This is a genomic window from Rhizobium sp. NLR8a, from assembly GCF_019685235.1.
GTDB lineage: Bacteria > Pseudomonadota > Alphaproteobacteria > Rhizobiales > Rhizobiaceae > Rhizobium.
Genome location: NZ_JABDWI010000012.1, coordinates 115,344 through 228,625, shown reverse-complemented (window position 1 = coordinate 228,625; position 113,282 = coordinate 115,344). Strand labels below are relative to the sequence as shown.

Here is a 113,282-nt window from a genome sequence, read left to right as displayed (position 1 = left end):
CCGACATGCGCGGCATGAAATGCGCCGCCCGCCGCGATGGCGGCGATTTCGTATTGAACGGCACGAAGCATTTCATCTCGCATGCCGACGTCGCCGATTTCGTCATCGTCTTTGCCGCGACCGGCGAGGAGGAAACGCCGAAAGGCATCAAGAAGAAGATCACCGCCTTTCTGGTGGATCGCGGTACGCCGGGCTTTCAAATCCTCAAAGGCTACGATTCCGTTTCGCATCGCGGCTATCACAACTCGACGCTCAGCTTCGAAGATTGCCGCATTCCTGAAGCCCAGGTGCTGGGCGAGGTGCATCGCGGCTTCGATATCGCCAATCAGTGGCTTTACGGCACCCGGCTGACGGTCGCCGCCACCTGCGTCGGTCGGGCGCGCCGCGTCTTCGAAATGGCCTTGCCCTATGCCGCCGAGCGCAAGCAGTTCGGCAAGCCGATCGGCGCCAATCAGGGCGTGTCGTTCAAGCTTGCCGATATGATCACCGAGATCGACGCGGCCGACTGGCTGACGCTTGCGGCCGCCTGGCGGCTCGACGCCGGCCTTGCCGCCGACCGGCAGATCGCTTCGGCCAAGCTCTATGCCTCCGAAATGCTTGCCCACGTGACGGATGAGGCGATCCAGATCTATGGCGGCATGGGCCTGATGGACGACCTGCCGCTTGCCCGTTTCTGGCGCGACGCACGCGTCGAGCGCATCTGGGACGGCACCTCCGAGATCCAGCGGCACATCATCAGCCGCGACCTGCTCCGGCCTTTGGGAGCATGAGCCGATGACATCTCGCCCGCTTGACCGCCTGCTCAGACCGCAAACGATCGCCGTCTTCGGCGGCCGCGAGGCGCGCAGGGTGATCGAGCAATGCGACCGCATGGGCTTTTCAGGCGCGATCTGGCCCGTCCATCCCAAACTCGACGAGGTGCTTGGACGGCGGTGTTACCGCTCCGTATCCGATCTGCCTTCTGCCCCGGACGCCACTTTCGTCGGCGTCAACAGGACGCTCACCGTCGAGATCGTGCGCAGCCTTTCGCGGGCGGGCGCCGGTGGAGCGGTCTGTTATGCATCGGGCTTCAGCGAGGCGACGGCGGAACTTGCCGACGGCGCCGAACTGCAGCAAGCCCTTTTGGAGGCGGCGGGCGACATGCCGATTCTCGGGCCGAACTGCTACGGGCTGATCAACAGTCTCGACGGCGCCCTGTTATGGCCCGACCAGCACGGCATGAAGCGCATCGAATGCGGCGTCGCGATCCTCACACAGTCATCCAATATCGCCCTCAACCTCACCATGCAGGCCCGCGGCCTGCCGATCGCCTATATGGTGACGGCAGGCAACCAGGCGCAGACATCGCTTGCCGATATCGCCTGCGCACTGATGGAGGATCGGCGCGTCACGGCGGTCGGCCTTCATGTGGAAGGTTTCGGCGACCTCTCGGCCCTCGAGCGCCTTGCCGCCATCGCCCGCCGGTCGAAGAAGCCGGTCGTCTTGCTGAAGGTGGGCAGGTCCGAGCAGGCTAAAAAGGCGGCCGTGTCGCACACCGCCTCGCTTGCCGGAAGCGATGGCGTGGCGGATGCCGTGCTCGCCCGCCTCGGCATCGGCCGTGTCCAGAGCCTGCCGGCGCTCATCGAAACCCTGAAGCTGCTGCATGTCGCAGGCCCTCTGCCAAGCCATTCGATCTCATCCATGAGCTGCTCCGGTGGCGAGGCTTCGCTGATGGCGGATGCCGCCGTCGGCCGCAGGATAGAATTCCCACCCCTGCAGCCGCAGCAATTGCCGCGTCTGCGACAGGTTCTCGGCGAGATGGTGGCGCTTTCCAATCCGCTCGACTACCATACCTTCGTCTGGGGCGATTTCGAACGCCAGACCGAAGCCTTCAGCGCCATGTTCGACGGCGGCTATGCCCTCAATCTCGTCGTCCTTGATTTTCCGCGCGGGGACCGCTGCGATGCGGCCGAATGGGCGACGACGGCGGACGCGGTTATCGCCGCGGCCTCTGCCACCGGTGCGCTGGCCGGCCTTCTGGCGACCCTTCCCGAGAACATGCCCGAGTCGATCGCCGATCGGCTGATGGCGAATGGTATCGTCGCCTTCTCTGGCATCGACGAAGCTATCATAGCGGCGGAAGTCGCCGCCGGTATTGGCAAGGTCTGGGATCGCCCGCCTCCCCTGCCGCTGCTCGACGTGCCGCCCATGGACGGCGAAATCGAGACGCTGACGGAAGCCGATGCGAAGACGGAACTTGCTGCCTGCGGCCTTCCTGTTCCCCGGGGGCTGCAGGCTTTTTCTCCCCGTGAAGCCGCCGAGCAGGCCGAGCGGCTCGGTTTTCCCGTCGTGCTGAAGGGTCTCGGCATTGCGCACAAGACCGAGGCCGGCGCCGTCGTACTCAACCTCAAAGATTCAGAGGCGGTGTCGAATGCGGCGGCGGCGATGCCGCCGAATGGCGGTTATCTCGTCGAGAAGATGATTGATCCGCCGGTCGCCGAGCTCATTGTCGGCGCCAGCCGCGACCCGGTCTTCGGATTGTCGCTGACATTGGGAGCGGGCGGAATCTTCGTCGAACTGCTCGAAGATTCCGTCATCCTGCCGCTTCCGGTGACGAAAGCCGATATTTGTGCGGCGATTTCATGCCTTAAAATCGCAAAGTTGATCCATGGCTATCGCGGACGCCGGCGCGGCGATATTGAAGCCACTATAGACGCCGTCGCAGCTACGGCAGAATATGTCGTAAAGAATGCGGTGCGCCTGGAGGAACTGGACCTTAATCCCCTGATGGTTCTTCCCGAGGGGCGCGGTGTTGTTGCAGTCGATGCTCTCATACGGCGAAGGAGGTAGCATAGTTTGAGCGACCACATTCGTACACGACGTGACGGCGCAGTACTGGAAGTCGTCATCGACCGGCCGAAGGCGAACGCCATCGACCTGGCGACCAGCCGCGTCATGGGATTGATTTTCCGGGATTTTCGCGACGACCCTGAATTGCGCGTCGCCATCGTCACGGGTGCGGGCGAGAAGTTTTTCTGCGCCGGATGGGATTTGAAGGCCGCTGCCGCTGGTGACGCGGTCGACGGTGACTATGGGGTGGGCGGTTTCGGCGGGCTGCAGGAGCTGCGTGACCTCAACAAGCCTGTCATTTGTGCAGTCAACGGCATCTGTTGCGGCGGCGGGCTGGAGATCGCGCTTTCGACCGATCTGATCATCGCCGCCGAGCATGCGACCTTCGCCCTGCCGGAAATCCGTTCGGGCACGGTCGCCGATGCCGCTTCGATCAAACTGCCGAAGCGCATCCCCTATCACATCGCCATGGACATGCTTTTGACGGGACGCTGGCTCGATGTTCACGAGGCGCATCGCTGGGGTTTCGTCAACGAGGTTCTACCGGCCGACCGGCTGATGGAAAGAGCCTGGGAGCTTGCCCGGTTGCTCGAAAGCGGGCCGCCGCTCGTCTATGCGGCGATCAAGGAAATCGTGCGCGAAGCGGAAGGTTCGACGTTCCAGACTGCCATGAACAAAATCACCAAGCGGCAGTTTGCGACAGTCGACCGGCTCTATTCGAGCGAAGACCAATTGGAAGGCGTGCGGGCGTTCGCCGAGAAGCGAAGCCCCATTTGGAAAGGACGATAAGAAGGCGGCAACAACCGCAATGTTTTCCCGCATGATGCGGGCACCGGAGGTGGAGAGGAAACCGCCTGCGATCCTGCCCGGAAGTTCTGTCAACGCACCAAAGAAGGAACTGGGGAATGAACGACTATACGAAATATCTCGCAAGCCGCGTCACCGCAGGCGGGCTCAGCCGCCGCGAATTCATCGGACGCGCCATGGCGGCCGGCATCACACTTGCCGTCGCCGACAAGCTCTTCACCGAAAGCGCCGAAGCCGCCGAACCGAAGCGCGGCGGCCACCTGAAGCTCGGCCTCGAAGGCGGTGCCGCCACCGATTCCAAGGACCCGGCGAAATTCCTGTCGCAGTTCATGTTCTGCGTCGGCCGCTGCTGGGGCGACATGCTGGTCGAATCCGACCCGCTGACGGGTGCCGCCGTGCCGGCGCTCGCCGAATCCTGGGAGCCCTCGAAGGACGCGGTGACCTGGACCTTCAAGATCCGCAAGGGCGTCAAGTTCCATAATGGCAAGGAACTGACGATCGACGACGTCGTCGCGACGCTGAATCGCCACACCGACAAAAAGTCGGAGTCCGGCGCGCTCGGTGTCCTCGGCTCGATCAAAGAGATCAAGGCGGACGGCGGCAATCTCGTGCTGACGCTCAGCGAAGGCAATGCCGACATGCCGCTGCTGCTGTCGGACTACCATCTGGTCATTCAGCCGAACGGCGGCGTCGACGATCCGCTTGCCTCGATCGGCACCGGCCCATACAAGCTGACGAGCTTCGAGCCCGGTGTGCGCGCCACCTTCGAAAAGAACAAGGACGACTGGCGCTCCGACCGGGGTTACGTCGATTCCATCGAAATCATCGGCATGAACGACGCCACCGCCCGTATCGCCGCGCTCTCGTCCGGACAGGTGCACTACATCAACCGTGTCGACCCGAAGACAGTCAACCTGTTGAAGCGCGCACCCAACGTCGAGATTCTCTCGACCGCCGGCCGCGGCCATTACGTCTTTATCATGCATTGCGACAAGGCGCCGTTCGACAATAACGACCTGCGCCTGGCGCTCAAATATGCCATGGACCGCGAAACCATGGTGCAGAAGATCCTCGGCGGTTACGGCAAGGTGGGCAACGATTTCCCGATCAACAGCACCTATGCGCTCTTCCCCGAGGGCATCGAGCAGCGCACCTACGACCCCGACAAGGCTGCCTTCCACTACAAGAAGTCAGGCCATAGCGGCTCGGTTCTCCTGCGCACCTCCGAAGTTGCCTTCCCGGGCGCCGTCGATGCGGCTGTCCTTTACCAGGAAAGCTGCAAGAAGGCCGGCATCGACATCGAGGTGAAGCGCGAACCGGGTGACGGCTACTGGACCAACGTCTGGAACGTCCAGCCTTTCTCGACCTCCTATTGGGGCGGGCGGCCGACACAGGATCAGATGTATTCCACCGCCTATCTCTCGACGGCGGACTGGAACGACACCAAGTTCAAGCGCCCCGACTTCGACAAGCTGCTGCTGCAGGCGCGCGCCGAGCTTGATGAAGCCAAGCGCAAGGACATGTATCGCGCCATGGCAATGATGGTGCGCGACGAAGGCGGCGTGATCCTGCCGATGTTCAACGACTTCGTGAACGCCTCCACCAAGCAGGTGAAGGGTTATGTCCACGACATCGGCAACGACATGTCGAACGGCTACGTCGCAACGCGCGTCTGGCTGGACGCCTAGCGGCAAAGGCACACGCCCTCTCGATCTTCAACGAAGCCGGGACCGTGGGAAAAAACCCGCGGTCCTCCCGACGTTTCAGCGCTAGGTCTTCACCATGACCAATCCTGCCCCAAGCAATATCCTGCCCGGCCTCCGGTTCCGGCAGCGTTTTCCGCTGCTGGCCCTCATCCTCGAGCGCTTCGTGCTCAGCATCGTCCTGCTTTTTGCCGTCTCCATCCTGATTTTCGGCGGTTTGGAGGCTCTGCCCGGCGATTTTGCCACCACCTATCTCGGTCAGTCGGCGACGCCGCAGGCCGTCGCCAATATCCGTCAGGATCTCGGCCTCGATCGCCCGGTGACGACGCGTTATGTCGAATGGCTCGGCAGTGCCGTTCAGGGCGACTTCGGCACCTCCTGGGCCAGCAAGAATTCGGTGAGCGAGCAGATCGGCAAGCGCTTGGGAAATTCGCTCTTCCTGGCGGGTTTCGCGGCGGTCATCTCGGTGCCGCTTGCCGTCGGCCTCGGCATGGTGTCGGTGCATTTCCGCAACCGGATGCCCGACAAGATCATCAACGTCATCTCGCTGGCGGCGATCTCGCTGCCGGAATTCTTCATCGGCTACCTGCTGATCCTCTTCTTCGCGGTGAAGTTCGGCATGGCGACCTTTCCGGCGACGGTCTATGACAGCATGGCTTTTTCTGAGCGATTGAAGGCGATCGCGCTTCCAACGGCGACCCTGGTGCTCGTCGTGCTGGCTCACATGATGCGCATGACGCGGGCGGCGATCCTCTCGGTCATGTCGTCGGCCTATATGGAGACCGCCGAACTGAAGGGCCTCAGCGCCTCCCGCTCGATCGTTAAGCATGCCGCTCCCAATGCGCTGGCGCCGATCATCAATGTCGTCGCGTTGAACCTCGCCTATCTCGTAGTCGGCGTCGTCGTCGTCGAGGTCGTCTTCGTCTATCCCGGCATGGGGCAATATATGGTCGATGCGGTGACGGTGCGCGATATGCCCGTCGTGCAGGCCTGCGGCCTGATCTTCGCCGCGGTTTACATCTTCCTCAACATGACGGCCGATATCCTCGCGATCATCGCCAATCCCCGGCTGAGGCATCCACGATGAGATTGAGAGACATCCCCATCACCGCCTGGATCGGCATGATCGGCATCGCCATCGCCTTCATCTTCGCCCTCTTCGCACCCTGGATCGCACCCTATGGCGAGACCCAGGTCGTCGGCGACGTCTGGGCGCCTGCCGACGCGAATTACGTCTTCGGCCTCGACAATCTCGGCCGCGACATCCTCTCGCGCCTAATCTTCGGCGCGCGCACGACACTGCTGGTCGCGTCCGCCGCCACCATCATCTCCTTCTCGCTCGGCATCATCCTCAGCTTCACCGCCGCCGTTTCGCGTGGCCTCATCGACACCGTCCTCTCACGATTCAATGATCTGATGATGTCGATCCCGACGCTGATCTTCGCGCTCGTGGTGCTTGCGGTGCTGCCGCAGAATATGATCGTGCTGATCCTGGTCATGGCTGTCCTCGATTCCACCCGCGTCTATCGTCTCGGCCGCGCCGTGGCGCTCGATGTCGCGGTGATGGAATTCGTCGAGGCCGCCAAGCTGCGCGGCGAAGGCAAGCTCTGGATCATCTTCCGCGAGATCTTGCCGAATACGCTGTCGCCGCTTCTCGCCGAGTTCGGCCTGCGCTTCGCCTTCTCCATCCTGTTTCTTTCGACCCTGTCCTTCCTCGGCCTCGGCATTCAGCCGCCGGCGGCCGATTGGGGCGGCATGGTCAAGGACAACAAGGACGGTATCATCTTCGGCATATCGGCCGCGCTGGTGCCGGGTTCGGCGATCGCCGCCCTTGCCGTCTGCGTCAACCTTGTCGTCGACTGGCTCCTGAAACGCACATCCAGCCTCAAGGGAGGGCGCGGCGATGCCTGAGCTTCTTTCCGTCCGCAATCTGAAGATCGAAGCGACCAGCTATCCGCCCGGCGAACCGCCGAAGCGGGTGACGATCGTCGACGGGGTTTCCTTCGATCTCCAGAAGGGCAAGGTCCTCGGCCTGATCGGGGAATCGGGTGCCGGCAAATCGACGATCGGCCTCTCGGCGCTGGCCTACGGCCGCGGCGGCGCCGAAATCACCGGCGGCGAGGTGCGGCTCGTCGGCACCGACATTCTGGCGCTCGGCAAGAACGGCATCCGAAAAATTCGCGGCGCAAGGGTCTGCTACGTCGCGCAATCGGCCGCAGCCGCCTTCAATCCGGCGCACAGGCTCGGCGATCAGGTGATCGAGGCGTCGGTCAAACATGGGTTGATGAGCAAGGACGAGGCGCGCAAACGTGCGCTTTACCTGTTTCGTGTCCTCGGCCTGCCCAATCCGGAAAACTTCGGTGAACGTTTTCCCCATCAGGTCTCCGGCGGCCAGTTGCAGCGCGCGATGACGGCGATGGCGCTCTGCTCGAACCCCGAATTGATCGTCTTCGACGAGCCGACGACGGCGCTGGACGTCACCACGCAGATCGACGTGCTGGCGGCGATCAAACATGCGATCGAGGAAACGCACACTGCCGCCCTCTACATCACCCACGATTTGGCCGTCGTCGCTCAGATCTCCGACGACATCATGGTGCTGCGTCATGGGAAACAGGTGGAATATGGCAGCGTCAAGCAGATCATCGAGGCGCCGCGGGAAGACTATACGCGTGCCCTCGTCAATGTCAGGCAGGCCTACCGCGACGAAGCCGCCGATCAGTCGTCAGCCCTTCTCAGGATAGAGAAGGTCAGCGCCGAATATTCCAACGGCTTCAAGGTGCTGCACGACATCTCGCTGCACGTGCCGAAGGGACAGACGCTTGCGGTCGTCGGCGAATCCGGCTCGGGCAAATCGTCCCTGGCGCGCGCCATTACCGGCCTTCTGCCGCCGAAGAGCGGGCGCATCCTCTTTGACGGCAAGCCGCTGATGCCCGATCTCAAGAGCCGGCCGAACGACGACCTCAGGCGCGTCCAGCTGATCTACCAGATGGCCGATACGGCGATGAACCCGCGCCAGACGGTGCGCGACATCATCGGCCGGCCTCTGACCTTCTATTATGGCCTGAGAGGCGCTGAGAAGACCGCCCGGGTGAAGGAATTGCTCGACCAGATCGAAATGGGCAACGGCTTCATCGATCGTTATCCGGCGGAGCTGTCCGGCGGCCAGAAGCAGCGCGTGGCGATCGCCAGAGCCCTAGCCGCCAAGCCCGAACTCATCCTCTGCGACGAGCCGACCTCGGCGCTCGATCCGCTGGTGGCCGAGGGTATCCTCAAGCTGCTGCTGCGCCTGCAGGAGGAAGAGCAGCTCTCTTATGTCTTCATCACCCACGATATCGCGATCGTCCGGGCGATCGCCGACAGCGTGGCGGTGATGCATCGTGGTAAGCTGGTACGGTTCGGCCCGAAATCTCAAGCGCTGTCGCCGCCTTTCGACGATTACACCGACCTGCTGTTGAAGTCGGTGCCGGAAATGGAAATCGGCTGGCTGGAACGAGTGCTTGCCACACGGCGCATGGAAAGCGCCGGCCACTGAATGTTAATGAAGGAGTGAGCATGGCCTCGCGCGGCTTCACCACCATCGAGAATGAGTGGATTGCCCTCAAGGATGGAACGCGGCTCGCCGCGCGCATCTGGATGCCAGACGGCGCGGCAGACGATCCCGTTCCCGCCGTCTTCGAATTCCTGCCCTATCGCAAGCGGGACGGAACCAGCCCCCGCGACGAGTCGACCTATCCGGTCTTCGCAGCCGCAGGCATTGCCGGCGTACGCGTCGACATCCGCGGATCGGGGGAATCGGATGGTGTCATCGATGGCGAATATACCGAGCGCGAGCTTGCCGATGCCTGCGAGCTGATCGCCTGGATTGCCGGGCAGCCTTGGTCGAACGGCGCGGTCGGGATGATGGGTATTTCATGGGGCGGCTTCAACAGCCTGCAGGTCGCGGCACTGCGTCCGCCGGCGCTCAAAGCCGTCATCTCGATCGCCTCGACCGTCGACCGCTACAATGACGACATTCACTACAAGAACGGTTGCCATCTCTCCGCCCAGCTTTCCTGGGCGGCGACCATGCTCGGCTATCAGTCGCGCCCGCCGGATCCTGCCCTTGTCGGCGAGCGGTGGAAGGAGATGTGGCTGGAACGCCTGGCCGGCGAGCCCTTCTTCATGGAGGAATGGCTGAGCCATCAACGGCGCGACGGTTTCTGGCGTCACGGCTCGATCTCGGAGGATTTTTCGAAGGTGGAGGTCCCTGCGCTGGTGATTGCCGGCTGGGCGGACGGTTACCGCAATACGCCTCTGATGGCGGTCGAAGGCCTCGGTGAAAAAGCAAAGGCACTGATCGGTCCCTGGGTCCACAAATATCCGCATTTCGCCTGGCCGAAGCCGCGCGTCGATTTTCATGGCGAAGCGATCGCCTGGTGGAACAAATGGTTGCGCGGCGAGGACAATGGCATCGACGGGCTGGCGCAGACCCGCGCCTATATTCTCGATGCGATCCGTCCTGCCGCACGCCGCGACAGCGATCCCGGCTTCTGGATCGCAAGGGATGTCTGGTCGCCACCGCACATGCAGTGTTTCTATGTCGAGCAATTCGGCCGGCTGACGGAGGGCATGCCGATCCCGCATGCGCCCGCGCATCCCGTCCATCTCCATTCTCCGCTCGACACCGGCACGGCATCAGGGGAATATTTCACGCTGAAGCCAGACGCCGAACTGGCGATCGATCAGCGCTCGGACGATGCCGGTTCGCTGGTCTTCGATACGATGCCGCTTGCCAACGATTGCGACTATCTCGGCCGGCCCGTGCTGACGCTTGCGCTGCGCGCTCATGCAACGGGCGGCAATCTCTGCGCCCGCCTGATCGACGTCCATCCCGACGGCACGGCGACGCGTGTCGCCTTCGGCGTTCTCAATCTCACCCATCGCGACGGCAATGCGGATCCGAAACCGCTGGTGCCGGGCGAGACGGCGTCGATCCGGCTGGTGCTCGATGCCTGCGGTTACCGCTTCCGCAAGGGCCATCGCATCCGCCTTTCACTCTCCACCGCTTATTGGCCGATGATCCTGCCGCCGCCTGAAGACGAAGGGGTCGAGATCGATATCGCCTCGCTCGGCCTGGGTTTGCCGGTGATCGGCGACCATCGCCGGATCGACATCGAGGAACCGGCCAATCCCGATCCCTTGCCGAAATATATCGAGCACGCGGCCGCGGCGACGAAGCGGCAGGTCGTTCGCGACCTCTCGGCCAACCGGACGCGGTATCATATCCACGAGGATACCGGGCTCACCGAACATCCTGAGACCGGCCTGTCGACCCGGCAATTGCGGGAGGAGGTCTGGTCGATTGCACCGGATGATCCGCTGTCGATGACCGGCATGTCCACCTGGACCTGCGACATGCGCCGGCCTGGCTGGTTTGCCCGCACGGTCGCGACGGCGCGAATTGCCTGCACCGGGACCGAGTGGATCATCAGCGCCGTCGTCACGGCTTTTGAAGATGACGTGCAGATCTTCGAGAAGGTCTTTGCGGAGAAGCGGATCGCGCGCGACCTGATGTGATCGTTAGAGGCTTTCCGGGTTAGATTGCAGCATTCTGTTGGCTCAAACGGAGTCGGATGGTCGACCGGCCGGCGCGTGTCGTAGCCCGGCTCTACGGCCAAGCCGGCCGGTCGATCAGCCGGCCCGTTTCAGCCAACCCGAAGGGCCGGGCATCTTTCCGCCAGGATCAAAGGCGATCGGCTCGGACGTACCAAGGGGTATGCCCGTCGCCAATCGCCTTTGCCCTGACGAAAACCTGCTCCGGCAGAATGCTGCAATCTAACCCGGAAAGGCTCTAAGCCGTTGCAAAATGTCTGACGGCCTCGCAAACGGCGCGGAAGCCTTCTTGCGCACCATCGCTGATGTGGCGGGCGCGCAGCCATGCATGCACCATCTGCGGCTCCTCCCGGAACCAGACTTCGACGCCTTCGGCGGTGAGCCGGGCGGCATATTGCCGTCCGTCGTCCCGCAGCGGATCGAAATGGGCGACCGTGATGAAGGCTGGCGGCAGTCCGGCAACCGAGGATGCCTTTAACGGCTCGGCGATCTCGTTTCCATCAGGCGCCTGCAGGATATCGCGGTAATAGGCGACATCGGCCGTCGTCAGGCCGGGCGCCGCAGCCATTTCAACATAGGAACCGGCATCGAGGTCGCCGCCGAGCGCGGGGTAGATGAGGACTTGGCCGACAATTCCGGTTAGTTCTTCATCGCGCGCCCGCAAGGCAAGGCCGGCTGCAAGGTTGCCGCCGGCGCTGTCGCCGATCAGCACGACCTTGTTGCTGGCGGCAAGCAGATGTTTGAGCACCGCGAAACCGTCATCCGTCTGTGCCGGCCAGCGATATTCTGGGGCCAGCCGGTAATCGACGGAAACCAGTTCCGCGCCGGCAAAATCGGCGATCTCGGCGCAGATGGCGTGATGGCTTTCCAGCGAACCGACGACGAAGCCGCCGCCGTGAAGATAGAGCAGGATGGTGCGCGTGCTGATTTTCCGTGGCCGATAACGCCGGATCGGGATACGCTGGAGCATGCCGTCCGCAAAGATCATATCCGGGGGAGCCGAGCGGTCGAAGCGGGCGCAAAGAGCGTCGTACCAATGCCGCTGCTGCTCGACCGATGCCTGGACGGCATCCGGCGGATAGAAACTATCGCAAATCTCGAGAAACTGCAGAATGCCCTTTTCTGTGGGGGCAGGCGATGGAGCGGACATGCAGGGTCCTTTCGATTTGGGACATACAGATCATGTCCCTGGCCGACTCTGACCCCATCATGCGCCTTTGCCTCGAGGGTAATCTGTCTGACCGCGACCCAAGGATGTCGCGATGCTTGCTTATTTCGCCTTGAGTTTCCAGGCTTTGCCGCTTTTCCTAAAAATCCGATAATTTTTTTATGGTCCACCCAAGGAAAGCCATTGGAGAAACGTCTCAATCCCGAAATAGCATCTTGGCTGATATCTTGGGGGTAGGTGCGCATTGGATGCGGAGCTCATAGAACGAGCGCAGGCGGGCGACCGGGAGGCCTTCGGGCAACTGGTCTCGCGCCATTATGATTTCGTCCACGCGACGGCGTGGCGATGGTCGGGCAGTGCCACCGACGCCGACGATATTGCACAGGAGGTCTGCGTCAAGCTCGGTGCGGCCATCCGCGGCTTTCGCGGCGCCAGCCGCTTCAGGACATGGCTCTATACGCTGACGCTCAATGCCGCCCGCGACCATAGGCGAAAGCTTGCGCGAGAAGAGTTGACATTCCGCGCTTATGCCGCCGAACCGCAACCGGCCGCGCCGGGCAGACATGATGACGAGCTGTCGAGCGAATTATGGACGGCCGTGCGTGCTTTGCCGGAACGGCAATGCGACGCCGTGCTGCTCGTCTATGGCGAAGGCCTCAGCCATTCGGCTGCCGCCGATGTTATGGGCTGCTCGGAGGCGACCGTGTCCTGGCAGGTGCACGAGGCGCGCAAGAGACTGAAGGCCATGCTCGGCAAGGAAGAGGTATGATGGACAAGGAACTCGAAAAGCTCTCCCGTCTCACAGCCCCGGCAGCCGATGCGGAAGCGCGCGCGCGCGCGCTTGCCGCGGCAATGCAGGCCTTCGACAGCGCGGAAAATAATGCGGCGGCAGCCCAAGGAAATGCGAAAGGCTGGCGTCCAAGCTCCATCATCAACTGGATATGGAGCCCTGCCATGAACAAGAAATTCCTCGCCGGTTCAGCTCTCGCGACGCTGCTCGTCATTCCCGCTGCCGGTTACCTCACGATCGAGCTGACCCGCAACGGATCGCCGATCGTCGACCAGACCGAGATCGCCAGCCACCTCGTGCAAAACAACATGCCGAAACCGGCCGAACCCGTCACGGCCGCGCCTCAGCTTTCCGAAGCCCCGACCGAAGAAAGCCGGCCGGCTCAACCGTCTGCCGTCAGCGGCGCCCAAGCCTTGCAGGACAAGGAGCTACAGACTGCAAAACCCGCGGCGGAGCGGCCCTCTGAATTCGATGCCGGCGAAATTGTGGCTCTCAAGAACAAGTCGGAGGATTCCGCCGCGGCACTCGAGATGGCCAAACGTGTTGCACCGGCCGCTCCTGGCATGGCCGCTCAGGGACAGTTGTTGGTCGAGCCGATGGGCGCCGTTGCCCCCTCGCCTGTTCCGCCAGCAGATGGGCGTGTGCAGATCCAGCTCGACCCCAGCCGCGAACGGTTTGCCAATGCCGCGGCAAATCCGATTAAGAGCGTGGCGACCGATCCGGTCTCGACCTTCTCCGCCGATGTCGACAGCGCCTCTTATTCCTTCGTCCGCCGGTCGTTGACGGGCGGGGCGATGCCCGATCCGCAATCGGTTCGCGTCGAGGAAATGATCAATTATTTCCCCTATGACTGGCCGCTTCCCAACAATGCCGATCAGCCTTTCAAGGCGACCGTGACGGTGATGCCGACGCCGTGGAATCACGACACGCAACTGATGCATGTGGCGATCAAGGGGTATGACATCGCGCCGGCGACCGCGCCGCATGCCAATCTGGTTTTCCTGATCGATGTCTCAGGCTCGATGGATGAACCGGACAAGCTGCCGCTCCTCAAGAGCGCTTTCCGGCTGCTGGTCAACAGGCTGAAGGCCGACGACACCGTCTCGATCGTCACCTATGCCGGCAATGCCGGGACGGTGCTGGAACCGACGCGGGTGGCGGAGAAATCGAAGATCCTCTCGGCGATCGACAGGCTGGAGGCTGGAGGCTCGACCGGCGGCGCCGAAGGCATTGAGGCGGCCTACGATCTCGCCAAACAGGCTTTCGTCAAGGACGGCGTCAATCGGGTGATGCTGGCGACGGACGGTGATTTCAATGTCGGCCCGTCGAGCGACGAGGATCTGAAGCGCATCATCGAAGAAAAGCGCAAAGACGGCATCTTCCTCACCGTTCTCGGCTTCGGACGCGGTAATCTCAATGATTCCCTGATGCAGACGCTGGCGCAGAACGGCAATGGCAGCGCCGCCTATATCGACACCTTGGCGGAGGCGCAGAAGACGCTGGTCGAGGAAGCCAGGTCGACGCTGTTTCCGATCGCCAAGGACGTCAAGTTCCAGGTGGAGTTCAACCCGGAACGGATCGCCGAATACCGGCTGATCGGCTACGAGACCCGCGCCCTCAACCGCGAGGATTTCAACAATGACCGTGTCGATGCCGGCGATATCGGCTCCGGCCACAGCGTCACGGCGATCTACGAGATTACGCCCAAGGGAAGCCCTGCGGTCATGAATGACGACCTGCGGTATGGCGCAGCCGGTAAGGTGCCGGCCGACAAGGCGCCGGCCGAGGCATCGGGCAGCGGGCATCAGGGCGAGCTTGCCTTCGTCAAGATGCGCTTCAAGCGGCCCGGCGAGGACAAGAGCGCGCTGATCACCACACCTGTCGGCGCCGGCAACGCGGTCGCCACCATCGACGCCGCGCCGCAGGATGTCCGTTTCTCGGTAGCCGTCGCCGCCTTCGGCCAAAAGCTGAGCCGCATCGCCGCCGTCGATGCCTATTCCTATCAGGCGATTGCCGACCTCGCTGTGGCATCGCGGGGGACGGATCCCTTCGGCTACAGATCGGATTTCCTCGGCCTCGTCAGGCTGGCTGACAGCCTCAGCCAACGATGAGAGAAAAGCACCGCAAAGTAGAGGCCGCCTTGAAGGGCGGCCTCGCCTGTATGAGAGCTACCCGTGCCTCGACCCGTTGGCAGTGAGATAGACCGCGTAGAGAGAGGTTGTTGCGGTGATGAAGAGGCGGTTCAGTTTCTCGCCGCCGAAGGCGACGTTTGAGACGATCTCGGGAATATGGATCTTGCCGAGCAGGGTGCCATCCGGATCGTAAGCGTGCACGCCATCGGCGGCGCTCGTCCAGATCTTGCCCTTCCGGTCGACGCGAAAGCCGTCGAAAACGCCTGAAGTGCATTGGGCGAAAATGCCGAGATCGGTCAGCTTTCCATTCTCTGATACGGCGAGTTTTCGAATGTGACGCGGACCGCCCGCCAAGTGCGTTCCTCCGGTATCGGCGATGTAGAGCACTGTCTCATCCGGGGAGAAGGCCAGCCCGTTCGGCTTGACAAAATCGGACGCCACCCGCTCGGTCGCGCCTGTCGCCGGATCATGCCGGTAGACGTGGCATCCGCCGATTTCCTCTTCGCCGTAGTCACCCTCGTAATCGTGGAGGATGCCGTAGTTCGGGTCGGTGAACCAGACTGTGCCGTCGGATTTAACGGTGACGTCGTTGGGAGAATTGAGCCGGTTGCCGGCAATGCGATCGGCCAGGATGGTAATCCCGCCGTCGAAATCCGTCCGCGTGACCCGGCGCGTCAGATGCTCGCAGGTAACGAGCCGTCCTTGATTGTCGACGGTGTTGCCATTCGAATTGTTGCTGGGCGAGCGGAATACCGAGGTCTGCCCGCTGGTATCGTCGTAGCGCATCATGCGGTTGTTGGGGATATCCGAAAAAACCAGATAACGCCCGGCGGCGAACCAGGCCGGTCCCTCCAGCCAGCGGCCGCCCGTCCAAAGCCGCTCGACGCGGACATGGCCGACGAAGCAGTTTTCAAAGCGCGGGTCGAGAACCTCAAAGCCCGTACCCTCGATTTCTCCGAACATGACGCTCCCTCCCAAATTGTTATCGATATCATGCTGCCTTGTTTTGCAGCCTTCGTACAGAGACCCGACGGACTGTGGAACGACTCATTCCTGCAATAATATCGATTGTGCGATGATAACGATAACTTTATCGTGTCCCGAGTTGCCCAACTCGGAAGCTGTTGTGAAAGCGGGACCCAGTGAAAAACGAGGATGAGCCAAAAGACAAGCGTCTCAAAGGAGGAGACGCCCAGAAGCTGACGATGGCTGAGGTCGCCAAATATGTCGGCGTATCGGCCATGACCGTTTCGCGCGCCTTTCGGCAGGATGCGAGTGTTTCCGAAGAGACGCGCAAGCGCATCATGGAAGCCGTCGATGCGCTCGGCTATGTGCTCGACCTTTCGGCCGGCAGTCTTTCCTCGCGGCGCAGCGGCTTCATCGCGGCGCTGGTGCCCTCCATCAACAATTCGAATTTCTCCGACACCGCCCGCGGCATTACCGATGCGCTGGAGAATACCGGTCTTCAGCTTCTTCTCGGCTACACCGACTATTCCGCCGAGAAGGAAGAAAAGCTGATCGAGGCGATGCTGCGCCGGCGCCCCGAAGGCGTCATCCTGACAGGCGGTTCGCACACCGACCGCGCCCGACGCATGCTTGATAAGGCCGGCATTCCGGTGGTGGAAACCTGGGAGCTTCCGGAGAAGCCGATCAACCATGTCGTCGGCTTTTCCAACAGCGAGGCGATGTCGCTGCTGGTGCGGACGCTGGCGAGCCAGGGCTATCGGAGGTTCGGCTATATCGGCGGAACGACGGCGCGCGATACGCGCGGCAGCCAGCGGCGAAGCGGTTTCCTGAAGACCGTCGAAGAACTGGGCCTGGGACCGGGCCGGGCGATTTCCTTCGGCGTGCCGCCGATCACCATGGAACAGGGCGGCCAGGCGATCATGAGCCTGCTGGAGCGCTGGCCGGACACGGAAGTGGTTCTTTGCGTTTCCGACCTTTCGGCCTTCGGCGCGATCATGGAATGCAAGCGCAGGGGAATGAGCGTGCCGGGTGATATCGCCATTGCCGGCTTCGGCGATTATGAGATCTCGTCGATCTGTCATCCCAGCATCACCACCATCAATGTCGACTGTTACGGCATCGGCCGTCAGGCCGCCGCCCGCCTGCTCGATGCCCTGCAGGGCATCGGCGAGGCGACCGGCGACGAGATTACATTGACGGGCTACAGGGTCGTTCTGCGCGAAAGCACTGATCGCAGCGCCTCATAGCTGGCGACAATATCAGAAGGCGATCTGCACCTTCATCGACTTGCTGCGGTCGCTGGCCAGTTCGAAGGCGGCGACAGCCTCTTCGATGGCAAAAACCCCTGTCAGCAGCGGCTTCAGATCGACACGGCGCGCATTGATCAATTCGACGGCGAGCCCGAACTCCTCGTGAAAGCGGAATGTGCCGCGCATCTCGATTTCCTTGGCAACGATCATGTTCTGCGGAATGGAGACATCGCCGCCAAGGCCGAGCTGCACGAGCACGGCACGGGGCTTCAGCACCTCAAGGCCGGCGCGCACGGCCCGCTCATTGCCAGACGCCTCGAACATGACGTCGAAATATCCCTTGTCGGCGCCATAAGCGGCAAGATCGGCGGCATGCGTGGAAACATTGATCGTGCGATCGGCGCCGCTGGTGCGGGCGATGGCCAGAACGCTGTCGGTCACATCGGTCGCGACGATTTCACGGGCGCCGAGAACGCGGGCGGCAACGATCGCCAGCATGCCGATGGGGCCGCAGCCGGTGACCAGCACCCGCTTGCCGAGCAGCGAACCGGCGCGGCTTGCCGCATGCAGCGTCACGGCAAAGGGTTCGGCGAAGGCAGCCTCATGAATGGAAATGCCGTCGGCGACCTTGTGGCATTGCCAGCGCTCCGCCACCAGCCGCTGGCGGAAGCCGCCCTGAATGTGCGGCATGGGCATGGCGCTGCCGTAGAACCGCATGTTCAGGCAGTGGTTCTGCTGTCCCTTCAAGCAATATTGGCAATGGCTGCACGGCCGGCTCGGGGAAACCGCAACGCGGTCTCCAACGGCAAGGTCGGTCACGCGGGCACCCAGCGCCTTGACGGTGCCGGCGATCTCGTGGCCGAGGATCATCGGTTCGCGCAGACGAACGGTGCCGAAGCCGCCATGATTGTAATAATGCAGGTCGGAGCCGCAAATGCCGCCGGCTTCGATTGATATCTCCACCTGCCCAGCTCCGGCAACCTCCGGCTCGCGCTCTTCGACCCTGAGATCCTTGGCGGCGTGAATGACGATGGCTTTCATACCGGGATCCTCATACGACCGGAGTCGGAAGCGCGCGACCGGCAAAATACGCGGCGAGATTGTCTCTGACCAGTTTGCCCATGGCCTTGCGGGTTTCGATGGTGCCGGAGCCGTGGTGGGGTTGCAGCACGACGTTTGGCAGCGTCAGGAAGCGCGCATCGATTTTCGGCTCATTGAGGAAAACGTCAAGGCCGGCGGCCTGGATGGTGCGGTTCTGAAGCGCTGCGATCAGTGCCTCCTCGTCGACGGTCGTCCCGCGCGAAACGTTGATCAGCATGCCTTCCGGGCCGAGCGCTTCCAGCACCTCGGCGTTGATGATCTTCATGGTCGCGGCCCCTCCGGGAACGATGACGATCAGGAAGTCGGCCCAATTGGCAAGCGCGACCAGATTGGCTTCATAACCATAGGCGACATCCTGGTCCCTGTTGCGGGCGAAATAGGAGATGTCGCAGCCGAAAGCGGCAGCCCGCCAGGCGATCGCCTTGCCGATCCGCCCCATGCCAACGATCCCGACCTTCTTGCCCGAAACCCGCGTCACCAGCGGCATGGGTACGTTGCCCCACTGGCCGTTGCGGACGAAAACGTCAGCCTGCGGAATCTGGCGCGCGGTGGAAAGCAGCAGTCCGATGGCGATATCGGCGACGTCTTCGGTCAGCACGTCAGGAGTATTCGTCACGCGAATGCCGTTGGCGCGGGCATAGGACAGGTCAATGGCGTCGGTGCCGACGCCGTAACAGGAGACGATCTCCAGCTTCGGCAGTTGTTTCATCAGATCGGCGGAAGCGCCGAGTTCGCCGCGCGTCGCGATCGCGCGGATATTGCTGCCGACTTTCGAAATCAGTTCCTGCCGATCCGCGGCTTCCCACAGGCGGTGGACGCGGTAGGTCGCCTCCAGATCAACCATGTCCCACTCCGGATAGGCCCCGGCCATCAAGATTTCTACGTCAGGCATTCCGTCTCCATCCCGCATTTTGGCTGTTGATTATGTTATCGATAACATATAATTCGGAAAGGCGATGTCAAGTGAGTTTCACCTCAAGTGGCGGTATAAGCCGTCATTCGCAGCGACACCGGAGGAGTGATTTGCATGAAGAACCTGTTTGATCTGACCGGGCGGCTCGCCCTGATCACCGGCTCGAGCCAGGGGATCGGTTATGCGCTGGCCGAGGGCTTGGCGCAGCATGGCGCCGAGGTCGTCATCAACGGCCGCACGCCCGAAAGCGTCAAACGCGCAGTCGAAAGCCTCAAGGCTCAAGGTCTGTCTGCCCATGCGGCCATCTTCGACGTGACCAGCAAGGACGGCGCCAAACAGGGCATCGATGCGATTGAGGCCGATATCGGTCCGCTCGATATCCTGATCAACAATGCCGGCATGCAGTTCCGCACGCCGCTGGAAGATTTCCCGGCGGACAAATGGGAATTGCTGCTGACCACGAATGTTTCCAGCGTCTTTTACGTCGGCCAGGCGGCCGCCAAGGCGATGATCGCCCGCGGTCAGGGCAAGATCATCAACATCGCCTCGGTTCAGAGCGAACTCGCCCGTCCCGGCATTGCTCCCTACACGGCGACGAAGGGCGCGGTGCGCAATCTGACCCGCGGCATGTGCGCCGACTGGGCCAAGCACGGCCTGCAGATCAACGCGATCGCGCCGGGCTATTTCAAGACGCCCCTCAACCAGGCGCTGGTCGACAATCCCGAATTCTCATCCTGGCTCGAAAAGCGGACGCCGGCCGGACGCTGGGGCAATGTCGAGGAACTGGTGGGTGCTGCCGTCTTCCTGTCGGGCCGCGGTTCGTCCTTCATCAACGGCCATACGCTTTATGTCGACGGCGGCATCACGACCTGCCTCTAAGGGAGGTGAGATGATGAACCTCGAGAAAAAGGCACTGCCCCCGGCCGTTGTCGTCATGGGCGTCAGCGGCTGCGGCAAATCCTCGGTTGGAGAACGCATCGCTGCGCAAAACGGCATGCCGTTCCTGGAAGGCGACCAACTCCATCCGGCTGCCAATGTCGAGAAGATGGCAAAGGGCACCCCGCTCACCGACGATGACCGCCTGCCCTGGCTCGACCGGATCGGCGAGGAAATAACGGCGGCGCAAAAGGCGTCGCAGGGTTTGGTGATTTCCTGTTCGGCGCTGAAGAGAAGCTATCGGGACAGGCTGCGGCAGGCGGCAAATGGGCGTCTTGCCTTCGTTTTCCTGGAGGGATCGCGCGAGCTGCTGTTGTCGCGGATGCAGGCCCGTCAGGGCCATTTCATGCCGGCGTCGCTGCTCGACAGCCAGCTGCAGACGCTGGAGCCGCCGACCGGTGAGCCCGGTGTCGTGACGGTGGCGATCGATATGGCTTTGGATGATATGGTGGCGCTGGCTTGTGAGGGGCTGAGCGGCGTGGCCGTCAAGGGAGGAGATTATCATGCAGGATGACCACAGAGCAGATGTCGCCGTCATCGGCGCGGGTATCATGGGAGCGGCGATCGTCACGCGATTGATCGAAACCGGCCACAAAGTATCGGTTTTCGATCTCGATGCTGAAAAGGTCGCGGCGCTGGAAGCCAAGGGCGCCCACGCGGCCGCTTCGGTGGAGGATGCGGTCTCGCGGTCGGAATTCTGCGTGCTCAGCCTCAATCACGCAAACATCGTCCGCGCCGTCGTCTTCGGCGAGAAGGGTATTGCGGCGGCGGCAAACGCCGGCAAGCTGCTGATCGATATGTCCTCGATCGACCCGGCCGAGACCGCCGACATGGCGAAGCGGCTGCGTGGGGAAACGGGCATGGCATGGGTGGATTGCCCGCTTTCGGGCGGCGTGCCCGGCGCTCTCGGCGGCAAGCTGACGATCATGGCCGGTGGCAGCCCCGAGGATTTCGAGCGGGCGCGCGCGGTGATGCGGCATCTTGCCGCCAATTATACGCTGATGGGCGCCTCCGGCGCCGGGCAGACCACCAAGCTGATCAATCAGCTGTTCTGCGCCGTGCTGTTCCAGGCGGTCGCTGAAGCCGTCAAGCTGGCGGAAGCCGGCGGTGTCGATCCCTCCGCCATTCCGGCCGCCCTTGCCGGCGGCAGGGCGGACAGCCGGATATTGCAGGAATTCATGGCAAAATTCGCTGCCCGGGATTTCTCGCCGACAGGCAGGATCGACAACATGCTGAAGGATCTGGACTCGCTTCAGGCCTTCACGCTGAAGACGAAAACGCCGCTGCCGATGACGGGCGCGGTGGTGGAGATTCACCGTCTGCTTTGCGCTGCCGGTCTTGGGCCGAAGGACTCTGCAGAGATGATGCGTCTGCTCGACGGGTTTGCCGCCGACTGACCTCATTTCAGGCATGGGAGATTGTCACTTTCCGCTTGACTATTCGGTAATGTTATCGATAACATCTATCCATAACGACAGCTGCAGCTTTGGGAGGAGCCACAGTGGAAGCCAAGAGACTGCTGGAGTTCCAATCGATCACCAAAAGCTTCGGCGGCACGCAGGCGCTGCGTGACGTCTCGATCGACCTGCGCGAGGGCGAGATCCTCGCGCTGCTCGGCGAAAACGGCGCCGGCAAATCGACGCTGATCAAGACGCTGGCCGGCATCTACAAGCCCGACAACGGTGACATCTTGTTCCGCGGCCAGAGCTACCATCATCGCCCGCCGAAGCCGAACGAGCGGCAACCGGTCGCATTCATCCATCAGGATCTCGGCTTGATCGAGTGGATGACGGTCGGTGAGAATATGGGCCTGTCGCAGGGCTTCTCGATGCGCCGGGGCCTGATCGACTGGAACAGGACGCAGGCGCGCGCCAAAGAGGCCTTAAAGCTGGTCGGCTGCGATTTCGATCCGACGACGCGGGTCTCGGCCCTGTCGCGCACCGAAAAATCGCTCGTCGCCATTGCCCGCGCGCTTGCCGTCGAAGCCGACGTTCTGGTGCTCGACGAACCCACAGCGAGCCTGCCCGCCGACGAAGTCGATCGCCTGTTCAATGCGATCCGGCCGCTGAAGGAGCGCGGCGTCGGCATGATCTACGTCTCCCACAGACTGGACGAGATTTTCCGCATCGCCGATCGCGTCGCCGTGCTGCGCGACGGATGCATGGTCGGACAGAAGCCCGTCAGCGAGACCACGCCCGACGAACTGGTGACGATGATCATCGGCCGCAGCGGCGACAGTCTCTTTTCGAAGACCGAGATCAAGCCCGGCAAGGCGATCGTCAAGGTGCGCGACCTGGTCTGCGCCGGCACGAGCCCGATATCCTTCGATATAAGAGAGGGCGAGTTGCTCGGCCTTGCAGGACTGCGCGGCGCAGGCCAGGAACGCATCGGCCGCGCCTTGTTCGGCTGCGAGCCCTTCGGCGGCACGATCCTGATGCATGACCGGGCCCCGGACCTTTCAAGCCCGCTGAGCGCAATGGCGTCGGGCATCGGATTAATTGCCCGTGACCGCACGGAGGAATCCGTCGCACCATCGCTTTCCATTCGGGAAAACACCTACCTCAATCCCGGCGCTGTCGGGCGCGGGCTGTTGTCCTTCCTGTCACCGCGCGGCGAAGCCGATCTTGCCCATGCGATCGGCCATACCGTCGGCCTCAGGCCGAACGATCCGGATCTGCCTGTCGAGGCCCTGTCGGGCGGCAACCAGCAGAAGGTGGTCGTCGGCCGCTGGCTGGCAACCGGCCGCAAGCTGCTGATCGCGGAAGATCCGACCGCCGGCGTCGACATCGGCGCGCGTGCGGAGATCTACCGTCTGATCACCCAGGCGCTGGAGGCCGGTCTCGCAGTCGTCGTGGTGTCGACGGATTTTGAGGAAATCGCCCATATCTGCCACCGCGCGCTGGTTTTCTCGCGCGGCAAAATCGTCAGCGAACTGACTGGAAGGGCTCTGACGACGGAGGCGGTCATCACGGCCGCATCCGCATCGGAAGCTGCTTGAGCCATCGGGAGAACAGCCATGCAATCCATTGAATCCACGGCGCTGGAGCCGACCAAAAGCGAAATGGCCGGCTTGTCCACAGGACAGAAGATCGGGCGCCTGATCCCCGTCTACGGACTGGTGATCCTGACCGTCGGCCTGATCCTGCTCTTCTCGATCATGCTGCCGGATACGTTTCCGACGGTGTTGAACGTCCGTTCGATCGTCTCCGACAAGGCGATCATTGCGCTGCTGTCGCTCGCCGCGATGATCCCGATGGCGTCGGGCCGCATCGACCTGACGGTTGGCTACGGCATCGTGCTCTGGCACATTCTTGCCATCAGCCTGCAGACGGTCTACGGCCTGCCCTGGCCGGTCGCCGTCCTCATCGTTCTTGCGCTCGGCATCCTCACCGGCTTCATCAACGGTCTGCTGGTCGAGGTGGCGAAGATCGACAGCTTCATCGCCACGCTCGGCACGGGAACGGTGCTGTACGCGCTTGCACTTTGGCACACCGGCGGCCGGCAGGTGGTCGGCGTCCTGCCGGAAGGGTTCTACGCGCTGAACGGCACCATGCTGTTCGGCCTCCCGATCACCGGCTTCTACGTGCTGCTGATCGCGATCTGCATGTGGATCGTTCTCGAATACCTGCCGATCGGCCGTTATCTCTACGCCATCGGCGCCAACCCCAAGGCCGCCGCACTCAACGGCATTCCCGTCCGCAAGTTCGTGATGGGCGCATTCGTCACCTCGGGCCTGCTGGCGGCTCTGACGGGGGTTCTCCTCGCCTCGAAGCTGCGCATCGGTCAGGCGAGCGTCGGCCTCGAATATCTCCTCCCGGCACTTGTCGGCGCATTTCTCGGATCGACGACGATCAAGCCGGGACGGGTCAACGTCTGGGGCACCCTGATCGGCGTCATCATCCTGGCGGTCGGTATATCGGGAATTCAGCAATTCGGCGGGTCGTTCTTCGTCGAACCGCTGTTCAACGGCGTAACCCTGCTGATTGCCATCGGCATTGCAGGTTACGCCCAGCGCAAGCGCGGAGCTGTGAGGAGGATCACACCCGCATCCAAATGAGGATGTCGGCCAAGCCGGCATTTCATAACAAACAAAATGGAGGAGTGAACATGAAGCGCAGGACTTTATTGCAGGCAACGGTTGCAACCGTCGCCTTTATGCTCAGCGTGCCGGCACTGGCCGATTCCATGGCGGATGCCAAAGCGGTGGTCGAAAAGTATGCGTCCAAGGTGAGCGCATGGGATGGCCCGACGAGCGGCCCCAAGGGGGCTGCGGGCAAGAACATCGTCGTCCTTGCCGGCGACATGAAGAACGGCGGCATCCTCGGCGTGGCCAACGGCGTGCAGGAAGCGGCCGGCGCGCTCGGCTGGACGGTGAAGGTACTCGACGGCGCCGGCTCGATCGGTGGGCGCACCGCGGCTTTCGGCCAGGCCATGGCGCTGAAGCCGGATGGCATCATCATCAATGGCTTTGACGCGGTCGAGCAGAAGCCGGCGATGGAAGCGGCCAAGGCTGCCGGCATCCCGATGGTGTCCTGGCACGCCGCCTCGGCCGTCGGTCCGGTTGCCGACGTCGGCGTCTTCGCCAACGTCACCACCGATGCGATGGAAGTATCGAAGTCCGCGGCAGACTGGGCCTTCGCCGATGCCGGCGGCAAGCCGGGTGTCATCATCTTCACCGACTCCACCTATGCGATCGCGATCGCCAAGGCCGACCGCATGAAAAAGGAGATCGAGGATCTCGGCGGCACGGTGCTCGAATACGTCGATACCCCGATTGCCGAAACCTCGCAGCGCATGCCGCAGCTCACCACGTCGCTCCTGCAGAAGTACGGTGCGAAATGGACGCATTCGCTGGCGATCAACGACCTCTATTACGACTTCATGGGCCCCTCGCTCGCCTCGGCCGGTATCGCCGGCGACGGAAAGCCGGTCAACGTCGCTGCCGGCGACGGTTCGGAGAGCGCCTATCAGCGCATCCGCGCCAAGCAGTTCCAGGCCGTCACGGTCGCCGAGCCGCTCAACCTCCAGGGTTGGCAACTCGTCGATGAACTGAACCGCGCCTTCGCGGGCGCCCCGTGGTCGGGCTATGTGTCGCCGCTCCACGTGGTGACCAGCGCGAATGTCGAATTCGACGGAGGGCCGAAGAACAGCTTCGATCCCGATAACGGCTATCGCGATCAATACAAGAAAATCTGGGGCAAATAAGCCTTCCCACGGGCGTATCGGAGGATACGCCCTCCCCGCCTCCGCACCACCATCAATCCAGCTCCGGCGAGTTTTGGAAAAGAGAACCCATGATTATTCGTTATGCTTTGTTTGAAGGCGAAATCCATCCCGGCAGAGAAGAGGAATTCCGCGATTTTGTCAGGCAGCGGCTCGTTCCTCTATGGACGAAATTTCCCGGAGCCGAGGAAGTCCGGGTGTTGGATGGAATGGAGCGTGATGAGGGCGCTCCGGTCTATGCCATGGCGCTTGCCATTCGTTATCCCGATATGGATGCGGTGAATGCAGCACTTCTTTCCGATGTGCGGTTCCAGAGCCGCGAGGTGACGGGTGAGCTTCTGAAGCTCTTCACCGGGAAGGTGCATCACCACGTCTTCTCTGCCAGCGAATACCCGCCGCGCGCTGCCTGACACCATGGCGAGCAGCCGTGTCTCGCCCGCGCCAGATGATTGCAAAGGTAGCAAGTCGTTCCAGGCAAATGGCAACGCGGCATTGGCCAGCGATTGGGAAGAGTTCTGATCGCCTGATCTTTCATCAGCTTCTGCCCGAAGCATAAAGCGACGAAGGGCAGCATTTGCTGCCCTTCGCGTTTTCAGCTATGCGCGGGCCGTCGCCCTGGCCGGAAGCAAGGCGTTGACCATGATTGCAACCGCGATGTTTGCCGCAAGCGCCAGCAGCCCGGTATAGACGGTGAAGGGTTCGCCGCCGAGGCTGATCAGATGCAGAGGCTTCCAGCCGGCATCCCAGACCAGGAAGGTGCCGCCGCAGAAGCCGACGAACCAGCCGGCAAGCAGGCCGGGTGCGCGGAACCAGTTGGTATAGAGGCCGAAGACGAGCGCCGGGAGCGTCTGCAGGATCCAGATGCCGCCGAGCAGCTGCAGGTCGAGTGCGAATTGCGTCGGCAGGAAGATGATGACGAGAAGCGCGCCGACCTTGACGACGAGCGACGTCACCTTCGCCACCTTGGCCTCGCCCGCATCGCTGACTTTGGGATCGACATAGGCTTTCCAGAAATTGCGGGTGAAGAGGTTGGCTGCGCCAATGCTCATCACCGCCGCCGGCACCAGTGCGCCGATGGCGATCGCCGCAAAGGCGAAGCCGGAGAACCAGCCCGAAAACAGCGTCTTGAACAGCGTGGGAACGACGTCGTTCGCACTGTCGAGCTTCAGGTTGGCAGCGTGCCCCATATAGCCGAGCAGCGCCAGCAGGCCGAGCAGCAGCGTATAGGCGGGCAGCATGATCGCGTTCTTGCGGATCGTCTTGCCGCTGTTGGAGGCGAAGATGCCGGTCAGCGTATGCGGATACATGAAGGCTGCGAGCGCCGAACCGAGAGCGAGTGTGGCATAGGCGACATATTGGTTGCCACCGAGCAGCAGATTACCGGAGCCCTTGGCCTGGAAAGCCGCATCGGCTGAGGCGAAGACATTCGCATAACCGCCGAGCTTTGATGGGATCAGCGCGACCGCTGCGATCACCACGATATAGATCATGATGTCCTTGACGAAAGCGATCAGCGCCGGTGCGCGCAGGCCCGCCGAATAGGTGTAGAGCGCCAGCACGATGAAGGCGATTGCCAGCGGCAGTTCGCCATGCAGCCCGAGCCCCTTCAGGACCGCCGTCATGCCGACGAGCTGCAGGGCGATGTAGGGCATGGTGGCGATGACGCCCGTGGCCGCGACGGCGAGTTCGAGACCGCGCGATCCGTATTGGCCATGGACGACGTCGGCCGCCGTGACATAGCCGAAATCTTTGGCGCGTTTCCACAGGACCGGCATGACCATGAAGACGAAGGGATAGACGACGATCGTATAGGGTAGCGCGAAGAAGCCGTAGGCGCCGACCGTGTAGACCAGCGCCGGCACGGCGATCACGGTATAGGCTGTATAGAAATCGCCGCCGACGAGGAACCAGGTGATCCAGGTGCCGAAGTTGCGGCCGCCGAGGCCCCATTCATCGATATGGGCGAGGGTCTCGGGCTTGCGCCAGCGGCTGGCGACGAAGCCCATGACGGTGACAAGGGCAAAGAAGAAGATGAAGACGGCAAGCGCCGTGCCGTCGATGTCAGTCGTCATGGCGAACGCTCCGATAGGCGATCCAGGTCAGCGTCGCGGTGATCGGCACCCAGAGAAGCTGATACCAGTAGAAGAAGGGAAAGCCGAAAAGCGACGGCTCACGGAGATTGTAGAATGGCGGCCAGAGCAGCCCTATGTACGGAATGATCAGCAGCCAGAGCGCTGCCTTGCTACGTGGTTTTTCCATGTCGGATACCTTTCAGGCGACGCGGGCGGCGATCGCCATGTTCCAGTTGTCGGCGTGGAAGGCGGGTCTGTCAGCCGGCGGCCGCGGCGAGCCCGGTTCGGATCGCTCGACCTTCCCGGCCGATCGAAGGCTGATGTAACGCATATGAATTCCTCCCAACGACTGACACTTGGCCAGCCGCGGATGGAGTCCTATGGCGTCGGTTTTGTCCTCACAAGATGGGCGCGGGGCCGAAATGCCGGGGCCTACCCAGAAGTGGGTAGGCGCGGATTTCCGCTGATTTTCGAGACGATACCGTGATCGAGCGCATAGCGGATGAGGCCGGCCGTGGTGGCGATGCCGAGCTTCTTCTTGAGGTTCTTGCGGTGCGTTTCCGCCGTCGCGGCGGTTATTCCGAGCGCTTCGGCGATCTCCCTGTTGCTGCTGCCGGCAACGATCAGCCCGAGAATGTCGCGCTCGCGAGGCGTCAGGGGATCACTGCCCTCTTCCGCGCGTTCGCCCATCAGCGCGTCGAAGACACCCGAGGAGAAATAGGTGCCCCCCGCAGCCACGGTGTCGATAGCCGAGACAATCTCGTCAGTCGAAACATCTTTGAGCACGTAACCGGCAGCGCCATGCATGACCGAGGAGGAGATATATTCGCGGCTGTCATGCATGGAGAGCATGACAACACGGGCCTGGGGAAGCTCGCTCCTGAACAGTTCGATCGCATCGATACCGCTGAGTTTCGGCATGTTGATGTCCATCAGCACCACCTGCGGCTGGACCTGCCGGGCGATGTCGAGACCCGTTTGGGCAAGCCCTGCGGTGCCGGCGACTTCGATATGATCGAAGGTTTCGAGCACGGCTTTCAGCCCGTCCAGCACCAGCGGATGGTTGTCGATCAGGAGCACCTTGATTTTCGGGCGTTCGGTCATGCGGCTTCCGCCTGCTTGCCGACGGGCAGATTGGCCGATCTCGGCATCATCGCCGTCAGCGTCGTGCCGGACTCGCTGCTGTTGATAAGCAGCAGGCCGCGGAAGTGGGCCATCCGCTCCTGCATGTTGCGCAGCCCGAGCCCTGATTCGCCGTCTGCGCCGTCCTTGCTGCCGTCGAAGCCGGTGCCGTTGTCTGAAATCGTCATGCGGGCGCGGCCGCCGTCGCTCCAGAGCTTCACCGAAAGCTTCGAGGCGCCCGAGTGCCGCTCGACATTGTTGAAGGCTTCCTGTGCGACGCGATAGAGGGCAGTGTTGGCCTCGGCTTTCAGCGTGCCGGTAAAGCCTGAAGCGTCGATATCAGTCTCGATCCCCGTGCGCTCGGCGAAATGATGACAGAGCGCCTCCAGCGCGGCTGTCAGGCCGAGATCGTCGAGCACGCGGGGGCGCAGATCGTGCGACAGCCGCCGGATTTCCTTGATGGCGCCGTTTAGCGCCTCGACACCACGGTCGATGGTCAGCGCTGCATCGTCGACGTTGGTCCTGACCTTGCGGCCGGCGAGATCCATCGCATAGCGCACCCCGAGAAGATTCTGGGAAATGCCGTCGTGCAGCTCGCGGGCGAGCCGCGCGCGTTCTTCCTCCTGGGTATCGATGACCCGCTGCGTCAGCTCCTTGAGTCGGCCGTCGGCCATACGGCGCTCATGGAAGGTCAGCAGCATGCAGGTCGTGAAGACGACGAGCACCGAAGGTACGGCAATCAGCGCGACGATGACGAAGGTTCGTCTGATGTTGGCGCGCATCACGGCGTTGGCGGCCGCACTCTGGGCAAAGACATCGTCGAGATAGACGCCGGTTCCCACCACCCAGCGCCATTTGTCGAGGCTGACGACGAAGGAGAGCTTGTCGGCAACCTGCCCGGTCGAGGGTTTCTGCCATTTATATTGATGCAGGCCGCCGCCGGCCTTTGCCGTGGCGATCAGCTCGGCAATGACCTTGTCGCCGTCAGGATCGGTAAGATCCAGCCAATTCTGCCCATGCCGGAAGCTCTGGCGCGGATGAACGATATTGTTGCCGTCATAGTCATAGACGAAGAAATAGCCGTCCCTGCCGTAATCGAGCGAGGTCAGAATTTCAGCCACCTGCTGCTTGGCGGCTTCGTCGTCGGGACCGGCCTTATCATAGATCGCTTGGATGGCGGACAAGGCAAGATTGGTCAGGTTGAGGATTTCGGTTTCCTTTGTCTTCAGCATGTTCTGCTCGAACGTGTCGATGCTGTTCTTTGCGAGATTTGCCGATTGCCAGGTGATGAAGGTGGTGATCGCGAGGATCGAGATGACGAGCGGAACGATCGCCAATGCGATGATCTGGTGTCGTAGCGTCAACGGTCATTCCTCCCAAGGATCTGCGCCCGGAATTATGCCCTTTGCCCGATCTGAGTCCAGTCGCTTGCCCGGGCGCGATCCTATTCCGGCGGCACGAACAGGCCGAGCTTGACGTCGCGCAGCACGACATTGGTGTGCATGCGGCGGATCTGCGGATTGTCAGCCATGATGAGGGCGGCGATATCGTCATAATGCTCGACGTCGCGGGCGGTGACGATCGCGATCAGATCGACCGCGCCGGTGACGTAATAGACCTGCTGGATATGATCCTGTTTTTCCGCCCAGACGCGGAACTTCGCCAAGGCGTCGTAATTGTCCCGCTCGATCTCCATCCCGACGATGAACACCATCGATGTTCCCGTCGCCTTCCGGTCGAGGACGGCGACCTCCGCTTTGATGATCCCTTCCTCGCGCAGGCGCTTCAACCGCCGCTGCACGGCCGAGACCGACAACCCCACCCGTTCGGCGATCGTTTCGGCCTTCAGCTGGCAGTCGCGCTGAACGATATCGAGAATGTCACGATCAAAACGATCCAGCTGTTCCATTGTCCAGTCCATTTCGGTGTTTCGCGGCTCATGCGTTCTGCCTGATTTGCCGCATGAGAAAGATTATTTTGCACATTAAATGCAGAAGAGGCAGAAATTGCGCGAAAAAACCGCGCAACTTTATCATTATCCTTCGCAAACTCATTTCAGCCGGACCCATGCATGTCGGATCAGTCCATTCCTGCTCTTCGCGTCGAAGATCTTCATAAAAGCTTCGGCTCGCAACAGGTTCTCAAGGGTATTTCGGCTGAGGCCCATAAGTCTGACGTCATCTCCATTATCGGCTCGTCCGGTTCTGGCAAGAGCACCTTCCTCAGATGCATCAATTTTCTGGAAACGCCGGATCGCGGCCGCATCGCCGTGAACGGCGAGGCGGTCGCTCTGAAGACCGGTCGCGGCGGACGGCTGCAGCCGCAGAGCTGGCGGCAGATCGAGCGGCTGCGAACCGGGATCGGCATGGTCTTTCAGAGCTTCAATCTCTGGGCCCATCGGACCGTGCTGGAAAACGTCATCGAGGCGCCGGTGCATGTCATAGGCGTTTCCAGGCGCGAGGCTATCGAAAAGGCGGAAGCCCTGCTGCACAAGGTCGGGCTCTTCGACAAGCGTGATGCCTATCCCGCCTTTCTCTCCGGCGGCCAGCAGCAGCGCGCGGCGATCGCAAGAGCGCTCTGCGTCGATCCCGCCGTCATGCTGTTCGATGAGCCGACATCGGCGCTCGATCCCGAACTGGTTGGCGAGGTGCTGAAAGTCATCCGCGATCTGGCGGAAGAGGGCCGGACCATGCTGATCGTCACGCATGAAATGCGCTTCGCCCGCGACGTCTCGAGTCGCGTCCTCTTCCTGCACCAGGGTCGGATCGAGGAGGAAGGCACGCCGGAGCAAGTCTTCGGGGCACCTGTCAGCGCCCGCTGCCGGGAATTCACTCGTCTCAGCGCCCACTGAACCGCCATCGAGCCATCACCACAACACGAACCAGGAGAATCCTGCGAATGAAACTGCTCCCCACGCTTTTCGCCGGCGTCGCATTTGCGCTTTCCGCCGTCGCGGCACAGGCCGACGTCCGCTTCGGCGTCATGAACGAATCTTATCCGCCCTTCTTCGCCAAGGACGCTTCGGGCCAGTGGCAGGGATGGGAAATCGATCTGATGAATGCCGTCTGCGAAGAGATGAAGGAGAGGTGCTCGATCGTCGAGATCTCTTGGGATGGCCTCATTCCGGCTCTTGAGAGCAAGAAGTTCGACGTGATCTGGTCGTCGATGTCGAACACCGCGGAACGCTCGAAGGTGATCGACTTCACCGATAAATACTACAACACGCCGAGCACGCTGATCGGCCCCAAGGATCAGAAGCCGGGCGCCACGGCAGAGGACGTGAAGGGCAAGACCATCGGTATCCAAGTGTCGACGATCCAGTCGGAATATTACAAGAAGTATTTTGCCGACGTCGCCGAGGAAAAGACCTACCAGACACTCGACGAGGCTTTCCAGGATCTCGCCTCCGGCCGCATCGATTACGTCTTCGGCGATTCGCTGGCGCTTGACGCCTTCCTGAAAAGCGATGCGGGCAAGGATTGCTGCGCCAACATGGGCGATGTCGCCGACGACAAGGAGATCCTTGGGGCTGGCGTTTCCGGCGGCCTGCGCAAGGAAGATACGGAGCTGAAAGCCAAGCTGAACAAGGCGATATCAGCGGTTCGCGCCAACGGTCAGTACGACGCGATCACCAAGAAGTACTTCGACTTCGATATCTACGGCGCGAAGTAAGCACTTCTAGAGATGGCGACCGCGCAACAAGGCATTCTGGACCTGCTGTCCCCCTATCCTCCGGGATGGGGCGGCGTTCTCTTGGCAGGTGCAGTCTCCACGGTCGCCATCTCGGCCTGCGCCTTTGCCGTCGGTCTGCTGCTCGGCACGGGCGGCGCGCTGGGAAAGCTTTCGGGCAATCCAGTGCTCCGCCTGCTGCTTGATTTCTATACCACCGTCATTCGCGCTGTTCCCGAGCTGATCCTGATCGTCGGGCTCTATTATGCCGGCACCGACGGCCTCAACCGGCTGCTGGCGGCTTTCAATCTGCCGCCGCTCGAGGTGAACGGTTTCGTCGCCGCCGTCGCCGTGCTCGGCTTCGTGCAGGGCGCCTATATGACCGAGGTGCTGCGCGGCGCGATCCTCGCCATTCCCGTCGGCCAGATTGAAGCCGCCAAGGCTTTCGGCATGGGACCGGTGCTGCGGTTCCGCCGCATCCTGCTGCCGGCGCTGTTGCCGAACGCGCTGCCGGGGCTTGCTAATTTGTGGATGTCGGTGACCAAGGATAGCGCGCTGGTCGCCGTCGTCGGCTATCAGGAACTGGCGCTCGCCACCCGTCTCGCCGGGGCAAGCACCAAACATTACTTCGTGTTTTTCCTCGCCTCGGCTCTTCTCTATCTCGCCATCACACTCGCTTCCAACGTCGTCTTCAAACTGATCGAAGGGCGGGTGCGGCGGGGACAGCCGCGTCTGGCCTGAAGAAAGCGCGCCATGAGTTTCACCTGGATCTCCTCCTATTGGCCGCTGCTTCTGACGGGCGCCTGGCAGACCGTAGCGCTGCTGGTCATATCAGTGGTGCTCGGTTTCGTGATCGCCATCGGTCTCGCTTTCGCACAGGTCAGCGGCGGCAGGCTGACGCGGCTTGCCGCCCGCGGCTACTGCACCTTCTTCCGCGGCACGCCACTGCTGATCCAGCTTTGGCTCCTCTATTACGGGGTCGGCTCGCTGCTGCCGATGATCCCTGGCATCCGCCAGAGCCTGTTTTGGCCGATCCTGCGCGAGGGGTTTTTCTTCGCTTCCGTCAGCTTCACGCTGAATTATGCGGCCTATGAGGCCGAGGTGCTGCGCGGTGCGCTGCTTGCCGTTCCCAAGGGCGAGCTTGAAGCCGGTCGGGCCTTCGGCCTGTCGCCCTGGAAGCTAACCCGCCGTATCTGGTTGCCGCGCGCCATTCGCATCGCCCTGCCGACCATTGCCGGAGAGATCGTCATGCAGCTCAAGGCGACGCCGCTCGCCTTCACCGTGACGGTGATGGATCTCTACGCCGTCGCCAACAAGGTTCGCCAGGACACGTTGCTCGTCTACGAACCGCTCATCGTCGTCACCCTCTTTTATCTCGCCCTGACCGCCGTTATCGCCCGCGTCTTTCGAGGTCTCGAAGCGCAGGTGCCGGTTCGCCGCTAGGCGGAAGCTCGCCACTTTATTTTGAAAAGCCCGCCGCCGATGACGGCGCGACAGCCTGGATGGAGACTACCTCATGAGCACAACGCGAATTCTCGATGGCGGCATGAGCCGCGAGCTTCTGCGGCTGGGCGCCGAACTGAAGCAGCCGGAATGGTCGGCGCTGGCGCTGATGAATTCGCCCGACATCGTGCGGGAGGTACACAGGGAATTCATCGCCGCCGGCTCTGAGATCATCACGACGAACAGCTATGCGCTCGTGCCCTTCCATATCGGTGAAGACCGATTTCAGCAGGAGGGGCCTGCTCTGATTCGCCTTGCCGGGCGCCTGGCGCGCGAGGCTGCCGATGCCGTGACCGGCCGGAGAGTGCTGGTCGCCGGCTCGCTGCCACCGATCTTCGGCTCCTACGAGCCTGAGAATTTCCAGCCTTCCCGGGTGCAGGACTATCTCAAGGTGCTGGTCGAAAACCTCGCTCCCTTCGTCGACCTGTGGCTCGGCGAGACTTTGAGCCTGATTGCCGAGGGCGAGGCCGTCCGCGAGGCAGTGGCGGCATCGGGCAAGCCGTTCTGGATTTCGTTCACACTGGCGGATGACGAGGCGGCGACCAGGGGCGGCGTGCCTAAACTCCGCTCCGGCGAAAGCGTCGAGGAGGCGGCTTCCTGGGCGGTGTCGTCGGGTGCTGAGGCTTTCCTGTTCAATTGCAGCAAGCCGGAGGTCATGCAGCGCGCGGTCGAGACGGCGGCACGGGTGTTCCGGGAGAGGAATGCGCAGATCGAAATCGGCGTCTATGCCAATGCCTTCGAAGGAGAAACGGGCGAGGCAGCCGCCAATGAAGGCCTGCACGATACCCGTAATGACCTGAACGACGACGCCTATTCGCGCTTTGCCTGTTCCTGGGCCGAAGCGGGTGCCACGATCATCGGCGGCTGCTGCGGCATCGGCGCTGCCCATATTCATCGCCTCAGAAGGACGCTTTCGCGCTGAGGCGATATCTTGGCCGCGGGTGACGGTCGCCGTGCCGCCGCTCAGCCCTTGATTGTTTCGAGCATATTCATGTGATGATGGCGCAGGTCGCCCATTCCGCCTCGGCGACGGGCGTCTGTCACTTCTTTCGCGAAGCTTGCCGTTCACCCATTCGCGGTGGCTTGGGGAGATCTGATGGGCCATGCAAAGCGGAGCGGCCGTGGCTTATCGTCGATGGATGGGTTGATCGCTGCGACCGCGGTTGCTCACGATCTTGCCCTTGCGACGCGCAACACCAGGGGCTTCGAAGGTTTTGGAATCGAGCTCGTGGATCCATGGGTCGGGTGAAACGCTGTTAGGGCAACATCTCCATCGAGACGGGCGAGCGCATCTTCCATGTGCCGGTGCAGCGATATTACGAGCAGACGAAGATCAGCCCAAAGTTGGGCCGCCGGCCGGCGGAAATCGAAATCGTAATGTGCGAAGATGGCCTGAACTCGAAAGGCCCCTTGCACAGCGGCGTTCATTTCTGGACGTATCGCCCGGCTTTCGCGGTCGATCGTCGAAATCGCTAAGTAAGAAATTGCGCAGACATTAATGCGCCCTAAGGAGACTTCGCCGGCGATCTGGATCGATCTCACCTCTCCGAGTCCAATCACGGTCCATTGACCCGCTTGAAGTTTCCCCGTTTCCGCTCAAAGCGATGCACCGCCCGACACTCGGGCGCTGTTTTTCGCCAGTGACGCGATGATCGCGTCAAGTCGCTGAGATTGTTTTCCGCGTCGACCAATGCCGCTCTGCGGTCGTCAGCCGCGAGCCCTCCTACGGCGCCGTGTCAGATAAGCTCTTTTGGATAGATATTCGCCGTGCCCTAGGGGGTTACAGTCTCCGCCCGAAATGACGGAGATGGGGCATGCGTCACAATAATCGCAATCCGCAGAGATCAGTGCTGTTCGAGGCGCCGGGGTTGCTCATCGGCGCTCTCGCATTTGGCGCCGCCGGCGGCTGACTGTCAGCGACTTGCTCGCCTTATGGAGCACTTCAGGCCGCTCCGGACAGTCGTTCAGGATCAAGGGCAACATCCCCATCGAGACGAGCGAGCGCATCTTTCATGTGCCGGTGCAGCGATACTACGAGCAGACTAAGATCAACCCCAAGTACGGAGAACGGCGGTTCCGCTCGGAATTCGGAGCTTGGGCCGCTGACTGGCGGAAATCGAAATCGTAGTGAGCGGAGAGGACAACACGCCATCGCACACGCCGCTCGTCAACACCAGTAACGACTGGTGCGAATAAATCCTCAATAAGAGATCGATGCACGGAACCTTACCGATCCTATCTTATTGTATTAGCAGGAAAGCACGGGTGTTCCTCCTGTGCGATCCGTGTTGCAAGACTTGCCCCGTTTCGGCGGGGCTTTTTTGTCCGGCATCGTACCGGAACTGCATTGGGACAACGAAGTTGACTCACCGGATCGCGGGCGAGAGGTAGTAACTTCGGATCGCACATGCCTTTCACCTAGCGATCCACCCCATCCAAGAGTTGGGTCGTGCGGAGGCAATTTTCCCGTCCGCTCCCAAGCGACGCTCCGGACGGCCCGACACTTTCGACGATCTCACCTCATTTCACGAAGCCATCGGCAAACGAATCATAAGAACTGCCCCAGCTGTGCGGCCGGAGCTGTCTTCATTCCTCTATCCCATTTGCGAGTTGCTAACGGCTGCCCGCAAAGCATCCGTCAATGCAATCCAAATAGGTTCAGCAGTTGCTCACGGTGGCGGACGAATTCCGTCGCGCTGCGGTCGCGGGGTCGGGGCAGATCGATGTCGATCAGGCGCGGCTCGGCTCCTTTTTCCCGTGGCAGGATCAGGATCCGGTCGGCGAGATAAATCGCCTCCTCGAGATCGTGCGTGACGAGAATGGTCGTCACATCCTCATCGCGCCAGATCCGGGCGAGCTCCTGTTGCATGCCGATCTTGGTCATCGCGTCGAGCGCACCAAGTGGTTCGTCGAGCAGCAGGATTTCGGGCTGGACGACAAGTGCGCGGGCGATGCCGACGCGCTGCGCCATGCCTCCCGAGAGCTGCCGGGGGTAGGCGGCTTCGAATTGCTGCAGGCCGACGAGCTTGACGTAGCGGCGCGCCCTCTCCCTCGCCTGTTGACGCGTCAGACCTCTCGTTTCCAGGCCGAATGCCACGTTGTCGAGTACATCAAGCCAGGGAAGAAGGCGCGGCTCCTGGAAGATGACGGCGCGTTCGGCGCCGACTCCTCGTATTGCCTTGCCGTCGACGAGCACCTCTCCGGTATCGGAATCCTCAAGTCCGGCCAGAACCCTGAGCAGGGTCGTCTTGCCCGAACCGCTGGCGCCGACGATGGCGAGGCTTTCGCCGGAGCGGATATGGAGATTGATATCCTTCAGAACCTGCAGCGGTTTGCCGTTCAGCTTGTAGGATTTGGAGAGGCGACGGATCGTCACCTCCCCGCGGCGAATGTCCTCAGCGACGCTCATCACGCCTCCTCAATTGCTCGCCGGTTTGGCGTCGGCCGTATAGAGGATGTCCTTGGCCGCCAGTTGGCCCTGCTTCAGTTTGCCTTCGCGAACCAGCACGTCGATCCAGAACTGGATGTCGCGCTCGACCGGGAGACCGCCGGCGCGCACGCCGTAGCCGCGGAAATACTGTGCGATATCAGCGTTCTCGCCGCGTTCGGCTAGCGCCTTGGCCAGGATCTTCTTGGTTTCCTCGGGATGCTCGCGGGCATAGTCGAGGGCGCGGGCCGACTGTTCGACGAAGATTTTCGAGGCTTCCGGATGTTGCTTGATGAAATCGCGGCGCAGGACGACGAAGCCGCCGGCGATGTCGCCAAGTACGTCGGTATCGTCGAAAACCGGGCGCAGGCCGCCGTTCTTCAGCGCTGCACCCTCGAAGGTTGTCTGCCAATAACCGAAGGCGGCGATATCGACCTGCTTGGAGCGCAGTACCTGTTCGAGCTGCGGCCCGGGAACGACGACCTGGTTGGCGGAGTCGCTCGGCAAACCGACCGAATGCAATGCCTCGCGGATCGTGTAGTCAAGATGCGCGCCGAGCGTGTTGACCGCGATGCTCTTGCCGACGATGTCCTTGATCGTTTTGATCGGGCTGTCTTCCAGCACGTAGAAGGTCGACTGCACCTCGTCATTGATGCCGTTCGACGGATAGGCGGCGACGAAGTCGTTGCCGCCGATAATCGAATTGAGGACGGCGGAGGTGGCGGCGCTGCCGATCTCGACATCGCCGGACGCCAGGGCGATGAGAGAGGCCGGTCCGCCCTGGGCATAGCCGACATTCTCCAGTGTGATGCCCGTGCCGTCGAAATAGCCGAGTTCGGCGGCAAGTTCATGGGCGGCAAGACCGCCCTGGCTAGCGAGGTAGCGCAGCTTGACCGTGTCGGTGGCTGCGGCCGGCGTGGCAAGACCGAGAGCGATCACAGCCGGCAGAAGAAGATTGCGGGGGTGGAATGTCATGGAATATCCTTTCGGAAGAGGAGATTTGCGGGAAGCGGGTTACGTGCTCGGCTGAGACCAGCGGCAGAGACGGCGCTGCAGGAGAACGAGCAGGGCATTCGCGGCAAGCCCGAGGAAGGCGAGCAGCAGGATCGCCGCAAACATCAGCGGGATCTGGAAATTGTACTGGGCGTTCATCACCTGAAAGCCGATGCCCTTGTTGGCGCCGATCATCTCGGCAGCGATCAGCAGCAGAAGCGCCGTAGTCGCCGAAAGTCGCAAGCCGACGAAAATCGCCGGGACGGAGGCCGGCAGAATGACGCGGCGAAAGACGGTCAGCGGTCCGGCGCCATAGGTGCGAGCCATTTCGATGAGCTTCTTGTCCACTTCCTTGACGCCGCCGATCGTCGAGAGCAGCACGGGAAACAGTGTCGCCCAGAAGATCACGAATATCTTGGAGGTTTCACCGAGCCCGAGCAGCAGGATGAAGACCGGATAGAGAGCCAGCGCCGAGGTCTGCCGGAAGAGCTGCAGGATCGGGTCGAGCGCCTGTTCAACCAGGCGGAATTGGCCCATGAACAGGCCGAGCGGAATACCGACAACGACCGCGAAGGCGAAAGCGGTTCCGGAGCGCTGCAGGCTGATGGCGATGTCATCGAGCAAGGCGCCATTGGCAAGATTGGTCCACAGCGCCGACAGGATCACGTTCAAGGGCGGGAAGACGGCGGGATTGATCCAGCCCCTGGTGCTCGACACCTGCCAGAGCACGAGGAAGCTGATGAGCAGACCGTAGCGCGGCAGAAATGCCGCGAGCACTCCGCGCACATGGGAAACCAGAGGAGAACTACTGCCTTTGCTGCTTTTCAGACGGTCGAAGCTTCTCGGAAGAGCCTGGTTGATTTCGTAGGCCATGGATTTCTCCTCACTCCGCTGCCTCAAGGACGGCGCGTCCGGCAGTCCAGCGGTTTGTCGGGAAAGGCAGGCCGAGGTTTTCCCGGAGCGTCTTGCCCTCGTAGGCCGTGCGGAACAGGCCGCGGCGTTGGAGTTCCGGAATAACCAGATCGACAAAGTCCTCGAGCGCCGTTGGCAGCCAGGGTGGCAAAATGTTGAAGCCGTCGGCCGCTTCGTTCTCGAACCATGTCTGCAGCGTATCGGCGATCTGCTCTGCCGTGCCGACGATGGTGTAGTGCCCTCGGGCCGAGGCGATCCACTGGTAGAGCTGGCGGATGGTGAAGTTGTTTTCGTCTGCGATCTGACGGATGAGTGCCTGGCGGCTTTTCATGCCTTCCGTCGGCGGTGCGGGCGGAAGAGGCCCGTCGAGATCGTAGCCGTGCAGGTCGAGCGTGCCGCCGGTGAGGCCGTTGAGCAGGCCGATCCCGTCTTCTTCGAGGATGAGCGAGGTCAGGCGATCATACTTCTCGCGTGCCTCCGCCTCGGTCCTGCCGACGAAGGCGGATACGCCGGGCATGACGAGGATATGATCGGGATTGCGGCCGAGGCTGCGGGCGCGTGCCTTGATATCGCGGTAGAACTCCTGGGCGGTTTCGATATGCTGGTGGGCGGTGAAGATGACTTCGGCGGTTGCTGCGGCAAGTCCGCGGCCGTCTTCCGACTGTCCGGCCTGCACGATAACGGGATGCCCCTGTGGCGAGCGCGAGACGTTGAGTGGGCCGCGCACGCTGAAATGTTCGCCGCGGTGGTCGGTGTCGTGCAGCTTCGCCGGATCGAAGAAGACGCCGGTCTCCTTGTCGCGGATGAACGCGTCGTCCTCGAAGCTCTCCCAGAGTTTGCGGACGACATCGACATGCTCGGCGGCGCGGCGATATCGTTCGGCATGCGGCAGCTGCGTTTCACGGTTGAAGTTTTGCGCGGTGAGATCGCCCGTCGTGGTGACCACGTTCCAGCCGGCACGGCCATCCGAGATCAGATCCAGCGAGGCGAACTTGCGGGCTGTCGTATAGGGCTCCTCGTAGGTGGTCGAGGAGGTCGCGATAAAGCCGAGGTGAGTGGTGAGCGGCGCAAGAGCGGAGAACAAGGTGACGGGCTCGAAGCCGGCCACGCGGGCGTTGCCGCCTTCACGCGCTCCGCCGAAACCGACCGCCAATCCATCGGCCAGGAAGTAAGCATCGAAGAGGCCGCGTTCGGCCGTGAGTGCCAGCTGCTTGTGAAACTCGAAACTGGTCGCACCGTCGACCGGCTGGTCGGGATGCCGCCACGATGCAACATGCTGTCCACCGCCAGGAAGAAATGCCCCAAGCCTGATTTTGCGCGTCATTTGCGTCCTCTCCGTTCACCGGCGACAGCCTGTCTTGCCAAGCAGCAAGGCAGAAATACCTGTCGCTGAGAACATCAGAATACGTACTCTATAAATTTAATAGAGAAACTTCATTCCGTAGTTTCGGTAGAAGGGTGAATAGATTTGCGGGATTGGACTGAATCCCGAAATCAACATCGAAGCGCAGAACAACACATGGCCTGTCCTGCGGCGGCTCTTCGACATGCAACTGTGATTTAAGGAAGCACACAGCGCGTTAAGGGAAGCACGCTGAGCGGTGCGGCTTCCTTCAGCAAGTCACGCCGGCGGTGTTCGTGTCCGGGGTGTCAGCCCCGTTTCGGCCTGGCCGGGGCATGCTCCAGGCCGGCGGCGGCCTTTTTCAGGCAGTCGAGGTAGCGGTCGCGGTTGGCGATGCCGTCATCGCGCGGCGTGACCAGGCAGAGCGTTGCGGCCGCATGACCCTCCTCGCCCCGCACCGGCACGGCGAAACAATGGGTAAAGCTGTCGACGATGCTGTTGAAGGTGAAGAGACCTTCTCGCTCGGCCTGGCGGACCTCGACGATGAAGCTTTGCGGATCGAGCCAATCGCCGTTCGGCAGACGAAAATCCTGCGACGGGATGAAGTTCAGGATTTCCTGATCCGACAGATGCGCGACGAGCAGACGTCCGGAGGCAGTCCACGGGATCGGCACCGACTGACCGATATCGGTCGAAATGCGGAATGGCCGCGCGCCTTCGCGCATGCGCACGACCGTATATTTATTTCCGTCCAGCATGCAGAACTGCGCCGTCTCCCGCGTTTCGTCGGCGAGCTGCTCCAGTGCGGCCTCGCATTCGCGGGTGAAATCGAAATGGTTTTCATAGGCGGCGCCGAGGAAATAGAGCTTACGGCCGAGATAGACGCGCCCCTCGCCGCCCGTGAATTCCAGAATGCCATTGCTCAGCAGCAAGTTGACGAGCTCATAAACCGATGAGCGCGGCGCGCCGATCTGCGCTGCGATTTCATTCGGCTTCAAAGCCTGCCGCTTCTGGCGCAGGAAATCGAGGATTTCGAAGGCACGGTCGAGCCCTCGGGCACGCTTGCCGATTGCTTCGTCCTGAATTGCGTCCATTGCTGTCGATCCCAATTTCTGTTTGGCCAAGCTTTTCAAACCCTCTGCCGCATCTGTCAACCAATCCTGTTGTTCCCGGCCGCGAAAATTTTTTTCATCCCTCTTGCGAGGCGGAAAAATCGGCATAAGATCGGCCGTCCGTTATTTAGAGCATATGTACGTTATAGTGGACAAAAACAGATGGCAAGCGCTAACGCTGCCACATAAAAGGGGATCGACATGAAAAATTCTGAAAACAGCATTTCTGCCTCGCGTCGCCGCCGCCTTCTCGCCGGCGCTGCCGCCGCTGCCGCCCTTCTCGTTCTTTCCACCGGCTCGGCCTCGGCTGCGGCCAATTGCATCAAAGGCGACAGGAAGGCGCCTTTCACCATCGGCTGGGCGAACATCTATTCGGTGCCGACCTGGATGAAACAGACCGAAGGCACGATTACGGCCGAAGTGGAGGAGTTGAAGAAAGCTGGTCTGGTGAAGGATCTGATGATCACGGATGCGCAGGGCAATGCCCAGACGCAGATCCAGCATATCCAGTCGATGATCGACGCCAATGTCGACGCCATCGTCGTGATCGCCGGTTCCTCCACGGCGCTCGACCGCGTCATTTCCGACGCCTGCGACAAGGGTATCGCGGTGGTGAATTTCGACAGCCTGGTCAATACCGACAAGGTGACGGCGAAGATCAACACCGATTCCAACGAATGGGGCGCGACGGCTGCCAAGTGGATGGTGAGCCAGCTCGGCGGCAAGGGCAAAATCATCGTCATGAACGGCCCGGCCGGCATCTCGGTGAGCGACGACCGCCGCAAGGGCGCCCAGCCGGTTCTCGATGCCAACCCAGGCATCCAGGTGATCACCGAGACCAACACGGAATATAATGTCGCGCCGGCACAGGAAGCGATGACAAGCCTGCTTTTCGCCAATCCGGAAATCGACGGCGTGCTGTCGCTCGGCGGCGCCTTGTCGGCCGGTTCGGTTCTCGCCTTCGAGCGCCAGGGCCGGGACCAGGTGCCGACGACAGGCGAAAATGCGAGGCAGTTCCTCGAACTCTGGAAGGAAAAGAGTCTGAAGGGCTGGGCGACGATGCAGCCCAACTGGCTCGGCGCGCTTTCCGTCTATACCGCGGTCCAGGCGCTGCAAGGCAAGGATGTCCCGGCCTTTGTCAAGGTGCCGCTGCCTGTTATCGACGACAGCTCGATCGGCGGCTATCTCGCACGCGCCGACAAGTTCCCGGCCGACGGCTATATCTACTCGGACTACGACAAGGCGCTCTTCGACAAGCTGTTGACCAAGTAATCCGCGTTGGGGACGTCGTCATGACGGAAGAAAACCCGCTGCTGGAAGCCCGGCAGGTGTTCAAGGGATTTTTCGGCAATCCGGTTTTGAAGGGCGTCGACATCGCCCTTCTGCCGGGCAGGGTTCATGCCCTGCTCGGCGAAAACGGTGCCGGCAAATCCACCCTGATCAACCTCCTGTCCGGCGCCCTCCAGCCCGACGGCGGGTCCATTCTTGTCGACGGCAAACCCGTCGGGCGTTTCAGTCCAGCGGCGGCGCGGAAAGCCGGTATCGCCGTGGTTCAGCAGGAGTTGAGCCTGACGGCCAGTCTCTCGATTGCCGAAAATATCGGGCTCGGCGCCTTTCCGCGCTGCTTCGGCCTCATCGATTACCGAGCGCTTCGCCGCGGCGTGCAGGCGATGTGCGACATGGTGGGGCTCACCGAGCCGCTCGACATGCCGGTTGCCGATCTCGCGCTCGGCCGCCGCCAGATGGTCGAGATTGCCAAGGCGCTGTTCCGCAAACCACGGGTGCTCATCCTCGACGAGCCGACCTCGTCGCTCTCGGGCCATGAAGCCGGCATTCTCGCCGGGCTGATCGAGACACTCAGGGGTCGCGGCATGGCACTCCTCTATATTTCCCACCGCCTCAACGAGGTGCAGGCGCTCTGCTCGCATGTCACGGTGCTGAAGGACGGCGGGGTCACAGCGGATCAGTCGCTCTCCGGCATCGACGGCGAAGGGCTGGTGCGTCTCATGGTCGGCCGCGAGACCGGCGACCTGTTCCCGCCGCGTGGCGCCACTGCGCCCGGCGTCATGCGCATCGGCGTCAAAGGCTTTTCCGCCGGCATGGTGCGCGACATCGCCTTCTCCGCCCGCGCCGGCGAGATCGTCGGCATCGGCGGGCTTGTGGGTCAGGGGCAGGAAGACCTGCTGCTTGGCCTCTACGGTGCCATTCCGGCGGCAGCCGCCCGAGCGGAAGTTTCCGGCAAACCTCGCCTGCCCGCTCACGTCGGCGAAGCGAACGCGGCTGGCATTGTCTATGTCCCAGCCGATCGCAAGCATGAGGGGCTGGTGCTGCCGCATTCCATCGCCTCCAATCTCATCTTGCCCTCGCTCGGACGGCTTGCCGCCAAGGGCTTGCGCAACCGGACGGCGGAAACCGGTCTGGTCGCCGATCTCGCCCGCCGGCTGACGATCAAGGGTGATACGGCCCGCCCGGTGCAGGCGCTTTCCGGCGGCAACCAGCAGAAGGTGGCGCTCGCCAAATGGCTGCCGCTCGATCCGTCCGTTCTGCTGCTAAACGATCCCACCCGCGGCGTCGACATCGAAACCAAGCGGGAAATCTATCTGATGCTCCGCGCCTTCGCCGCCGAGGGGCGGCTCGTCATTCTCGCCAGTTCCGACACGCCGGAGCTCGTGCATCTCTGCGATCGCGTCCTGGTTCTGCGCGAGGGGCGCGTCGCGGCGGTGCTGTCGCAGGATGAGATCAGCGAAGCGGCGATCGTCGGTGCTGCCATGGGCGTCACCGCCACGGCGCAGGGAGAGGCGGCATGAACACCGATTCCTCACCCCGGCTCTACCCCTCGATCCAGATGCGCCGCAATCGCGGCCTCTCCGGCCTCTACCTCGTCGTTGCCGCCTTTCTCATTCTCTATGCGATGCTCTTCCCGGGCATCCTTTCGGTCGGCGGCTTCTCGAAGTTCACGCAGAACTGGTTCCCGCTCGCACTCGTCACCATGGCGCAGGCGCTGCTCATGCTGAACGGCGGCATCACGCTGGCGATCGGTCCGCTCGTCAGTCTCGGCGCTGTCATCGCCGCGACGACGATGGAAGGGGCGCTCGGCGTGTCGGGCGGCATTCTCGCGGTCGCCGCCGCCGGCCTTGCGGTCGGCGCCGCCACCGGCGCCATCGTCACCTATCTGAGGCTTCCTGCGATCATCGTCACGCTCGCCGGCTCCTTCATCATCAGCGGCGTGGCGCTCATCCTGCTGCCGCGGCCGGGCGGCGCCATTCCCGACTGGCTGTCGACGGCGCTGGCCGGCCATACGCCCGTCGCCTTTCTGATGCTGGTGGTGGTTCTGGCACTCTGGAAGCTTTTTCTCGCCACCCCGCTCGGCCTCGGCATCTACGCGGCCGGCGACAATCCGGTCGGCGCATTCCGTTCCGGCGTCCCGGTCGAACGGGTGAAGGTCACGGCTTTCGCGCTCTCCGGTCTGCTGGCAGCGCTGACCGGCCTCTTCGTCGCTGCGCAGACCGGCTCCGGCGATCCTGTCATCGGCACGCCCCTCACGCTGAACTCGATTGCCGCCGCCGTGCTTGGCGGCGTCGGCTTCCTCGGCGGCAAGGGCACGATGCGCGGAGCGATCTGCGGCAGCCTGCTGCTCTCGGTCATGATCAACGTCATGTTCTTCCTCGGCTTCCCGCCGGTGGCGCAATATGTCGCTCAAGGCTTGATCATCGTCGGCGCGGTCGCCGTTCCGGAACTTCTCGGCGAGTGGAGGGCAAGACGATGAACATCATCAGATCAGCATTCCGCAACCCGCCGCTCCTGACCTTTCTTCTGGTGGCGCTCGTCTGGTTCGTTGCAGGCTTCACGCTGCGCGGCTTCGGCGCCTACGGCCATTTGCGCTACCTCCTCGAGCTCGCCGCCGTGATCGGCATTGTCGCCGCCGGGCAGACGTTGGTTATTCTGATGGGCGGCATCGACCTTTCCGTCGGCGCGGTGATCACGGTCACGACGATCCTGTTGCCGCTGATTTCGCCGGCATGGGATCCGACCGGCCTTGCCGGCATCGCGTCAGCCCTTGCCATTGCCACCTGCATCGGCTTGATGAATGGCGCAGGTGCCACCTATCTCCGCGTCCCGCCGATCATCATGACGCTTGCGATGGCGACCTTCCTGCAGGGCCTGCTCGTCATAGTCGCCGGCGGCAGCGCCGTCACCGTCAGCAATCCCGCCGTCATCCTGCTCGGGCAGGCGCGGCCGCTCGGCATTCCCTCGGGCATCATTCTGTGGCTCGCGGTCGCGGTCGTCGTCCTGCTGCTCGTCCACCACATGCCGATTGGCGCCCGTTTCCTGGCGCTCGGGGCGAACCCGCTGGCCGCCCGGCTTTCCGGCGTCAGCGTCACACGCAACACGCTGATCGCCCATACACTGTCGGGCTTTTTCGCCGGCCTTGCCGGCATTCTGGTGCTCGGCATGAACCGGCAAGGCTATGTCGGCATCGGCGATCCCTATCTGCTGACCTCGATCGCCGCCGTCGTGCTCGGCGGCACCTCGATCCTCGGCGGCCGCGGCACCTATGCCGGGACCATTCCGGGAGCGATCCTGCTTGTGACGGCGACGGCGCTGATCACCGTCGTCAACGCCTCGCCCAGCTGGCGGTCGATCATGTTCGGCACGCTGATCCTCGCCCTTCTGCTCGTTTCCGGCCGCGAGACGCGCCGATGACGGGACGCTATGATGGGCCGGTAATCGACCCGCACCACCATCTCTGGGACTTGGGCCTGCAGCGTCATCCCTGGCTTCAGAAAGCGCAGGTATCAGGTGAAGAGATGGTGTTCGGGAGCTTAGCGCCGATCCTGCGCGACTATGACATCGACGATTACCACGCCGACGCGGCGCGCCAGAATGTGGTTGCGACCGTCCATGTCGAGGCCGGCTGGTGCGCTGCCTATCCGCTGGAGGAGAGCCGTTGGCTGGATGGGCTCGACCGCAGCTCCGGCGTGGCGCGCCGTTATGTCGCCGGCTTAGCCCTCGACCGGCCGGACGCCATGTGCCTGCTCGAGGCGGAAGCGAAAAATCCCAACGTCGTCGGCATCCGCGATATTCTGAGCTGGCATCCCAATGTGACCAAGAGTTTTGCGTTGCGTCCGAATCGCATGAGCGATCCCGCCTGGCGAGCAGGCCTTGCCCATGTCACGCGGCTCGGGCTGGTCTTCGACCTGATGCTCTATCCCTGGCAGATGGCTGAAGCGCTCGAGCTCGTACAGGCTTTTCCGGCGACGCTTTTCGTGATCAACCACGGCGGAAGCCCTGCCGACAGGACGCACGAGGGCATGGCGCTCTGGCGCCGCGGCCTGCGGGCGCTCGGCGGAGAGCCCAACGTGCGGCTGAAGATTTCCGATCTCGTCGCCTACGACAATGATTGGACACTCGAAAGCCTGCGACCGGTGATCGAGCATTGCCTCGATTGTTTCGGGCCGGCACGTTCGATGTTTGCGAGCGATTTTCCGGTCGCAGGCTTGCACGCGTCTTTCGACGAGATCTATGAGGTTTTCCGTACGGTCGCCTCGCAGCTCTCCCAGGACGAGCAGCGCGCCCTGTTCTTTGTCACCGCCAACGACACCTACCGTCTCGGCATCGCCGACCCGTCCGACGCCCGGAGGGGCTGCCATGTCTGAGCTTCATGCTGCGTGGGAAAACGTGCTGATCGACGAGCGGGTGCGGGGCTTTCCGCCGGGCCATCCGCCGCTTTCGCTCTCGGAAATCGGCAAGCAGGGATGGAAGCCTTATGACGGCAGGATGGCTCTACCGCTGATCTCGCTCGACCGGCAGGCCTTCTCAGCCAATGTCGAACTGATGATGGCCTATGTGAAAAGCCACGGCGCCGAAATTGCGCCGCATGCCAAGACGCCGATGTCGACGGTGCTGGCAGAGGCGCTTGTGACGGCGGGGGCCTGGGGCACGACGGTTGCCGATATCCGCCAGGCTGCCGTCCTGCTGAAGGCGGGACAGCGCCGCCTCATCCTCGCCAACGAGATCGGCGGGGCGGCGGCGGCCCGACGGCTTGCGGCTCTGCTCGGCCAGTATCCCGATGCGGAACTTCACGTCTTCGTGGATTCGACAGCGCTGGTCGAAGCGCTCCGGTCGGCGTGGCGAGAGCGCATGGACCTGCCGCCTCTTGGCCTGCTGGTGGAGCTCGGCGCCGGCCGGGCCGGCGTCCGCAGCGCCGCTACCGCGGAGGCGGTTCTCGAGGCAATTCTTGCCGCGGAGACGTCCACCTTCCGGTTGAGTGGCATCGCCGCCTATGAAGGTGCTGCCGCGACCGCTGATGCGGCGGAGACGACGCTTCGCATCGAGGCTCTGATGGCGATGACATCAGATTTTCTGCCGAAGGTGCGCGCCCGCACGAGCACCGACCGGGCGCTTCTTGTGACGGCCGGCGGCTCGGTGTTTTTCGATCTCGTGATCGCCGGACTTTCGGCCGCGGTTGCGGCCGATCCGGCCTGCCGATTGGTGCTGCGTAGCGGCGCCATCTTCTTCCACGACCACGGCGTCTACGAGCGCGGCCTTGCCGGCCTCGATTCGCGCGGCGGTTTCCGTATGGCTGGTGAGACGCTTTCGGCGGCGGCTGGGTTTCATCCGGCGCTGCGGGTCTGGGCCGAAGTCCTGTCGCGGCCGGAGCCGCGGCTTGCGATCTCAGGCATGGGCATGCGCGACGTGGCGATGGACCAGGGCCTGCCACGGCCGCTGGCGCTCTATCGCCATGGGGCGTATCTCGGCCATCTCGAGAGCGCCGAGGTTTTCCGCCTCAACGATCAACACGCCTTCGTCGGACTTGCCGAGGCGAGCGATGTCCGCGTCGGCGACGTCATCGAGTTCGGCATCTCTCATCCCTGCACCTGCCTTGACCGGCACGCCATTCTCTATGGTCTCGACCCCGACCATTCGGTAACGGCGGCCTATCTCACAAGCTTCGGCTGAATTCTCCCTTCAAAAGCAAGAAAAGGAAAACCTGCCCATGATCCAGCGTTATCAGAAAGGTTCGCGAATGAGCCAAGCCGTCAGCTATGGCGGTCTCGTCTATATTGCCGGCCAAGTCGCGGAAAATCGCAAGGCCGGGATCCAAGAGCAGACCCGCGATGTGCTCGGCAAAATCGACGCTCTTTTGAAGGAGGCCGGTACGGACCGCTCGCGTCTGATCGCCGTCAATGTTTTCCTGCCGGCAATCGTCGATTTCGAGGCGATGAACGGCGTCTATGACGACTGGGTCGACATCGAAAACCCGCCGGCGCGCGCCTGCACCGAAGCACGCCTCGCCGATCCCGATCTGCGCGTCGAGATGACGGCGGTCGCCGCGCTCTGACGGTGAAGTAACCGCCCGGACTGGAGAGATCATGCACAGCGGCCTCGTCAACCCGATCGACTTCTCGCGCGAGGGCCGGCAGGCCGGCTACCTCGCCATTCCTTATTCGATAGACCGTTCGCCCTATTATCAGATCCGCATCCCGGTCCTTCATCTCAGGAACGGCGAGGGTCCGTCTCTGCTGCTGATGGCGGGCAATCACGGTGACGAGTATGAGGGTGAACTGCAGCTCGGCCGGCTGATGCGGCTGTTGGATGTTGCGGAAATCCGCGGCGCCGTCACCATCCTGCCGATAGCGAACCTGCCTGCGGTGATGGCGGCCAAGCGCTGCTCGCCCTTCGACGGCGGCAATCTCAACCGCGCCTTCCCCGGCGATCCCGCCGGTTCGCCGACAGCGCGGATGGCGCATTTCCTCGAGCGTGAACTCTTTCCGCGCCACGACGTCGTGCTCGACCTGCATTCGGGCGGCACGTCGATGGCGCATCTGCCCTGCACGCTGATCGAGCGGCAGGCCGATGCCGTCCGCTTCGAGCGGTCCATGTCGCTGATTCGGGCGCTCGGCGCGTCCTATGCCTTCATTGCTGATAACGGACCGGCGGCGCCGACATCGATGGGGGCTGCCGCGCGGGCGGGGACGATCGGGCTTTCCGGCGAATTTGGCGGCGGCGGAACCGTGACGCCCGAGACGATGGCCTTCACGGCGGCGGCGATCGACCGGCTGCTTTTGACACTCGGCATCGTCGAGCGCCCGGTCCTGTCGCGCGGACCACTCCCCCAGCCTGGGCCGCTGCAGCTGCTTTCGCTATCCCGGCACAGCCAGGGCATCTATGCGAGCCGCAGAGGCTGGTTCGAGCCGGCTGTCGCGCTTGGCACCGCCGGTGCCGCCGGCGATCTGGCGGGATGGTATCATGATCTGGAACGCCTGGAGCAGCCGGAGGAAGAGCTCCGCTTTGCCGAGAACGGCATCGTGATTTCCCACAGGCTGCATTGCGACAGCCAGGCCGGCGACTGCCTGATCCAGGTTGCCGAACCTATCGCATCCTGAGCCAATCCCCGTACGCGCGATCCCACTTAACTGATTGCGTCCACCGCGGCCTTGACCCAGTCGAGGCGCTTTGCCGGAATGAGGCCGTAGTTGTAGAAATTGACGCCGTCGGCGCCGGCATCGATAGCGGCCTTGGCGCGTGCGGCGAGCACCATGGGTCCGCTGACCTCGGGATAGAAGACGCGCAGGCCGACTCCAAGGAACTTTTCCCGCCCGATTGCCGCCCGGCCGGCTCGGATGACATCGCCGACGGCCGCCGGCGTCGTGTCGTAACAGCAAAGAATCGCGCCGTCGCAGAGCTTGCCGACGGCTGCGAGATCGACGCCGCCGAGCCAGCCGTCCTTCAAATCGATAAGCACCATACGCGTCGCCGGATCGGCCGCGGCCTTGATCTCGCCGATCAGACTGGTCACCGGCTCGCTGCGCCACGCAAGATAGGCATGGAGATCGGGATGGTCGCGGAAGGCATCGATGCCGGCTGCCGGGAAATCCGGGAACTGCCGCTCCGGCACGGCTCGTTCGCAGAGCTCGGCGATGAAGCGCGCCACAGTTCTGCGCGCGCCCTCTGCGGGCACGCCGGCTCCAGCGGCGCGCGCGATACAATGATCGCAGAAGCAGAGCGACAGCAGGAAATCGTCTTCGGCATTTAGGCCGACCCCGTCCTTCTCGTGATGATATTCATGCGCGAAGCCCATGAAGTTCGGGCTCTCGAGCTCGATCATGTCAGGCCGGTAGTTCGTCGTGATGTCCTGCACGAGAGTGACGACATAAGCCCGCGCGGCTGGGCTCGAGGGGCAGAGGTTATAATAATTGGGATTGCCGAAGGCGTTTCGTGTCACGTGATCGGGATGCAGCATGCCGAGACGGGTATTGTGCAGGCAGACCGTCCAGCAGGAGACTTTTAGACCAGTCGCCGCGCGCTCCCTGACGAGCGCCTCCAGCATATCGCCGCGCTCGGTCACGTTGCCCGCCATCAGCGGCCGGATCAGCGTGTCCTGCCACAGGCTTCCATCCGGCCGGAAATAGACCGTTCCGTCCTCGGGGAAGTAGGCCTTCTGTTGCGGGCTGCGCGGTTGGAGGAAGCGGCCGGCATGATAGGAAGTCGCCAGGCTGACCGTTGTCAGGCCTGCCCGGCCGGCAAGCTCGGCAGCGAAGACGTCGAGCCCCTGGTCCTGGATATCCCAGGGATAGGTCCACATGGAAAGATGCATGGCGCGCTCCCGTCGAATCTGTCCGCTTTATAGAACATGTGTCCATAATAGTGTCCAGGCCGATCTGTGAGCGCTGGCATGTGCAGACCGGTATGACAGAGGGATCGGCAAGAACCTGACGCCCAACTGGCTTTGCTGCGCCGGCCAGGCATCAGGGAGTATCTCAGATGTCGACGACAAGGCCCTTGGCTTTCAGCACCGGCGCCAGATTGCTGACCTCGATGACCGATTTGCCCGCCTTGTAGGCGGCGATATAGCTGGCTTCGGCATCTTCGCGCGCCTGCGACAGCCGGGCGGCTTCCTGGGCCTCCTGCCTGCGCACGACCACCAGTCCGTCGGCATCGCCGACGATGATGTCGCCGGGATTGATGGTTTCACCGCCGACGATGATGGTGTCATTCACCGCCGCAATGGTTTCCTTGACCGTGCCCTTGATGCAGACGCTGAGCGAGAAGACGGGGAAGCCGAGTTCCCGCAGCTGCAGCGTGTCGCGCACGCCGGTATCCGTGACCAGGCCGCCGATGCCCTTGGCGAGGCAGGCATTGGCAAGCACGTCGCCGAAGGAGCCGGCTTCTTCGTATTCACCAGCCGAGACGACGATGATGTCGCCCGGCTTCGCATAGTTGATGGCGAGCTGCAGCATGATGTTGTCGCGCGGCGCGCATTTCACCGTGAATGCCGGGCCGCACAATTTCATGCGGCAGTCGACGGGCTTGAGGCGGGAGGAAAGTGCGCCGCGGCGGCCCTGGGCTTCGTGGATGGTCGCCGGCGAAAATTTCGAAACGGCCTCGATGTCGGCTTTGCTGGGCCGCTCAGCGATGTCTTTTATATGAATCATGGATGCCTCACATCGTTGGTAGACGGCGGGCATATCCCGCCGTCTTATCTCGGGTTGATTGTCATCGGGAGGTTCCGAGACCGGTCGGTCTACGGGATCGGGTCGAATTTCAGCTGCGCGAGCGGCACGACTTTGTCGGTACGGGCCATCTTGTACTCGGTGTTCGGGCCGAGCCACTTGTCCCAGATCTTGTTGATCTCGCCCGACTCGTCGAGCTTATGCAGAATCTCGTTGATCTTGGCGGTGAGCGCCGGCTGATCCTTGGCCATGCCGATGCCGATCGGCTGGTAGAGCATCGGCTCCTCGATCATCCGCATTTCCTTGCCCTTGCTCTTCGATTCGTTGACGAACTTGGTCGTCGTCATGGTGTTCGCCACCATGCCGCGCGCCTTGCCCTGCTGAACGGCGAGGTAGGCCGAGGCGGTATCCTGGAAGGTCAGCGGCTCGGACTTGTTGAGCTTGATCGACATTTCCGAGGTCGAGCCCTTGGTCGAGGCGATGCGCTGACCTGCATAATCGGCCTTCGTCTTGCCGGCGTCATCGGCCGGCACGATCAGCATTTCCTTGGCGAGGTAATAGGGATCGCTGAACTGGATCTGTTCGGCGCGGCTCAGCGTATAGGCAAGGTTGGCAACGGTAATGTCGACGCGGCCGAGCTTGACCTCGGGCACGCGGGCTTCGACCGAAACCGGCTTGATTTCAGCCTTGACGCCCAGTTCCTTGGCGATGGCGCCGCAGAGATCGACGTCGAAACCGGCCATTTCGCGGGTCTTCGGATCGGGAGACGCGAAGGGGGGAACGTCGGCAAACGTCGCGCAGCGCAGGGTCTTTGCCGACATGATGTTGTCGAGCTGATCGGCTTTCGCGGGCATCGCCGCCGCCAGGCCGGCCAATGCGACGGTGAGGCTCAGGTATTTCCAGTTCATTGCTGTTCTCCTTTGTTTTTGATGGTTGGTATCAATGCCTGAGATCAGCGAGGAAACGCTGAGCCCGAGGATGGGTCGGATTGCTGAAGAAATTTTCAGGCGTCGCCATTTCGATGATCTGGCCGGCATCGATGAACCAGATCCGATCCGCGACCTCGCGCGCGAAGCCCATTTCATGGGTGACGCAGAGCATGGTCATGCCTTCCGATGCCAGGCTCTTCATGACGCCCAGAACTTCGCCGACCATTTCGGGGTCGAGCGCGCTCGTCGGTTCGTCGAACAGCATCACCGGCGGCTCCATCGCAAGCGCACGGGCGATTGCTACCCGCTGCTGCTGGCCGCCCGACAGCTGACCGGGATAGGCCCGGGCCTTGTCGGCGAGGCCGACGCGGTCGAGAAGTTTGAGCGCCTTCTCGTGCGCGATATCGGGCGCCACGCCCTTTACCCGGATCGGCGACATCGAGACGTTTTCAGCCACGGAAAGATGCGGAAAGAGGTTGAAGTTCTGGAAGACGAAGCCGATCCGGCTGCGCATTGTGTTGAGCTCCTTCGCCCGCATCGAGGCGTGGATGTTCTGTCCATCGAGCGTGATCGATCCGCTGTTGATCTCCTCGAGGCGATTGATCGTGCGGATCAGCGTGGATTTTCCCGAACCAGATGGACCGCAGATGACGACCACCTCGCCGCGTGCGACCTCAGCATCGATGTTCTTCAGGACCGGATAGTCGCCGTAGCTCTTGCAGACCTGCGAAAGCCGGATCGTCTGCGATTCCTGCGCGGAAACTGACATGGTCATAGCTGCTCCGATACGATTTTCGATGGCGTGACCGGAGAGGCCGTGGGAACCTTGAGAAGTCCCGCACGCCGCCGCGTGATGCGCCGCTCGAGGCGATTTGCGAAGTAGGTGAGCGTCCAGCAGATGATGAAGTAGACGATCGCCAGGATGAGGAAGACCTGGAAGGGCTGCGTCAGGAGCTGGTTGTTGACCTGGCTTGCCGCAAAGGTGAGATCCGGCACATTGATCACATAGCCGAGCGTCGTATCCTTGATCGTCGAGACGAAGGTGGAGAGGATGCTCGGGATCATGTTGTAGAGCGCCTGCGGCAGGATGATGTAGCGCATCGCGCCCATATAGCCGTGGCCAAGCGCACGCGCCGCGTCCATCTGGCCCGGTCCAAGCGCGACGATGCCGGCGCGGACGACTTCGCTGAGAAACGCGCTCTGATAGACCACAAGCGTCGTCAGCATGGTGACGAAGCTCGGCACATCGGCGCCGGTCAAGAGCGGCACCAGGAAATAGCTCCACAGGATGAGCATCAGGAGCGGCACGCCGCGGGTGAAATAGACAAGCGCGGTGACCGGCCAGCGCAGCAGCCGCGACTTGGAGAGTCGCGCCATTGCAAACAGAATGCTGGCAGGAAAGGCGAGAGTGATGCTGAGCGCCGAGAGGATCAGCGTGTTGGCGAGCCCGCCGAGCGGTCCGTTCGGATATTGACCGACCAACAGCAGCAGCCAGTAATCGCGAACGATGGCGATCATGTCCTGGATCATGCGCGGGCACTCCTGGCGGGATCGGCGCGCATCGACAGATAGGCGCCGATGCTCATGATCACCAGCGAGAAGAAGAGGTAGAGAACCGTGCCGATCAGGTAGATCTCGAAGGTGCGGAAGCTGAGGTTCTCGATTTCCTTGACGGCATGCGTCAGTTCCGACGCGCCGATGACGACGGCGAGACTGCTGTTCTTGAATAGGGAGACGCTGTGATTGATGAGCGGCGGCAGCGCGTTGCGCACGCCCTGCGGCATGATGACGAAACGCATCGCCGAGACGTAGCCGTGGCCCAGTGCACGGGCTGCCTGCATCTGGCCGTCAGCGACCGAGCGTACGCCCGAACGAAGATCTTCGCTGAAATAGGCCGCCTGGCAGAGCCCCAGCCCGATCACCGCGAAGATGGATTCCGCATTGTGGCTTGCAAGCCAATTCCCGATGCCGCTCGGCATCAGCGTGAAGATCCCGAAATACCAGAGCATGAGCTGCACCAGCGTCGGGACGTTGCGGTGATAGGAAACGTAAGCTGCGACCAACGGATCGCCGAGGCGAAAGGGTGACAGGCGCAGACCCAGCAGCAGAAGCGCCAGCATCATCGCCAGCAACCAGGATCCGGCATAGATGATGAAGGTCATCTCGATGCCATGCAGCAGCATGTCGGCATATTCCGGATTTCCGAGGATCGCCGAAAGGTCGAAGCCGCTCACGGTTTTGGCTCCCCGGATTGATCCGTCTTCGCCACAGGCTGCGGCTTGGCCGTCTGCAGACCGCCCATGACCTGCAGCGTCGGGGTGATCTCCATATGTCCGATGTTGACCGCGACGGGGGCTGCGATTGCGAAGGCAATCGCATCGGCGATATCGGTCGCCTGCGGCAATTCGAAACCGTCGATGAACCGTTCCCGGACGCTGGGGTCATTGCCGTGGACGTGTTTGAAGATGTCGGTGGCGACCCGGCCGGGGCAGATTTCCGTGACCCGAACCCGCTTGCCGAAGGCGTCGATGCGCAGCTGGTTGGACAGCATGCTCACCCCCGCCTTGGTGGCGTGATAGGACGAGTTGCCGCCGAAATTGTAGGCGCCGGCAATCGACGAGATATTGATGACATGGCCGCGATCGCGCGCCACCATGCCGGGCACCACCAGGCGGCAGAGGTGCAGCACCGCCCGCAGATTGACGTCGACGATGAGATCGATGTCGCCTTCATCGGCTTCGAGGAACTTCTTCGGCCGGTCGACGCCGGCATTGTTGACGAGAATGTCGAATTCCACCCGATCCGCGAGCTCGGCCATCGCCTTGCGGTCGGTCACATCGATGGCGTGAGGGATGCAGCCCGTGCGCGCGGCCAGCTGCTGCAGCGCGTCAGTGCTGCGGGCAACGGCGTGGACCTCGATATTCTCCCGGCGGAGCCGCTCGACAACGGCTGCGCCGATTCCGGAGGATGCGCCGGTTACCAGTGCAGTCTTGTAGTCGGAGAATGGCATTGTCGTTCCCTTGTTGTTGATCGAGAGAGTAGCGAAGCTTTAATTCCTTGCCTAAGACCGATTATCTCTGGAGCAATAAGCAACGGTTATGGAGCCTTGCGCGGCTGCCGAAGAAGAGAAAGATGCGATGTCGGCGCTATTGGCGGTGTTCGTGCCTCGGCAAGGCCGGCCCAGTTGACGATCGCGTCGCGTTGCAAAAGCTATACGCGTCTGCAAACATGCCATCCCAGCAGATCAGAACGGTTCCCCGATCCTCATGGACATCAGACGCCTTAAATCCTTCATCGTGATCGTCGACAGCGGCAGCATCACGCGCGCGGCGGATCTTTTGCATATCGCCCAGCCGGCGCTCAGCCAGCAGCTGGCGGCGCTGGAGGAGCATTTCGGCCAGAAGCTTTTGATCCGCAGCCAGCAGGGCGTCAGCATGACCGATGCGGGCCATGCGGTGTATCGCCATGCCCAGATTATCCTCCGGCAGATGGAGCAGGCGCAAGCGGATGCTTCGGCGGCCGGCAATTCCCTTGCTGGGCGTGTCTCTGTCGGTCTGGTCCCTTTCAGCAGCGCTGCCACGCTGTCGGTCGACCTGTTGGCGGAGACGCGGAAGCGGCATCCCGGCATCCTGCTGCATCTGACCGAAAGTGTGGGGCAGACCTATAGCCAGATGATCATGAACGGCCGGCTGGAGATGGCCCTTCTGCATGGAACCGGGCCAATCAAAGGCGTGCGGTTCGAACCCATCCTCAGAGAAGAATTTTTCCTGGTCGCCCATCGCGATTTTGCAATCGAGGCGGATGCGAAACCTGTCTCCGTCAACGCTCTCGACGGGATACCGATGCTGCTGCCGCCGGCCTATAATTTTGTCCGCCGCGCAGTCGATACCGCCTTCACGCGCACCCGCACCAATTTGAAAGTCGTGGCGGAAGTCGAGATCGTCCGCACCCTGGGGCGCGCGGTCGGCGACGGTCTCGGCGCAACGATTATGCCGAAAGCCATCGCCGATCGCATCGTATCGGAATCAAGCGAGCCGCTGATCTGCCGGCTCGTCTCTCCGCGGATCGAGGAAACCCTGTCGCTTTGCGTTTCCGACCAGAATCCCCTGTCGGAACCGGCCCTTGCCGTCCGGGACATTCTCCTCGAGCTGACGGCGCGGCTGAAAGACTGAGGCGGGGGCTGCCGGTCAGCGCATATCCTTACAGAACTCGGCGATGCGGGCGCAGCCCTCACCGAGTTTCTCCATGCTGGTGGCGTAGGAAATGCGGAAGAAGGGGCTCATTCCGTAAGCCGCGCCTTGCACGGTCGCCACATGGTGCTCTTCCACGAGCGCCATAACGAAATCGACATCCGTTTCGATCTTTCGTCCGCCCTTGCTGGTCTTGCCGATCAGCCCTGAAATGTTGGGATAGATGTAGAAGGCGCCTTCGGGCCTGTGGCAGCGCAGCCCTTCCACCTCCGACAGTTTGCCGAGGACGAAGTCGCGTCTCTTCTTGTAGATTGCCGCCCGCTCCTTCAGGAGATCCTGAGGTCCGTCGAGCGCCGCGGTCGCGGCCGCCTGCGTCAGCGTCGCGATGCCGCCGCCGTTCTGACCGTTGACGTTGCTGATAGCTGCCATCAACTCTTTCGAGCCGGCGCAGAAACCGAGCCGCCACCCCGTCATCGCGTAAGCCTTGGAGACGCCGTTCATCGTCAGGACGCGCTCATAGAGCCTCGGCTCGACTTCCGCCATGGTGCAGAACTGGAAGTCGTCATAGACCAGGTGCTCGTAAATATCGTCGGTCATGATCCAGACGTGGGGATGGCGCAGCATGACCTCGGCGATGGCGGCCATCTCCGTCCGGGAGCAGGCTGCTCCCGTCGGATTGTTCGGGAAATTAAGGAAGAGCCATTTGGTGCGCGGCGTAATCGCCGCCTCCAGATCCTCCGGGCGCAGCTTGAAGCCGGTCTGCTCGTGGCAGGGAACCGCGACGGGCACGCCGCCGGCGAATTTGACAATATCGGCATAGCTGACCCAGGAGGGTGTCGGAATGACAACCTCGTCGCCCGGATTGCAGGTTGCGAGCATCGCATTGAAGATCACCTGCTTGCCGCCGCCCGAAACGACGATCTGGCTGGCGTCATAGTCGAGATTATTGTCACGCTTGAACTTCCTGATGATCGCGGCCTTGAGGGCCGGCGTGCCGTCCATCGGCGGATATTTCGTGTCGCCCGCGAGAGCCGCCGCATGCGCCGCTTCGATGGCGTGCGCCGGCGTGGGGAAATCCGGCTCGCCGGAGGAGAGGCTGACGACTTTGATCCCTTTGGCGGCGAGCTCCCTGGCCCGCTGGGTCATGGCGGCGGATGCTGATATGGAGACGTTTTTCAGGCGGTCGGCTTTGATGGACATCGGAATGGTCCTTCGGCGAGGGATTGGAGTTATGGACCGCCCGCGGGCGATCGGCATTGAGTCATTCGGCGAGTCCGGCAGCGGGAGCGAGTGCCGCGCCCGTGGCTTCGATTTCGCCGCGAACGATGCCGGCGAGTTCGAGGGCGCCGGGTGTATCGCTGTGCACGAGGATGGAGCGCGCCGGCATGGCGATCACGGCGCCTTCGATCGTCTGGACGGTCCCATCGAGCAGGAATTGCCGCACGCGGGCGCGCACCGAGGCTTCGTCCTTGATGACGGCGCCCGGGAGCCCGCGCGCGACGAGTTTGCCGTCGGCATCATAGGCACGGTCCGCGAGGAAAAGCGCCAGCGTCTTCAGGCGCGCGCGTCTGGCCGCCAATTCGATCTCGCTGCCCGACGTGACGAAGACCACGAGACCGGGGTCCACGGTAGCGATCGCATCCATCATCAGGTCGGCGAGGACGGGATCGCGGTTGACCATATTGCCCATGGCTGCATGGAAGCTGATATGAGAGACGGCGACCCGCTCGCTCCTGGCGATGGCCATCAGTGCGCCGAGCTGGTAGAGCATCTGCTGGCGAAGCTCGTCTGCCGAGAACGGTATTTCGCGCCGGCCGAAGCCGAGCCGGTCGGGCAGACCGGGATGAGCGCCGATGCCGACGCCGTTCAGCTTTGCGAGCCGGACCATGCGTCCCATCGTATCGGGATCGCCGCCGTGGAAACCGCAGGCGATGTTGGCCGAGGAGACGATTTTCATCATCGCTTCGTCGTCGCACAGCCGGTAGGGACCAAATCCTTCGCCCATATCGGAATTCAGATCGATCTTCATGAGTTCCTCCTTGTGAGGGTCCTAAGCCATCGCCTTCAAAGCGCGCTTGACCATCCGGGACGTCCGTCTGACGTCGTCGACATAGCGGGCGACGGCCTGTTCGACAGCGCGCGCTTCGGCGTGTGTCGAGCGAACAAAGCTGAGGCGGGCGCCGATGCGGGCCTGTCCCAGCCGCCAGAGATCGGATTCGATCACGCCGGCGATTTTCGGATATCCGCCGGCGGTGTTCGCATCGCTCATCTGCACGATCGGTTCGCCGCCGGGCGGCACCTGGATAACGCCGGGCACGACACCGTGGGAGCGCATCTCGATGGATGCCACCGGTTTGATCGGTTCGCCTGACAAGCGGTAGCCCGTCCGGTCGCTTCGGGAGGAAATCCTCCAGGTCTGGCTCCAGAAGGCTTCGCCGTCTTTGGTGAAAAGCTCATGCTCGCCTGCCGGCAGAGCGCGGATCGGCAATACGCCATCGACCGGGGCCGGAAAGACATCGCTGAGCGCTGTCGCCGGTTCGACGACGGCGAGGCCCGTGGCCGGCAGCATGGCAATCTCCGCGTCCTCGCCGATCGCGATCCGATCGCCTTTCGCCAGTGGCCGGCCTGCATTGCCTCCGAAGCCGCCGCGTAGCGACGTGCTGCGCGAGCCCATGACGACCGGGATATCCAGGCCGCCGCCGAGCGCGACGTAGGAGCGCGCCAGCCGCGGAGGCTGCTTCAGTTCGAGAACCTGTCCGGGCTCGGCGACATAGGCGCACCAGGCAAGCCGTTCCGATCCGTCGAGATGGGGATTGCCGTCGGCGCCGGTTATGGCAAAGGCGATACGTCGCTCGAAACGCAGGCGGAACGGGAAGGTCTGCACCTCGACCACGGCAGCGTTCTCGTCGTTGCCGACGAGAATATTGCCGATCCGGACCGCAAGCGGATCCATCGCGCCGCTCGCCGATACGCCGATATCGCGATAGCCGGGACGGCCAAGGTCCTGCACGGTGTTGAAAGGGCCGCTCTCCAGGATCTCGATCATAGCTCGATCCTCGCCGGCAGGAACCGGACCGTGTCTCCCGGCGCCATCATGGCCGGGATCGGCGAGGTGGGGTCGAACATTTCGAGTGTGGCAAAGCCGATGGAATTCCAGCCGTTCGGTCCTGTCAGCATGGCGACGCCGGTCTGCATGCCGCCGATGGTCACGCAGCCCTTCGCCATCTTCAGCGAGGGGACGGTCTTCCGTGGCATGTAGATACGTGGGTCGAGACCATGCAGATATCCGAAGCCGGGAGCGCTTCCCAAAGCGAAAACACGGTAGGTCGCTTGATGATGGATACGCACCACCTCGCGATCGCTGAGGCCCGAGAGATTGCAAAGGGCCGGAAGATCGGTCGCGTGTTCGCCGCCGTAATGGACGGGGATCTCGATGGTCTTGCCATCGAGATCGATGCTCTCAGCATTCGCCCATGCCTCCAGCAGCCGTGCGACCACCGCATCGGGGTCCTCGGGCGTCTCCTTGAAAATCACCAGCAGATTGGTCATCCCGGGAATATCTTCCGCAAGATCCGCCCAGCCTTTCACAGTCTGGGAGAGAGCCCAGATCCGCCGCTGCGCGACAAGATCGAATTCACCGGGCGCCTCGAGCAGGAAGGCTCTAGCGCCGACCGAGGAAACCCTTGCCCGGCTGTTGGTGGCCGGAACGATCTCGCGTTGCGAAGCGTGCCTGTTCGTCGTGACGATCATGATGGGAACCTGATTTCGAACAGAGGATCGCCGTAGCCCACCAGCGCGCCGGGCGCGGCGAGCAGTCTGGTCATAACACCGGAAGGGTCGGCGCGAAGGGGAAGCAGCACATCCCCTACCCTGATGAAGCCGAGGATATCGGCGACGGACTGGGATCGCGGCAAATTTTGCGGCACGGCGGAGGCGGCCGGATGTTCGACGCAGAAGCGGCCCGCCATCGGCGCCGTCACGACCGTCTGTGTGGCGCGTGGCTCGCGCGGCGCTGCCTCTGTCGCGCTGATCCGCGCCTCCCCCTCCCCTGAAATGACGATGCGAAGCTGGGCGCCCGGACGGGAAATTTCCAGCCCGTCCACGCCGGCGGCCGTCAGTGCTTGGGTCAGCAGCGCGATGGTGGCCGGATCGCTGAAATCGATCGCGCTCATGCCGCCGCCCTCCGCAGCTTCAGCCATTGTTCGAGATAGTGAATGTCGGTTTCGCCGCGCGCGAAAGCATGGTCCTCGAACAGGGCGCGCAGGAAGGGAATATTGGTGGCGATGCCCTCGATCTCGGTGCCGGCAAGCGCTTCGCACATTCTGGCCATGGCTTTCGCCCGCGTCGGCGCATGCACGATCAGCTTGGCGATCAGCGAGTCGTAATAGGGCGAGACCTTATAGCCGGCATGGATATGCGTATCGACGCGGGTGCCGGGTCCTTGAGGCAAAGCCAGACGGGTGATGATGCCCGCCGACGGCAGGAAGGTGTCGGGATCTTCGGCGTTGATGCGGCATTCGAAAGAGTGGCCTTCGCAGATCACCTCGCTTTGGATGAGGTTCAGAACCTCACCCTGGGCCGCCCTTATCTGCGCCTGGACGATATCGACGCCGCTCGTCAGCTCGGTGACGGAATGCTCGACCTGAAGCCGGGTGTTCATTTCGATGAAATAGAAGGCTCCGTCCTCATAGAGGAATTCGAAGGTTCCGACGCCCCGGTAGCCGATCTGGCGGCAGGCCTCGACACAGGCCATGCCGACCGGCCGGATGATATCGGATGCGATTCCAGGCGCCGGCGCCTCCTCCACAACCTTCTGATGGCGGCGCTGCATCGAGCAGTCTCGATGCCCCAGCCATACGATGTTGCCGTGGTCGTCGCAAAGAACCTGTATTTCGATGTGGCGCGGATGCCCCAGGAATTTTTCCATGTAGAGTGAGGGCGAGCCGAAAGCCTTGCGGGCTTCTTCCCGGGTCAGCGCGATTGCTTCATGCAACTGGTCGGCCCTCGGAACGACGCGCATGCCGCGGCCGCCGCCGCCGCCTGATGCCTTGATGATGACGGGATAGCCGATCTCCAGCGCGAGCTGCTCGACCGATGCGGGATCATCGGGCAGCGCCGTGTCCGGCCCGGGAACGCACGGCACGCCCGCCGCCATCATCGCCCGCTTCGCCGCGATCTTGTCGCCCATGGTCGCGATCGACGAAGCCGTCGGACCGATGAAGACCAGCCCTGCCTTTTCGACAGCGTCGGCGAATGCCGCATTTTCCGACAGAAACCCGTAACCGGGGTGGATGGCGCCTGCACCGGTCAGGCGCGCCGCGAGAAGAATGGCATCCTGATTGAGGTAGCTTTTCGCCGCGCTCGACGGGCCGATGCAGAGAAAGCTGTCGGCGGTGCTGCCGTAGGGTGCTTCCCTGTCCGCCTCGGAGCAGATGGCCACCGTCTTGAGGCCGAGCTCGCGACAGGCGCGCTGGATCCGTGCTGCGATCTCGCCGCGATTGGCGATGAAGACGGTATCGAAGCGGCGCCGTGAGACAGCGGATTGTTCAGTTGATTCCGGCATCAGGCAATCTCCGCCAGCAGGTCGCCGGTCTCGACCTCGCCGCCGTCTATTTCGGTCAGGCGCATGATGCGCCCGGCCCGCGGTGCGGTGATCGTGTTGAAAACCTTCATGGCCTCGATGATGAAGAGCGTCTGCCCCTCCTCCACCGCGTCTCCGATCGCGACAAATGGCGGTTCCCCGGGTGCCGGGGCCTTGTGGAGAACGCCGAAAACAGGCGCCGTCACCGCATGGGAGGTTTGCTCGACGCCGCCCGAGGGCGCACCGGCGATCGGTCTCGGCTTTCGCTCGGGTTCGGCGACAGCCTCCTGGCTCGCTGCCGTTCGGAAAATCCGAACCGTCACGTCCTTTTCCGTCACGGTCAGCTCGGTAATATTAGATCGTCCGACAAAGTCGATCAGCGTCTTGATCTTCGAGAGGTCCATGTGCGTGCTCGGAATTTTAAAATACCACCGCGCATAGCCGAAGTTTCAGATCGCCCGGTGTTGTGATTTCGTAGCACGACGGGCGGATTGATGGGGTCAGACGAAGTTTTGATGGAGCGCAGTCCGCGCCCTGTGGGGACATGGCGCCGGATGCCGTTATGGCAGCCGGCGCTGAGACAAAAGCGCTTAAGTCCTGAACGCCCTCAATTCGCCATCGATAGCGGCGGCCTCGACGTCAGACAAGTTTGAATGTTTTTCGTGTCGCTTCAACTTTGCCCTTCATGTCATCCAGTTTTATGGCAATCCAGAACTCAGTTTTTTCGTCGAAGGGGCCGGCATCTAGTTCCGGTTTAACAACGAGCGACAACACTTTGTCTGTGCTCGTCGCAGAGCCATCGGTATCTATTTTGATTTTATAGATTTCTTTCTTGTCGCTGCCAGTTGGGTTTGAAACGTCGTCACTCCCGTCTGGCTGAGTAGAGATATAGACATATATCTTGTTGCTGAGACCGGAGCCTATTATTTTAAAGGGCGTTCGAACAAGCAATGGAGCAACGACGGTCTCCGGCTCGAGGCGCTCGATTTTAACTTTAGGGTTTGCGGCGGGCATATGATCCTCCCTCATCCGTCTTTAACTTGAATTACTCGTTATCGCCTGATCTTCGAGGAATGAACCCACCTGATCTTGACATCACGCCACCGGAGCGGGACAGGGCCCCGCCCGATCTGGACATTGCGCTGCTCGCCATCCCTCGGGGGTCAGAGGAAACCTCGGCCGACAGAAGGATTTGCTCGAGGGTTCCTGTTTCAGCATCGAGTCTCATCGAGACGTCGCCCTTGTCATAAATCCAGACCCTGATGTCCTTGGCGAGTGCTCCGAATTGGGAACCAAGGCCGGTTCGCGCACTCGAACCAGGAGCCCGATACAATCTGTCATACTCAATATCGCCATCCACGTTCCTCGGCGGCGGATCGTCAGGATCGGCTCCCGGGCCGTGGACAACGAAGATCGCTGGTCGACCAAGTTCAACGAACGCCCCCTCGAACGAGAAAGCGAAGATTCGCGCCAGAACCGCGTCGGCTGCACCAAGCTGGTCTCTCAGAAAATTATTTCTTCCCGCTATTGGTACGCTTAGATTCTGATAAATGGGACCTCCTCTAAGGATCAGATCGCTCAGCGGACGTCCGAACAGATGTATCGATGATATGCCTAGTAAAGTTTCATTGTCTGCCACTTCTCCCTCCATCCCTGTGATTATTGGCTTCTAGCTAATTTCGACAGCAGAACTTTCTCGCGATAGCTCATCTTCGGAAGATTCAGATGATCTCTCGGCAGCAAGATTCGCGCAGAGTGAAAATGGCTGCGATGCTCGCTACCCTTGAGGTGCGCGCCGGCGTGTAGCTTGCCGATCGCCCGTTGCCCGAAATTTCCGGTGATGATCCCCGCGAATTGGCCGCCAGTTTCCTTCCGATCAACTGCAAGCATCGTTTCCGCGACGTCGCCGTAGTCCAAAAAGTCGGGAGCAAGGGTCCACAAGGTTTCCGCCAGATACGTGCCGGCGATGTCTCGTGCATCGAGCAGCGCTTCGACAAATCCATCCGGATTCCGCGCAAAAGCGCGGTCGAAAGCGAGCTGTACGGGCGCCTCGGCAGTCGGGTCGAACTCGGCAATATCCGAGAGATCTTCGACGTCCCGGGAGATGAGGCCTCGCGCCACCAGGCTCTCGTGAAAGATATCGACGAGTATATCGAATACCGCGCCGGTGAGTGGCTGGGAGAGCTCGTGTTCGTCCTTCCAGGCACGCGTGAATTCGGCCATCGTCCGTTTGTTGTTTGCCGAACGAATCTGACGATGCGGCGAGAATTCCGAAAAGCGTGCGAGGCGATTTGCCCGGTAAAGGTTGCCGCGCGTCTCCTCGAGTACATTCTCGATCACCGACGGAAAATGCATGGCCGCGATCAGCGACACGCAGTCTGAGAAGGACTCCTGGAAGCCGAGATATTCCGGATACTCGGTTCCCGGGCGCGGTACGCCGAGGACGCTGAAGATGATCGCGTGCCCCACCTCATGGGCGATGACGTCGAAATCCAGGCTGAAGGGAAGGATGCGCCCATCCTTCTCGAACTGGCTGCCGACTTCAAGGAAGCCGTAGCCGTACTGGGCGTTGTCCCACTGCGGCAAAATGGAGATTTCCAACCGGTCATAGTGAGCGCGAAAATGCCACGTAAGCGGCTGGCCGAGATAACGCTCCCAAACATCGAGTGTGAACCGTACGCAGCCGAAGACATGCGCGGCTTCGAAAGCGGGCATCGAAGGTCGGAGATGGTCGAAATTGCCGCGCTCATCGGGAGCGGCCGGCTCGAGGATTTTGCCCGTCCAGGGCGGAAGGGACATATACGGCGTCCCGAGCGGGCCGTGGTTTACGCCATAGGGAGAGATTTTGCCGACCGGTTCGACAACAAACATGTAATCGTCGGCCGGACCAGCGGTCAGGCTGCCCAACGGAGACGACACTTCGACAATCTCGGGACTTGATCGAGCATCTTCAAACGGAGGCTGCACAAAAAGTCTGAACCGGGTGCCCATCCGCTCCCCCTCAAAAGACTTTCTTGATTGCCAGTTTAAGTTGACATTCGGCGCTCGTGGCAGATTTAGCAAGTAATAAAATGGTATTAGTGACGTTGTTCAGACAGTGAAACCAGTTTCAAATAGCGCGGGTGACTGCGAATGGGATCGAGATCGGAATCATTCTTGAACCATAGCCGCATTTCGATGCCGACTTGCGGCATCCAGACTTCAAGCAAGTCTATCGCCCGATCGATCTCGCCAAGCAGTGCATAGGTGCAGGCGGCGTTGTACTGAATGTTTATATCATCGGGATCCGTCGCCAGGGAGCGCGCCAACCATTCCAGCGCGGTGTCGCGAACACCGAGGAAGGCCAGCGCTGTCGCTCCCAGGCAGGCAACATTGGCATTCTCCGGATGGAGCCGCAGTTCCTCCTCCGCCCGTTTCAATGCGATCCTGGCATAGCTGCTGGCCTTATCTATTTGTCCGAGTGAACGTAAGACGTTCACAAGCATGATCGGTGCACCGTAGTCGGCAGGCTTGATTTCCATCGCCCGCTGAAAGTGCGTAGCCGCAAGTTCGAACTGACCTTCAGTGACGCAAAATTCGGCATAGTAGCGGTTCGCTTCGTGGCAATTGGCGTCGAGCGACAAAGCTTGCTCGAATGCGGAAGCTGCCTCGGTGCGATTGCCGGCCACCGCCAAAGCAAATCCCTTGGCAGCATAAGCCTCCGCCAGATTAGGATCGATAAGGAGCGCCGTCGCCGTGTTTGCAAGAATATCTTCGACCGGAATTTCAGCGCCGAATTGAGACCGCAGGCGCGCATCGCAGACCGCGATGCCGGCATAGGCGCGGGCATAACCCGGATCCAGTTCGATGGCTCTGGCGAAGCTCTGCCTGGCCATCAGATGGTTGGAGCGTGAAGCAATATGGTAGTATTCGCGTCCTCGGAGGAAATGCGTATAGGCTTCAACGCTCTCTGTCGGCGCCTGCTCGATTGCCCTCTTCTCCTCCGGCAGCAGCTTGACCTTGAGCTGCCCGACGATTGCCTTGACGATCTCGTCCTGCATTTCGAAAATGTCGGTCAAATCGCGGTCGTAACGCGCGGCCCAGACATGGCCGTCGCTGGCTGCTTCAATCAATTCCGCATTGATCCGGACGTGGTTGCCTGCCTTGCGGACGCTGCCCTCCACGATATAGGCAACGCCGAGTTCGGCAGCGATACGTTGGAGGTTTTCGCTCCGGCCTTTCCACGTAAAGACAGTGTTGCGGCTTAGTACGAACAGGCCTGAAACATTCGATAGATCAGTGATGAGATCTTCGGTGATGCCGTCGCTGAAGAAATCCTGCTCGGGATCGTTGCTGATGTTGGCGAATGGCAGAACCGCAACCGAGGGCTTGTTGACGGGCGCCCGTGTGTGTCCGCCTGCGGTAAGCGGAACCTCTTCACTGGAGGGGGCATTGCCCCAATCGGCAAAATAGACATGGACCGGTCGGGATATATTCTTGACGGTCATGGCGCCCTGGTCTGCGAAACCGAGGCCGAGCTTGTTGGCGACTTCGTGGCGCACGGCCGCCGAACAGGCGATACCGCCAGGGGCCGCAAGAGCTTGCAGCCGGACTGCGACATTAATGCCGTCTCCATGAAAGTCATCCTCATCGAAGACGATGTCGCCGAGATTCAAGCCTATGCGGAACGCAAAATGCCTGTCCGCCGGAATCCCTATGTTGCGCTCCAGCATGCCGCGCTGGATCTCGACAGCGCAGCGTGCCGCACTCAGCACGCTGCCGAACTCGACCAGGAAACCATCGCCCATGACCTTGATTATATGTCCGCCATGGGTTGCGACAGCAGGATCGAAGAGTTCCCGGCGATGCTGACGAAGGGCGTTGAGCGTCTCCTCTTCGTTGGCTTCGAGGAGACGGCTATAGCCCACCACATCGGCAGCCAGAATAGCCGCCAGCCGACGTTCAACAAGCTCTGCACACATGCCCGTCTCCCCAACGCGCTGGTGGCAATACTATTCAGTTCAAGAAGCTGGCCAGTAATGTTGCCGGACGATTGTATTACTGACAACTAAAATCTCCCGCGCGGCTGTAAGAACCGCCGGAACCGCTTGATGGATTATAGTGGAACTTCAGAATTGATGGTGCGGCCCCTGATTACGGGAGGCCGCGGGTTCCGGCATCGTCAAGTCTTCGCAGCGGCGATGCTCTCCCGCAGGATAAGCCTGCTGCGGATGACGATACGCAGCGTTGCCGGGTTTTGCGCCCGGCCAATGGTGTCGAGCAGGAGTTCCACCGCCGCGCGGCCCATCTCTTCCACCGGCTGCTCGATCGTCGAGAGTGGCGGCGCGGAGAATTCGCAGACCGGGGAGCCGTCGAAGGAGACGACCGACAGATCATCGGGAATGCGCAAGCCTGCACGCTTGATGCGGCTGATGAATGAAATGGCCATGTCATCGCTGGTGGCGATAACCGCCGTTGGTTTTTCGGCTAGCTTCGTGAAATCGTCCGCCGCCTGAACGCCGATGTCGAAGCCGTGTTGATAATCGAGGCGACCGCCCGAGCGACGCACTGCCTGCTGTGGCAGGCCGGCTGCATCGAGCGCCTCGAGCACGCCGCCATAGCGCTCGACATCGTGATAATTGCCTTCAGGGCCTGCAAGATAGAGGAACCGCCGATGCCCCAGCCGGACCAACTCGGCCGTGACGTCGCGCACAGCCTCGCGATCATTGGTAACGACGCTCTGCAGGCCCGCATCGCTCATGTCGAGCAGCATCGACACGATCGGCAGGCCGGAATTTGCCAGCGAACGCCCGTCGACCTCCGGAAGCTTCGACGACAGGATGATGGCGCCGCGCACGCTGCCGCCGAAGGCGAGATCGAGAATGTGCCGCTCGGAGGCCTCGTCGCGATCAAGGTTGGCGATCATCAGGTTATAGCCGCCCTGGATCAGCGTCTTGTTGATGCTCTGCAGGACCTGAGGAATGATCTGGGAGACGCCATAATAAAGCGATCCCGGCAGGACGATCATGATGATGTTGGATTTTCCGACCCTCAGGCCGCGTGCCATTGCGTTCGGCGTGTAGCCGAGTTGCCTGGCGGCCGCATTGATCTTGGCACGGGTCTTCTCGTTGACCCGTCCGGGATTGGCAAGCGCCCGGCTGACCGTCGATATTGCGACACCGGCGAGCCGCGCGACATCAGCCATCAAAGCCCCAGACGGCTCTTCTCCCGCCACATCCTTGTTTTTATTCACCTTTAATTCCGTCCTCCCGGATGCCTCGATTTGCAATTCTAAGGCAGGTGACGGTTTATAGCAAACGTTTGCCAAAAATCGCTTGCTTAAAAAACCAGCGTGGCTATCATCTGGGCATGGCAAACGATTGCCGTCTCTTAATGCTTTGAAAATGCACGACGTATTGAATGCGGAGCCGCTGTTTCGCATACAGATAGGATCGTGCCTTGAGAATGGATTGTTATGGCCACTGACGACAGACTACTCTTCGGTGTCGATCTCGTGACGTTCTTTCATCCCGGCTTCTGGGGCGTCGGCAGCCATGATGCGATTGCCGACCATGCGCGCGCCGCGCCGCGCGCCTTCTGGGACAAAATCCTCGACAGCGTCCAGGCTTCCGGCGTCACCGGTGTCGAGTTGACCTTCTCTCCCTTCAACTGGCAGGACGCGATCCAGACCTACGGTTCGATCGATGGCTTTGCCGCCGAACTGGCAAGGCGCGGGCTGACGCTTTGCAGCGGCTTCTTCGCAGAGCTCGAGGCAGCGGGAGACTTTACCAACCCTGAAGCCCAGCGCGCTTTGATTGACAAGGCGGAACGATATGCCGATTTCCTGAAGGCCTGCGGCAGCGATATCATGGTGATCGGCGCCCCCCTGCGCCAGACGCTCGGCGCCCAGCCGGTGCAGTTCCATGACTTCGACCATGCCAAGGCAATCGCGGATTTCCTCAACCGGCTCGGCGCGACCCTCCATGCCAGAGGCGTCCGGCTCGCGATGCACACGGAGGCGCACTCGGTCTTTGCCGCCGCGCGCGACGTCGACCTGATGATGTTGCTGACCGATCCGGCCTATGTGCATATGTGCCCCGACACGGCCCACATCATCGTTGCCGGCTCCGACCCCGTCCAGCTCGTCGACCGCCATCATGAGCGCATGATCATCGCCCATTGGAAGGACGCGATCGGCCCGATGCCTGCGGACACCCCGATCGACAAGCACATCCACGAACGCCACCAGCCCTATTTCTGCGGCTTCGGCCTCGGACGGGTCGACTGGCCGGCCTGGATCCGGCTGCTGCGCGACCGGGCCTATGAAGGCTGGGCGATCCTTGAACTCGATGCCGCGCCGGATCCGGTCCGCGACATCGCTAACGGGCTCACGCTCGTCCGGCAGGCACTCCTGCCGATCTACCGCTGATATCATTCCGAAGACGACAAACGCCCCCCCAAGAGGGCATTTTCAAGAGGTGGAACATATGAAGACCATGATGAAGTTTTTTCTTGCCGGTGTGGCTTTCGCCGGTCTCTTCGCCGCGGCGCATGCCGAGGACAAGCCGACGATCGAGATCATGTCGTCCTGGACATCGGGCGGCGAAGCCGCAGCCCTCAACGTCATCAAGACGGAATTCGAAAAGCGCGGCGGCGTCTGGAAGGATTCCTCGATCGCCGGTTTCGGCGCGGCCGACGCGGCTTTTCAGAACCGTATCGTTGCCGGTGATGCGCCCGGCGCCAAGCAGGGCGTCATCGGCCTTGCCGCCGCCGATTTCGTCAGCCAGGGCCTGTTCAATTCGATCGACGACGTGGCCGCCGCCGGCAAGTGGGCCGACGCCCTGCCGAAATCGATCCATGACCTCATTTCCTATGACGGCAAGGTCTATCTCGCGCCGACCGGCGCGCATGGCGAAAGCTGGGTCTTCTATTCCAAGGAAGCCTTCGACAAGGCTGGGATTGCGCAGGAACCGAAGAGCTGGGACGAGTTTTTCGCCGATCTCGACAAGCTGAAGGCCGCCGGCATCATCCCGGTCGCCTGGGGCGGCCAGCCCTGGCAGCAGACGAAGGTCTTCAACATGATCCTGCTCTCGCAGGTCGGCATCGACGGCTTCCTCAAGATCTATGTCGACAAGGACAAGAGTGAAGCGTCTGTCGCCGGCGTCAAGAAGGCGCTTGAAATCCTCGGCAAGCTGCGCGGCTATGTCGATGCGGGTGCTGCGGGCCGCAACTGGAATGATGCGACCGCCATGCTGATCACCGCCAAGGCCGGCGTGCAGTTCATGGGCGACTGGGCCAAGGGCGAATTCACCGTCGCCGGCAAGGAACCGGGCAAGGATTATGGCTGCATGATCGCTCCTGAATCAAAGGGCATGGTCTACATCGCCGACGCCCTCTGGTTCCCCAAGACCGGCAATGGCCAGACCGATAAGGCGCAGAAGCTTCTTGCCGAGGTCGTGATGGACCCGACCGTCCAGGTCGAATTCGCCCTTAAGAAGGGCTCGGTCCCGATGCGCGCCGATGTCGATAAGTCGAAGCTTGATGCCTGCGCCCAGAAGGGTGCGGAGCTGATGGCTGCCGGCGCGATCGTGCCGGATCAGGCGATCGTGCTCACGCCGCAGCAGGTCGGCGCGCTCGACGATTTCGTCGACGAATATTGGAGCGGCGGCTCGAACGACGCGGCGGCTGCGGCCGAGAACTTTTTCGCCACCTTCGAGTAGGATCGTGCCCGTGGCGTCGGATTGATCCCGACGCCACTACTGGCCGGCCGCCGCGCTCGCGGGGCGGCGCGTGTTCCGCTTTCCACCGTCAATGAGCTGGCCGATGCCCGTCAAACGCAAGCGCAATCTTTCCGCGACCATCGCCCTCTTGCCGACATGGTTCGCCGCGGTCGTGGTCTTCATCGGCACGATGGCCTGGTCGATCCGGCTGTCCTTTACCAATTCCACGCTCTTTCCATCTTCGACCTATGTCGGCTTCGCGCAATATTCCAAGCTCTTCGCCTCGGCCAAATGGCTCGCCTCGCTGCAAAACGTCTTGATCTTCGGCGTACTCTATGTGTCGGGCTGTCTGGTGCTCGGCTTCCTGCTGGCCGCCGCCCTCGATCGCAAGATCCGCTTGGAAAGCGCCTTCAGGACGATCTTTCTCTATCCCTACGCCATGTCCTTCGTGGTGACCGGGCTGATCTGGCAATGGATGCTCAATCCGACGCTCGGCATTCAGGCGAGCATGCGTTCGCTCGGCTGGGAAGGCTTCGTCCTCGACTGGGTGGTCAATCGGGACATGGCGATCTATGCGCTGGTGCTTGCCGGCGTATGGCAGGGCGCCGGGCTCGTCATGGTGATTGCGCTCGCCGGCATACGCGGCATCGAGGCCGAGCAATGGAAAGCGGCGCGCATTGACGGCATTCCCGTCTGGCGCATCTATGTCTCAATCATCCTGCCCCAGCTCGGACCGGCGCTTGCCGCTGCCGGCATGCTGCTCGCCATGGGTGTGATCAAGACCTACGACATCGTCGTCGCCATGACCAACGGCGGCCCCGGCAATGCCACCGAAGTGCCGGCGAAATTCATCATGGATAATCTGTTCGGGCGCCAGAATCTCGGCCTTGCCACAGCAGGCGCGACGGTGCTGGTCCTTGGCGTCATCATCGCCGTCGCGCCGTTCCGCTACGCGATGCACATGCGCAACCAGGCAAAGGGTGGGGCGTGATGAACCAGCCTCACCCGAATGGGCCGAAGCCGGCACGGATCACCGCGGGACGCATCGGCCTTTATACCTTCTTGGTCGGCGCCGCCCTTTTCTTCCTGCTGCCGCTCTATACGATGGTCGTCACTTCGCTGAAGTCGATGGACGAAATCCGACTCGGGCAGATATTTGCCCTGCCCGCCACGCTCGATTTCTCCGCCTGGGTGACAGCCTGGTCGGGCGCCTGCATGGGAACTGTCTGCGTCGGCATTCGCAGCGGCTTCTGGAATTCGGTGGCGATCACCGTTCCCGCCGTCGCGATCTCGGTCTTCATCGGCGCCGTCAACGGCTATGCGTTGTCGCTCTGGCGGCCGCGCGGGGCGAATGCGCTCTTTGGCCTGTTAATGGCCGGTGGTCTCATCCCCTATCAGATCTTCCTCTATCCGATGGTCCGGGGCATGGCGAATATCGGCCTCTACAATTCACTCGCCGGCATCATTCTCGTCCACGTCATCTTCGGTCTGCCGCTGGTGACGCTGCTCTTCCGCAACTATTTCGTCAGCGTGCCGGAGGAGCTCTGCAAGGCCGCGCGCGTCGACGGCGCCGGTTTCTGGCGCATCTTCTTCGAAATCATGCTGCCGATCGCCGTGCCGATGGTCGTCGTCGTCTCCATGCTGCAGTTCACCGGCATCTGGAACGACTTCCTGCTCGGTCTCGTCTTCGCCGGCCGCGACAACCTGCCGATGACCGTGCAGCTCAACAATATCGTCAATACCACGATGGGCGAGCGCACCTACAATGTGAACATGGCGGCGACGATTCTCACCGCCATCGTCCCTCTCGCCATCTATTTTCTGTCCGGCCGCTGGTTCGTGCGCGGCATCGCCGCCGGCGCAGTCAAGGGGTAACGCTTCCATGCAATCCGCCGTCTCCGTCAAGGACCTGAAGATCGCCTATGGCCACCACACGGTGATCGAGAAGATGTCGATCGACGTCGCGCCCCGCGAGTTCCTGGTGCTGCTCGGCCCTTCCGGCTGCGGCAAGTCGACGCTTTTGAACGCCATTGCCGGCCTGGAGGACATTACGGCGGGCGAGGTGTGGATCTCAGGCAGGAACGTCAGCTGGGAGGAGCCGAAGGATCGCGGCATCGGCATGGTCTTCCAGTCCTACGCGCTCTATCCCCGCATGTCGGTGCGCAAAAACCTCTCCTTCGGGCTTCGCGTCGCTGGTCTGCCGAAGGCCGAGATCGAAGCGCGCGTCGCCCGCACCGCCGCCCTCCTCCACCTCGATATGCTGCTCGATCGACGCCCCGCCGAACTATCCGGCGGTCAGCGCCAGCGCGTCGCCATCGGCCGGGCCCTGGTGCGGGAAGTGGACGTGTTCCTCTTCGACGAACCGCTGTCGAATCTCGACGCCAAGCTCCGCAACGAATTGCGCGTCGAGATCAAAAAGCTGCATCAGAGCCTCGGCAATACCATGATCTATGTGACTCATGATCAGGTCGAAGCGCTGACGCTCGCCGATCGCATCGCCATCATGCGCGATGGCGTCATCCAGCAGCTCGCCTCGCCGGCGGAGATCTACCGCCGCCCGGCCAACCTCTTCGTCGCCGGCTTCATCGGTGCTCCGGCCATGAATTTCATCGAGGGCCGGATCGAACGCGACGGCGACACTCTGCTCTTCCGGAGCAACGGGCTGGCCGTCGATCTCTCGGGATATGCTTTCCGGGCCGCGGTGGCGGAAGGGCCTGTTACATTAGGAATTCGCCCTGAGCATCTTGTGCTCGACGGGGTGGTAAGCGGGCTGCCCACCATTCCTGGCCACGTTTCCGTCGTCGAGCCGATGGGATCGGATACCGTCGTCTGGTTCGACTGGACGGAGCAGAGCCTCTCGCTTCGTCTTATGGGCGACGTCGACGTCAAGCCGGGCGATGCCGTGGCTCCGGGCCTGGATATCGCCAAGGCGTCGCTCTTCGCCGCCGATGGATCGCGGCTATGACGCGCCATCCCTGCGCTTTCCCGCAATTCCGGACGCGTCTCACGCTGCTTTGAGGAATTGCCCCAGGACAGGATTTGAAAGAGACATGTCTGAGATCGTTTATGATGCGCTGGTGATCGGCTCCGGCGCTGCGGGTTCCTTTGCCGTCAAAGAGCTGACGGCCCATGGACTGTCGGTGCTGCTGCTCGAGGCTGGGCCGGCCGTCGGCCCCAGAGATTTCGATCCGGCGCGCAAGAAGGCGCCGGCAAGCAGCATCAATATCTGGGAGCGCGCACGCGCCACACTGAAGGGGCAGCCGATCCAGGCGCGGTCGGCCTTCTTTACTGAACGCTTCAGCCACTTCTTCGTCAACGATCGCAAGAACCCCTATACGACGCCGAAGGGTGAGCCCTTTCTCTGGATCCGCGGCCGCCAGGGCGGCGGGCGTCTGCACAGTTTCGGCCGCGTGCTGCTGCGCTGGACCGACGATGATTTCAAGATCCGCTCGCGCAGCGGAAAGGGCGTGGACTGGCCGGTCTCCTATGACGAGCTTGCGCCCTTCTACGACGAAGTGGAGGCCTATCTCGGGCTGTACGGCAACAGGGACGATGTGCCGACCTTGCCGGACGGCCTCTATGCGAAACCGGCAAGCCTGACGCCCGCAGAACAGATCTTCAAGCAGGCAGTGGAAAGCCGCTGGCCGGAACGGCGCGTCGTCTCCTGGCGCTATATCGCGCCGGACGCCGAACGCATGCCGCGACCGCTGCGGGAGGCAAAGGCGAGCGGGCGGCTCACAGTCCGCTATGACGCCATCGTGCGTCGCATCACCACCCACGAAAAGACCGGCCGCGCCACCGGTGCGGAATTCATCGATCGCAATACGGGCAAGGTTTCGACGGCGCGTGCCGCGACGGTCGTGCTCTCCGCCTCGCCGATCGAGAGCGTGCGGCTGCTGCTGAACTCGGCATCGGCAAGACATCCTGATGGACTCGGAAACAGCTCGGGCGGGCTCGGGCGTTATTTCATGGACCAGCTTCCATGCCTCGCCTTCGGCTCTTTTTCCAAGGCGAAGGGTTGGGCCGTTGACGATTCCGCTCCTGTCGATCCTTTCTACAATCCGTCGGGTGGGATCTTCATCCCGCGCTTCGGCGAGGGTGACGCCGCCCGCGGCGATTTCGACTATCAGGGCAGCGTCGGCAGGGCGCCGGTTTCAGAGGAGACCGATGCGCGTCTCGCCTTCTTCGGCTTCGGCCGCATGCTGCCCTATGCCGACAATCGCATCACCCTCGATGGCAAGCGAAAGGATGCCTGGAACATTCCGGTGCCGCACATTCGCTGCGTCATGCAGGAGGAGGAGCAGCGGCTGCTTCGCCGGCAGCAGGAGGCGTTGATCGCCATGATCCGGGAGGTCGGCGGCGACCTGGAATTCATCGGCTCTCCCAGCGGCCTCAAGGAGATGGGCAGGGGCGCCTTTCCCGACGCCGATGCCTTCAGCCGCTTCATGTTTCGCAAATGGTTCCGCAAGACCATGTGCATGGGCGCGGCAATCCATGAAACTGGCGGCGCGCGCATGGGCGAAAGCCCGGAAGCCTCGGTGCTCAATCCCTACAACCAGCTCTGGGATGCCCCGAACGTCATCGTTACCGACGCCAGCGCCTTCCCGGGCAGCGGTATCGCGGGCACGACGCTCACCGTCATGGCGCTGACGATCCGCGCCTGCCGCAACCTTGTCGACCACTACCGAACGGGGCTGCTCTAGTCCCGCCTCCATCTCGTCGTGAGCGGCGTCGAAGAAGTTCGCCGGCATGTGGAGTGGCGAAAGAGGCGAACAAGTGAACGAGCTTTGGGTTATCCAACCGTCACACTAACTTTGCAGTGACATGCTCCTGTCAACTGAGCAGGAAGGGAAAGCCCATGTCTAAAACACATCAGGACCAGCTCAGCCGGATAAAGGCCGAAATCGCCGACAGCTTCGATGAGGAGCTGGAAATGCAGATGGAGGAAGACCGGCTGGACGATCTGGTCGTCGAAGGAATGACGGAACCCGCGGAGCAGACGCTCGATCGAAAGATCTATTTCCGCGAGCTGTTCCGGCTGCAGCATGAGCTGGTGCGGCTGCAGGATTGGGTCCAGTACAAGCAATTGAAAGTGGTGGTGCTTTTCGAAGGCCGGGATTCGGCCGGCAAGGGCGGCGCGATCAAGCGCGTGACCCAAAGGCTCAACCCGCGCGTCTGCCGCACCGTGGCACTGCCTGCGCCGACCGAACGGGAGCGCCATCAATGGTATTTCCAGCGTTATGTCCCGCATCTTCCCACCGCCGGCGAGATCGTGCTCTTCGACCGCAGCTGGTACAACCGCGCCGGCGTCGAGCGCGTGATGGGGTTCTGCACCCCTGACGAACTCGAGGAGTTCTTCCGCTCGGTGCCCGAATTCGAACGGATGCTCGTCCGTTCCGGCATCGTGCTGATCAAATACTGGTTCTCGATCACCGACGAGGAACAGGAATTCCGCTTCAAGATGCGCATCCACGATCCGCTGAAGCAGTGGAAGCTTTCGCCCATGGACATGGAAAGCCGCATCCACTGGGAGGAATATACCAAGGCCAAGGAAGAAATGCTGGCGCGCACACACACCAGGGAAGCGCCCTGGTGGGTGGTGCAGGCCGTCGACAAGAAACGGGCGCGGCTGAACTGCATCGCCCATCTTCTCGAGCAGATTCCCTATGAGGATGTGCCGAAGCCTGAGATCCAGCTGCCGGGCCGTATCCGTCATGCCGACTACATCAGGGCGCCGGTTCCGCCTGAAATGCTCGTACCGGAGCGCTATTGAAAGCATAGCTGCAACAAGTCGGCTGCCGAAGCGTTGAAGCCGAGACCGCATGGTCACTGCCACCGTGCGGTCAACGTGTGTTTCCCAACGGCTGCATCGTGAAGTATAAAGACTGAGCGTCCTTCGGCCGATAATACGGAGATGACAGGAGGTTGATCATGACGGGCTTTTGGAGATTAATCGTTCAGGAGGTTGTGCTCTCGGCGATTCTGGCCGCCGGCACTGTTATCGGCCTTCCCAAGCTTGCCGATCCGAACGCCAGTGCCAATTATCCTTTGGCAATCGTCGTTTTTCTGGCGATGTCAGGGGCCTTGGTGGCTTATGAGCTTCTGACACGGAAGCCATCCTGATGCTCTCGTTTACCGGCCGGTTGGCGCAGCCAACAAGGTGCTGCCGACCGACAGATTGCGCCGGCAGGTCCGGCAAGCTCGCTACGCCGCGCGAGAACACGGCGCAACGATTGCGCCGCCGGCAGCTGTCAGGCCGCGATGTCAGCCATATGATTCAGTTCCTCAACGGCATCATCCGGTAGCACCAATCCGGCAGCAGCGAGATTTTCCCTGAGATGGCCGAGCGACGACGTGCCCGGGATCAGCAGGATATTGGGTGCGCGGCGCAACAGCCAGGCGAGCGCCACCTGCATCGGCGTGGCGCCGAGGCGTGCGGCGACATTGGAGAGCGTGGACGATTGCAGCGGCGTAAATCCGCCGAGCGGGAAGAAGGGTACATAGGCGGTGCCTTGACGGGCGAGATCGTCGATCAGCCGGTCGTCGTTCCGATGCGCCAGATTGTACTGGTTTTGCACACAGACGATCTCGGCGATCCCGCGGCCTTCGGCGACCTGTTTTGATGTGGCGTTGCTTAAGCCCACATGACGGATCAGACCCTGCCGCTGGAGATCGGCCAGAACCGCAAGGGGTGCTTCTATCGAGCCTTCGGCCGGGCGATGCAGGTCAAATGCGATCCGGAGATTGACGACATCAAGCGCATCAAGGCCGAGGTTGCGAAGATTGTCGTGAACCGCCTGCGTCAGTTCCTGGCGCGAGAAGGCCGGAATCCAGGATCCGTCCGTGCCGCGCCGCGCGCCGACCTTGGTGACGATGACGAGATCGTCGCCGTAGGGATGGAGCGCTTCACGGATGATCTGATTGGTGACGTGCGGGCCGTAGAAATCGCTGGTGTCGATATGGTTCACACCACTTGCGACCGCCTCGCGCAGCACTGCCAGGGCGGTGTCATGATCCCTGGGCGGACCGAACACGCCAGGCCCTGCAAGCTGCATGGCGCCATAGCCAAGTCGCCTCACCGTGCGGTCGCCGATAGTGAATGTGTCGGACTGATTTATGATGGACATGATCTCGCTCCTTTCAAGAGATGAGGCCAAACTTACTCCTTGGCGGTGCGTATGATAACCGAGTACAATGCGCACAGGCTGTGCGGAGTGGCGAACAGTGAAAGCAGACCTGAGTGACCTCAACGCCTTCGTCGCAGTGGCGCGGGCGGGTGGTTTTCGCGAGGCAGCGCGCGCCAGTGGCAGCAGCGCCTCCTTCTTGAGCGAAGCGGTGCGTCGCCTGGAGGCCGATCTTGACGTCAGGCTCTTCAATCGCACGACCCGTAGCGTCGTTGCGACCGATGCCGGCAAGGGTCTGCTGGAGCGGCTCGGCCCTGCATTGACGGAGGTGGAGGCCGCGCTCGACGTGGTCAACCGTTTTCGCGACAGGCCGGCTGGTTCGCTGCGCCTCAATGTGCCGGTCAGCGCTGCACGGCTGGTGCTGCCCGCCATCGTCCCGCCATTCCTAGCCGCCTACCCCGACATTCGCCTGGAGATCGTCGCCGAGGAGAGCTTTGTCGACGTGCTCGCTGCCGGGTGTGACGCCGGCATCCGTTATGACGAGCGGCTGGAGCAGGATATGATCGCGATTCCGATCGGTCCGCGCTACCAGCGCTTTGCCACTGCGGCGTCGCCTGCTTATCTCGACCGCCACGGGCGGCCGCAACATCCGAGGGAACTTCTCGGCCATGCCTGCTTGCTGGGCCGTTTTGCCAGTGGTGCGCTGACGACCCCATGGGAATATGAGCGGGACGGTGAAGTCGTGCGGGTCGAACCGACCGGCCCATTGATCGTCAGGGTCGGTGGGGCGACCGATCTTTCCATCGACGCGGCGATCGCGGGCACAGGAATCATCTGCATTTTCGAAGACTGGCTGCGCCCGCATTTCGACAGCGGCGTCCTCGAGCCCATCCTCGAGCCGTGGTGGCAGCGCTTTTCAGGACCGTTTCTCTATTATCCCGGCCGGCGTCTGGTGCCTGCGCCGCTCAGGGCATTCATCGACTTCGTCAAGGCATCGGCCGGCCGGGCTTGATGTCCTTCGGCGAGCGGCATGCCTTCGGCCTTCGCGCCTATGTGTCAGAGCGTGACCTCGGCATTGTCGCCCATATCCGGTTTGCTGTTGGTGACCGCTGCGGCCGCCATTTTAATATAGCTGATGATGGTGCCGGGGCTGTCCCAATATTCAGCCGAAGACGGGGTAACCTTGAGGATGCGGATGGAGGGATCGTCGGGATTGTCCCACCATGCTTTTGCCGGCGTTACCCATAATTCACGGATCTTTTCGCGGTCGTTCTGCACCTCGGCCGTCCCCGATACGGAAACATATTTCTGTGCCTTGGTGTCAGCAAAGGCCAGGCAGACATTCGGCCAGCGGGCGACCTCGTCGTCCTTGTGACTGGCTAGATCAGTCAGAAAATAGACTGCATTTTCGAGTTGCGCGCTATAGACAGACATTGGTCGGGCGCGCAGATCGTCGCCGTTGCGGGTGGTCAACATGCAGAACCCTATTCTGTCGATCAACTCCCACACCCGTGTCGCGTCATCCTGCTCGGCCATCGTCATCTCCATTGTGGGAAAGACGGATTAACCATTGGCTTGAGCCAATGTTCCCGCTGTTTATGCGGCCAACTCCCGGAAGGTGATCGAGTAACGCAGTCGGTCGACAGGCGGGATGGAATGCTCCCAGAGCGTTCTTGAGGCGCCGGCCATGAGATAGGCGGAGCCGGGTTCAAGCACGAGCGATCGTCGCTGCCACTTGTCGCCGTTCCGGCGCCTCAGCCTGAAGGTGCAGGACGAAAGCAGGGAGATGCCGACGACGCGGCCGAACACGGCTTTATCCTTATGCCAGCCGATCGGCGCGCCAGGTGCGTATTCCGTCACGAGAGCATGTTCCAGCGCCTCCGGCGCGATATTCGCGAAGCATGCGGCGATCTCGCGAATGGGGAGCAGCCATGAGGGTATTTCCCCTGCTTTTCTCATGCGCTGACTGTCGAAGTCGTATTTCCAGCCGAAGGAGACCGTCCTGCGCTTGCCTTCGAACCCGTGGAAGTCGAAGGCTTTGAACGGCAGGGCCGGTATCGCTTCGAGAGCTGAGCGCTGCAGATCGACGGGCACAATATCCCGGATATATCGGAAACCCTCGGGAAAACCGTCGTCGGCCACACCAAAGAGATCCTTCTGCGCCATCATGGTCACCGCTCGCTCCTCAATGCACGCTCGGGGTTTCCATGACCATCGCGAAATCTTCTGCGACCAATTCGCTGACCGCTATGAGGATTTCCTCCCGTGAAAAGCCCGATGTCAGTGCGTGCTGGATCAACTCCTGTAAATCCGGCTCCACGACATCGCGACAATCCTCGAGGCGTTCCTCCGAAATGGTGAGGCTATTCAATTCGTCCATTGTCTATCCTTTCGGCAAATGTAACCGCTGAGGCCGGGGGCAGGATTCTAACGCGCGGCCGTCCGCTTGCGCCCGACCAACAGCCCTTCGCGCTGCATCTTCTTGCGTGCAGCCTTTCGCTGCCGGCTGATCGCTTGCGCTTTTTCCCGGAGGCGGCGTTCCGACGGTTTCTCATAGGCGCGCCGTTCCTTCATTTCGGGAAACAGCCCTTCGCGCTGCATTTTCTTCTTCAAGGCCCTGAGGGCCTGATCGACATTGTTGTCTCTGACGAGTACCTGCATGTCGGATTCTCCTTGTTGGATGAGTGTCGATCGTCTTTCAGCCGAACTGCGCGGCGATCGGCGTCTACATTCGCTGCGGCTAAAGAGGCTGAAATGCCTGGCCTACGGCCGCAATCGCAGTCGCTGTGTTTCGTCGCTCAAAAAGAAATCCCCTGCCGGCCGCGGCCGGATTTATCATTTGTTGCTGGGATTGCCCATAGCGCGCGCGATGACGCCCACCGCCGATCCTTTACGTTCTTTGACGAGTCGGCACTGCTTGAGTGACCGATGGGATCGGGTTCGGCTCTAAAAATAGGTGGCGGCGATGGGGATTGCAATGGTGTGCGGGCACCATAAAGCAGCACCAGAAAAACGCCGTCGTAACCTAGTCGCCCCAGAAGTTCCTTCAAGTTTACCGCGTGTAAATTGTTCTAAATTGCTTCAAATTTGATTGAAGCGGCGTACGTAATGGTCGTTTTATGAAGCGACGACACACGTTATAGGTGAATTTTAACCTTTCGTTAAATAACCCGTTGACTTGAAGTATTAATAAGTTGTTAAAGAAGCCGCTCTCAAGAGGTCAAATTGGCCCGTTAATATACAATTTTAGGAGAAACTAATGGCTTCGCCGATTCACGCAACTGATGATAGTGCAACATTTCAAGAAACTGACGTAATTTCCGGAAATCTGCTTTCCAACGATTCGTCCGACAACGGACACTTGTTCCTGCGCGCCTTCGACGGCGCCAGCGTTGGCGCCAAGAGCGGCTTGAGCCAGATCACCGAAATTCACGGTGAGTACGGCACGTTCTTCGTCAAGCCGGATGGCAGCTATACCTATGTTCTGAGCGATGCCGCCAAGATCGGCTTCACCAACGGTGAAACGCTGACCGAGCGGGTCACCTACAAGATTTCCGACGGCAGCGGTCATACAGATGTTGGCGTGTTCTCCCTGAACATACAGGGCGTTACCCAGGTAAAGCCGATCGCTGTTGACGATACCTACAGCTTCACCGAAGGCAGCGTCATCGGCGGCAACGTTCTCGACAACGACATTGCCGGCGACAACGGCAAGCTGTTTCTCCGTCAGTTCCTGAGCACGAAGGTGGACTCCAAGGCAGATGCCGTAACTGACGTTCAGGGCACCTACGGCATGTTCCACGTCAAGGCCGACGGCTCGTTCACCTATGATCTGACGAGCGATCTGAACGATGGGCAGACCTACACGGAAGTTCTCCGCTATTACAAGATCTCCGACGGGGAAGGCCACACGGACACTGCCCTGGTGACGCTCAACATCCTCGGCACGGACGCTCATCCCGACGGCGTTGGTGTTTGATCCGCAGCAGTAGATCAGTGAGACAAGATGCCCGCCGCGCAATCGGCGGGCTTTTTTATATGCGCCGTTCCTCAATGATTGGCAGACATAACCCTTTTTAGCTAGTTCTTATAAAAGATCGGCAGGCGTAGTCTCGAGGTTCGGAGGACACGCCCTTGACCGAACACATCGAACCCAAGCAGATCGAAACGGACGATCTGACGAAAGTCTGGTCCGTAACCGAGTTCTGCGCTCGCCATCGGATAGATGTCGAGGAGCAAGCGTTGTTGCTCAAACTCTTCGGACCATTCGCGACAGCCTGCGAGTTGCTCCATAATGCCAGGCGTGCGCCTCGATACCGATGAGGTCCTCGCTCGCCGACCGGCGATATTCCCCGCTTCCTTAATCGATCTCGACTTGCCATCCCGGGAACCGGCAGAAGCACCACCTGATCGGGTGGCCTTCGTTGTCGTGCTTCCGAGGGATTGGTGAATTCCCATCCGCCGTCACGCCCGCTGAGCTGGAGCGCCCCTCCATGACCTCCCGGATCGGACAATCTCCTGAATTGCTCCTCACTCTCTGCACAAAATCTGCAATCCGGCGCGGCATCTTCCCGCCATGAGCAAAAATGATATCCCGCCGCGCCTCACATCGCCCACCTTGCCGGATCGCCTCCGCGAGGACGGGTGGTGGCTGATCGAGGTTCCTATCGAGGCAAGGTCGGGAAATAGGCTCGTCGTGATCGAAAAACGGCATTTGCGAGAGGAGCACCAATGGACGCAGCCGAGATCCTGACACCACCGATGCGCATCAGGCGCGGCAGCGGCCGGGTCGCCGCTCTGCTTGCGCTGGTGGCGCTTGCCGACTTTCTGATTTTTGGCCACACCCCCGGGATCAATCTTTTCCTCTTTGCTGTTGCGGTCTGCGTCGGCATTCAGTTCTCGGCGCGCAAGCCGCCATCGCCTTCGACGGCGGCTCTTCTCGTGAGCTTTCTGGTCCTGGCTGCGGCTCCCCTGCTGGAAGCGACCTCACTCACGGGCCTTGCCTTTTGCCTCGGCGCGCTGATGTTGGTTGCTCTCATCAGCGCCAAGCTCATGCCTCGCCGGCCAACCGCGCTGCCTCTGGTATTTTGCCGTTTCGCACTTGTCATTCCCTTGCGACTTGTCGGGGATATCAGGAAATATCTTGCGACACCGGGTAAACATCTATCCCTAACCGGCGTTCAGCAGAGCATTGCCCTCTGGATCATGCCTCTCGTTCTCGCCGCGGTCTTCGTGTCTCTCTTTGCGGCTGCGAACCCGCTTATCGAGATCGCGTTGCGGAGCATCGATTTCGGCATTCTGCTGCAGTTCCTCGACCCTTGGCGGATCGGCTTCTGGTTGATGACCGCCATCGTGGTTTGGGCGATGCTGCGGCCGCGTTTGAAGCGGCGTGATGCGCGGTCGCAGGCCGGCAGGGCGTTCATGATCGTGCCCTCCAAAAATGCGCCGCTCGGCCACGCCTCGCTGCTGCGGTCGCTCGCCCTGTTCAATGCCGTCTTTGCCGTGCAGACACTCCTTGATCTCGTCTATCTCTGGGGCGGCGCGGATCTGCCGGATCACATGAGTCATGCTGAATATGCACATCGCGGCGCCTATCCCCTGATTGCGACCGCGCTTCTGGCCGCCGGCTTCGTCCTCGTTGCCATGCGGCGCGGCGGCCCCGGCGATTATAGTCCGCTCATCCGTGGCCTCGTCCACGCCTGGATCGCCCAGAACGTCCTTCTCTGCCTGTCGTCGATGCTGCGGCTCGGGCTTTACGTCGAGGCCTATTCGCTGACCGAACTGCGTGTCGCCGCCGGTCTCTGGATGGGGCTCGTCGCCATCGGCCTTGTGCTGATCCTGCTGCGCATTCTGCTCAATCGATCCAACCAGTGGCTGATCGCCGCCAACCTCGCCTCTCTCGTGACGGTCCTCTACATCAGCGCCTTCATTGATTTCCCGGCGTTCATCGCCCGCTTCAACGTCAAGCATAGCCAGGAGATCAGCCAGGAAGGCGCGCCGCTCGACCTTGCCTATCTCTCCTCGCTTGGCCCCTCCGTCATTCCGGCGCTCGATCTTTATCTCAGCATGCTGCCGGAACACCTGATCGACCGGAGGAGCGAAGCGGTGACAGTTCGGTACTACCTCGCCAGGAATTTCGGAATGCGCCGGAGTGACTGGCGGAACTGGACCTTCCGGGCGGCGCGGCTGGAGAGCTATCTTCTGGCCCCTGCAGCCATTGCAAGATAGGACGAGAACGATAACAACAGGCACGACAACCAGTACAGGACCGGTGATGGCGCCCCGCATTCTCGTCGTCGATGACGAGCCTCATATCCGCGATGTGATTTGCTTTGCTCTCGATCGTGCCGACTTGGCATCGATGGCGGTCCGCAACGGCACCGAGGCGATGGCGGCTTTCCGCCGCGGCAACATCGATCTGATCATTCTCGACATCGGTATGCCCGGTATGGACGGTCTGGAAGTCTGCCGTCAGATCCGCACGACGTCAGGATTGCCGATCCTGTTTCTGTCGGCGCGCGACGAGGAGATTGACAGGATATTGGGGCTCGAAATCGGCGGGGACGACTATGTGACGAAGCCTTTCAGCCCGCGTGAACTCGTGGCGCGGGTGAAGGCGATCCTGAAGCGCAGTGGCAGTGAAGCGGGGCCTGACAGGCGCCACGCCACGCTCGTCGCCGGCGAGCTCAGCCTGGATCGCGCCGGCAGGACCGTTATGTTCGGCAAGTGCGCTATTGCGATGACGGCGCTCGAATTCGCCATCCTGGACGCATTGCTGTCACGGCCCGGTATGGTCTTCAGCCGCGAGCAATTGATGGAGGCGGCCTACGGCGCCGGCACCTATGTCGCCGATCGCACGATCGACAGCCATATCCGCAATATCAGGGCCAAGTTCGCTGCCGCCGGCGGCTCCGGGGTCATCGCAACGGTTCACGGCATCGGCTTCAAGCTCGGCGGTGAAATCGGGAGGAAGGCGTGATGCCGGCGCCGAAGGTCAGGGTGAAATGGCGGCCGCCGCTGGCGCTGATCGTCTACGCGGTGCTTCTCACGGTGATGGCGCTGCCTGTCCTGATCGTCATCTGGTTTCGCGCCACCGAGGCGAGCGCGAACCGGATGGAGCCGGTGGAGATCATCGCCCTCGTCGTCGTCCTCGTGCTGACGCTCGCCGTCGCCTATGTGCTGACGCGCACCATCACCGGTCCCATCGACGCCCTGATCGCCCGGACGGATGAGATCGCCCGCGGCGGCAAGGCAGCAATCCGTCCGCTTGAAAGCTATGGAACGCGGGAGATCGCCGTGTTGTCGCAGAGTTTCCTCGATCTCGCGGGAAAACTGGTCGACCGCACCGAATATGTCCGCTCCTTTGCCGCACATGTGTCCCACGAATTGAAATCGCCGCTGACGGCCATTCGGGGCGCGGCGGAGCTTCTGCGCGATGATGATGCCGACAGGGCAATGACGAAGGCGCAACGCCTGCACTTTCTGGACAACATCGCCGCCGACGCTGTCCGTCTCGACGCATTGCTGCAGCGGCTGAGGGAACTTGCGCAGGCGGAAATGCCGATGACCGGGGGCGGAAGCAGCATTGCAAGCGTCATGGCCCTACTGCGCCAGCGATTTCCCGCTCTTGATATCTCAGGGACAGGCGATACGGAAGCATTGATTGCGCTTCCCGACGAGGCGGCCATCATCGTCTTCGCCAACCTTGCCGCCAACGCCCTTCAGCACGGCGCCGCGCTGCTTGAATTCACAGTGTCGGCCGACGCGCGAACGGCCCTCATTCTCGTCCGTGACGACGGCGGCGGTATTTCCGAGGCAAACCGCGACCGCATCTTTCAGCCGTTCTTCTCGACCCGCCGCGAAGAGGGCGGCACCGGCATGGGGCTCGGCATCGTCCATGCCATGCTCAGCTCCCACGGCGGCACGATTCACCTTCGGCAGACGACCGGCGCCGGCGCTGAATTCGAGATTGCGATACCCTTGCTTTCCCAGCGCGGCTGAGGAGACCGCGCCGTCAGCTTTTCAGATAGCTGACGACGGCATCGGCGATCATTCCGCGATGGCGTTCGATGGTGTCACCGTCCGAGAGGTTGCGCCGGAAGATCGTGCCGAACGTATAACGGTTCGAGACGCGGAAGAAGCAGAAGGCGCTGATCATCATATGGATGTCGATCGGGTCGGCCTTCCGCCGGAAAACACCCTGGTCGAAGCCGCGCTGCAAAATGCCGGCAATGGTTTCGATGACCGAGACGTTGAGATCGCGGATCGCCTCGGAGCGAAGCATATGGGCGGCATGATGGATGTTCTCGATGCTGACGAGACGGACGAAATCGGGATTAGCCTCGTCGTGATCGAAGGTCGTTGAAATCAGCGTCCGCAACGCCTCTTCCGGCTCGAGATTGGACAGATGCAGATCGGATTCCAGCGAGCGTATCTTGCGGTAGGACTGCTCGAGGACGGCAAGATAGAGCCCTTCCTTGCTGCCGAAATAATAATAGATCATCCGCTTCGAGGTGCGCGTCTTCTCGGCGATCGCGTCGACGCGGGCGCCGGCAAGCCCATGGGTCGAGAATTCCTCGGTTGCGACGAGGAGGATATCTTCCTTCGTCTGCTGTGGATCGTTCTTTCGGCCGTTTTCGCCCCGTTCCGCCATGAGCCTGATTGCCGATCCTCTAACTTATTGTCGTGCATAAGGAATTCAGACTGTGGGCGGCGTTCAAGGCGAACGTCTCCATCTGTCTTTCCGTCAGTCTTATTCACCTTGACCGCATGTTTCAATAGATGACGCTTGACATACGAACTAGTTAGTACATTTTAGAGGCGCGACAATGGAGGAATTGATCGCGACGGCAATTGTTCGGTCACGGCACGCTTTCGCATGTCTGACGGATGGTCGGCGGACGGCCTGAACAAGGCCGGGCTTGGAGGAGCGAATGACCCGTATTATCGACTTTTATTTCTTCGCACTGAAAGCGACGATCGCCCTGTTGCTGGCGGGCATGGTCGTCCTCGTCTTCGGGAACGTCGTACTACGTTATGCCTTCAACCAAGGCATCACCTCGTCGGAAGAGCTGTCGCGCATCTTTTTCATATGGCTTACTTTCCTCGGCGCGGTGGTGGCAATGCGCGAGCATGCCCATCTCGGCGTCGACTCCCTCATCGTCCGCCTCCCGAAACCCCTCGCCAAGCTCGCCGTGCTCCTCGGCTATGGAATGATGCTGGTCGCCACCTGGCTGATGATCAGCGGCAGCTGGGCCCAGACGCAGATCAACCTTCACGTCTCGGCACCGGCGACGGGCATTTCGATGGGCGTCTTCTACGGCGCGGGGCTCGCCTTTGGCGTGCCGGCCTTTTTCATCCTTCTCTGGGACGCTTTTGCCATCGTGACCGACCGCATTGACGTGACGACCGCTGAGCTCGTGCGCGACAGCGAGGAACAGGCGACACTCGAGGATCCCGCGCAGACGGCCTTCCGCGTTCTGAAGCCGAAACACTGAGGAGCGCGTCATGACCGTCACGATCTTCCTCGGCGCCCTTCTCGGCCCCATGGCGCTCGGCGTTCCGATCGCCTTTGCCCTCATCATCACAGGCGTGGCGCTGATGATGTATCTCGGCATGTTCGATGCGCAGATCGTCGCGCAGAACGTGCTGAACGGCGCCGACAGCTTTCCGCTGATGGCCGTGCCTTTCTTCCTTCTCGCCGGCGAGGTGATGAACACAGGCGGCCTTTCGCGCCGCATCGTCAATCTCGCCATGGCCATGGTCGGCCATATCAGGGGCGGCCTTGGCTTTGTCGCCATCTTCGCGGCCTGTGTGCTGTCGAGCCTTTCCGGATCGGCCGTCGCCGATGCGGCCGCGCTTGGCGCCCTGCTCTTCCCGATGATGCTGAAATCGGGCCATGATCCGGCTCGCGCCGGCGGCCTGCTCGCTTCCGCCTCGATCATCGGCCCGATCATCCCGCCCTCGATCGGCTTCATCCTTTATGGCGTCATCGGCGGGGTCTCGATCACCAAGCTGTTCCTGGCCGGCATTTTCCCAGGCCTGATGATCGGCGCGGCCCTTTGCGTCACCTGGCTGATCGTGGCGCGCAAGGAGCAGTTCGCCCTGCCGCCGAAGCAAAGCAGCGCGGTGCGGATGAAGGCATTCGCCGAGAGCATCTGGGCGCTGATGCTTCCCCTGTTCATCATCTTCGGCCTGAAGTTCGGCGTGTTCACGCCGACCGAAGCCGGCGTCGTCGCGGCTGTCTATTCGCTCTTCGTATCGATGGTCGTCTATCGGGAACTGCCGCCGTCGCGGCTGTTCGAGGTCTTCGTCGCGGCCGCGAAAATCACCTCGGTGGTGATGTTTCTGGTGGCCTGCGCCGCCGTTTCGGCCTGGCTGATCACCGTCGCCGACGTGCCTGGCGAACTCGCCGCTCTCGTCGAACCGCTTATGGATAATCAGACACTGCTGCTGCTTGCCATCATGGTGCTGATCGTCGTCGTCGGTACCGCCATGGACATGACGCCGACGATCCTCGTCATGACGCCGGTGTTGATGCCGATCATCAAGCAGGCGGGAATCGATCCTGTCTATTTCGGTGTGCTGTTCATCATCAATAATTCGATCGGGCTGATAACGCCGCCGGTCGGTACGGTGCTTAACGTCATCTGCGGCGTGTCGAAGCTTTCGATGGAGGATCTGATGAAGGGCGTCATTCCCTTCATGATCGCCGAACTGATCGTTCTCTTTCTGCTCGTCCTTTTTCCCACACTGGTGACCGCGCCGGTCGCCTGGTTCGGGCACTGACTTCGCTTGCGGCGATGGAATTTCAACATGGCCGGAGGGAGATGCCGGCCTCATCCTGGGAGGAAAACATGCTGACTAGATTGACGAAACTGGCTCTGGGGCTGGCCCTGCCGATTGCCCTCCTGGCAAGCGGCCCTGCCATGGCCGAAATTCGCGAACACAGCCTCAAATTCGCCGCCGCCAACAACAAAGGCCATCCCCAGGTCATGGGCATGGAGAAGTTCGCCGAACTGGTGAAGGAAAAGAGCGGCGGCAAGATCGAGGTCAAGCTGTTTCCGGGCGGCGTGCTCGGCGGCGACGTCCAGACCGTATCGGCGCTGCAGGGCGGCGTGATCGAGATGACGGTGCTCAACGCCGGTATTCTCGCCAGCAACGTCAAGCAGTTCGGCGCTGTCGACCTGCCCTTCCTCTTCAACAGCGGCGAAGAGGCCGACAAGGTGATGGACGGCGCCTTCGGCACTGACCTGATGAAGCTCCTGCCCGACACCGGCCTCGTCGGTCTCGGTTATTGGGAGCTCGGCTTCCGCAACCTCACCAACAACCGCCATCCCGTCACCAAGCTCGAGGATATCAAGGGCCTGAAGATCCGCACGATCCAGTCGCCGATCCCGATCGAACTCTTCAACAGCCTCGGGGCCAATGCCGTGCCGCTGCCCTATACGGAACTCTATACCGCGCTTGAGACCGGCACCGTCGACGGCCAGGAGAACCCAGCCGCCAACATCATAAACGCCAAGTTCTTCGAAGTGCAGAAGTACATGACGATTACCCGTCACCAGTACAATCCGCAGATCGTGCTCATCAGCAAGAAGTTCTGGGACGGCCTGAACGATGAGGAAAAGGCGGTCTTCCAGTCCGCCGCGACGGAAGCCCGCGACTATCAGCGCAAGGTGTCCAGGGAAAAGGATGCCAACGCGATCGCGGAAATCAAGAAGACCGGCATGGAAGTCGCCGAACTCAGCCCCGAAGAGACGCAGAAGCTGCGCGACGCCGTCAAACCGCTGATCGACAAGTTCACGGCTGAGATCGGCGCGGAGACCGTCACGCAGCTCTTCAAGGAACTCGACACGGTTCGCGGCAAGTAAGCGGAACCGGGCCCGCAGCGATCCTGAGGGCCTTTCCCACCACGAGCAAACGGGACCTGGCGCATGGCCGAGACACTGCTGAAACCGCTGAAGGCCGGGCTGATCGGCTCCGGCATCCAGGCCTCGCTGACGCCTGCCATGCATATGGAGGAAGGTGCGGCCCAGGGGCTGGATTACGATTATGAGCTGATCGATCTCATCAAGCTGAACGCCTCGCCGGCCGATCTTCCGCGGCTGGTCGCGGATGCCGAAGCGCGCGGCCTTGCCGGCCTCAATATCACCCATCCCTGCAAGCAGCTCGTCATTGCGCTGCTCGACGAACTGTCGCCGGAAGCCCGGGCGCTCGGCGCCGTCAATACCGTCGTCCTGAAGGACAACAGGCGCTTCGGGCATAATACCGACTGGTGGGGCTTCGCCGAGAGTTTCCGGCGCGGACTGCCGCAGGCCGATCTTTCCTCGGCCGTGCAGCTCGGAGCAGGCGGAGCGGGTGTCGCAACCGCCTATGCGATCCTGACGCTCGGCCTGAAGAGACTGACGGTCTTCGATCGCGAGCATGAGCGCGCCGTCGACCTGGCGGAAACGATGTCCCCGCTCTTTACCGATGCGTCGATCACCGCCGGCGGCGACCTCGAGGCAGCGATGAAGGCGGCATCCGGCTTGATCCACGCGACGCCGACCGGCATGGCCAAATATCCCGGCACGCCGCTTCCGCCCGAACTCCTGGAAAGGCGGCATTGGGTTGCCGAAATCGTCTACTTCCCCCTGGAGACAGAGCTATTACGGCAAGCGAGGCAGCGCGGCTGCCGGACGCTTGATGGCGGCGGCATGGCGGTCTTTCAGGCGGTCGGCGCCTTTCGCGTGATTACCGGCAGGGAGCCGAATGCCGGTCGCATGCTTGCGCATTTCAAGACCATGACGACTTAACGCTCTCGCAAGGACCACTGCGATGAAGACATCGATTGCGACTGTTTCGCTGAGCGGCGACCTCCGCGACAAGCTGGAGGCGATCGCCAAGGCGGGTTTCGACGGGGTGGAGATCTTCGAGAATGATTTCCTGATTTTCGACGAAAGCCCGAAGGAGGTCGGCCGGATGGTGCGCGATCTCGGCATGGAGATCACGCTCTTTCAGCCGTTTCGTGATTTCGAAGGCATGCCGGAGCCGCTGCGCAGCCGCACCTTCGACCGGGCGGAGCGCAAGTTCGACCTCATGCAGGACATGGGCACCGATCTCGTGCTGGTCTGCTCCAACGTCTCGCCGGCATCACTCGGCGGTCTCGACCGGGCCGCGGCGGATTTTCGTGAACTCGGCGAGCGCGCCGCCAAACGCGGCCTGCGCGTCGGCTATGAGGCGCTCGCCTGGGGCCGCCACATCCACGACCATCGCGATGCCTGGGAGATCGTCCGGCGGGCCGATCATCCCAATATCGGCCTGATCCTCGACAGCTTTCATACCCTCTCGCGCAAGATCGACGTCAATTCGATCCGGTCGATCCCGAAGGAAAAGATCTTCATCATCCAGCTTGCCGATGCGCCGCTGATCGACATGGACCTGCTCTATTGGAGCCGGCATTTCCGCAACATGCCGGGTGAAGGCGATCTGCCGGTGCTCGACTTCATGAAGGCTGTGGCGGCAACCGGCTATGACGGCTATCTCTCGCTGGAGATCTTCAACGACCAGTTCCGCGGCGGTTCGCCGAACGCGATTGCCGTCGACGGCCGCCGCTCGCTGCTCTACCTCGGTGACCAGGTGAAGCGCCAGCAGCCGGAGAGCGCACTGCTGGTGCCTTCAATGCCGCCGCGCGCTGCCGTCGAGGGCGTCGCTTTCGTGGAGTTCACCGCCGACGAGGACGAGGCGCGGGAACTCGAGGCGCTGTTTGCAAGCCTTGGTTTCCGGCAGGCGGCGAGACACAAGACCAAGCGAGTGGCGGTTTTCCGCCAGGGTGCCATCAATCTCGTGATCAACACCGAGCCAAAGGGCTTTGCCAGCGCCTCCTACGCCGTCCACGGGACTTCCGCCTACGCCGCGGGCTTGATGGTCGACGATGCCAAGGCAGCCTTGCAGCGCGCGCTCGCACTTGGCGCCGAACGGTTCGAACAATCGCTGGATACAGGCGAGATCGAAATGCCGGCGGTGCGCGGCGTGGGTGGCGGCGTCCTCTATTTCCTCGACCGCAAGACCGAGCTTGGCCGCATTTGGGAGATCGAATTCGATGCGGTCGAGGATGATGCCGCTCCGCAGCCGGCGGGGCTGCAATCGATCGATCATATGGCGCAGACGATGAAATATGAGGAACTGCTGACCTGGCTGCTGTTCTACACCTCGCTCGTCGAGGCTGAGAAGACACCGATGGTCGATATCGTCGATCCCTCCGGCATCGTCCGCAGTCAGGTGGTGGAGAACAGCGAAGGATCTTTGCGCATCACCATGAACGGGGCGGAAAACCGCAACACGCTCGCCGGCCGCTTCATCGCCGAGACCTTCGGCTCCGGCATCCAGCATCTTGCCTTCAGGACCGACGACATCTTCGCCACTGCCGCTGCCCTTGCCGGCAACGGCTTCGTTGCGCTGGCGATTTCGCCGAACTATTATGACGATCTCGAAGCGCGCTTCGGCCTCGACGCCGAATTTGCCGATCGCCTCAAGGCCAACAACATCCTCTACGACCGCGATGACGCCGGCGAATATTTTCAGCTCTATAGCCCCACCTATGGCGAGGGCCTGTTTTTCGAGATCGTCGAGCGGCGCGGTTATCGTGGTTATGGCGCTGCGAACGCCATTTTCAGAATTGCGGCGCTGAGGAAACATCTGAGACCGGCAGGCCTGCCCCGCACCTGAGAGGCCATCAGGCTGAAGCCCGCAGCATCAGTTCGGCATTGAGAAGAATGCGGCCCGCCGGTGCGGCAGGCCCCTCCCCCTCGCCGAGCCTGTCGAGCAGCAGTTCGATCGCCAGCCGGCCGATCTCGCTATAGTTCTGCGCGACCGTTGTGATCGGGGGGCAGGCGTATCGGGACAGTGGATGGTCGTCGTGTCCGGCGACACGCAGGTCATGGTTGACGCCGTGGCCGACCTTGACGCCCAGCTGGTAAGCGGCGGCGATAACGCCGAAGGCGACGCGGTCGTTGGCGCAAAGCACGGTGCGCGTCGGGAAGCCCTGGCCCGACGTCAGGATGCGGGTCGCCTCCTCGAAGCCGAAGCGCTCGAAGTCCCAGCTCTTGCTGTCGGCAAGCTCGACAATGCTGGGCGCCATGCGGAACTGCTCCATCGCCTCCAGGTACGCCGTCTGGCGCGTCAGGGCGTTGGTGTTGACATGCGGCATGCCGAAATAACAGGGCGGCTCGCCCGAGCGGCAGAGATAGTCGACGATGAGGCTGAAACTCTGGCGATTGTTAGTGCCGACGAAAGAGGACGTCTCGTCGAGCGGCGAGTCCACATAGATGAGGGGCACGCTGCGGCCGAGTTCGTCGAGCGTCGCATGGTGGGATTCGACGCCGAGCGGCGCGATGATCGCGCCGGCGACATTCATCGATTTCAGCGTCTTGATTGCCCGATCCTCCATCTCGGCCTTGCCGTCCGACGACAGGACGAAGGCGAGGAAGCCCGTCTCGTTGGCGATCATCTCGATGCGGCGGGTGAGCGCCATGTAAAAGGGATCGGTGGAATTGGGAATGATGACGCCGAGAATGTTGCTGCGCCGCCGGTTGAGATTGACGGCAAACATATTGGGCCGGAACCCCGATTTCTTCAGGGCCTGTTCGATCGTTTCCCGGGTCTTCTGGCGCACAGACATCGGGTCGCTGAAATATTTGGAGACGGTGGGACGCGACAGGCCGACGAACTCCGAAAAGTCCTCCATGGTTTTGATCGTCTTTGCCACCACCTGATCTCCTGACATGGCGTTTCTGACGGCTTTCTAGATGACTCATCGCCGAACGAAAAGCGGGTCCCTCGAGCGGCCGTGACGACGGCGATAGTTCAAGATTAATCGATGGAGAAGTGTACCTTCATCGTTGCCGGATCGACGGACTTCCTGGTGATGAAAGGCAACACCTCGCCGAGCGGCAGGCGATGGGAAACCAGCGCAGCCATCGCGCCCTCGTCCCGTTTGAGGATGGCAAGCGCCTCGGGAATGTTGCGGTTCAGCGAATGGGACCCGGCAAAACGGATCTGGCGGCGGAAGATCTCGAAGGGGGCGATGGAAACGCGCTGGTCGGGCGCACAGACGCCGAAGACGAGGATCGTGCCGCCATCGGCGGTAAAATCGATCGTGCCTTCGACGACTCGGGCGATCCCGGTCGCGTCGGCGACGAAATCGAAGGCCCGGCGGCGGTCCGCGAGCGCCTGGGAACCCGAGACGGCTATCCCCAGCCCCAGCTTTTCGGCAAAGGCGAGACGTCCCTCGTTGATGTCGGCGACCGTCACCGACGAGACGTCCTCGGCCTTCAGGGAAAGCGCGAGCAGCAGCCCGATCGGTCCGGCGCCGAAGACCAGAGCCGTTTCCGTTCCTGTCGGCCCCGCCCGCAGGCCGGCGCTGTTAAGGCCGTTCAAGACGCAGGCGAGCGGCTCGGCGAGTGCGGCGAGGTTGAAATCGAGATCGCCGATCTCATAGAGGTGATCGGTCCTGACCAGGCTGTATTCGGCGAAACCGCCGTTCTCCGTCACGCCGTAGGCCTTCAGGTCACGGCAGAGATTGGTCAGCCCCTTGCGGCAGGCCGGGCACTCTCCGCAAGGAAGATTGGGATCGACGACGACGCGGGCGCCGACGGCAAGGCCGCAGACATCGCCCGCGACGGCCTCGACCACGCCGGCATATTCATGGCAGGGAACCAGCGGGAAGCGGCCCGCGCCGTAACGACCGTGCAGGACGTCGATATCGGTATGGCAAAGGCCGGCCGCGCGCACGCGCACCAGCGCATGGCCGGGCCTCAGTTCCGGCAACGGCAGCGCCTTGGTGACCGCGACGCCCTTTTCGGTATAGCAGATGGCTTCCATTCCTCTGGCCCCTGGCTTGGGTGGCGGGTAGAGCGATCAACTCATCCAGTTGCCGCCATCGACATTGTAGGTCTGGGCAAGAATGTAATCGCTGTCGGCGGAAGCCAGGAAGACGGCCAGGCCTTTGATGTCGTCAGGTGTCGCGAAACGGCCGATCGGAACCGATTTGGCAACGGCGGCCTTCTTCTCGCCGGGCTTCAGGCCCTCCCAATTGGCGAAATGGGCATCGACGATATCCCAATGCTCGCCGTCAACGACGCCGGGTGCAATGGCATTGACGTTGATGCCGTATTTCACCAGCGCAAGTGCTGCCGACTGCGTCGCCGAGATGATGGCGGCCTTAGAAGCGCAGTAAAGAAGCACGAGCGCCTCGCCGCGACGGCCGGCCTGGCTCGCCATGTTGATGATCTTGCCGCCCCTGCCCCGCTTGATCATGATGTTCGAGACGGCCTTCATCATGAAGAGCGGTCCCTTCAGATTGACGGAGAAGACACGGTCATAACTTTCCTCACTGATCTCGTTCACGGGCGCCATGTCGAAGATGGCGGCGTTGTTGATCAGGATGTCGATGCCGTCGAACTCCGCATCGATCGTCTCGACGAGGGTCTCGATCGCATTGAGGTCTGTAACGTCAAGCTGCATCGCCTTGGTTGCAGGGCCGATCGCCGCGGCGGATCTCGTCGCCCGATCAATGTCGATATCGGCGATGATGACTTTGGCACCCTCCTTGACGAAGGCTTCGGCGAAGCCCAGTCCGATACCGCGGGCCCCGCCGGTAATCAGGGCGATTTTGTCTTTCAGGCGCATTTCCATCTCCATTGAGGCACGCATGATATTATCATGCGTAAACTTTGTATCCGCTTGTCCATGTCTGCTGTCAACCGTGTTCAAGAGATTTCAAGTCCAAATGCGGCACCAACTGTCATTTTGCTCTATATGACAGACCCTGACTTAGTTTCTGCGACGCAATATAATTGTTGTCGCGAGGCAAGTATTTCTTGACTGCTGTGGTAGGGAGCGATAGGCCGAATGGCGCGTACAAAGACGCGGCATTGATCCGCGGAGTGAAGGAGATTGCGGATGCCGTCACGTCCCAGGACAGTTGCGCCAGAGACGCTCGGGCCAACGATCACGATCGGCGAAATTCTGGTGGAGATCATGGCGACCACCGTCGGTGCCGGCTTCCTGGAGCCGCAATCCCTGACGGGGCCCTATCCAAGCGGCGCGCCGGCCATTTTCATTGATCAGGTTGCGCGTTTGGACGGTGCCGCCGGCATCATCGCCAGCGTCGGCAATGACGATTTCGGGCGGCTGAATGTCGAGCGTCTGCGGCGGGACGGCGTCGACGTCTCCGCTATTGCCATCAGCGCCGACTGGCCGACGGGCAGCGCTTTCGTCCGCTACCGGCAGGACGGCGCCCGCGATTTCGTCTTCAACATCGCCAGATCCGCCGCCGGTCAGATCGCCCTGACGCCGGCCGCCGAGACGCTCGTTCAGCGGGCCGGCCATGTGCATGTCATGGGAACGGCTCTTTCCATCCCCGGTGCCCGAGAGGTGGTTCTTTACGCCATTGAGACGGTGCGCGCTCGCGGCGGGTCGGTTTCCCTCGACCCCAATCTCCGTAAGGAATTGCTGACGGATGGCGACGCTCTGAAAAGCTTCGACAAGGTGCTTGCAGCGGCCGACCTATTACTGCCATCAGGCGACGAGCTTTTCACCGCCGCTGGAATAACCGACGAGGCCTCGGCTGTCGCAAGGCTGCTGGAGCGGGGTATCGGCGAAATCGTCCTGAAGCGGGGCGAGCAAGGTGCATCCTTCTTCACCCACGACCTCGCGCGCGTCAATTGCGCCGCCTTCGCTGTCGACGAGATCGATCCGACCGGTGCGGGCGACTGCTTCGGCGCAACCTATCTCACCTGCCGCCGCAAAGGCATGGCCCCCGGGGCCGCTCTTCTCCATGCCAACGCGGCCGGTGCTCGCAACGTGACCCGGCTCGGCCCGATGGAAGGCGTCTCGACCCTTGCCGAACTCACGGCTTTTATCGCCGAAACCCCGAGGAGATAGACGATGGACCGGATGTTGATCCGTCTTGCCGCCGCCCGGCGTGAAGGCAGACCCTTCGGCATCACCTCTGTCTGTTCCGCCCATCCCGTCGTACTCAGGGCCGCCATCCGACGGGCGGTGCGCGATGGTATGCCGGTCCTGATCGAGGCGACCTGCAATCAGGTCAACCATCTCGGCGGCTATACCGGGATGACACCGGAAGACTTCATCCGCTTTGCCGAGCGCATCGCTACCGAGGAAGGGCTCGACCGTCCGCAGATGATCTTCGGGGGCGATCACCTCGGTCCCAATCCGTGGCGCAAGGAGAAGCCGGAAGCAGCGCTCGCGAAGGCCGAGGCCATGATCGAAGCCTACGTCCGAGCGGGATTCAGCAAGATCCATCTCGATGCCTCGATGGGCTGCGCCGGCGAGCCGGCCGCACTCGACGACCGGACGATCGCCGAGCGCGCCGCACGATTGGCGCAGGTGAGCGAAAGGACGGCGAAGGCGGTCGGCGCGCCGCTGCCGCTTTATATTCTCGGCACCGAAGTTCCGGTGCCGGGCGGCGCCGACCATGCGCTGGAAGAACTTCGGCCGACCGCACCGGAGGCCGCCCGCGCAACGATCGCCATTCATCGCGAGATCTTTTCGCGCGCAGGATTGGAAGACGCCTTTTCCCGTGTCATCGCCTTCGTCGTCCAGCCGGGCGTCGAATTCGGCAGCAAGAACGTGATCGGCTACAGACCCGAGCTCGCGACTGAATTGACCGCCCTTCTCGACGAGGAACCGCAATTTGTCTTTGAAGCGCATTCCACGGATTATCAGACGCGCGATGCGCTGACGCGGCTGGTAAAGGACGGCTTTCCGATCCTGAAGGTCGGCCCGGGCCTGACCTTTGCGTTGCGTGAGGCCGCCTATGCGCTCGATATGATCGCCTCAGAGATGGTTGCCGGTTATGGCGATAGACCGCTTATGGCCGCGATGGACGCGCTGATGCTGTCGGCACCGGGCGACTGGCAGGCCCATTATCATGGCGACGAGACGGCTTTGCGTCTGCAGCGGCACTACAGCTACAGCGATCGTATCCGCTATTACTGGAACAAGCCGGAGGCCGACCGGGCGTTCGAGAATCTGCTCAGCGTGCTGCGCGGAAAGACGATCCCGGAGACGCTACTGCATCAGTATCTGCCGCAGATTTCGGCGGCCGAAGCCGGCGATCCCGAGACCATATTGATTACCGCGGTCGACAGTGTGCTGGCCGATTACCAGAGCGCTTGCGGCACGATGCCCTGAACTTTTCCGAGCAAAAAGGAGGACGCCTGGCTGCCGGGCCGCGAATCCGCCCTTCCCTCTCCGACGCTTACCGCGTCGTATAGCCACCATCGATCACCAGCACTTCGCCGGTGACATAGCTTGCGGCGGCCGAGCAGAGGAACAAGGCTGCACCCGCCACCTCCTCCGGCTGCCCGACACGGCCCATTGGCGTCATGCTGCGCCAGGTCGGGAACCAATCCGGATTGGCGATGCCGCCGCGCGACATATCGGTCTCGATATAGCCGGGAGCAATGGCATTGACGCGGATGTTCTCGGCGGCGACTTCGCTTGCCAGGCTCTTCGTCATCATATGGACTGCCGCTTTGGAGGCGTTATAAGCGACCTGATTCTGCGGAATGTTGGACACGATGCCGGAGATCGAGCCGATATTGAGGATGACGCCGCCGCCCTGGCGCCGCATCGGTGCAAGTGCTGCGCGGCAGGCGCGAAAGACGGCGTCGACATTGACAGTCATGATCTCGCGCCAGATGGCATCGGAGAATTCCCCACTGTCGCCATGAATGGCGATGCCGGCATTGTTGACGAGGATATCGAGCCGACCCGCCCGTGAGAGTATCTGGGCAATGAGCCTATCGGCAGCATGGTCTGTCATCATGTCGGCGACGACGAAATCGCGATCGACGCCGGCCTTGGCCAGCCGGTCTTCCGCCGCCGCGCTGCGGGTTCTCCCGCTGATGAAGACTTTGGCGCCCGCCTCGCCGAGTGCCTCGGCGATCGCCAGGCCGATGCCGCGCGTGCCGCCGGTCACAAGCGCCACCTGTCCGTTCAGGCGAAATCTGTCGAAGATCATGGCCGTTTCCTTTCTGTGGCTATGGGGGCTGGCGCATCTGCTCAGATGTCGGTGCTCTGCGGCAGAATGACGAGGTCGCGGATCGTGACGTTGCGTGGGCGCGTCAGCATGAAGAGCACCGCTTCGGCCACTTCTTTCGGCTCCATCAGACCACCGGCGGCGAGCGCCTCGTCGAGCTTCTCCTGCGGCCAATCGCTCAGAAGAGCGGTCACGACAGGCCCTGGCGCGACGGCGCCGACCCGCAAGCCATGCTTGGCAACCTGGCGCCGGAGGGTGTGGACGAAGGCCTGGACCGCGTGTTTGGAAGCCGTATAGATCGGCTCCCAGACCACCGGGATCATCCCGGCGACCGAACTCGTCAGGATGATATCGCCGGTCTTGCGTCCGACCATATGCGGCAGGACGGCATGCACCGAGCGAAATGCGGCGTTGATGTTTAGGTTGAGCATGCGATCCCAGGCGTCGGGATCGCCGTCAAGCACTTCACCGCCGATATAGGAGCCGGCATTGGCATGGAAAATGTCCAACTGGCCCGCTTCCTCCAGAATAGCGGGCATCATCTGCGCCACGCTTTTTGGATCCAAGAGATCGACGACCAGGGGAATTGCCTTTTCGCCGAGTTTCGAGCAGACATCCCTCAACGCCTCTTCGTTGCGGTCGATCAGCACGACGCGGGCGCCTGATGCAAGCACGGTCCTGGCGCACTCCAGGCCGATACCCGACGCCGCCCCAGTGACGGCCGCGACTTTTCCAGACAGATCCTGTCCCATTTTCTTCCTCTGCTTTCCTGTTGATCTAGGCCCGGCCGTGTGAAATGCGCGAGCGGCGTGCCAGTGAGTCGACGATGACGGCGACGGCAAGAACGGCCCCCGTGATCATGTAACGAAGCGATGACGACAGATCGAGGAGCGTCAGACCGCTGGCGATCGACTGGATGACGATGATGCCGAGAAGGGCCGAATAGGCACTGCCGCGTCCGCCGAACAGGCTGGTGCCGCCGATGACCGCCGCAGCGATGGCGTTGAGATTGACGTCGCCGGTGCCCGCCTGCTGGCTGGCCGTCGCCAGTCGCGCTGCCGACAGCACGCCGCCGGTCGCGGCCAGCAGAGCGCACATGACGAAGGCGCTCGCATAGATGCGTGATACGTTGATGCCCGAGCGGCGGGCCGCCTCCCTGTTGCCGCCGACGGCATGCATGGAGCGGCCCCACTTCGTGCGGGTCAGCGCATAGTTCATCGCTGCGACCAGGCCGACGAACAGGCCAAACATCCATGGAATGCCGCGGGACTGGTTGAGATAGAAGGCGACCGCTTCCAGAGCGACGGTGATGATGACGGCACGCAGAAGCAGTCCGCCAACCGATTTCGAGGACAAGCCGGCCGCCCGTCGGCGCGCCGCCGTGCGGTAGCTCGCGAAGAAGAAGCCAAAGCCCGCAACCGCCACCAGCAGATAGGCGACCGGGTCGGGCATGACCATGATCTGGCCGAAGTTCACCAGCCACGACCCATAGGGAAGATTGATCGAACCGGTTGCTCCGAGCATATACAGCTGCAGGCCGAGAACCGCGAGCAGTCCGGACAGCGTGGAGACGAAGCTCGGCATCCCGAAGCGGTTGAACAGGAACGCGTAGAGCGAGCCGATCAGAGCGCCGACGATCATCGCGGCGAGCACCGCCGCGACCACCGGCCAGCCCTGATTGACCCAGAAGACGCCGGTGAGCGCCGAGGCGAAGCCGCTGACCGAACCGACGGAGAGATCGATCTCGCCGACCATCAGGATGCAGACGATACCGAGCGAGATGACGCCGACCGTCGAGCAGTCGAATAGCATGTTCACGAGGTTGGCGCTGGAGAGAAACACCGGATTGAGCGCCTGGAAGACCGTCCAGATGATCGCCAGGCCGACGATGACAGGCAGCGAGCCGAGGTCGCCCGAGCGGATGCGGTCCCAGAAGGCGCGGACCGACCCGGCAAGGCTGTCGTCATGGCGCACTCTTTCGTCGCGCCGGTCGAGAAGCGCGGGTGATGCCGGTTCGTTCTGAATGGTCTTCATCATGGCCTTCCCTCCTCATTCTCTTGGCTCTGTGCCTTGCGGCGCATGGCGCGGCGGGAGACGGAATTGTTGGATGCGCCGGTAATCGCGCTGACGAGCTCTTCGTTGGATGCGTCGGGCATGAAGGTGCCGTTGTTGCGGCCGAGCCGAAGGACGACGATACGGTCGGCGACGGCCCGCACATCCTCCATGTTATGGCTGATCATGATGACGCCGAGGCCGCGTTCACGCACGCGTTCGATCAGATCCAGTACCTCGGCGGTCTGGGCAACGCCGAGTGCGGCGGTGGGTTCGTCGAGCATGATCAGTTTCGGTTCGAGCAACAGCGACCGGGCGATCGCTACTGTTTGACGCTGGCCCCCGGAAAGCGAAGCGACGGGCTCACGCACGCTCGGGATCCGCGCGGAAAGTTCGTTCAGAAGCTTCCAGGCGCGGATCTCCATCGCGACCTCGTCGAGCTGGAAGGGATTGAGCTCCTTTCCGAGAAAGATGTTGGCGACGACGTCGAGATTTTCGCACAGCGCCAAATCCTGGAACACGGTCGCAATGCCCAGATTGAGCGCAGCGCTGGGGCTCGATAAATCTGCCTGTTGACCCTCGAACAGGATGGTGCCCGAGGTTGGCTGGTGCACGCCGGCCAGGATCTTGACCAGCGTCGATTTGCCGGCGCCATTGTCGCCCACTAGCGCCACGACTTCACCGGCATGCACATCGAGTTCGATATCGGTCAGCGCCGACACCGCTCCGAAATTCTTCGAAATTCCACGCAGGCTGAGGACGGGCTGGCGGGACTCAAATTGATAAGAGGTTTCAGACATCGCCTGGTCTTTCGGAAAAAGCGAAATCGGAAGCGCGACCGATGGCGGTCGCGCTTCCCTTTGGATTATTTGGTGATGCCGAGCTTCTTGCAGCCGTCTGCGTAACGGCCGGTGCAGAGTTCTTCGGCGGTGTTGATCTTCTTGTCGATGATCTCGGCCTTCAGGTTTTCGGCAGTGACGACGGCCGGCACGAAAAGCTGGGCGGGCGTGTCGTAGAGCGTCATCTCGGCCTTGATTGTCTCACCTGCCAACAGCTTCACGGCGACATCGGCAGCGGCAGCGGCGACGATTTCGCTCGGCTTGGAGATCGTGTTGTACTGATCCCCGGATATGATGAGCTGCAGCGCGGCGATCGTCGCGTCATTGCCGGTCACCGGCGGCACCGGATCGACACCGGCTGCCTTGAAGGCTGCGATGGCACCACCGCCGGTGCCGTCATTGGCGGCGACGACGCCGACGATCTGCTTTCCGAAACGCGTGATCTGTCCGGCGGCCCATTGCTGAGCGTTCGCCGGCTGCCAGTTCGGCGTATCGAATTCGGCAAGCGTCTTGTATCCGCCGCTCGCCAGACCCTCATGAATGCCGTCCTTGATCAGCCCGGCAGCGGCATCGGTCGGCGAGCCGTTGATCTGCAGAATGCCGCCGCCGTCAGTCGGCACGTTCTTGGCCTTCAGATGCTGGACCAGCGACTCCGCGATCGCCTTGCCGATCGCCTTATTGTCGAAGGAGACGTAGAAATCGGCCTTGCCCTTCGGGATCGGGCGGTCATAGGCGATGACCTTGACGCCCTGACTCTGGGCGAGTTGAACGAGAGAGGCTGCCGCCGCCGAATCCACCGGATCCAGCACGATGACCTTGGCGCCCTGGGTGATCGCCGAATTGAACTGTTGCTGCTGTTTGGCGATATCGGCATCGGCATTCTGATAGATGACCTTGCAGGACGCACAAAGCTTCTTCATTTCGGCGACGAAGCCCGGATGGTCGTGCTCTTCATAACGGGTCGAGCCCTGGTCGGGCATAAGGAACGCGACGGTTGCATCCGCAACCGCGCTTTGTGCAAAGGCGGAACTCCCGCCGAGCAAGGACAGCATAAGTGCCGCGGCGCCTACCGCTCTTGTCGAAAATTTCGTCATTTCCATCTCCTCCCATTGGAAAAAATCGTGTAGTGCATGATTGCAGTGTTCTGCTGTGCCGTTCGGCTGAATGAGCGGCTGTGCCTGTCCCGGCTGTTTCTGAGGACAAGCGTCTCCTTTCGCGAGCGGCTCCTCGCGCGCTCACGTTCAAGCCTGCGTCAGTTTTCGCTCCTCCTCCTTGTCCTCCCCTATTGCCGTCTTCGGCGGACCTTATGCCGCCTTCGCCACGTTGATATTGTCACCCAACAATCGCCGGAAGCGGGATGGCGTCATGCCTTTTTCCGCGAGAAACTGGCGGTTGAAGTTGGACAGATTGTTGAAGCCGACCTCGAAGCAGATGTCGGTGATCGACGCATGCTCGTCGCTCATCAGGATCTGGCAGGCGAGATTGATGCGCAGGCGTTTCACATATTGCACGAGCGACATGCCGGTATGGCGGCGGAAAGCGCGTGAGAAGGCGCCTGTGGACTGTCCGGCAATTTCAGCGAGATCGGTTTCGTCGAAGGATTTCGTCAGATTTTCTCTGATATAGGCGAGCGCCTTATTGATGCCGGCCGACATATAGCCCGAGGGGTCGGGCAGATAGCTGGGACTTGCGAGAAGCTGGGCATCCTGCGCCCGGCTGAGCAGCCCGACGATCATCATGAAGAGCTCGATACGGCGTACGCCCTGGGCCTGCTGCACCTCGTTCATCAGAGGCGCCGCCTGCCGGCTGGTCTCAGTGCCGAAGAGCACGCCCCGGCGGGACGCTTCGAGGACCGGCTCGAAGGGATTGAGCTCGGGCAGCACCTTCATCGTGTCGCTGATGAAATTCTCACTGAACTGGATTAGCTGGCATCGAAGCGGAATGCTCGATCCCTTCGGGACGTCGCTGATCCAGTTGTGAGGAAGATTGGGGCCGGCCAGCACCAGATTGCCCGGTTCGAACTCGCCGATGAAATCGCCGACGAAATAGCGTCCTGTGGTCGCCACGACGAGATGCAGTTCATATTCCGGATGAAAATGCCAGCGAACGGTGTGATAGGGATAGCCATGCGCCTTCGTTGCGAAGGATTCGCCCGGTCTGATCTGAACGACTTCCAAGTCAGGTTCCATCGTTTCCTCCTCCGAGGGGCGGTTCTACGTCCGCCCGCCAAATTCCCTTTTGGCTTTATTATTATGACGAGTGTAGTGGGCTCGCTTCATGCCCGCCACCACGATTCCCGGCCAAAACCGATACTTTTTTGATGATTGACGCAACGCAGGCGGCGCAAAGACGACGGGAATCTGCCCTTGAGACCGTCTGAAATTCATCTCAGGCGGCCAGGGCGGCAATGACATTCCTGACCAGTGCAGCCGAAGACAGCCGGCTCGTGGCGCAGCTCGGGGCGCCGATGGCCCCGACACGCACGGAGACGCCGCCGCGCGCATTGGCGATCGCAAACATCGACTCGTCGGTCAAATCATCGCCGATAGTAATGGGGCAGCGGTTCTTGAAAGGATCTGACTGAAAAAAGCGCTCCAGCGCATCGCCCTTGCTCGACCGTGCCGGTCGCAACTCGAACACCCTTTTACCGAGCTGCAACGCCCAGTTCGGTCCGGCCAGCTCCGCATAGTGATGCATGCGCTCCTCGAGCACTTTCTCATATTCGGGCGCCAGCCGGTAGTGCGCGGCAACGGCGGCACCCTTATCCTCTATCAGAACTCCCGGATAATGTTCGGCTTCGGCGGTCAATGCATGTTTCAGTGCCTGGAACTCGGGGGTCGCCTCGACCGTATGCATTCCGGCGGCGCTCCTGATCTCGGCGCCATGCAGGCCTGCGGTTGGAAATGCAAAGGGCTTGAACAGCTCGTCTGCATAAGCAAGCGAGCGCCCGGTGACCAGCGCCAAGGCGCCGCCGAGCTTGTTGGAAAGGCGATGAAGGTGTCCGGGCAGGTCCTCTGGGACCTCAATCGCATCCGGTGTCGGTGCAAGATTGAGCAGTGTTCCGTCGATGTCGAGGAACATCGCCCAATGATCAGGTTCCTCCAGCACCATTGAAAGCATTTCCTGGGTAGCGGTGTCGTTCTGCACGGCATTCTCCAAACTTTGCAATCAGTGAAGCTAGGTCGCCCGCCGGCAAGGACAAGATGACGTCGGCGGCACGGGAACATCCAAAGGCGGGTCAGCGTTTAATCTCGCCGCCCGTTCAAGCACTCGCGCCGCAAAGGTAAATCGATGGCCAAAAGCAATTCCAAGAATAGCGAGGAGGTCATCGCGCCGTTGGCGCATGGCGCGACTGTTTTGCCGCTTGTGACGATCGACGACTACAACAATGAACTGCGTGACAAGAACGGCTTTGTTGGCGACAACGCCAACAAGAAGACTTTCCAGCAGAAGCTCGACGATTGGAGAAAACATGTCCGCAAGTTCGGAGATGACCCGATCGGGAAGGTTTCGACAGCCAAGCTTTCCAAGAAAAAAATCGAGTCTCTGCTGAAAGGGGACGACATGGAGGCCGCCGCACTGGTCATGGGGGCGGTGGAGGACTTCGCGCAGGACTTTGCCGAGGTCATCAAAAAATTCCTCAAGGACGAGCGCTGGTCCAAGACCGAGCGCATCGTCGTCGGCGGCGGCTTCAGACAGAGCCGCTTCGGGGAACTGACGATCGCCAGGACCATGGTTCTGCTCAAGGCGGCCGGCATCAATATCGAGGTCGTCCCGATCGTCCACCATCCCGACGAGGCTGGGCTGATCGGCTCCGTCCACCTCATGCCTTCCTGGATGTTCAAAGGCTATGAGGCGATGCTGGCCGTCGATATCGGCGGCACAAACGTCCGTGCCGGAGTCGTCGAGTTCGGAAAGGAAAAAAAACCGCACTTCGCCGATGCGAGTGTCTGGGAATCAACGATCTGGCGTCACGCCGACGACGAGCCGAGCCGCAGTGCGACGGTAGAAAGGCTGGCGGCGATGTTGCAGGAACTGATCGATAAGGCAGAAAAGGCCAATCTGAAGCCGGCCCCGATCATCGGGATCGGCTGTCCCGGCATCATCAAGGCAGACGGCTCGATCGAACGCGGCGGACAGAACCTGCCGGGCGGCAATTGGGAAAGCGACAGCTTCAACCTTCCCGCCGCACTGATGAAGGCCATCCCCGCAATCGGCGATCACAGCACATTCGTGATGATGCACAATGACGCCGTCGTGCAGGGCCTGTCGCAGATCCCTTTCATCGATGACGTATCGACATGGGCGGTACTGACCATCGGCACAGGGTTGGGCAATGCCCATTTCACCAATCGCGAGGGATGAAAGCGCGATAGCCCGACCAAGAACGGGAAAGCGGCCGGCAGAGCAGGTCGTCCTCCTCCGCGCGGACCGCAATATAGAGTCGGCCGGCGCTGCGTCACCTTATGGTAAATAACAGGTAAACAACGAGGAATTCCGTAGACGGAAGCAAATTCGCCCATAGGTTCCGCTAGGCAAGTGCAGGTTTCCGGAGGGGTAGGTCGATACGGGACCGTTAACGATTTCGATCATACCTCTCCAGACATGATTCGCATAGCGCGAGCGTTTGCAATCCTCACGGTCGATGGTCGCAGCTGACTGTTCCAGTCTGCGCCCAACCGCAACTCGCGACTCCTCTAGTACGCATTGTCTGAACGGAACGCGGCCGTCGTATCCGCGGGCATGCCGTCGCATTGTCGCCGTCGCAAGCGCCATCTCGGGAGCGATGCTTGATTGAGCCCCTCTCCTTTTTCGCCGCACATGGAAAAGATGGTGATAAAGTCGGCGGGCGGTTCTCCGCCGGTTCAAATTGCGCTTATCTCTCCTTCACGCAAGCCCATATGCAGACGAAAGATGGAAGATGAACTTCAAGGGAATAAGCGCTCCGCTCAATGCCGGCCGTCTCGAACAAATGCTCGGGCTTGCCCCGTCACGCCGCGATCCCGAATCCCAAGATGGGAATGTCAAGTCTTCCGGCGTCGAGCCCGTCCGCGGCTTGGAGGCCGAAAGCCTCTGCCCTTCGTCTGCTTATAAATAGGAAGCGGCATTTACCTGGTCGGCCTGTGCCAAGCCCAGTTATCTCCGAGAAGAGTCGGCGGTGCCTTCAGGTCCGTCGAGAACCTGCCGCGATATGTCGGGGCGGCTTTGGCGATGCGGGTTCGCCGCCGTTGTCAGCTGACAATTGCGCTAAGATTCCGGAATTCCACGTAATTTTTTCGACGAATTCAGTTTGTTATATATTGGCTAACCAAGAATTCGCTTGACGGAATCGCGAGACTCACGATCATTTGCGCAAAATTGCCCGATTTATCAGGATTTGCGTGAATGCCGACCAAGGCCGCGATAGTTGAGAAAGCCAGAAGAGCGAGTCAAGTCTCGATCGACGAGACGATTGCGCAGGACTCGACGATGCTCAGCAGCCAGCTCCAGGTGCTGTTCGAGCGGTTGTTTTCGCCCGATGCCCGCAAGTCGCTGCGGCGGTTCAGCAGCACCGAGGCCGCCAAGCTGCTCGGCGTCACCGACAGCTATGTTCGTCATCTCACTGCCCAGGTGGAAAGCATCAATCCTGAAAAGACGTCCGCGGGTCGCCGTGTCTTCTCGCTCGAAGAAATCCATGCGATGCGCCAGCATCTGGGGCGCACCAAACCATCCTATCTGCCGATGCGCCGGCCGGGCGATCATCTCCAGGTGATCGCCGTCACCAATTTCAAGGGCGGATCCGGCAAGACGACAACGTCAATCCATCTGGCGCAGTTCCTGGCGCTGCGTGGCTATCGCGTGCTCGCCGTCGACCTTGACCCGCAGGCGTCGATGTCGGCGATGCTCGGATATCAGCCGGAGTTCGATGTCGGTGAAAACGAGACGCTTTACGGCGCCATCAAGTATGACGAGACGCGCCGTGACGTGGCCGACATCGTCCGCCAGACCTATTTCCCCGGTCTCGATCTCATCCCGGGCAATCTCGAACTGCACGAGTTCGAGCACGATACGCCGAAGGCGCTGGCCGACAGCAATCGCGACGACAAGGACATGTTCTTCATGCGGGTCGGCAATGCGCTGCATTCGCTGGAGCAGAGCTACGACGTCGTCATCATCGATTGCCCCCCTACCCTCGGCTTTCTTACGCTGTCTGCTCTCTGCGCTGCCACTGCCGTGCTGATCACCGTTCATCCACAGATGCTCGACGTGGCGTCGATGAACCAGTTCCTGACGATGACCTCCGACCTTTTGGCCGTCGTCAAACAGGCCGGCGGCAATCTCGAATATGACTGGATGCGTTATCTGATCACCCGCTATGAGTCCAATGACGGTCCGCAGGCGCAGATCGTCGCCTTCCTGCGCAGCCTGTTCGGCGAGCGCGTGCTGACCTCGATGATGGTAAAGTCAACGGCGGTTTCGGACGCTGGCCTGTCCAAGCAGACGATCTACGAGGCGGGCCGCGAGACGATGCATCGCCAGACCTATGACCGCGGCGTCGAATCCGTCGACAACGTCAATGCCGAGGTCGAGCAACTCATCCGCAGTGCATGGAGCAGGACATGAGCCCAAAAGGTCGCGATATCCTGAAGAGCATGGTTGGCGCCGTCGAACCGGCATGGCCGGAGACGCCAAGCGCGCCACCGCCGCATCGGCCGTCGGGTGCGGTCAAGGCGATGAACCTGTCGCTGGGACGGTTAGGAGAGGAAGCAGCGGCCGCCAAGGCCCTGCGTGAGTCCCTCGCCTCTGGCGACAAAGTGCTGGAGATCGATCCGGCTGTCGTCGAAATGTCCTTTATTCGTGACCGCATCCCGGTCGACAAGGATCCCGAGTTCGAGCGATTGAAGCAGTCGATCCAGGAAAGCGGACAGCAGGTTCCGATCCTTGTGCGTCCGGACCCGGTAAAGGCCGGGCATTACCAGGCCGCCTATGGCCACCGGCGCTTGCGTGCGGCCGCGGAGACCGGTGTTGCCGTCAAGGCCGTTGTGCGCAAACTCACGGATGAAGAGTTGATCCTTGCGCAGGGTCAGGAGAACGGCCCGCGTGTCGACTTGAGTTTCATCGAACGGGCGCTGTTTGCGCGACGCATGGATGAGCATGGCTTCAGTCGCGACATGATTGCCCAGGCGCTGGCGACGGATAAACCGGAAACGTCACGGCTGCTGCAGGTGGCGCAGACGATCGATCCCGAGATTATCCTTGCCATTGGACCTGCGCCCAAGGTGGGGCGCCCCCGCTGGCTGGCCTTTGCCGAAAAATTCAGGGAGACAGGTGGGCGGAAGAAGGTGCAGGCCGTAATCGCCGGCGCCGCTTTCCAAACGCTGGAGAGCAATAGCCGCTTCGATGTCACCTGGAAGGCACTGGAGGAGAAGGGCGCGCCGCAGCGGGTCGAGCAGACGCTTCGGACGCAAAGCGGCGGGACGCTTGCTTCGGTGAGCCGCTCGGGCAAGAGCTTTCGCATCACCGTTAAATCGGCGGCATTTTCTGATTTCCTGGCTCGGCGGTTGGCAGGTCTCGCCGCCGAATTTGAAGAGGAAAATAACGGAAAATGAGGCAGTTTAACTGATTGTCAGCTGACAATTTGAACAGGAGATAACGCGCAAAAGAAAAAAGCCCCCGAACGTCACCGTCACGGAAGCTTTCCTCGTAGTCTTGAACACCTCCGAGAATCGCACTTCCGAGAATCGCTGTCAAGAGTTTTTGGCGCCGTTCAGGCGAGCAGATTTCTGTTGCCTCGTCGAGGTGGAAGATATGGAAACCGGAAGTATAACGACGCCCTTTGGGCGGCGGTCGATGACGCTTGGAATGCTCGCAAACCAGGTCATGGCAAGCGAGATCAAGCCTGATCAGTCGGTCGACAAATGGAAACTGTTTCGCGCGCTGTGCGAAGCAAAGCCGTTGCTCGGCATCACCGATCGCGCGCTTGCGGTGCTCAACGCGTTGTTGAGCTTTTATCCGAAGAACGAACTGGCCCAGGAAAACGGCTTGATCGTCTTCCCGTCGAATATCCAGCTGTCGCTCCGAACGCATGGCATGGCCGAACAGACGGTGCGGCGCCATCTTGCGGCACTTGTCGAGGCGGGGCTCCTGTTGCGCAAGGACAGTCCCAACGGCAAGCGCTATGTCCGCAGGGACAGCGCAGGGGAGGTCAACGAGGCCTTCGGCTTCTCGCTGGCGCCACTGCTTGCCCGGGCCGAGGAGATCGAGCAGCTCGCAGCCGAGGTGATGGCGGAGCGACAGCACGTCCAGCGCTTGCGCGAACGCGTCACGCTTTGCCGCCGTGATATCGCCAAGCTGATCGAAGCGGGCGTCGAGGAGGACGTGCCAGGGGATTGGCAGGGGCTGTATCAGGAATTTCGGGACTTGGTCGAAGGCCTGCCGAGGTCGCCGACGACAGCCCAGATCGAACAGCTGCTGGATGAATTGACGGCACTTCGGGCGGAGATCCTTAACCGGCTGCAAACTCAGATTAAATCAACAAAACAGCGCGGCAATGCCCATTATATCGAGCGTCACATACAGAATTCAAATCCCGAATCCACTTCTGAACTTGAACCAAGCTTCGAAACGAAGCAGGGCGCAGCGGCGGAGCAAGACAATGGGCGAGGGGTCGTGACGATGGAAGGGAAGAAGCACGAGGATGCCGAGATGACCAAGCTGGAGGAACGGCAAGGCGGGGGACCGGGCGGTCGCCATAATGCTGGCGGCCTGAAATCCTTCCCGCTTGGCCTGGTCCTGCAGGCCTGCCCGGAAATCCTGGCCTATGGGCCGAATGGCGTGATCGGCAACTGGCGCGAGCTGATGAGCGCTGCCGTCACGGTTCGATCGATGCTGGGCGTCAGCCCGTCAGCCTATGAGGAGGCGGCAAATGTGATGGGCGCTGAGAACGCTGCGACCGTGATGGCATGCATCCTGGAACGCGGGGGCCACATCAATTCAGCCGGCGGCTATCTTCGCGACCTGACGCGGCGAAGTGAAAAGGGAGAATTCGCGATCGGCCCGATGCTGATGGCGCTCCTGCGGGCAAATGCGCCGGCCGGCCGAAAGGCTGGATAGGTCTCGGCGGCTGCCGGTGGTCGGGTGGATGCCGGCGAAGCATGTCAAAACGGAGGAGGGACGATGTGGAGAATTTCAGCGGATAAGCCTTCGCTCGAGGAAAGCCTGCATGTCGCGGCGTCCGTCCACCACGCAATAGACGACGACGTCGGTGCCGATGATGCGGTAGATCATACGCCAGGGTTTATGGTGCAGTTCCCGGTATTCGGAGATGCCGATGCTGGCCAATTCCCTTGGGATATTTCTGCGGGCGGGGAATTCTTCGAGATCGGCACAGGCGCTCTCGATTTCCGTCAGGATGCGTTCCGCCGTTTCGGTGCCGTCGCGACCGGCGATGAAACGATAGAGATCCTCGACGTCGCGCTCCGCGCCTTCGGCGAAAAGAACACGATAAGGCATCAGGACTGGCTGTCGGCCAGACGCTTGCGAATGTGCGCGAAGGATTCCGCAGCGGGGCGCGTCTTGCCTTCCTCGACTTGCCGATTGGTAAGCGCCAGCACCTTCAGGAGCGCCAAGGTCTCCTGTGTCTCTTCATACTGGCCGACATCCTGAAGGATCGCCTTTGCCTCGCCGTGAAGGGTTATGACGACAGGCTGCGGGTTGTCCTTCAGCGTCCGGATGATTTCGGGCGCGTGCGCCTTGAGATAGCTGATCGGCTTGACCCGTTCTGACAGCTTCATGCGATTACTCCCTTTCGACCAAAATATAGATCATCAAATGGTCGATTGGAAGAGCTCAACCGGCGATCCCAGCACGCCATCGGAGCGTTCAGGCGCGCCTGCTTTTTTCCCCTCAGTGGCTGCGAAAGAGAATGTCATTTCTTATAACAAAGTTTGTCTACTGATTTTATAGAGTAAGTTTTGCAACCATTGAGCGGATCGCGGCGTCATGACTTACCTCCTCAGCCTTCTCGACAAAAGCCCGATCGAACAGGGCCTTTCCGCCGTGGACGCGTTGAGGGCGACGGTGAAGATCGCCACCCGGGCCGAGGAACTCGGTTATCACCGATTCTGGGTCGCCGAACACCATAACATGTCCAACCTGGCGAGCTCCGCACCGGAAGCGTTGATCGCCTACCTTCTCGCCAGGACCTCCAAGATCCGCGTCGGCTCCGGCGGCGTCATGCTGCAGCATTATAGCGCCTACAAGGTTGCCGAGACCTTCAATCTACTGGCTTCGCTCGCGCCCGGCCGCGTCGATCTTGGAGTCGGCAAAGCGCCGGGCGGTTTCCCGCTATCGACGCGGGCTCTGCAGCTTGCCGTCGATCCGTCTAGGAAGCCGGATTTTGCACGCCAACTTTCGGACCTCAATACCTATCTCGCCGCCGACCCCGACTACGACGGCGCGCAGGCAACGCCCTTTCCGCCGATGGCTCCTGAACGTTTCCTGCTCGGCGCCAGCGTCGAAAGCGCTGAACTCGCTGCCGAGAAGGGCTGGCAGCTCGTCTTCGCCGGCCACCTGAACGGCGATCCTGACAATCTCAGCAAGACTTTCGCGGCCTATGAGCGGGCATCCGGCGGCAAGCGCCCGATCCTGGCGCTCGCCGCCTTTGCCGCCGAAAGCGAGGAATATGCCCGCGAGCGCGTCGGTAGTCTGCGCATCGTCAAGGTGTTCCTGCCGAGCGGCCAGACCGTCAATGTCGGCAGTGAGGAGCAGGCAGCCGAATTTGCCCGTCAGGCGGGCGTCACCGACTACCGCATCGAGGAA

The 113,282-nt window shown here is 61.7% G+C and carries 110 protein-coding genes and 3 pseudogenes (2 of these 113 cut by a window edge); 61 read left to right on the top strand and 52 right to left on the bottom strand.

What is annotated here, in order from left to right; genetic code table 11:
* From HJC04_RS23530 to HJC04_RS23495, 8 genes are all read left to right on the top strand, one after another.
* Positions 1-770, top strand: partial view of an acyl-CoA dehydrogenase family protein gene (locus HJC04_RS23530; protein WP_210633421.1) — the 3' portion only. 391 nt of this gene lie to the left of the window's left edge; the window shows 770 of its 1,161 coding nt (coding positions 392-1,161); its start codon lies off the left edge, out of view; it ends in the stop codon at positions 768-770.
* Positions 771-774: 4 nt separating this feature from the next.
* Complete coding sequence (locus HJC04_RS23525) at positions 775-2,829, top strand: acetate--CoA ligase family protein (RefSeq protein ID WP_221147266.1); 2,055 nt, start codon at positions 775-777, stop codon at positions 2,827-2,829.
* Between the two features lie 6 nt (positions 2,830-2,835).
* On the top strand, positions 2,836-3,618 hold the full coding sequence (locus HJC04_RS23520) for a carnitinyl-CoA dehydratase (protein WP_221147265.1): 783 nt from the start codon (positions 2,836-2,838) through the stop codon (positions 3,616-3,618).
* A 116-nt stretch (positions 3,619-3,734) separates the two neighbouring features.
* On the top strand, positions 3,735-5,324 hold the full coding sequence (locus HJC04_RS23515; protein ID WP_210633424.1) for an ABC transporter substrate-binding protein: 1,590 nt from the start codon (positions 3,735-3,737) through the stop codon (positions 5,322-5,324).
* A 94-nt stretch (positions 5,325-5,418) separates the two neighbouring features.
* On the top strand, positions 5,419-6,426 hold the full coding sequence (locus HJC04_RS23510; protein WP_210633425.1) for an ABC transporter permease: 1,008 nt from the start codon (positions 5,419-5,421) through the stop codon (positions 6,424-6,426).
* A complete protein-coding gene (locus HJC04_RS23505) occupies positions 6,423-7,250 on the top strand; it encodes an ABC transporter permease (RefSeq protein ID WP_210633426.1) in 828 nt (275 codons plus the stop codon). Before HJC04_RS23510 ends, HJC04_RS23505 begins: the two co-directional genes overlap by 4 nt.
* Positions 7,243-8,874: an ABC transporter ATP-binding protein gene (locus tag HJC04_RS23500; protein ID WP_210633427.1), complete on the top strand. Its 1,632-nt coding sequence runs from the start codon at positions 7,243-7,245 to the stop codon at positions 8,872-8,874. The genes HJC04_RS23505 and HJC04_RS23500 overlap by 8 nt, the downstream gene beginning before the upstream one ends.
* A gap of 20 nt (positions 8,875-8,894) precedes the next feature.
* Positions 8,895-10,898 carry a CocE/NonD family hydrolase gene (locus HJC04_RS23495; protein ID WP_210633428.1) on the top strand — a complete coding sequence of 668 codons (2,004 nt, stop codon included), beginning with the start codon at positions 8,895-8,897 and terminating at the stop codon, positions 10,896-10,898.
* A 274-nt stretch (positions 10,899-11,172) separates the two neighbouring features.
* On the opposite strand, the gene HJC04_RS23490 is transcribed toward HJC04_RS23495, so the two are convergent.
* Entirely contained in the window at positions 11,173-12,084 is a 912-nt protein-coding gene (locus tag HJC04_RS23490; RefSeq protein WP_210633429.1) for an alpha/beta hydrolase, read from the bottom strand.
* Positions 12,085-12,346: 262 nt separating this feature from the next.
* Between HJC04_RS23490 and HJC04_RS23485 the strand changes: the two genes are divergently transcribed.
* Both HJC04_RS23485 and HJC04_RS23480 read left to right on the top strand, forming a co-directional pair.
* Positions 12,347-12,871, top strand: coding sequence for an RNA polymerase sigma factor (locus HJC04_RS23485; protein WP_210633430.1), 525 nt, complete (start codon positions 12,347-12,349; stop codon positions 12,869-12,871).
* Positions 12,868-15,003 (top strand): VWA domain-containing protein, encoded by a 2,136-nt coding sequence (locus HJC04_RS23480; RefSeq protein WP_221147264.1) that lies wholly within the window; start codon positions 12,868-12,870, stop codon positions 15,001-15,003. Before HJC04_RS23485 ends, HJC04_RS23480 begins: the two co-directional genes overlap by 4 nt.
* 57 nt (positions 15,004-15,060) lie before the next feature.
* On the opposite strand, the gene HJC04_RS23475 is transcribed toward HJC04_RS23480, so the two are convergent.
* Positions 15,061-15,987 carry an SMP-30/gluconolactonase/LRE family protein gene (locus HJC04_RS23475; protein ID WP_221147263.1) on the bottom strand — a complete coding sequence of 309 codons (927 nt, stop codon included), beginning with the start codon at positions 15,985-15,987 and terminating at the stop codon, positions 15,061-15,063.
* 179 nt (positions 15,988-16,166) lie between these two features.
* Here HJC04_RS23475 and HJC04_RS23470 point away from each other — a divergent pair, with 179 nt between their 5' ends.
* A complete protein-coding gene (locus HJC04_RS23470) occupies positions 16,167-17,237 on the top strand; it encodes a LacI family DNA-binding transcriptional regulator (protein ID WP_210633433.1) in 1,071 nt (356 codons plus the stop codon).
* Between the two features lie 12 nt (positions 17,238-17,249).
* On the opposite strand, the gene HJC04_RS23465 is transcribed toward HJC04_RS23470, so the two are convergent.
* Both HJC04_RS23465 and HJC04_RS23460 read right to left on the bottom strand, forming a co-directional pair.
* Positions 17,250-18,281, bottom strand: a complete 1,032-nt coding sequence (locus HJC04_RS23465) for an L-idonate 5-dehydrogenase (protein ID WP_221147262.1) — start codon at positions 18,279-18,281, stop codon at positions 17,250-17,252.
* A gap of 10 nt (positions 18,282-18,291) precedes the next feature.
* On the bottom strand, positions 18,292-19,233 hold the full coding sequence (locus HJC04_RS23460; RefSeq protein ID WP_210633435.1) for a 2-hydroxyacid dehydrogenase: 942 nt from the start codon (positions 19,231-19,233) through the stop codon (positions 18,292-18,294).
* A gap of 135 nt (positions 19,234-19,368) precedes the next feature.
* Between HJC04_RS23460 and HJC04_RS23455 the strand changes: the two genes are divergently transcribed.
* The 7 genes from HJC04_RS23455 to HJC04_RS23425 all read left to right on the top strand — a co-directional run bounded on the left by HJC04_RS23455 (position 19,369) and on the right by HJC04_RS23425 (position 25,823).
* Positions 19,369-20,133 (top strand): SDR family oxidoreductase, encoded by a 765-nt coding sequence (locus tag HJC04_RS23455; RefSeq protein WP_210633436.1) that lies wholly within the window; start codon positions 19,369-19,371, stop codon positions 20,131-20,133.
* Positions 20,134-20,146: 13 nt separating this feature from the next.
* Positions 20,147-20,704 (top strand): gluconokinase, encoded by a 558-nt coding sequence (locus HJC04_RS23450; RefSeq protein ID WP_210633437.1) that lies wholly within the window; start codon positions 20,147-20,149, stop codon positions 20,702-20,704.
* Positions 20,694-21,587, top strand: a complete 894-nt coding sequence (locus tag HJC04_RS23445; protein ID WP_221147261.1) for an NAD(P)-dependent oxidoreductase — start codon at positions 20,694-20,696, stop codon at positions 21,585-21,587. The genes HJC04_RS23450 and HJC04_RS23445 overlap by 11 nt, the downstream gene beginning before the upstream one ends.
* A gap of 104 nt (positions 21,588-21,691) precedes the next feature.
* Positions 21,692-23,188, top strand: a complete 1,497-nt coding sequence (locus HJC04_RS23440) for a sugar ABC transporter ATP-binding protein (protein WP_210633439.1) — start codon at positions 21,692-21,694, stop codon at positions 23,186-23,188.
* A gap of 18 nt (positions 23,189-23,206) precedes the next feature.
* Positions 23,207-24,247, top strand: a complete 1,041-nt coding sequence (locus HJC04_RS23435) for an ABC transporter permease (protein WP_210633440.1) — start codon at positions 23,207-23,209, stop codon at positions 24,245-24,247.
* Between the two features lie 50 nt (positions 24,248-24,297).
* Positions 24,298-25,395: a substrate-binding domain-containing protein gene (locus HJC04_RS23430; RefSeq protein WP_210633441.1), complete on the top strand. Its 1,098-nt coding sequence runs from the start codon at positions 24,298-24,300 to the stop codon at positions 25,393-25,395.
* An 89-nt stretch (positions 25,396-25,484) separates the two neighbouring features.
* Positions 25,485-25,823 carry a hypothetical protein gene (locus tag HJC04_RS23425; protein ID WP_210633442.1) on the top strand — a complete coding sequence of 113 codons (339 nt, stop codon included), beginning with the start codon at positions 25,485-25,487 and terminating at the stop codon, positions 25,821-25,823.
* A gap of 186 nt (positions 25,824-26,009) precedes the next feature.
* Here HJC04_RS23425 and mctP read toward each other — a convergent pair whose 3' ends face one another.
* The 6 genes from mctP to HJC04_RS23400 form a co-directional block, all read right to left on the bottom strand.
* Positions 26,010-27,485: a monocarboxylate uptake permease MctP gene (gene mctP, locus HJC04_RS23420; RefSeq protein ID WP_210633443.1), complete on the bottom strand. Its 1,476-nt coding sequence runs from the start codon at positions 27,483-27,485 to the stop codon at positions 26,010-26,012.
* Entirely contained in the window at positions 27,475-27,672 is a 198-nt protein-coding gene (locus tag HJC04_RS23415; protein WP_007539443.1) for a DUF3311 domain-containing protein, read from the bottom strand. Before HJC04_RS23415 ends, mctP begins: the two co-directional genes overlap by 11 nt.
* A gap of 12 nt (positions 27,673-27,684) precedes the next feature.
* The gene (locus tag HJC04_RS31930) at positions 27,685-27,816 is read right to left on the bottom strand and encodes a hypothetical protein (RefSeq protein WP_259668926.1); all 132 of its coding nucleotides are present in this window, start codon (positions 27,814-27,816) and stop codon (positions 27,685-27,687) included.
* 101 nt (positions 27,817-27,917) lie between these two features.
* Positions 27,918-28,589: a response regulator transcription factor gene (locus HJC04_RS23410; protein ID WP_210633444.1), complete on the bottom strand. Its 672-nt coding sequence runs from the start codon at positions 28,587-28,589 to the stop codon at positions 27,918-27,920.
* A complete protein-coding gene (locus HJC04_RS23405; protein WP_210633445.1) occupies positions 28,586-29,971 on the bottom strand; it encodes a cache domain-containing protein in 1,386 nt (461 codons plus the stop codon). The genes HJC04_RS23410 and HJC04_RS23405 overlap by 4 nt, the downstream gene beginning before the upstream one ends.
* A gap of 80 nt (positions 29,972-30,051) precedes the next feature.
* On the bottom strand, positions 30,052-30,516 hold the full coding sequence (locus HJC04_RS23400) for an Lrp/AsnC family transcriptional regulator (protein ID WP_221147260.1): 465 nt from the start codon (positions 30,514-30,516) through the stop codon (positions 30,052-30,054).
* Between the two features lie 162 nt (positions 30,517-30,678).
* Here HJC04_RS23400 and HJC04_RS23395 point away from each other — a divergent pair, with 162 nt between their 5' ends.
* From HJC04_RS23395 to HJC04_RS23370, 8 genes and pseudogenes are all read left to right on the top strand, one after another.
* Positions 30,679-31,458: an ABC transporter ATP-binding protein gene (locus tag HJC04_RS23395; protein ID WP_221147259.1), complete on the top strand. Its 780-nt coding sequence runs from the start codon at positions 30,679-30,681 to the stop codon at positions 31,456-31,458.
* 47 nt (positions 31,459-31,505) lie between these two features.
* A complete protein-coding gene (locus tag HJC04_RS23390) occupies positions 31,506-32,279 on the top strand; it encodes a transporter substrate-binding domain-containing protein (RefSeq protein ID WP_210633447.1) in 774 nt (257 codons plus the stop codon).
* Between the two features lie 12 nt (positions 32,280-32,291).
* Positions 32,292-33,017: an ABC transporter permease gene (locus HJC04_RS23385; RefSeq protein WP_210633448.1), complete on the top strand. Its 726-nt coding sequence runs from the start codon at positions 32,292-32,294 to the stop codon at positions 33,015-33,017.
* Between the two features lie 12 nt (positions 33,018-33,029).
* Positions 33,030-33,719 carry an ABC transporter permease gene (locus HJC04_RS23380; protein ID WP_221147258.1) on the top strand — a complete coding sequence of 230 codons (690 nt, stop codon included), beginning with the start codon at positions 33,030-33,032 and terminating at the stop codon, positions 33,717-33,719.
* A gap of 73 nt (positions 33,720-33,792) precedes the next feature.
* Positions 33,793-34,701, top strand: a complete 909-nt coding sequence (locus tag HJC04_RS23375; RefSeq protein ID WP_221147257.1) for a homocysteine S-methyltransferase family protein — start codon at positions 33,793-33,795, stop codon at positions 34,699-34,701.
* Between the two features lie 147 nt (positions 34,702-34,848).
* A pseudogene (locus HJC04_RS31925) lies at positions 34,849-35,028 on the top strand (VapC toxin family PIN domain ribonuclease); the annotation flags it as partial.
* Between the two features lie 11 nt (positions 35,029-35,039).
* Positions 35,040-35,135, top strand: a pseudogene (locus HJC04_RS31920) (succinoglycan biosynthesis protein exoi); the annotation flags it as partial.
* Between the two features lie 458 nt (positions 35,136-35,593).
* A pseudogene (locus HJC04_RS23370) lies at positions 35,594-35,907 on the top strand (succinoglycan biosynthesis protein exoi).
* A 510-nt stretch (positions 35,908-36,417) separates the two neighbouring features.
* Here the strand turns inward: HJC04_RS23370 and HJC04_RS23365 are convergent.
* The 5 genes from HJC04_RS23365 to HJC04_RS23345 all read right to left on the bottom strand — a co-directional run bounded on the left by HJC04_RS23365 (position 36,418) and on the right by HJC04_RS23345 (position 41,547).
* Positions 36,418-37,188, bottom strand: a complete 771-nt coding sequence (locus HJC04_RS23365; protein ID WP_221147256.1) for an ABC transporter ATP-binding protein — start codon at positions 37,186-37,188, stop codon at positions 36,418-36,420.
* Between the two features lie 9 nt (positions 37,189-37,197).
* Positions 37,198-38,181 carry an ABC transporter substrate-binding protein gene (locus HJC04_RS23360; RefSeq protein ID WP_210633453.1) on the bottom strand — a complete coding sequence of 328 codons (984 nt, stop codon included), beginning with the start codon at positions 38,179-38,181 and terminating at the stop codon, positions 37,198-37,200.
* Positions 38,182-38,220: 39 nt separating this feature from the next.
* Positions 38,221-39,072, bottom strand: coding sequence for an ABC transporter permease (locus HJC04_RS23355; protein WP_210633454.1), 852 nt, complete (start codon positions 39,070-39,072; stop codon positions 38,221-38,223).
* A 10-nt stretch (positions 39,073-39,082) separates the two neighbouring features.
* Entirely contained in the window at positions 39,083-40,435 is a 1,353-nt protein-coding gene (locus HJC04_RS23350) for an LLM class flavin-dependent oxidoreductase (protein WP_221123326.1), read from the bottom strand.
* 326 nt (positions 40,436-40,761) lie between these two features.
* Entirely contained in the window at positions 40,762-41,547 is a 786-nt protein-coding gene (locus tag HJC04_RS23345) for an IclR family transcriptional regulator (protein WP_221123325.1), read from the bottom strand.
* Between the two features lie 219 nt (positions 41,548-41,766).
* On the opposite strand from HJC04_RS23345, the gene HJC04_RS23340 reads away from it, so the two are divergent.
* The 8 genes from HJC04_RS23340 to HJC04_RS23305 are packed head-to-tail and all read left to right on the top strand — an operon-like array spanning position 41,767 to position 49,952.
* Complete coding sequence (locus tag HJC04_RS23340) at positions 41,767-42,837, top strand: ABC transporter substrate-binding protein (RefSeq protein ID WP_210633457.1); 1,071 nt, start codon at positions 41,767-41,769, stop codon at positions 42,835-42,837.
* Between the two features lie 20 nt (positions 42,838-42,857).
* On the top strand, positions 42,858-44,372 hold the full coding sequence (locus tag HJC04_RS23335; RefSeq protein WP_210633458.1) for a sugar ABC transporter ATP-binding protein: 1,515 nt from the start codon (positions 42,858-42,860) through the stop codon (positions 44,370-44,372).
* Positions 44,369-45,331 carry an ABC transporter permease gene (locus HJC04_RS23330; protein WP_221147255.1) on the top strand — a complete coding sequence of 321 codons (963 nt, stop codon included), beginning with the start codon at positions 44,369-44,371 and terminating at the stop codon, positions 45,329-45,331. The genes HJC04_RS23335 and HJC04_RS23330 overlap by 4 nt, the downstream gene beginning before the upstream one ends.
* Entirely contained in the window at positions 45,328-46,269 is a 942-nt protein-coding gene (locus HJC04_RS23325) for an ABC transporter permease (RefSeq protein ID WP_221147254.1), read from the top strand. Before HJC04_RS23330 ends, HJC04_RS23325 begins: the two co-directional genes overlap by 4 nt.
* Positions 46,266-47,222 (top strand): amidohydrolase, encoded by a 957-nt coding sequence (locus tag HJC04_RS23320; protein ID WP_210633461.1) that lies wholly within the window; start codon positions 46,266-46,268, stop codon positions 47,220-47,222. Before HJC04_RS23325 ends, HJC04_RS23320 begins: the two co-directional genes overlap by 4 nt.
* On the top strand, positions 47,215-48,525 hold the full coding sequence (locus HJC04_RS23315; RefSeq protein WP_221147253.1) for an alanine racemase: 1,311 nt from the start codon (positions 47,215-47,217) through the stop codon (positions 48,523-48,525). Before HJC04_RS23320 ends, HJC04_RS23315 begins: the two co-directional genes overlap by 8 nt.
* Before the next feature lie 37 nt (positions 48,526-48,562).
* A complete protein-coding gene (locus HJC04_RS23310) occupies positions 48,563-48,907 on the top strand; it encodes a RidA family protein (RefSeq protein WP_210633463.1) in 345 nt (114 codons plus the stop codon).
* 31 nt (positions 48,908-48,938) lie between these two features.
* Positions 48,939-49,952, top strand: coding sequence for a succinylglutamate desuccinylase/aspartoacylase family protein (locus HJC04_RS23305; RefSeq protein WP_210633464.1), 1,014 nt, complete (start codon positions 48,939-48,941; stop codon positions 49,950-49,952).
* Between the two features lie 26 nt (positions 49,953-49,978).
* Here the strand turns inward: HJC04_RS23305 and HJC04_RS23300 are convergent, their stop codons facing one another.
* The 7 genes from HJC04_RS23300 to HJC04_RS23270 all read right to left on the bottom strand — a co-directional run bounded on the left by HJC04_RS23300 (position 49,979) and on the right by HJC04_RS23270 (position 55,958).
* Positions 49,979-51,163, bottom strand: coding sequence for a hypothetical protein (locus tag HJC04_RS23300; RefSeq protein ID WP_221147252.1), 1,185 nt, complete (start codon positions 51,161-51,163; stop codon positions 49,979-49,981).
* A 163-nt stretch (positions 51,164-51,326) separates the two neighbouring features.
* A complete protein-coding gene (locus tag HJC04_RS23295) occupies positions 51,327-52,001 on the bottom strand; it encodes a 4-carboxy-4-hydroxy-2-oxoadipate aldolase/oxaloacetate decarboxylase (protein ID WP_221123320.1) in 675 nt (224 codons plus the stop codon).
* Positions 52,002-52,090: 89 nt separating this feature from the next.
* Positions 52,091-52,927, bottom strand: a complete 837-nt coding sequence (locus HJC04_RS23290; protein WP_210633467.1) for an ABC transporter substrate-binding protein — start codon at positions 52,925-52,927, stop codon at positions 52,091-52,093.
* 31 nt (positions 52,928-52,958) lie between these two features.
* Positions 52,959-53,723 (bottom strand): amino acid ABC transporter ATP-binding protein, encoded by a 765-nt coding sequence (locus tag HJC04_RS23285; RefSeq protein WP_210633468.1) that lies wholly within the window; start codon positions 53,721-53,723, stop codon positions 52,959-52,961.
* Entirely contained in the window at positions 53,720-54,478 is a 759-nt protein-coding gene (locus HJC04_RS23280) for an amino acid ABC transporter permease (RefSeq protein ID WP_221123319.1), read from the bottom strand. Before HJC04_RS23280 ends, HJC04_RS23285 begins: the two co-directional genes overlap by 4 nt.
* Positions 54,475-55,182: an amino acid ABC transporter permease gene (locus HJC04_RS23275; protein ID WP_210633470.1), complete on the bottom strand. Its 708-nt coding sequence runs from the start codon at positions 55,180-55,182 to the stop codon at positions 54,475-54,477. Before HJC04_RS23275 ends, HJC04_RS23280 begins: the two co-directional genes overlap by 4 nt.
* On the bottom strand, positions 55,179-55,958 hold the full coding sequence (locus HJC04_RS23270; protein ID WP_210633471.1) for an SDR family oxidoreductase: 780 nt from the start codon (positions 55,956-55,958) through the stop codon (positions 55,179-55,181). Before HJC04_RS23270 ends, HJC04_RS23275 begins: the two co-directional genes overlap by 4 nt.
* Positions 55,959-56,214: 256 nt before the next feature.
* On the opposite strand from HJC04_RS23270, the gene nac reads away from it, so the two are divergent.
* On the top strand, positions 56,215-57,120 hold the full coding sequence (nac, locus tag HJC04_RS23265; protein WP_210633472.1) for a nitrogen assimilation transcriptional regulator NAC: 906 nt from the start codon (positions 56,215-56,217) through the stop codon (positions 57,118-57,120).
* A gap of 15 nt (positions 57,121-57,135) precedes the next feature.
* Here the strand turns inward: nac and HJC04_RS23260 are convergent, their stop codons facing one another.
* The 12 genes from HJC04_RS23260 to HJC04_RS23205 form a co-directional block, all read right to left on the bottom strand.
* The gene (locus HJC04_RS23260; RefSeq protein ID WP_221147251.1) at positions 57,136-58,338 is read right to left on the bottom strand and encodes a pyridoxal phosphate-dependent aminotransferase; all 1,203 of its coding nucleotides are present in this window, start codon (positions 58,336-58,338) and stop codon (positions 57,136-57,138) included.
* Between the two features lie 61 nt (positions 58,339-58,399).
* Entirely contained in the window at positions 58,400-59,167 is a 768-nt protein-coding gene (locus tag HJC04_RS23255) for a 5-oxoprolinase subunit PxpA (protein WP_221147250.1), read from the bottom strand.
* A gap of 21 nt (positions 59,168-59,188) precedes the next feature.
* The gene (locus HJC04_RS23250; protein ID WP_210633475.1) at positions 59,189-60,184 is read right to left on the bottom strand and encodes a biotin-dependent carboxyltransferase family protein; all 996 of its coding nucleotides are present in this window, start codon (positions 60,182-60,184) and stop codon (positions 59,189-59,191) included.
* Positions 60,181-60,888, bottom strand: coding sequence for a 5-oxoprolinase subunit PxpB (pxpB, locus tag HJC04_RS23245; RefSeq protein WP_221123314.1), 708 nt, complete (start codon positions 60,886-60,888; stop codon positions 60,181-60,183). Before pxpB ends, HJC04_RS23250 begins: the two co-directional genes overlap by 4 nt.
* Complete coding sequence (locus HJC04_RS23240; RefSeq protein WP_221123313.1) at positions 60,885-61,310, bottom strand: acetyl-CoA carboxylase; 426 nt, start codon at positions 61,308-61,310, stop codon at positions 60,885-60,887. The genes pxpB and HJC04_RS23240 overlap by 4 nt, the downstream gene beginning before the upstream one ends.
* Positions 61,307-62,701 carry an acetyl/propionyl/methylcrotonyl-CoA carboxylase subunit alpha gene (locus tag HJC04_RS23235; RefSeq protein WP_221123312.1) on the bottom strand — a complete coding sequence of 465 codons (1,395 nt, stop codon included), beginning with the start codon at positions 62,699-62,701 and terminating at the stop codon, positions 61,307-61,309. The genes HJC04_RS23240 and HJC04_RS23235 overlap by 4 nt, the downstream gene beginning before the upstream one ends.
* Entirely contained in the window at positions 62,701-63,123 is a 423-nt protein-coding gene (locus HJC04_RS23230) for a biotin/lipoyl-containing protein (protein WP_221123311.1), read from the bottom strand. Before HJC04_RS23230 ends, HJC04_RS23235 begins: the two co-directional genes overlap by 1 nt.
* 235 nt (positions 63,124-63,358) lie before the next feature.
* On the bottom strand, positions 63,359-63,733 hold the full coding sequence (locus HJC04_RS23225) for a hypothetical protein (RefSeq protein ID WP_221123310.1): 375 nt from the start codon (positions 63,731-63,733) through the stop codon (positions 63,359-63,361).
* Positions 63,734-63,764: 31 nt separating this feature from the next.
* A complete protein-coding gene (locus HJC04_RS23220; RefSeq protein ID WP_210633481.1) occupies positions 63,765-64,370 on the bottom strand; it encodes a hypothetical protein in 606 nt (201 codons plus the stop codon).
* Positions 64,371-64,378: 8 nt separating this feature from the next.
* A complete protein-coding gene (locus HJC04_RS23215; protein ID WP_221147249.1) occupies positions 64,379-65,710 on the bottom strand; it encodes a hypothetical protein in 1,332 nt (443 codons plus the stop codon).
* Positions 65,711-65,796: 86 nt separating this feature from the next.
* Entirely contained in the window at positions 65,797-67,680 is a 1,884-nt protein-coding gene (locus HJC04_RS23210) for an adenylate/guanylate cyclase domain-containing protein (protein WP_221123308.1), read from the bottom strand.
* 200 nt (positions 67,681-67,880) lie between these two features.
* Positions 67,881-68,951, bottom strand: a complete 1,071-nt coding sequence (locus HJC04_RS23205; protein ID WP_221147248.1) for a LacI family DNA-binding transcriptional regulator — start codon at positions 68,949-68,951, stop codon at positions 67,881-67,883.
* Positions 68,952-69,173: 222 nt separating this feature from the next.
* On the opposite strand from HJC04_RS23205, the gene HJC04_RS23200 reads away from it, so the two are divergent.
* The 8 genes from HJC04_RS23200 (at position 69,174) to HJC04_RS23165 (ending at position 77,541) form a co-directional block, all read left to right on the top strand.
* Positions 69,174-70,127, top strand: a complete 954-nt coding sequence (locus HJC04_RS23200; protein ID WP_221147247.1) for a sugar phosphate isomerase/epimerase — start codon at positions 69,174-69,176, stop codon at positions 70,125-70,127.
* 58 nt (positions 70,128-70,185) lie between these two features.
* Positions 70,186-71,418, top strand: coding sequence for an ABC transporter substrate-binding protein (locus HJC04_RS23195; protein WP_221147246.1), 1,233 nt, complete (start codon positions 70,186-70,188; stop codon positions 71,416-71,418).
* Between the two features lie 103 nt (positions 71,419-71,521).
* Complete coding sequence (locus tag HJC04_RS23190; RefSeq protein WP_210633486.1) at positions 71,522-72,409, top strand: carbohydrate ABC transporter permease; 888 nt, start codon at positions 71,522-71,524, stop codon at positions 72,407-72,409.
* Positions 72,409-73,293: a carbohydrate ABC transporter permease gene (locus HJC04_RS23185; protein WP_221147245.1), complete on the top strand. Its 885-nt coding sequence runs from the start codon at positions 72,409-72,411 to the stop codon at positions 73,291-73,293. The genes HJC04_RS23190 and HJC04_RS23185 overlap by 1 nt, the downstream gene beginning before the upstream one ends.
* A 7-nt stretch (positions 73,294-73,300) precedes the next feature.
* Positions 73,301-74,383 (top strand): ABC transporter ATP-binding protein, encoded by a 1,083-nt coding sequence (locus HJC04_RS23180; protein ID WP_221147244.1) that lies wholly within the window; start codon positions 73,301-73,303, stop codon positions 74,381-74,383.
* An 85-nt stretch (positions 74,384-74,468) separates the two neighbouring features.
* Positions 74,469-76,121 (top strand): GMC oxidoreductase, encoded by a 1,653-nt coding sequence (locus HJC04_RS23175; RefSeq protein ID WP_221147243.1) that lies wholly within the window; start codon positions 74,469-74,471, stop codon positions 76,119-76,121.
* 155 nt (positions 76,122-76,276) lie between these two features.
* Positions 76,277-77,191: a polyphosphate kinase 2 gene (ppk2, locus tag HJC04_RS23170; protein WP_221147242.1), complete on the top strand. Its 915-nt coding sequence runs from the start codon at positions 76,277-76,279 to the stop codon at positions 77,189-77,191.
* A gap of 158 nt (positions 77,192-77,349) precedes the next feature.
* Positions 77,350-77,541 carry a hypothetical protein gene (locus tag HJC04_RS23165; RefSeq protein ID WP_210633491.1) on the top strand — a complete coding sequence of 64 codons (192 nt, stop codon included), beginning with the start codon at positions 77,350-77,352 and terminating at the stop codon, positions 77,539-77,541.
* 128 nt (positions 77,542-77,669) lie between these two features.
* Here HJC04_RS23165 and HJC04_RS23160 read toward each other — a convergent pair whose 3' ends face one another.
* Entirely contained in the window at positions 77,670-78,545 is an 876-nt protein-coding gene (locus tag HJC04_RS23160) for an aldo/keto reductase family oxidoreductase (protein ID WP_221147241.1), read from the bottom strand.
* Positions 78,546-78,642: 97 nt separating this feature from the next.
* Between HJC04_RS23160 and HJC04_RS23155 the strand changes: the two genes are divergently transcribed.
* A complete protein-coding gene (locus HJC04_RS23155) occupies positions 78,643-79,554 on the top strand; it encodes a LysR family transcriptional regulator (RefSeq protein ID WP_221147240.1) in 912 nt (303 codons plus the stop codon).
* A gap of 44 nt (positions 79,555-79,598) precedes the next feature.
* Here HJC04_RS23155 and HJC04_RS23150 read toward each other — a convergent pair whose 3' ends face one another.
* The 4 genes from HJC04_RS23150 to rpsU are packed head-to-tail and all read right to left on the bottom strand — an operon-like array spanning position 79,599 to position 81,203.
* On the bottom strand, positions 79,599-80,078 hold the full coding sequence (locus HJC04_RS23150; protein WP_221147239.1) for a pyridoxamine 5'-phosphate oxidase family protein: 480 nt from the start codon (positions 80,076-80,078) through the stop codon (positions 79,599-79,601).
* 60 nt (positions 80,079-80,138) lie between these two features.
* On the bottom strand, positions 80,139-80,708 hold the full coding sequence (locus tag HJC04_RS23145; protein WP_210633545.1) for an alpha-ketoglutarate-dependent dioxygenase AlkB: 570 nt from the start codon (positions 80,706-80,708) through the stop codon (positions 80,139-80,141).
* Positions 80,709-80,727: 19 nt separating this feature from the next.
* On the bottom strand, positions 80,728-80,922 hold the full coding sequence (locus HJC04_RS23140) for a hypothetical protein (RefSeq protein ID WP_210633495.1): 195 nt from the start codon (positions 80,920-80,922) through the stop codon (positions 80,728-80,730).
* A gap of 47 nt (positions 80,923-80,969) precedes the next feature.
* Entirely contained in the window at positions 80,970-81,203 is a 234-nt protein-coding gene (gene rpsU / locus HJC04_RS23135) for a 30S ribosomal protein S21 (RefSeq protein ID WP_210633496.1), read from the bottom strand.
* 598 nt (positions 81,204-81,801) lie between these two features.
* On the opposite strand from rpsU, the gene HJC04_RS23130 reads away from it, so the two are divergent.
* The 5 genes from HJC04_RS23130 (at position 81,802) to HJC04_RS23110 (ending at position 86,543) form a co-directional block, all read left to right on the top strand.
* Entirely contained in the window at positions 81,802-82,521 is a 720-nt protein-coding gene (locus HJC04_RS23130) for an Ig-like domain-containing protein (RefSeq protein WP_221147238.1), read from the top strand.
* Between the two features lie 155 nt (positions 82,522-82,676).
* Complete coding sequence (locus tag HJC04_RS23125; protein WP_020922905.1) at positions 82,677-82,865, top strand: hypothetical protein; 189 nt, start codon at positions 82,677-82,679, stop codon at positions 82,863-82,865.
* A 408-nt stretch (positions 82,866-83,273) separates the two neighbouring features.
* Positions 83,274-84,770 (top strand): DUF4173 domain-containing protein, encoded by a 1,497-nt coding sequence (locus HJC04_RS23120; RefSeq protein WP_221147237.1) that lies wholly within the window; start codon positions 83,274-83,276, stop codon positions 84,768-84,770.
* 46 nt (positions 84,771-84,816) lie between these two features.
* Positions 84,817-85,521, top strand: coding sequence for a response regulator (locus HJC04_RS23115; RefSeq protein ID WP_221147236.1), 705 nt, complete (start codon positions 84,817-84,819; stop codon positions 85,519-85,521).
* Positions 85,521-86,543 (top strand): sensor histidine kinase KdpD, encoded by a 1,023-nt coding sequence (locus HJC04_RS23110; RefSeq protein WP_210633500.1) that lies wholly within the window; start codon positions 85,521-85,523, stop codon positions 86,541-86,543. The genes HJC04_RS23115 and HJC04_RS23110 overlap by 1 nt, the downstream gene beginning before the upstream one ends.
* Before the next feature lie 13 nt (positions 86,544-86,556).
* On the opposite strand, the gene HJC04_RS23105 is transcribed toward HJC04_RS23110, so the two are convergent.
* Complete coding sequence (locus tag HJC04_RS23105) at positions 86,557-87,195, bottom strand: TetR/AcrR family transcriptional regulator (protein WP_210633501.1); 639 nt, start codon at positions 87,193-87,195, stop codon at positions 86,557-86,559.
* Positions 87,196-87,475: 280 nt separating this feature from the next.
* Between HJC04_RS23105 and HJC04_RS23100 the strand changes: the two genes are divergently transcribed.
* From HJC04_RS23100 to HJC04_RS23080, 5 genes are all read left to right on the top strand, one after another.
* The gene (locus HJC04_RS23100; RefSeq protein ID WP_210633502.1) at positions 87,476-88,039 is read left to right on the top strand and encodes a TRAP transporter small permease; all 564 of its coding nucleotides are present in this window, start codon (positions 87,476-87,478) and stop codon (positions 88,037-88,039) included.
* Positions 88,040-88,049: 10 nt separating this feature from the next.
* On the top strand, positions 88,050-89,330 hold the full coding sequence (locus HJC04_RS23095; RefSeq protein WP_210633503.1) for a TRAP transporter large permease subunit: 1,281 nt from the start codon (positions 88,050-88,052) through the stop codon (positions 89,328-89,330).
* Positions 89,331-89,398: 68 nt separating this feature from the next.
* Positions 89,399-90,415: a TRAP transporter substrate-binding protein gene (locus HJC04_RS23090; RefSeq protein WP_210633504.1), complete on the top strand. Its 1,017-nt coding sequence runs from the start codon at positions 89,399-89,401 to the stop codon at positions 90,413-90,415.
* Positions 90,416-90,478: 63 nt separating this feature from the next.
* The gene (locus HJC04_RS23085) at positions 90,479-91,339 is read left to right on the top strand and encodes a shikimate dehydrogenase (protein WP_221147235.1); all 861 of its coding nucleotides are present in this window, start codon (positions 90,479-90,481) and stop codon (positions 91,337-91,339) included.
* Between the two features lie 22 nt (positions 91,340-91,361).
* Complete coding sequence (locus HJC04_RS23080; RefSeq protein ID WP_221147234.1) at positions 91,362-93,251, top strand: bifunctional sugar phosphate isomerase/epimerase/4-hydroxyphenylpyruvate dioxygenase family protein; 1,890 nt, start codon at positions 91,362-91,364, stop codon at positions 93,249-93,251.
* 7 nt (positions 93,252-93,258) lie between these two features.
* On the opposite strand, the gene HJC04_RS23075 is transcribed toward HJC04_RS23080, so the two are convergent.
* The 3 genes from HJC04_RS23075 to HJC04_RS23065 form a co-directional block, all read right to left on the bottom strand.
* Entirely contained in the window at positions 93,259-94,269 is a 1,011-nt protein-coding gene (locus HJC04_RS23075) for a LacI family DNA-binding transcriptional regulator (protein WP_210633546.1), read from the bottom strand.
* A 125-nt stretch (positions 94,270-94,394) separates the two neighbouring features.
* On the bottom strand, positions 94,395-95,405 hold the full coding sequence (locus tag HJC04_RS23070; protein ID WP_221147233.1) for a zinc-dependent alcohol dehydrogenase family protein: 1,011 nt from the start codon (positions 95,403-95,405) through the stop codon (positions 94,395-94,397).
* Between the two features lie 36 nt (positions 95,406-95,441).
* A complete protein-coding gene (locus HJC04_RS23065) occupies positions 95,442-96,212 on the bottom strand; it encodes an L-iditol 2-dehydrogenase (RefSeq protein ID WP_221147232.1) in 771 nt (256 codons plus the stop codon).
* A 273-nt stretch (positions 96,213-96,485) separates the two neighbouring features.
* On the opposite strand from HJC04_RS23065, the gene HJC04_RS23060 reads away from it, so the two are divergent.
* Together HJC04_RS23060 and HJC04_RS23055 are read left to right on the top strand one after the other, a co-directional pair.
* On the top strand, positions 96,486-97,469 hold the full coding sequence (locus HJC04_RS23060; RefSeq protein ID WP_221147231.1) for a sugar kinase: 984 nt from the start codon (positions 96,486-96,488) through the stop codon (positions 97,467-97,469).
* A 3-nt stretch (positions 97,470-97,472) separates the two neighbouring features.
* Entirely contained in the window at positions 97,473-98,741 is a 1,269-nt protein-coding gene (locus HJC04_RS23055) for a D-tagatose-bisphosphate aldolase, class II, non-catalytic subunit (protein WP_221147230.1), read from the top strand.
* Between the two features lie 67 nt (positions 98,742-98,808).
* Here HJC04_RS23055 and HJC04_RS23050 read toward each other — a convergent pair whose 3' ends face one another.
* The 7 genes from HJC04_RS23050 to otsB all read right to left on the bottom strand — a co-directional run bounded on the left by HJC04_RS23050 (position 98,809) and on the right by otsB (position 105,650).
* Complete coding sequence (locus tag HJC04_RS23050; protein ID WP_221147229.1) at positions 98,809-99,573, bottom strand: SDR family NAD(P)-dependent oxidoreductase; 765 nt, start codon at positions 99,571-99,573, stop codon at positions 98,809-98,811.
* Positions 99,574-99,614: 41 nt separating this feature from the next.
* Positions 99,615-100,343 (bottom strand): SDR family oxidoreductase, encoded by a 729-nt coding sequence (locus tag HJC04_RS23045; RefSeq protein ID WP_210633512.1) that lies wholly within the window; start codon positions 100,341-100,343, stop codon positions 99,615-99,617.
* A 25-nt stretch (positions 100,344-100,368) separates the two neighbouring features.
* Positions 100,369-101,628 carry a sugar ABC transporter permease gene (locus tag HJC04_RS23040; RefSeq protein WP_210633513.1) on the bottom strand — a complete coding sequence of 420 codons (1,260 nt, stop codon included), beginning with the start codon at positions 101,626-101,628 and terminating at the stop codon, positions 100,369-100,371.
* A complete protein-coding gene (locus HJC04_RS23035) occupies positions 101,625-102,443 on the bottom strand; it encodes an ATP-binding cassette domain-containing protein (RefSeq protein WP_210633514.1) in 819 nt (272 codons plus the stop codon). Before HJC04_RS23035 ends, HJC04_RS23040 begins: the two co-directional genes overlap by 4 nt.
* 65 nt (positions 102,444-102,508) lie before the next feature.
* Positions 102,509-103,582, bottom strand: a complete 1,074-nt coding sequence (locus tag HJC04_RS23030) for a sugar ABC transporter substrate-binding protein (protein ID WP_210633515.1) — start codon at positions 103,580-103,582, stop codon at positions 102,509-102,511.
* Between the two features lie 204 nt (positions 103,583-103,786).
* Positions 103,787-104,671, bottom strand: coding sequence for an AraC family transcriptional regulator (locus HJC04_RS23025; protein WP_210633516.1), 885 nt, complete (start codon positions 104,669-104,671; stop codon positions 103,787-103,789).
* 199 nt (positions 104,672-104,870) lie between these two features.
* On the bottom strand, positions 104,871-105,650 hold the full coding sequence (gene otsB / locus HJC04_RS23020) for a trehalose-phosphatase (protein WP_210633517.1): 780 nt from the start codon (positions 105,648-105,650) through the stop codon (positions 104,871-104,873).
* Positions 105,651-105,773: 123 nt separating this feature from the next.
* On the opposite strand from otsB, the gene HJC04_RS23015 reads away from it, so the two are divergent.
* From HJC04_RS23015 to repC, 4 genes are all read left to right on the top strand, one after another.
* On the top strand, positions 105,774-106,847 hold the full coding sequence (locus HJC04_RS23015) for an ROK family protein (protein ID WP_221147228.1): 1,074 nt from the start codon (positions 105,774-105,776) through the stop codon (positions 106,845-106,847).
* A gap of 1,020 nt (positions 106,848-107,867) precedes the next feature.
* A complete protein-coding gene (gene repA, locus HJC04_RS23010; RefSeq protein WP_210633519.1) occupies positions 107,868-109,085 on the top strand; it encodes a plasmid partitioning protein RepA in 1,218 nt (405 codons plus the stop codon).
* The gene (gene repB / locus HJC04_RS23005; RefSeq protein WP_221147227.1) at positions 109,082-110,071 is read left to right on the top strand and encodes a plasmid partitioning protein RepB; all 990 of its coding nucleotides are present in this window, start codon (positions 109,082-109,084) and stop codon (positions 110,069-110,071) included. The genes repA and repB overlap by 4 nt, the downstream gene beginning before the upstream one ends.
* 199 nt (positions 110,072-110,270) lie before the next feature.
* Positions 110,271-111,575: a plasmid replication protein RepC gene (gene repC / locus HJC04_RS23000; protein ID WP_210633521.1), complete on the top strand. Its 1,305-nt coding sequence runs from the start codon at positions 110,271-110,273 to the stop codon at positions 111,573-111,575.
* Between the two features lie 75 nt (positions 111,576-111,650).
* On the opposite strand, the gene HJC04_RS22995 is transcribed toward repC, so the two are convergent.
* Positions 111,651-111,974, bottom strand: a complete 324-nt coding sequence (locus HJC04_RS22995; protein ID WP_221123305.1) for a type II toxin-antitoxin system RelE/ParE family toxin — start codon at positions 111,972-111,974, stop codon at positions 111,651-111,653.
* The gene (locus HJC04_RS22990) at positions 111,974-112,255 is read right to left on the bottom strand and encodes a type II toxin-antitoxin system Phd/YefM family antitoxin (RefSeq protein WP_210633523.1); all 282 of its coding nucleotides are present in this window, start codon (positions 112,253-112,255) and stop codon (positions 111,974-111,976) included. The genes HJC04_RS22995 and HJC04_RS22990 overlap by 1 nt, the downstream gene beginning before the upstream one ends.
* A gap of 208 nt (positions 112,256-112,463) precedes the next feature.
* On the opposite strand from HJC04_RS22990, the gene HJC04_RS22985 reads away from it, so the two are divergent.
* Positions 112,464-113,282, top strand: partial view of an LLM class flavin-dependent oxidoreductase gene (locus HJC04_RS22985; RefSeq protein WP_221147226.1) — the 5' portion only. Its footprint extends 174 nt past the window's final position; the window shows 819 of its 993 coding nt (coding positions 1-819); the start codon lies at positions 112,464-112,466; the stop codon falls past the right edge of the window.

Coding starts and splice junctions, on each gene's coding strand:
- HJC04_RS23525 (WP_221147266.1), top strand. CDS start 775: ATGACATCTCGCCCGCTTGACCGCCTGCTCAGACCGCAAACGATCGCC.
- HJC04_RS23515 (WP_210633424.1), top strand. CDS start 3,735: ATGAACGACTATACGAAATATCTCGCAAGCCGCGTCACCGCAGGCGGG.
- HJC04_RS23510 (WP_210633425.1), top strand. CDS start 5,419: ATGACCAATCCTGCCCCAAGCAATATCCTGCCCGGCCTCCGGTTCCGG.
- HJC04_RS23505 (WP_210633426.1), top strand. CDS start 6,423: ATGAGATTGAGAGACATCCCCATCACCGCCTGGATCGGCATGATCGGC.
- HJC04_RS23500 (WP_210633427.1), top strand. CDS start 7,243: ATGCCTGAGCTTCTTTCCGTCCGCAATCTGAAGATCGAAGCGACCAGC.
- HJC04_RS23495 (WP_210633428.1), top strand. CDS start 8,895: ATGGCCTCGCGCGGCTTCACCACCATCGAGAATGAGTGGATTGCCCTC.
- HJC04_RS23490 (WP_210633429.1), bottom strand. CDS start 12,084: ATGTCCGCTCCATCGCCTGCCCCCACAGAAAAGGGCATTCTGCAGTTT.
- HJC04_RS23480 (WP_221147264.1), top strand. CDS start 12,868: ATGATGGACAAGGAACTCGAAAAGCTCTCCCGTCTCACAGCCCCGGCA.
- HJC04_RS23475 (WP_221147263.1), bottom strand. CDS start 15,987: ATGTTCGGAGAAATCGAGGGTACGGGCTTTGAGGTTCTCGACCCGCGC.
- HJC04_RS23465 (WP_221147262.1), bottom strand. CDS start 18,281: ATGAAAGCCATCGTCATTCACGCCGCCAAGGATCTCAGGGTCGAAGAG.
- HJC04_RS23460 (WP_210633435.1), bottom strand. CDS start 19,233: ATGCCTGACGTAGAAATCTTGATGGCCGGGGCCTATCCGGAGTGGGAC.
- HJC04_RS23455 (WP_210633436.1), top strand. CDS start 19,369: ATGAAGAACCTGTTTGATCTGACCGGGCGGCTCGCCCTGATCACCGGC.
- HJC04_RS23450 (WP_210633437.1), top strand. CDS start 20,147: ATGAACCTCGAGAAAAAGGCACTGCCCCCGGCCGTTGTCGTCATGGGC.
- HJC04_RS23445 (WP_221147261.1), top strand. CDS start 20,694: ATGCAGGATGACCACAGAGCAGATGTCGCCGTCATCGGCGCGGGTATC.
- HJC04_RS23435 (WP_210633440.1), top strand. CDS start 23,207: ATGCAATCCATTGAATCCACGGCGCTGGAGCCGACCAAAAGCGAAATG.
- HJC04_RS23430 (WP_210633441.1), top strand. CDS start 24,298: ATGAAGCGCAGGACTTTATTGCAGGCAACGGTTGCAACCGTCGCCTTT.
- HJC04_RS23425 (WP_210633442.1), top strand. CDS start 25,485: ATGATTATTCGTTATGCTTTGTTTGAAGGCGAAATCCATCCCGGCAGA.
- mctP (WP_210633443.1), bottom strand. CDS start 27,485: ATGACGACTGACATCGACGGCACGGCGCTTGCCGTCTTCATCTTCTTC.
- HJC04_RS23415 (WP_007539443.1), bottom strand. CDS start 27,672: ATGGAAAAACCACGTAGCAAGGCAGCGCTCTGGCTGCTGATCATTCCG.
- HJC04_RS31930 (WP_259668926.1), bottom strand. CDS start 27,816: ATGCGTTACATCAGCCTTCGATCGGCCGGGAAGGTCGAGCGATCCGAA.
- HJC04_RS23410 (WP_210633444.1), bottom strand. CDS start 28,589: ATGACCGAACGCCCGAAAATCAAGGTGCTCCTGATCGACAACCATCCG.
- HJC04_RS23400 (WP_221147260.1), bottom strand. CDS start 30,516: ATGGAACAGCTGGATCGTTTTGATCGTGACATTCTCGATATCGTTCAG.
- HJC04_RS23395 (WP_221147259.1), top strand. CDS start 30,679: ATGTCGGATCAGTCCATTCCTGCTCTTCGCGTCGAAGATCTTCATAAA.
- HJC04_RS23390 (WP_210633447.1), top strand. CDS start 31,506: ATGAAACTGCTCCCCACGCTTTTCGCCGGCGTCGCATTTGCGCTTTCC.
- HJC04_RS23385 (WP_210633448.1), top strand. CDS start 32,292: ATGGCGACCGCGCAACAAGGCATTCTGGACCTGCTGTCCCCCTATCCT.
- HJC04_RS23380 (WP_221147258.1), top strand. CDS start 33,030: ATGAGTTTCACCTGGATCTCCTCCTATTGGCCGCTGCTTCTGACGGGC.
- HJC04_RS23375 (WP_221147257.1), top strand. CDS start 33,793: ATGAGCACAACGCGAATTCTCGATGGCGGCATGAGCCGCGAGCTTCTG.
- HJC04_RS23365 (WP_221147256.1), bottom strand. CDS start 37,188: ATGAGCGTCGCTGAGGACATTCGCCGCGGGGAGGTGACGATCCGTCGC.
- HJC04_RS23360 (WP_210633453.1), bottom strand. CDS start 38,181: ATGACATTCCACCCCCGCAATCTTCTTCTGCCGGCTGTGATCGCTCTC.
- HJC04_RS23355 (WP_210633454.1), bottom strand. CDS start 39,072: ATGGCCTACGAAATCAACCAGGCTCTTCCGAGAAGCTTCGACCGTCTG.
- HJC04_RS23350 (WP_221123326.1), bottom strand. CDS start 40,435: ATGACGCGCAAAATCAGGCTTGGGGCATTTCTTCCTGGCGGTGGACAG.
- HJC04_RS23345 (WP_221123325.1), bottom strand. CDS start 41,547: ATGGACGCAATTCAGGACGAAGCAATCGGCAAGCGTGCCCGAGGGCTC.
- HJC04_RS23340 (WP_210633457.1), top strand. CDS start 41,767: ATGAAAAATTCTGAAAACAGCATTTCTGCCTCGCGTCGCCGCCGCCTT.
- HJC04_RS23335 (WP_210633458.1), top strand. CDS start 42,858: ATGACGGAAGAAAACCCGCTGCTGGAAGCCCGGCAGGTGTTCAAGGGA.
- HJC04_RS23330 (WP_221147255.1), top strand. CDS start 44,369: ATGAACACCGATTCCTCACCCCGGCTCTACCCCTCGATCCAGATGCGC.
- HJC04_RS23325 (WP_221147254.1), top strand. CDS start 45,328: ATGAACATCATCAGATCAGCATTCCGCAACCCGCCGCTCCTGACCTTT.
- HJC04_RS23320 (WP_210633461.1), top strand. CDS start 46,266: ATGACGGGACGCTATGATGGGCCGGTAATCGACCCGCACCACCATCTC.
- HJC04_RS23315 (WP_221147253.1), top strand. CDS start 47,215: ATGTCTGAGCTTCATGCTGCGTGGGAAAACGTGCTGATCGACGAGCGG.
- HJC04_RS23310 (WP_210633463.1), top strand. CDS start 48,563: ATGATCCAGCGTTATCAGAAAGGTTCGCGAATGAGCCAAGCCGTCAGC.
- HJC04_RS23305 (WP_210633464.1), top strand. CDS start 48,939: ATGCACAGCGGCCTCGTCAACCCGATCGACTTCTCGCGCGAGGGCCGG.
- HJC04_RS23300 (WP_221147252.1), bottom strand. CDS start 51,163: ATGCATCTTTCCATGTGGACCTATCCCTGGGATATCCAGGACCAGGGG.
- HJC04_RS23295 (WP_221123320.1), bottom strand. CDS start 52,001: ATGATTCATATAAAAGACATCGCTGAGCGGCCCAGCAAAGCCGACATC.
- HJC04_RS23290 (WP_210633467.1), bottom strand. CDS start 52,927: ATGAACTGGAAATACCTGAGCCTCACCGTCGCATTGGCCGGCCTGGCG.
- HJC04_RS23285 (WP_210633468.1), bottom strand. CDS start 53,723: ATGACCATGTCAGTTTCCGCGCAGGAATCGCAGACGATCCGGCTTTCG.
- HJC04_RS23280 (WP_221123319.1), bottom strand. CDS start 54,478: ATGATCCAGGACATGATCGCCATCGTTCGCGATTACTGGCTGCTGCTG.
- HJC04_RS23270 (WP_210633471.1), bottom strand. CDS start 55,958: ATGCCATTCTCCGACTACAAGACTGCACTGGTAACCGGCGCATCCTCC.
- nac (WP_210633472.1), top strand. CDS start 56,215: ATGGACATCAGACGCCTTAAATCCTTCATCGTGATCGTCGACAGCGGC.
- HJC04_RS23260 (WP_221147251.1), bottom strand. CDS start 58,338: ATGTCCATCAAAGCCGACCGCCTGAAAAACGTCTCCATATCAGCATCC.
- HJC04_RS23255 (WP_221147250.1), bottom strand. CDS start 59,167: ATGAAGATCGATCTGAATTCCGATATGGGCGAAGGATTTGGTCCCTAC.
- HJC04_RS23250 (WP_210633475.1), bottom strand. CDS start 60,184: ATGATCGAGATCCTGGAGAGCGGCCCTTTCAACACCGTGCAGGACCTT.
- pxpB (WP_221123314.1), bottom strand. CDS start 60,888: ATGATCGTCACGACGAACAGGCACGCTTCGCAACGCGAGATCGTTCCG.
- HJC04_RS23240 (WP_221123313.1), bottom strand. CDS start 61,310: ATGAGCGCGATCGATTTCAGCGATCCGGCCACCATCGCGCTGCTGACC.
- HJC04_RS23235 (WP_221123312.1), bottom strand. CDS start 62,701: ATGCCGGAATCAACTGAACAATCCGCTGTCTCACGGCGCCGCTTCGAT.
- HJC04_RS23230 (WP_221123311.1), bottom strand. CDS start 63,123: ATGGACCTCTCGAAGATCAAGACGCTGATCGACTTTGTCGGACGATCT.
- HJC04_RS23225 (WP_221123310.1), bottom strand. CDS start 63,733: ATGCCCGCCGCAAACCCTAAAGTTAAAATCGAGCGCCTCGAGCCGGAG.
- HJC04_RS23220 (WP_210633481.1), bottom strand. CDS start 64,370: ATGGAGGGAGAAGTGGCAGACAATGAAACTTTACTAGGCATATCATCG.
- HJC04_RS23215 (WP_221147249.1), bottom strand. CDS start 65,710: ATGGGCACCCGGTTCAGACTTTTTGTGCAGCCTCCGTTTGAAGATGCT.
- HJC04_RS23210 (WP_221123308.1), bottom strand. CDS start 67,680: ATGTGTGCAGAGCTTGTTGAACGTCGGCTGGCGGCTATTCTGGCTGCC.
- HJC04_RS23200 (WP_221147247.1), top strand. CDS start 69,174: ATGGCCACTGACGACAGACTACTCTTCGGTGTCGATCTCGTGACGTTC.
- HJC04_RS23195 (WP_221147246.1), top strand. CDS start 70,186: ATGAAGACCATGATGAAGTTTTTTCTTGCCGGTGTGGCTTTCGCCGGT.
- HJC04_RS23190 (WP_210633486.1), top strand. CDS start 71,522: ATGCCCGTCAAACGCAAGCGCAATCTTTCCGCGACCATCGCCCTCTTG.
- HJC04_RS23185 (WP_221147245.1), top strand. CDS start 72,409: ATGAACCAGCCTCACCCGAATGGGCCGAAGCCGGCACGGATCACCGCG.
- HJC04_RS23180 (WP_221147244.1), top strand. CDS start 73,301: ATGCAATCCGCCGTCTCCGTCAAGGACCTGAAGATCGCCTATGGCCAC.
- HJC04_RS23175 (WP_221147243.1), top strand. CDS start 74,469: ATGTCTGAGATCGTTTATGATGCGCTGGTGATCGGCTCCGGCGCTGCG.
- ppk2 (WP_221147242.1), top strand. CDS start 76,277: ATGTCTAAAACACATCAGGACCAGCTCAGCCGGATAAAGGCCGAAATC.
- HJC04_RS23165 (WP_210633491.1), top strand. CDS start 77,350: ATGACGGGCTTTTGGAGATTAATCGTTCAGGAGGTTGTGCTCTCGGCG.
- HJC04_RS23160 (WP_221147241.1), bottom strand. CDS start 78,545: ATGTCCATCATAAATCAGTCCGACACATTCACTATCGGCGACCGCACG.
- HJC04_RS23150 (WP_221147239.1), bottom strand. CDS start 80,078: ATGGCCGAGCAGGATGACGCGACACGGGTGTGGGAGTTGATCGACAGA.
- HJC04_RS23145 (WP_210633545.1), bottom strand. CDS start 80,708: ATGGCGCAGAAGGATCTCTTTGGTGTGGCCGACGACGGTTTTCCCGAG.
- HJC04_RS23140 (WP_210633495.1), bottom strand. CDS start 80,922: ATGGACGAATTGAATAGCCTCACCATTTCGGAGGAACGCCTCGAGGAT.
- rpsU (WP_210633496.1), bottom strand. CDS start 81,203: ATGCAGGTACTCGTCAGAGACAACAATGTCGATCAGGCCCTCAGGGCC.
- HJC04_RS23130 (WP_221147238.1), top strand. CDS start 81,802: ATGGCTTCGCCGATTCACGCAACTGATGATAGTGCAACATTTCAAGAA.
- HJC04_RS23120 (WP_221147237.1), top strand. CDS start 83,274: ATGGACGCAGCCGAGATCCTGACACCACCGATGCGCATCAGGCGCGGC.
- HJC04_RS23115 (WP_221147236.1), top strand. CDS start 84,817: ATGGCGCCCCGCATTCTCGTCGTCGATGACGAGCCTCATATCCGCGAT.
- HJC04_RS23110 (WP_210633500.1), top strand. CDS start 85,521: ATGCCGGCGCCGAAGGTCAGGGTGAAATGGCGGCCGCCGCTGGCGCTG.
- HJC04_RS23105 (WP_210633501.1), bottom strand. CDS start 87,195: ATGGCGGAACGGGGCGAAAACGGCCGAAAGAACGATCCACAGCAGACG.
- HJC04_RS23100 (WP_210633502.1), top strand. CDS start 87,476: ATGACCCGTATTATCGACTTTTATTTCTTCGCACTGAAAGCGACGATC.
- HJC04_RS23095 (WP_210633503.1), top strand. CDS start 88,050: ATGACCGTCACGATCTTCCTCGGCGCCCTTCTCGGCCCCATGGCGCTC.
- HJC04_RS23090 (WP_210633504.1), top strand. CDS start 89,399: ATGCTGACTAGATTGACGAAACTGGCTCTGGGGCTGGCCCTGCCGATT.
- HJC04_RS23085 (WP_221147235.1), top strand. CDS start 90,479: ATGGCCGAGACACTGCTGAAACCGCTGAAGGCCGGGCTGATCGGCTCC.
- HJC04_RS23080 (WP_221147234.1), top strand. CDS start 91,362: ATGAAGACATCGATTGCGACTGTTTCGCTGAGCGGCGACCTCCGCGAC.
- HJC04_RS23075 (WP_210633546.1), bottom strand. CDS start 94,269: ATGGAGGACTTTTCGGAGTTCGTCGGCCTGTCGCGTCCCACCGTCTCC.
- HJC04_RS23070 (WP_221147233.1), bottom strand. CDS start 95,405: ATGGAAGCCATCTGCTATACCGAAAAGGGCGTCGCGGTCACCAAGGCG.
- HJC04_RS23065 (WP_221147232.1), bottom strand. CDS start 96,212: ATGCGCCTGAAAGACAAAATCGCCCTGATTACCGGCGGGGCCCGCGGT.
- HJC04_RS23060 (WP_221147231.1), top strand. CDS start 96,486: ATGCCGTCACGTCCCAGGACAGTTGCGCCAGAGACGCTCGGGCCAACG.
- HJC04_RS23055 (WP_221147230.1), top strand. CDS start 97,473: ATGGACCGGATGTTGATCCGTCTTGCCGCCGCCCGGCGTGAAGGCAGA.
- HJC04_RS23050 (WP_221147229.1), bottom strand. CDS start 99,573: ATGATCTTCGACAGATTTCGCCTGAACGGACAGGTGGCGCTTGTGACC.
- HJC04_RS23045 (WP_210633512.1), bottom strand. CDS start 100,343: ATGGGACAGGATCTGTCTGGAAAAGTCGCGGCCGTCACTGGGGCGGCG.
- HJC04_RS23040 (WP_210633513.1), bottom strand. CDS start 101,628: ATGATGAAGACCATTCAGAACGAACCGGCATCACCCGCGCTTCTCGAC.
- HJC04_RS23035 (WP_210633514.1), bottom strand. CDS start 102,443: ATGTCTGAAACCTCTTATCAATTTGAGTCCCGCCAGCCCGTCCTCAGC.
- HJC04_RS23030 (WP_210633515.1), bottom strand. CDS start 103,582: ATGGAAATGACGAAATTTTCGACAAGAGCGGTAGGCGCCGCGGCACTT.
- HJC04_RS23025 (WP_210633516.1), bottom strand. CDS start 104,671: ATGGAACCTGACTTGGAAGTCGTTCAGATCAGACCGGGCGAATCCTTC.
- HJC04_RS23015 (WP_221147228.1), top strand. CDS start 105,774: ATGGCCAAAAGCAATTCCAAGAATAGCGAGGAGGTCATCGCGCCGTTG.
- repA (WP_210633519.1), top strand. CDS start 107,868: ATGCCGACCAAGGCCGCGATAGTTGAGAAAGCCAGAAGAGCGAGTCAA.
- repB (WP_221147227.1), top strand. CDS start 109,082: ATGAGCCCAAAAGGTCGCGATATCCTGAAGAGCATGGTTGGCGCCGTC.
- repC (WP_210633521.1), top strand. CDS start 110,271: ATGGAAACCGGAAGTATAACGACGCCCTTTGGGCGGCGGTCGATGACG.
- HJC04_RS22995 (WP_221123305.1), bottom strand. CDS start 111,974: ATGCCTTATCGTGTTCTTTTCGCCGAAGGCGCGGAGCGCGACGTCGAG.
- HJC04_RS22990 (WP_210633523.1), bottom strand. CDS start 112,255: ATGAAGCTGTCAGAACGGGTCAAGCCGATCAGCTATCTCAAGGCGCAC.